The following is a 111722-nucleotide window of genomic DNA, read 5'->3' on the forward strand; positions in this document are numbered from 1 at the left end:
AGACGCTGGTCGTCGACACGTCCTTCAACCTGAAGACCGCCGACCCCGGCCGGATGTACGAGCAGACCGGCCTGATGGTCGACCGAGCGCTCTACGACACGCTGCTGACCTTCACCGGATCCGACGTCAGCAAGCCGGTGCCCGCGCTGGCCGAGTCGTACCAGGTGTCCAAGGACGGCAAGACGCTGACGCTCAAGCTGCGGCAGGGAGCCACGTTCTCCGACGGCAGCCCGGTCACCGCCGACGACGTGGTGTTCTCGCTGAACCGGGTCCGCGACCTCAAGGGCAACCCGTCGTTCCTGCTGGACGGCGTGACCGTGAAGAAGGTCGACGACACGACCATCGAGCTCCGGTCGCCGCAGCCGAACCCGGCGCTGCCGTTCATCCTGCCCAACCCGGCGCTCGGCATCGTCAACTCCAAGGTCGTCAAGGCGCACGGCGGCACCGAGGGCGCCGACGACAAGGCGGAGTCGTTCCTCAACGGCCAGTCCGCGGGCTCCGGCCCGTACGAGCTGGAGTCGTTCAACGCCAGCACGCAGGTCGTGCTGAAGGCCAACGACAAGTACTGGGGCACGACCAAGCCGGTGTACCAGAAGGTCGTGATCCGCAACGTTCAGGCGCCGACGCAGAAGCTGAACGTGCAGCGGGGCGACAGCCAGATCGCGGTGGACCTGTCGGCCGATCAGGCACAGGGGATCGCCGGTGGCCTGCAGACCGCCAAGGGCGCGTCGGCGAGCGTGTTCTTCCTGCTGGCCAACCACAGCGCCTCCGTCAGCAAGGTCACGTCCAACCCGAAGTTCGTCGAGGCCGTCCGTAAGGGCATCGACTACCAGGGGCTGCTCCAGCTCGCCGGCGAGGGCTCGGTCCAGGCGGCCGGGATCGTGCCGTCGATGATCAACGGCGCGCTGCCCGCGGACCAGGCGACCAAGCGCGACGTGGCCGGCGCCAAGGCGGCGCTCGCCGCGAGCGGGGTCACGAACCCGAAGGTCAAGCTGGAGTTCCCGAGCGACTTCACGCTGAACGGTCTGTCCTTCCAGCCGCTCGCCGAGCGCATTCAGGCGAACCTGAAGGAGGTCGGCATCACCGTCGACCTGGCTCCCGCGCCGATCGCGACCGCGCTGCAGAACTACCGCGACGGCAAGGAGGAGATGGGCCTGTGGTGGTGGAGCCCGGACTACCCGGACGCCAGCGACTACCTGGCCTTCCTGCCCGGCAAGCTCATCGGCCTGCGGGCGGGCTGGAAGAAGGGCGACGACGGGGCCCTGGAGCAGGCCGGTGACAAGGTCGCGCGGACCGTCGACGGCGACCGGGCCCAGCAGTACCAGCAGATCCAGGCGCAGCTGAACCAGGCCGGCCCGATCGTTCCGCTGTTCCAGCCCAGCCAGCACGTCGTCAGCGCCTCCTCGGTGACGGGCCTGGCACTGAACCCGGTGTGGACCATCGACCTCTCGGCGCTCGGCAGCAAGTGAAGAACCAGCTGATCCGCTTTCTGGCCCGGCGGCTGGCGGTCTCCGTACTGCTGGCCGTCGGGGTCACCCTGGTCACCTTCACCCTCACCAACCTGGTGCCGGGTGACCCGGCCGCCGCCAACCTGGGCCAACAGGCCCTCGGCAACCCGGCGATCGTCAAGCAGTTCCGCGAGCAGCACGGCCTCGACAAGCCGCTGCCGGTCCAGTACGTCAACTACCTGCGCGATCTCGCTCATGGCGACCTCGGTGAGTCACAGCAGAGCCACCGCTCGGTCGACGCGGACCTCGCGGAGTTCGTGCCCGCCACGTTCGAGCTGGCCGGCGCGGCGCTGGTGCTGTCGCTCGTGGTCGGCGTCGCGTTCGGAGTGATCGCGGCGCTGCGCCGGGACCGGATCGTCGACCAGTTCCTGCGGGTGGCGAGCCTCGCCGGGGTGTCGGTACCGACGTTCTGGCTGGCCCTGCTCGCGTTCTACTTCGTGTTCTACCGATTGCGCCTGGCCCCCGGCTCCGGCCGCCTCGCGCCCACCATGTCGCCGCCGCCGCACGTCACCGGCCTGTACACGGTGGACGCGGCGATGGCCGGCCAGTGGAACGTGTTCGCCAGCGCCGTCGGCCACCTGGCGCTGCCGGCGCTGGTGCTCGCCGCGTACACCATCGGGCTGCTGACCCGGTTCACCCGTTCGGCGGTGCTGGAGGTGCTCGGCCAGGACTACGTGCGGGCGGCTCGGGCCAAGGGCCTGCCCGGACACGTGGTGCTGCTGCGGTACGTGCTGCGAGCGGCACTGGTCCCGGTCATCACGGTGGCCGGCCTCGCCTTCGGGAGCCTGCTGTCCGGCACGGTACTGGTGGAGTCGATCTTCGCCTGGCCCGGCATCGGACAGTACGCGTACAAGAGCGCGACCAATCTCGACCTGCCCGCGGTCATGGGCGTCGGGCTGGTGGTCGGCGCGATCTACGTCGTCGTCAACCTCATCGTCGACGTGCTGTACGGCGTGATCGACCCGAGAGTGAGGAGCACGTGATCCACCGCCTTCCGGAGGCATGGCGCAGACCCCTCGCCGTGACCGGCCTCGTCGTCACCGTCGCCTGGTTGATCGTCGTGATCGCGGCACCCGTGCTCGCCCCGTACGATCCGCTCGCGCAGAAGTTCCCCCGGCTGAGCCCGCCCGGCGGCGCGCACTGGTTCGGCACCGACGACCTCGGCCGGGACGTGTTCAGCCGGGTGCTGTACGGCGCGCGGCTGTCGATCCCGCTGACCCTGCTGCTGGTGGCGCTGTCGGTCGTCATCGGCGGCCTGCTCGGCGCCTGCGCCGGCTACTTCGGCCGGTGGGTGGACGAGACGATCATGCGCGTGGCGGATCTGGTCTTCGCCTTTCCGACCGTGATCCTGGCGATGGCCGTGGCCGCGTCGCTGGGTGCGAGCCTGCGCAACGCGGTGCTGGCGGTCCTCGTCGTCTCCTGGCCGGCGTACGCGCGCGTCACCCGCGGGCTGGTGCTCGGCATCCGGACCCGCGAGTTCGTGCTCAGCGGGCGGCTGCTGGGCTTCTCCGTCTGGCGCTCCCTCCGCACCGACGTGCTGCCCAACGTCACCGGCCCGATCCTGGTGCTCGCCACCCTCGACATCGGCACCCAGCTGCTGCTGCTGTCCGGCCTGTCGTTCCTCGGTCTCGGCGCCAAGCCGCCCACCGCGGAATGGGGGGCGATGGTGGCGTCGGCCACGCAGGTGTTCGACAAGTGGTGGGTCGGGGTCTTCCCGGGGCTGGCCATCCTCACGGTGGTGATGGCGTTCAACTTCCTCGGCGACACCATGCGCGACGCGCTCGACCCGCGGACCGCCAGGGCGATCAAGGAGCGGGCGCTGTGACGATCCTGGCCATCGAGGGACTGACCGTCGAGCTGGGCGGCCGACCGATCATCCGCGGCATCGACCTCGCCCTGGAGGCGGGGAAGGTGCACGGGCTGGCGGGGGAGAGCGGCTCGGGCAAGACCATGACCGGCCTGGCCGTCCTCGGCCTGCTGCCGCACGGTGCGCGTACGGGCGGGACGATCTCACTCGGCGACACCGATCTGCTGACGCTCTCGCCGAAGGCGATGAACAAGCGACGCGGCAGCGAGGTCGGCATGGTCTTCCAGGACCCGTCGACCAGCCTGCACCCCATGCTCTCCATCGGACGCCAGCTCACCGACCCCATGCGCCATCACCTGGGGCTGGACCGGCGGCAGGCGCGCGCACGGGCCGCGGAACTGCTCGGCAAGGTGCGCATCCCCGATCCGGAGAACGCGCTCGACCGGTACCCGCACCAGTTCTCCGGCGGGATGCGGCAGCGGATCGCGATCGCCATCGCCCTCGCCTGCGATCCGCAGGTGCTGATCGCCGACGAGCCGACGACGGCGCTGGACGTCACCGTGCAGGCCGGCATCCTCCGGCTGCTGCGCGGCCTCTGCGACGACCTGGGCCTGGCGGTGCTGCTCATCACCCACGACCTCGGCGTCATGTCGTCGGTCGCCGACGTGATCAGCGTGATGCGGGACGGCCGCCTCGTCGAGACCGGGCCGCGGGCGCGGGTCATGCGCGAGCCGGCCGACCCGTACACGCGTGCCCTGCTGGACGCGCTGCCCGACCGGAGCGAGGGAATCGAAGGCGCGGGCCCGCGGGTCGCCCCTCCGGCGAAGGAGGACTCATGACGCTTCTGACCGTCGAGGACCTGGTCGTCGACCACCACACCCCCGGCCGGCCGCCGGTCCGGGCCGTCGCGGGAGCGAGCCTCACCGTCGAACCCGGTGAGGTCGTCGGCCTGGTCGGCGAGTCCGGCTGCGGGAAGTCGACGCTCGCCCGCGCCGTCTGCGGGATCACCGCTCCCACCGGCGGTTCGGTCGCGTTCGAGGGCCGCCCGGTACGCCCGCTCGGCCTGCGCCGCCGCGATCCGGCGCTGACCCGGATCCAGATGGTGTTCCAGGACCCGTACGCCTCGCTCAACCCGCGCCGCCGGGTGGGGAGGCAGATCGCCGACGGGGTCCGCGGCGAGGCGACACCGGGAGAGCTCCTGGAACGGGTCGGTCTCGACGCGGACATGGCCGGCCGGTACCCGCATGAGTTCTCCGGCGGGCAGCGGCAGCGCATCGCCATCGCCCGTGCCCTCGCCGCGGAACCGTCCCTGCTGATCGGGGACGAGCCCATCTCCGCGCTGGACGCCTCCGCGCAGGCGCAGGTCGCGGGGTTGATGCGGTCCCTCGCCGTCGAATCCGGCGCCGGGCTGCTGTTCATCAGCCACGACCTGTCGGTGGTACGGCTGATCGCGGACCGGATCGCGGTGATGTACCTCGGCAAGATCGTGGAGATCGGCCGGACCGCCGAGGTCTGGGACGACCCGAAACACCCCTACACCCGGGCGCTGCTCGCCGCGATCCCCACGCCGGACGGCTCCGGCACGCTCCCCGCCGAGCTCCCCGGTGACGTCCCGAACCCGGCGGCGCCGCCCTCGGGCTGCCGGTTCCATCCACGCTGCCCGAGCGCGATGGACGTCTGCTCCGTCCGGGAGCCGGTGCCCCTGGGAGGAGTGGCCTGCTGGCTCTACGACGCACCGGGCTCGGCCGCCGAGTGAGCGCGGAACGCCTGGACCGGCTCCGGTCCCTGCTCACCGCGCACGCCGTCGACGTGCTCGTCCTCCGGCCGTCGTCGAACCTGAGGTACCTCCTCGAGGCGACACTCCCGACCTTCCTCGTCGTCACGCCCGACGGCTCGCCGGTCCACGCCGTCGACACGCCTCGCGACGTGGTCGCGCTCATCCCCGTCGGCGCGCGGGTCGCGGTCGATCCGCAGATGCCGGCCCAGGAGTTGCTCGCCCTGCAGGCGTCGCTCGGCCCGGAGACGCCGATCGCCTCCGCCGCGCCGTTGCTCGCCCCGCTGCGGATGCGCAAGTCCGCCCAGGAGATCGAGGTGATGGAACGCGCGGCGAACGCGGTCGACCGGGCGCTGGTGGCGGCGCGCGACCTCACGTGGTCCGGCTCGACGGAGCGTGAGATGGCGCGGCGGCTGCGGGCCCTGCTGATCGAGACCGGCCATGAGGAGATCTTGTCCGTTGCCGTCGCGGCGGGGGAGAACTCGGCCGATCCCCACCATCGGCCCTCCGGCCGGGTGATCAACCCTGGTGACGCCGTCCGGGTGAACATCGGCGGCCGGTACGGCGGTTACTGTTCCGACACGGCGCGGATGTTCGTGGTGGCCGAGCCGCCCGAGGACTTCGAGGCCATGTACTCGGTGGTGCTCGCCGCGCAGACCGCCGCGTGCGAGGCGGTACGCCCCGGTGTCGCGGTCGGCGAGATCGACGCGATCGCCCGCGAGGTCATCACGGACAACGGGTACGGCGCGTTCATCCTCCACCGAACCGGCCACGGCATCGGCCTCGACGAGTACGAGCCGCCCTACCTGACACCCGAGGACGGAACCGTTCTCGACGCGGGTGTGACCATGTCGATCGGACCCGGCGTCTACCTGCCCGAGTTGTACGGGGCCCGGATCGAGGACGTCGTCGTCTGCACCGACATGGGCGCCCGCCGGCTCAATCAGACCCCTCGGCTGCTCTCGGTGGTCGACCTGTAGCGCGCCCGGTTCAGACGCCGAGCGCGCGGAGGCCGGCGGCGACGGCGGCCGCGACCACCAGCACGACGAGGAACGGCGCGCGCAGGAGCAGCGCGACGACGGCGGCGGCGAGGCCGGCCAGCCGGGGGCCGTTCAGCTCCAGCGCGCGGCCGTGCGCGAGTGCCTGCACGGCGATCAGCGCGGTCAGCAGCGCGACCGGCACCAGCGCGGTGAACCGCCGCACCCGGTCGTCGTCCAGCACACGTTGCGGGGCGACGAGCCCGGCGAGTTTGAGCGCGTAGCAGCCGAGCCCCGTCGCGAGGACGGCGATCCAGACGGCCATGACTCTCCTGTCTAGACTCTCGAGAGCTCTTCGGGAGCGGGGCGTACCGGGGGAGTGCGGCGTACGATCCCGGCCAGCGCGGCGACCGCCGCCAGCATGATCGGCACGCCCGGCGGCAGCAGCGGCGTGGTCCCGACCGCGATGGCCATCGCGAGCAGCGCCACGATCCGCTCGGTGCCGCCGGAGGTGAGGCGGGGCCACAGCAGGGCGAGGAACGCCGCCGGGCCGACCACGTCGAGGCCGTACGTCTCCGGATTCCCCAGCCGGGCCGCGCCGAGCGCGCCGAACAGCGTGGAGAGGTTCCAGGTGAGGTAGAGGCTGATCGCGGTGGCCCAGAAACCCGCGCGGGCCGACCGGGGGGCGGGCTGGGCCGTGGCCACCGCGGTCGTCTCGTCGATGACCAGATGGGCGGTCAGCAGCCGGCGCCACCCGCGCACGCCGAGCGTCGGCGCGAGCCGCAGGCCGTACAGGGCGTTGCGGCCGCCCAGCAGGACGGCGCCGAGGGCCCCCGCGATCACGTTGCCGCCCCCGGCGACCACCCCGATCAGCGCGAACTGCGACGCTCCCGTGAACGCCACGACGCTCAGCGCGCAGGCCTGCGCCACGCCGAGCCCGGCCGCGACCGCGGCGGCGCCGAACGCCAGCCCGGACAGGCCGACGGCCAGGCCGACGCCCAGCCCGTCGCGGACGGCAGGACGTGTCTGCGAATCCATGCCCGCAGGCTAAGCGGCCCGACATCTACCGGTCTTGCACGAAATTGCAGTTCAGCCCGGCGCCTTCCTGGACGAGAAGCCTCGGCGATCGGGTGGACAGAGTGACACAAAGCGGCTCATGTCATTCGCGGGAGCCGGGACTCATCGAGCGTTCTGTCCGCCCAGCGCGCGGGGGTGGTCAGGCGGGACGGTGCGCCCAGGCCCGACATGATCACTGGCGGTCGCTGCTCTCTATCGGCGGTAGGTGCCAGTGATCATGGAAGATGCCGAGCGTCAGGCGCGCAGGATGACGCGGTCGTCGTGGAGCGACAGGCGCACCTGTCCCCCGCGCGCCGACGCCTGGTAGGCCACCAGTTCGGTGCGGCCCAGGCGCTCGGCCCGGTAGGGCGCACCGGCATGCAGTGCGCCGACCCGGTCACCGGGTCTCGGGGGGGCTGTCGGGCGCGGCGGCTGGGCGGGGTTGCCGTGCGGGTGGGCGGTCAGGCGGGGCGGCCGTGCGGGTGGGCGGTCAGGCGGGGCGGCCGAGCAGGTACGCGCCGGGCGGCACGCCGACGATCCGCTTGAAATGCCGGGTCAGGTGCGCCTGGTCGGTGAACCCGAGGTCGGCCGCGACCTCGGCGGGCCGGACGCCGGCGTCCAGGAGGGCCCGGGCGCGCTGGACCCGCAGGTTGACCAGGTAGGCGTGGGGCGGCAGCCCGTACGCGGCCCGGAACGCGCGCAGGAGGGCGAACCGGCCGGTGCCGACCGTGGCGGCCAGGTCGTCGAGGGACGGCGGGTCGGACAGCCGCTCGTGAAGGATCTCGCGGGCGGCGCGGACCGCCCGCGGCGGCGCGCCGCGCGGGACCGACCGTGGCGGCCGGGCGGCGTGGCGGCGCAGGAGGCCGGCGAGCGCCCGGTGCAGCGTGGAGGAGGCCGCGAGCGCGTCGCCGCCGTCGGCGCTGTGGTGCACGGCGCGGAGCAGCCGGGCGGCCTCGGGGTCGTCCACCACCGTCTGGGGGAAGTAGGGCGTGCCACGCGGCGCGCCCAGCTCGGCGGCGATCTGCGCCACGACGTCGACCGTGGGGTACAGCACGCGGTAGCGCCAGCCCTCGGGGACGCCCGCGTGGCCGGTGTGGACGACCTCCGGGTTGAGCAGCGCGACCTGGCCGGTGGCCGCACGCAGCAGCGACCCGGCGTGCTCGAACTCCTCCACGCCGTACTCGATCAGCCCGACGGTGTAGGTGGCGTGCGCGTGCCTGGCGTAGCGGTGGGTGACGTAACGGGCGCTGAGCAGGTCGACGCCCGGCTCGGCCGGGTGCCGCCGGTAGTGCGCGACCTCCCGGCTCATGGCACCGATGCTATCGGCGCCGCCGGCATGGGCGGCAGCACCGCCGGCAGCCCGAACTTCGCGAAGAGCCGCAGGTCGAAGAACATGACGACGTGCGCGACCCCGGTGGGCGCGGGCGTGACCACCTGCAGCGCGAAGGCGTGGTGCGCGCCGTCGGCGGCGCGCATGTAGACGGCGAAGGCCGGTTGGCCGTTCGCCCGGGTCGAGACCAACCGCATCGCGCCCGGGCCGTCGGCGGGGCACTGCCCGCCGATCAGCCGGCCGATGTTCTCGGCGCCCTGGTACCAGCCGGTGTAGGGCGGCATCTCCCAGACGGCGTCCGCGGTGAGCAGCTCCACGATGGCGGCGACGTCGTACTCCTCGAACGCCCGGACGTAACGGGCGAGCAGCTCGCGCTGCTCCGCCGACGTGGGCTCGGCCAGGTCCTCCGGTGGAGTCGCCACCTCGTCGAGCCGGGCACGGGCGCGCTGCAGGATGCTGTTCACCGCCGTGGTGGTCGTGTGCAGCGCCTCCGCCACCTCGGCGGCCCGCCACTTCAGCACGTCGCGCAGGATCAGCACCGCGCGCTGCCGGGGCGGCAGGTGCTGCAGGGCGGCGATCAGCGCGAGCCGGATGCTCTCCCGGGAGGCGACGATCGCGGCGGGGTCGGCGTGCTCGGCACTGGCCATCGTGTCGGGGATCGGCTCCAGCCAGGGCACCTCGGACCGCTCGATCGGCGTGTCGTACGGGTCGGCGCTCGGCTCGCCGAGACCGGTCGGCAGGGGCCGGCGACCCCGGCTCTCCAGAGCGGTCAGGCACGTGCGGGTGGCGATCCGGTGCAGCCACGTCCGCAGCGAGGACCGGCCCTCGAAGCCGTCGTAGGAGCGCCACGCGCGCAGGTACGTCTCCTGGACCTGGTCCTCCGCGTCGTGCACCGAGCCGAGCATGCGGTAGCAGTGCGCCAGCAGCTCGCGCCGGTACGGAACCGCCTGTCGTAGGAAGTCGTCCTTGACCGCCTTGTCCGTGCTCATGGTGACCCCTCGAGTTCGTCGCTCCGGGTGACCGGCGACCCGCGCGGGCAAGCGCCGCAGGCCCATCGTCCAGGTATACGTCCGCCCTACGACAGAACGGCACTGACTCGCCCGAGACCGTCGGTCTACCCGGAGGTGACGCGGGCCCGGTACCCCTGTGCGTCTCATTGGCCGAGACGAGGATTCCGCCGGGTGGCGACCCTCCGGTCGCCCCCGCTACTCTGGGCACGTGGATCGTCGCTATTTCGGGTTTATGCAGCCGGCTCCGGGTGGGCCGGTCGCCGTGACCTGAGCGACGACCCCCGAGCCGGCCAAGGCAGAGCCCCCACGGGCTCTGCCTTTCGCTTTTCCACCGTGAGTGGGCGGCTCGGCTCCGGGCCCGCCCCGGAAGGAGATTCCGATGGACCTGCACGATCGGGACACCCCCGTCATGATCGCCGGACCGGCGGCCGACCCGGACGTCGCCGTGGTCAGCCTGCGCCGCCTGCACGGCCGGGCGAACGCCGCCGCCGAGCTGACCCGGGTGCGCCGGTCGTACCACGGCCCGCTGCTCGTCGAGCCGTTCTCCGCCCTGGACCTGCCGGCCATCGTGACGCACGCCGACGGAGTCGTGGTCGGCGGCGCCTGGATGCAGGACTTCCAGCTCTTGCGGGCGGTGGCCCGTACGGGACGTCCCGTGGTCGTGCAGCGGGCCCCGGCGGCCACGCTCGAGGAGTGGCTGTCGGCCGCGGAGTACTGCGTCGCCGAGGGCAACCAGGACGTCGTCCTGTGCGAGACGGGCACGCGCACCCACCTGCCGCACGCGACCATCGACCTGTCGCTGGTCCGGGCGGCCGGCCGGCACCGGCCCGTCCTCGTCGACGTCTCGGCCTCCCCGGACCTCGCCGTCGCGGCGCTGTCGGCGGGCGCGAGCGGCCTGCTCCTGGGCGAGGACGCCGAGCCGGCGGTGGTGGCCGGGGTGCGGGCCAAGGCGGCGCTGCTCGGGGCCCTGACGCGCGACGACGTGCCGGAGACGATCCCCGACGCCCGGGCGGCGATCGACCGCGTCGACGCGGCGCTGGCGACGCTGCTGGAGCGCCGGGCGGAGCTGGCGGCCACCGTGCAGCGGCTCAAGCCGGTCGGCGGCTTCGCGGGCCGGGACCCTCGGCGCGAACGCGAGATCGTCGAGGCCATGGCGTCGCGCGCCCCCCGACTGGGCGCCGACCGGCTCGGCCGCATCATGACGGCCGTCATCGAGGCCGGCCTGGAGGCGTCCGAGGAGCGCGACCTCTCCCCAGCCTGACCACCCCGCCGCCCCGGCCAGGCGTCGACTGGTTCGGCGTCCACTGGTCCGGCGCTTATGGACCCGGCCTCTGCCGGCCCCGGCGTGCCCAGCCCCGCTGGTCCTGGTGTGCTCGGTCCGGCGTTCACCGGCCTGGCGTCCACTGGCCTGGTGTTCACCGGCCTGGCGTCCAATGGTCCGGAGGGCTGACGCGTCCGGGTGGTCGCGGGCGTGGTGGGCGCGGTTTGGGGTGTGCCGGATGCTCGGCGAAGACGGCCGCGTGGTGGAGCTTTGTCCGGGTCCGCCGGGAACGCGGTGCCGTCACGGCCGCGTTCGCCGAGCGTTCCGCTCGCCCCGCCGGGACGGGCTCCCGGATCAGGGGGCGCGGCGGTTTCGGACGACGCGCCAGCCGACGAACAGGACGACGGCGACACCGGGCAGGCACCAGAAGGCGATCTTGTTGGCCGTGTCCGCGAAGGCCATCAGGACGACGACCAGGACGAGGAACCCAAGTGTGACCCAGTTCGACGCCGGGGCCCACGGCATCCGGAAGGACGGCCGCTCGATCTCGCCGCGGCCCGCGCGGGCGCGGAGCCGGAGCTGGCAGGAGATCAGGGTCGCCCACACGGCGACGACGCCGAGCGAGGCGATCGAGGTGGCGATGTCGAAGGCCATCTTCGGCACGACGTAGTTGAGGACCACGCCGAGGAGCAGCACGATCGAGGTGAACAGGATCCCGCCGTACGGCACGTGCCGCGCGCTCATCCGCCCCACGAACCTCGGCGCCTCGCCCTTGACGGCCAGCGCCCGCATGACGCGGCCGGTGGAGTACAGGCCCGAGTTGCAGGACGACAGGGCGGCGGTGAGCACGACCGCGTTCATGATGTCGCCGGCGCCGGGGACGCCGAGCCGCGAGAACACCGTGACGAACGGGCTCTCGTCCGCGCTGTAGACGGTCCAGGGCAGGACCATGGCGAGCAGCAGGACCGAGCCGACGTAGAAGATGCCGATCCGCCAGATCACGCTGCCGATCGCGCCGGGCAGCACCTTGCGCGGGTTCTCGGTCTCGCCGGCGGCGATGCCGACCATCTCGATCCCCGAGTAGGCGAACACCACCGCCTGCAGGCTCATCAGGACGACGGGCACCCCGTGCGGCAGGAAGCCGCCGTGCGCGGTGAGGTTGGAGACGCCGGCGTGGTCGTGGCCGACGCCGGCGCCGGTGAGGACCAGCGACAGGCCGACGAACAGGAAGACGACGATGGCGAGGACCTTGATCACGGCGAACCAGAACTCCAGCTCGCCGAAGAGCCGTACCGACAGGAGGTTCACCGTCAGGAGCACGGCGAGGGCGACCAGGGCCGTGACCCACTGCGGGATCTGCGGCAACCACTTGTGCACGTAGATGCCGGCGGCGGTCGTCTCGGCCACCCCGGTCATCGCCCAGTTGAGCCAGTACATCCAGCCGCTGGCGAAGCCGGCCCACGGGCCGATGAACTCCCGGGCGTACGTGACGAAGCTGCCCGCGCTGGGCCGGTGCAGGACCAGCTCGCCGAGCGCGCGCATGACGAAGAACGCCGCGATACCGCAGACGGCGTACGAGAGGACGAGGCTCGGTCCGGCCGCGGCGAGCCTCCCGCCGGCCCCGAGGAACAGGCCGACACCGATCGCGCCACCGATTGCGATCATGCGTACCTGACGGTTGCCGAGGGACTGTATGTAGCCGGCGTCCTCGTCGCCGGGAGCGGTGCCCTGGTGGTCCAGTGCTGTCGACACGCAGCCTCCGATTTGCAGCGGGTTCCGCTCCCCCGAAAACCGCTATACGGGCACTGACCTTACAAGGTGGCGGAGCGTGTTCGCGCCGCGACACGGGCGCGGTCGATCCGCGGGTCGAAATGCGGTAGACCCTGGTAGGTGAGGTGTACGCCGTTGTCCGGACCGCGGGCCGTGACCGGAGACGCCTCGCCTGGGGGGAAGGCATGGTCGACCGAAAACAGGTATAAACCGGACATCCGGAGTGTCGGGCCCCGGCGATCACTGCGGCACCGTTAGGCTCAGGGGACCCGGTCCCCGGCCGGCCTTTCACCCCCAGACGACGACTTCCGACGCGGCGCGTGCTCCGGGCACGCGAGGCGTCGCATGCCTGAAGGAGGCGCATCGCGCATGAGTGACTCGTTCGTGCATCTGCATGTGCACACCGAGTACTCCATGCTCGACGGGGCGGCCCGTCTCAAGGAGATGTTCGCCGAGGTCGATCGGCAGAAGATGCCGGCCATCGCGATGACCGACCACGGCAACACCCACGGCGCCTACGACTTCTACAAGCAGGCCACCGCGGCCGGGGTGACCCCCATCGTCGGGATCGAGGCGTACGTCGCGCCGGCCTCCCGGTTCCACAAGGAGCCGGTGCGCTGGGGGGAGCCCAGCCAGAAGGGCGACGACGTCTCCGGTGGCGGCCACTACACCCACAAGACGATCTGGGCGCGCAACGCCGAGGGCCTGCACAACCTGTTCAAGCTGACGAGCCGGGCCTACACCGAGGGGTTCATCCGCAAGTGGGCCCGAATGGACTTCGAGCTGCTGGCCGAGCACTCGGCCGGCCTGATGGCCACCACCGGCTGCCCGTCCGGCGAGGTCCAGACCCGGCTGCGCCTCGGCCACTTCGACAAGGCCCTGGAGGCCGCCGCCCGGTACCAGGAGCTCTTCGGCAAGGAGAACTACTTCCTGGAGCTGATGGACCACGGCCTCGACATCGAGCGCCGGGTCCGCGACGGGCTGATCGAGATCAGCAAGCGGCTGGGCATCCCGCCGGTCGTCACCAACGACTCGCACTACACGCGGGAGTCCGAGGCGTCCGCGCACGACGCGCTGCTGTGCATCCAGACCGGTAAGCAGCTGTCCGACCCGGGCCGCTTCAAGTTCGACGGCTCCGGCTACTACCTCAAGAGCGCCGACGAGATGCGGGCGCTCGACACCTCCGACATCTGGGCCGAGGGCTGCCGCAACACCCTCGTCGTCGCCGAGCGCGTCGACTCCTCCGGCATGTTCGAGTACCGCAACCTCATGCCGCGGTTCCCGGTGCCGGAGGGCGAGACCGAGGAGTCGTGGTTCCGCAAAGAGGTCTGGCGGGGCATGGAGCGGCGCTTCCCCGAGGGGATCGACGAGGAGCACCGCAAGCAGGCCGAGTACGAGATGGACGTCATCTGCCAGATGGGGTTCCCGTCGTACTTCCTCGTCGTCGCCGACTTCATCATGTGGTCGAAGAACAACGGGATCGCGGTCGGCCCGGGCCGTGGCTCGGCGGCGGGCTCGCTCGTCGCGTACGCCATGGGCATCACCGACCTGGACCCGCTCCCGCACGGCCTGATCTTCGAGCGGTTCCTCAACCCCGACCGCGTGTCGATGCCCGATATCGACGTCGACTTCGACGAGCGTGGGCGCGCCGACGCGATCCGCTATGTCACCGAGAAGTGGGGCGCCGACAAGGTCTCCATGATCGCGACCTTCGGCACCATTAAGGCCAAGGCCGCCATCAAGGACGCGGGCCGCGTCCTCGGCTTCCCGTACGCCCTGGGCGACCGCATCTCCAAGGCGTTCCCGCCCGCCGTCATGGGCAAGGACATCCCGCTGTCGGGGATCTTCGACGACAAGCACCCGCGGTACGGCGAGGCCGGCGAGCTGCGCAAGCTGTACGAGGAAGAGACCGACGTCAAGCAGATCATGGATCTGGCGCAGGGCCTGGAGGGCCTGATCCGCCAGACCGGCGTGCACGCCGCCGGTGTGATCATGTCGGCGGAGCCGCTGACCGACCACATCCCGATCATGCGCCGCGACTCCGACGGCGTGATCATCACGCAGTTCGACTACCCGACCTGCGAGACGCTCGGCCTGCTGAAGATGGACTTCCTGGGCCTGCGGAACCTCACGATCATGCAGGACGCGCTGAAGGCCATCAAGGCCAACAAGGGCGTCGAGCTCGACCTGCTGAAGCTGCCGCTGGACAACAAGAAGGCCTACGAGCTGCTGGCCCGCGGCGACACGCTCGGCATCTTCCAGCTGGACGGCGGCGGCATGCGCTCGCTGCTGCGCCTGATGCGCCCCGACAACTTCGAGGACATCTCCGCGGCCCTCGCGCTGTACCGCCCCGGCCCGATGGGCGCCAACTCCCACACCAACTACGCGCTGCGCAAGAACGGCCAGCAGCCGATCACCCCGATCCACCCGGAGCTGGAAGAGCCCCTCGAGGAGATCCTCAGCACGACCTACGGCCTGATCGTCTATCAGGAGCAGGTCATGGCGATCGCGCAGAAGGTCGCCGGGTACAGCCTCGGCCAAGCGGACCTGCTCCGCCGCGCGATGGGCAAGAAGAAGAAGGCGGAGCTGGACAAGCAGTACGCCACCTTCGAGTCCGGCATGAAGGAGAAGGGCTTCTCCAAAGAGGCGATCAAGGCGCTGTGGGACATCCTGCTGCCCTTCTCCGACTACGCGTTCAACAAGGCGCACACCGCCGGGTACGGCCTGGTCTCCTACTGGACCGCCTACCTCAAGGCCAACTACCCGGCCGAGTACATGGCGGCGCTGCTCACCTCGGTCAAGGACGACAAGGACAAGAGCGCCCTCTACCTCAACGAGTGCCGTCGCATGGGCATCAAGGTGCTCACGCCCGACGTCAACGAGTCCGACTCGGACTTCACCCCGAAGGGCGACACCGAGATCCTGTTCGGCCTGTCGGCGATCCGCAACGTCGGCGAGAACGTCGTCGAGGCGATCGTCAAGGCCCGCCGGGAGAAGGGCCGCTTCACCGACTTCCAGGACTTCCTGCGCAAGGTGCCGCCGCAGGTGTGCAACAAGCGGGTCGTCGAGTCGCTGATCAAGGCGGGCGCGTTCGACAGCCTGAGCCACGAGCGCAAGAGCCTGGTCATGGTGCACGAGCAGGCCATCGACGCGATCATCGACATCAAGCGCAACGAGGCGATCGGGCAGGACTCCCTGTTCGGCGGGGGCGAGGACGTGGTGGACACCACGTTCGACGTCGCCATCCCGGAGGGGGAGTGGGACAAGACGACGCTGCTCGCCTTCGAGCGCGAGATGCTCGGCCTGTACGTCTCCGACCACCCGTTGCTCGGCATCGAGCACATCCTGTCCGCCAACGTCGACTGCTCGATCGCCGCGCTGACCGCCGACGAGCGGTCGGACGGGCAGATCGTCACCGTCGGCGGCCTGGTCTCGGGGCTGCAGCGGAAGGTCACCAAGAAGGGCGACTCCTGGGCGCTGACCACCCTGGAGGACCTCGAGGGCGCGATCGAGCTGATGATCTTCCCGTCGGCGTACCAGCTGTGCTCCACGCTGCTCGCCGAGGACGCCATCCTCGTCGTGAAAGCGCGCCTCGACAAGCGTGAGGACACCCCGAAGCTGATCGCGATGGAGGTCACCCAGCCGGACCTGACGGTCAGCGACTCCGGCCGGCCGCTCACCGTCTCCATGCCGGTGACCCGCGTTACCCCGCCGGTCGTCCAGGGCCTGAAGGAGGTGCTGGGCGCCCACCCAGGCCAGACCGAGGTCCACCTGCAGCTGCAGAACGGCCCGCGGACCACGGTCGTGCGCCTCGACGACAAGCTTCGGGTCACGGCCTCACCGGCGCTGATGGGCGACCTCAAGCAGCTCCTCGGGCCGACCTGCCTGGTCTGACCGGGTCCGGCCGCGCCGCCGGGCGATCTCGAGCGGCTTCTCGAGCTGACGTGCCTGGTCTGAGCGGGCCCGGCCGCGCCGACCGACGACTTCGAGCGGCTTCTCGGCCGACCCGCCTGGTCTGAGCGGGCCCGGCCGCCGCGGCGGCCGGCGCCGTCGGGCGGTCTTGATCGGCGTTCCGGGCCGCCGGCTCGCCCCGGCGCGGGGGGTCCGCTCACAGCGGCGGGATGTGGTGGCCCGGACGGAACACGTCGTCCGGATCCCAGGTCCGCTTGACCCGACACAGGGCCGCGTGGTCCTCCGGCGTGTAGGCGTCCCGCGTCCGGGCCGGGTCGGTGAGGAAGTTCAGGAAGGACCCGCCGGTCGCGTACGGCCGCAGCCGGCGGACGAGGCCGTCGACGCCCGCGTCCACCCGGGCCCGTACGCCCGCGTCGCCGTACCGGGTCCCGCCGGGCCCGTACGGCGCGGTGGCGATCACCGAGAACGGCACGTCGCGGTGGCCCACCGGCCCGGCGTCCGGCGCGGGCCGTGCCATCGCCCCGCCCCAGTGCCGGACCTCGACCGCCGGGCCGGGCACGTCGCCGAACGCCGCGTCCGGCAGCGTTCCGAGCACCGCGTCCGGTAGGTCCCGGAACAGGTCGAGGTGCTGGCGGACCGCCATCGGGGGCGACGACGCCCCGGCGAGCGCCGTGCTCGCCTCCGCGAACGTCATCGCCCGGAAGCCGTCCACCAGCGGCGCGCCCGCCGCCTCCAGCAGCGGCCCGAGCCGGTGCTCCGCCTCCTCGTACCCGCCCAGGTGGAAGACCCGGACGGCGAGGACCGGCCGGCCGCGCACGGGCGCGGGGACGGCCGGGACGTCCGGCATCCGCATGAGCATGACGGCCGTGTTCAACTCGTCCGGCTCACCGGCCGCCCACTCCCGGTAGCGGGCGAGCGTCTCGGCCGCGTTGCCGGCGTCGTACAGGGACAGACCCGCGTAGACGCGGCCGACGGCGTGCAGCCGGAGCTCCAGGGCGGTCACCACGCCGAAGTTGCCGCCTCCGCCCCGCAGCGCCCAGAACAGGTCCGCGTGGTGCTCGGCGTCCGCGGTCACGTGCTCGCCGTCGGCGGTCACCAGCTTGGCCGTCACGACGGAGTCGGCGGCGTACCCGTACTTGCGGGACAGCCATCCGGTCCCGCCGCCCAGGGTGTACCCGGTGACACCGACGAACGGCGTGCCCGACAGCGGCGCCAGGCCGAACGGAGCGGCCGCGGCGATCACGTCGGACCAGCGGGCGCCGGGACCGACGCGGGCGACGCACCGGTACGGGTCGATCCGCACGTCCGCCATCCGGCCCGTCGTGAGCAGCAGGCCGTCGGCGGGCACGTGCGTACCGTGTCCCGTCGCCTGGACGGTGAGCGGCAGCCCGCTCTCCCGCGCGGCGATGACCGCGGCCCGTACGTCACCGGGGCCGGTCGCCTCGGCGGCGACCAGCGGACGGTGCTCGATCCGGAGGTTCCAGCCGGACCGCGTCGCGTCGTACGCCACGTCGCCGGGCAGGTGCACCGGCCCGGCGAAGGTGTCGCGCAGCGTGCGCGCGACCCCCTCCGGTCCGGCGGTCGTCGTATTCGTCATGTCGTCCCCGCTCCCCGTGAGTGTCGGCCGCCACCGGCGTGACGGCGGTCGCCTTTCGAACGGTCCCGATGCTCGCCGCCCGGCCGCCCCGCCGTCGTCGTACGAGGGACGGCAGTCGCGCTGCGGCATTCGGCGCAGCTTCGGCCGGCGTACTCCCGGGGGAGTAGCGCGTGGCTCCCCTTCCAGGAGGAACCGGAGAAGGCGGGCGCCGGTCTACGCTGCCCGAATGGGGATCCAGTACCGGCTTCGTCCGCCCTTCTCCGATCTGGCCATCGCGACGGCCGTCGCCGCCATCGCCCTGATCGGCGCGGCCATCGCGCCGCACGGATACACCAGGATGGACGCGTTCGGCTATCTGCTCCTGCTGACCGGATCCTTCGCGCTCGTCGCGCGCCGCCGGGCGCCGGTCGCCGTGCTCCTGGTCACGACCGGGTGCGTCCTCGTCTACCTCGTCCGCGGCTACCCGGGCGTGGCCGCCGCCGAGCCGGTGATGGTCGCGCTGTTCACCGCCATGCGCGCCGGACACCGGTTCGTCGTATTCGTCCCCAAGGCCGCTCTCGCCATCGCCGTGATCACCGATCTGACGCTGCACCACGGGGAACCGGTCCGGCAGGTGCTGCAGGACCGGTTCCTGCTGGCCGGGTGGCTGTTGGCCAGCGCGATGATGGGCGGCGCGTTCCGGCAGTGGGAGGCGTACGTCCGCGAGGCACGGGAGCGGGTGGCGGAGGCCGAGCGAACCCAGGAGGAGATGGCGCTGCGCCGCGCCGGTGAGGAACGCCTGCGGATCGCCCGCGAGCTGCACGACTCGCTGACCCACAGCATCTCCATCGTCAAGGTGCAGGTCGGGGTGGCGATCCACCTCGCCCGCAAGCGCGGCGAGCCGGTGCCCGAGGCCCTGCTGGCCATCCAGGAGGCCAGTGGCGAGGCGATGCGGGAGCTGCGCGCCACTCTGGAGGTGCTGCGCGACGGCGAGCCCGGCGGCAGTGGACTCGACCGGCTGCCGGACCTGGTGCGCCGGGCCCGGTCCGCGGGCCTGCCGGCCGACGTCACGGTCACCGGCCGGCCGCGTGACCTGCCGGCCGCGGTCGACCGCGCGGCGTACCGGATCGTCCAGGAGGCGCTGACCAACGTCGCCCGGCACGCCGGCCCGGCCGCCGCGTCCGTGCGCATCGGGTACGGCGGCGACACGCTGACGGTGCGGGTCGACGACGACGGGCGGGCCGTTCCCGGAGCGCCCCCGGAGCCGGGCGTGGGGCTGACCGGGATGCGCGAGCGCGTCACGGCGCTCGGTGGGTCCCTGCGCGCCGAGCCCCGCCTCGAGGGAGGCTTCACCGTCCACGCCGAACTCCCGATCGCGGACGAGCCCCGGACGGACGGCCACCCGATCCCCGCGCCCGCCCCGAACCGCGCCGCCGACCGGGCCGCCGACCACGGCGCCGCCGGGCAGGCCGCCGACCACGCCGCCGACCGGGTCGTGCCAGGCCGGGTCGCCGCCGTCCGCGGCGAGGAGGCGGCGCTGTGATCCGCGTGCTGCTCGCCGACGACCAGGCGCTGATCCGAGCCGGGTTCCGTGCCCTGCTGCAGGCCGAGGACGACCTCGAGGTGGTCGCCGAGGCCGCCGACGGCCGGGAGGCCGTCGCGCTCGCCGCCGCCCACCTGCCCGACGTCGCCCTCGTCGACGTGCAGATGCCGGTCCTCGACGGCATCGAGGCGACCCGCCGGATCACCGCCGACGAGCGGATGTCCGGCGTCCACGTCGTCATGCTCACCAACTACGGGCTCGACGAGTACGTCTTCGACGCGCTCCGCGCGGGTGCGAGCGGCTTCCTCGTCAAGGACACCGAACCCGCCGACCTGCTGCACGGCATCCGCGTCGCCGCGCGGGGTGACGCGCTGCTCGCCCCCGCCATCACCAGGCGGCTGATCAGGGAGTTCGTGTCCCGGCACCCGCCCGCCGCCCCGGACGTGATGGACGTCCTGACCAACCGGGAGCGGGAGGTGACCGCGCTGGTCGCGCGCGGGATGTCGAACGACGAGATCGCCGCGCACATGGTGATCAGCCCGACGACGGCCAAGACCCACGTCAGCCGGGCGATGACGAAGCTGCGCACCCGCGACCGCGCCCAGCTCGTCGTCCTGGCCTACGAGTCGGGCCTGGTCAGGGCCGGCGACGGCTCCGCCGCGCCGTGGGAGCCCGACCACTGACGCCCGGAACGTCCGTGGGAGTCCGACCGTTGGCGCCCCGAACGTCCGACGGTGGGCGGCGACGCTCGCGCGGTGGCACCGGGACCGCCCACAGAACCTCCGGCGGTCGTACGGCGCCCAGCGTCGGTGGCGGACGTCGAGCGTCCGGGCACCGGCGGCCGCGGTGCCGGCGTCAGACCCGCGCGGCGCCGAACGTCCGCCGGTAGGCGGCCGGGGCGACCCCCACGGCCGCGTGCAGGTGCTGGCGCAGGGACGCCGCGGTGCCCAGGCCGGCGCGCTCGGCCACCTGGTCGATCGGCAGGTCGGTGGTCTCCAGGAGCCGCCGGGCCTCCTCGATCCGCTGGCGGACCAGCCACTGCGCCGGGCTGAGGCCCGTCTCCGCGCGGAACCGGCGGGTGAAGGTGCGCACGCTCATCCCCGCCCGGCGCGCCAGCCGTGTGAGGTCGAGCGGCTCGTGCAGCCGCTCCAGGGCCCAGGCGCGGGTCTCCGCCGTCGAGGAGCCCGCGGGCGACGGCAGCGGCCGCTCGATGAACTGCGACTGCCCGCCCTCCCGCCACGGCGGCATCACCGACCGCCGGGCCGCGTGGTTCGCCACGGCGCTGCCGTGGTCCCGGCGGATGACGTGCAGGCACAGGTCCACCCCGGCCCCCACCCCGGCCGAGGTCAGCACGTCGCCGTCGTCCACGAAAAGGACGTCCGGGTCCAGCGGCACCGTGGGGTGGAGCGCGCGGAACAGGTCCGCGTGCGCCCAGTGCGTCGTCGCCGGGCGGCCGTCCAGCACGCCCGCGGCGGCTAGCACGAACGCGCCGGTGCAGATCGACATGAGCCGCGCGTCCGGGCGTCGCCGGGCCAGGGCCGCGGCCACCGGCGGCTCCAGGGTGCCGTCCTCCAGCGCCGCGCCGCCGTGCACCCCCGGCACCACGACCGTGTCGGCCTCCGCCAGGATCTCCGGCCCGTGGTCGGGAACGGCCGCGAACCCGGCCGAGGTGCGCACCGGCCCGCCGTCCGGGGTGCAGACGCGGACCCGGTAGTAGGGTCGTCCGCCGGCGTCCCGCGCCGCGCCGAAGATCTGCGACGGAACCCCCAGGTCGAACGCGACGACGTCGTTCAGGGCAAGGACGACCACCTCATGCGGCATGGCCGGATTCTTTCACATGTTGGCTTTCGGGCCACTCGTCGCGGGAGCCGCCGGCGGCGAGACTCCATCGAGTGACCCAGACACTTCCCGACACACCGGTACGGACCCGCCCGCGCCTGCACCGTGCCTGGATCGTCGCCGCGGTGACCCTCATCGCCCTCGTCGGCGCCGCCGGCTTCCGCGCCACCCCCGGCGTCCTCATCGACCCTCTCCGCGCCGAGTTCGGCTGGCCACGGGGCACCATCTCCGCCGCCGTCTCGGTCAACCTCCTGCTGTACGGCCTGACGTCCCCGTTCGCGGCCGCCCTGATGGACCGGTTCGGGATGCGCAGGGTGGTGTCCGCCGCGCTTCTGCTCGTGGCGGTGGGCAGCGGGCTGACGGTCTTCATGACCGCGCCGTGGCAGCTCGTCGCCTGCTGGGGCGTGCTGATCGGCCTCGGGACCGGATCGATGGCCATGGCCTTCGTCGCCACCGTCACCTCCCGGTGGTTCGTCGCACGCCGGGGCCTGGTGACCGGTGTGCTCACGGCGGCGGGCGCCGCCGGGCAGTTGGTCTTCCTGCCGGTCCTGGCGCACCTGACCCACATGCACGGCTGGCGGACCGCCGCGGTGACCGTCTGCGTCGCCGCGCTGGCCGTCGTTCCGCTGGTCGTGCTCCTCCTGCGCGACCACCCGGCGGACGTCGGCCTCCCGCCGTACGGCGCCGACGAGATCGTCCCCAAGCCGCACAACGCGGGGGCGGCGCGGCGGGCGCTCGGCTCGCTCGCCACGGCCGCCCGGACGCCCGTCTTCTGGCTGCTGGCGGGCGGCTTCGCGATCTGCGGCGCGTCCACGAACGGCCTCGTCGGCACGCACTTCATTCCGGCCGCGCACGACCACGGCATGCCGGAGACGACCGCCGCGAGCCTGCTGGCCCTCGTGGGGATCTTCGACGTGGTCGGCACGATCTTCTCCGGCTGGCTCACCGACCGGGTCGACTCCCGGGTGCTGCTCGGCGTCTACTACGCCCTTCGCGGATGCTCGCTGCTCGTGCTGCCGAGCCTGTTCGCCCGGACCGCGCACCCGAGCATGCTCGTGTTCATCATCTTCTACGGCCTGGACTGGGTCGCCACGGTTCCGCCGACGGTCGCCCTGTGCCGGGAGCACTTCCAGATGAGCGGACCGATCGTCTTCGGCTGGGTCTTCGCCTCCCACCAGATCGGCGCCGCGGCCGCCGCCGTCACCGCCGGCGTCATCCGGGACCGCCTCGGCGACTACGCGGCCGCCTGGTACGGCGCCGGGGCCCTGTGCCTCCTCGCCGCACTCCTGTCGATCCGGATCAAGAGACGGGTTATGGCGACGTAAAACGCTTTGCCTTTTGTTTACCGAGACTTCGTACGAGCCGCTTACAGTGCGGAACGTGCCCGAGACGCTGGCCGAGGAGCTGCTGCTCCTCGCCTATGACCTGCGCGGAAAGTGCCGCATCGGCCCGGTCGAACTCGACTGCGGGGTCGCCGGCGCGCTGCTGTCGGAGCTGAGGCTCACCGACCGGCTCCGGTTGGACGGCACGGTGCTGGCCGTCGCCGACGCCGAGCCCGTCGGCGACCCGATCCTCGACGGACTGCTCGCCGACATCGCGGCCTCGCCCCGCGGCCGGACCCCGCAGGAGTGGGTCACCCGGCTGCGCGCGACCGACCATCAGCAGCGGCTGCTGGCGCGCCTGGCCGACCGCGGCCAGGTCGCCGTCGACCGCCACCGCCTCCACCGTACGTTCGGCGTCTTCGTCGAGACCCGCTATCCCGTACGGGACATCGTGGGGCTGTGGGAGGCGCAGCAGCGCGTGGTCGCGGCCGTCACGACGAACGCGCCCGCCGACGCCCGTACCCTCGCCCTCGGCGCGCTGGTGGCCGGCGCGGGGCTGAGCAAGCCGGTGTTCGCCACGTCGGGGAACTGGCGCGTGCTCCGCGACCGGATGCGCGCGATGACCGAGGGCGACTGGATCGCCGACGCCGTACGCCGGGCCCTCGCCGTGGAACGCGGGAGCGTCTCCGTCTGAGCGCCCGCCGAGGTCCTCCGCCCCGTACGGCGGGTCCGCCCCGTACGGGCGGCAGGCCCGCGCCGGACGCCGATCACCCGGCGCCGGTGCCCTCGCCGCCGGCCGGGCGGGCATGACGGGCTCCCGGGCCCGCGAGGGTCAGCGGCCGGAAACGGTCATCGACAGGTCGGTCAGGCGGTCCTGGTCGTCGAACCGCGCGACGCAGGAGCCGCCGTCCGGCAGCTTCGCGGTGATCGACGTCTCGGTCTGCCGGTACGGCAGACGGTGGTGGCTGAAGAACCGCAGCACGGTCAGCCGGTGGTCGGCCGGGAAGAGCGAGAGGCCGTCGGTGATCAGCCGGGGCGCCGCGATGGAGTCCCACACGGTGCCGGGCACGGCCGGGTCGCGGACCGCGAAGTAGGCGACGCCGCCGTCGTAGCGGCCGGAGATCGTCCCGCTGAGGCCGAGGAGGCCGTTCGTGACCGCGGCGACCAGTTCGCCGCCGTTCTGCGCCGGCCCGTCGTACCAGGCCAGATCCAGCTCGCGCGTCGTCATCTCGGGCACGCCGAGCCGGGAGCCCATGGGACGCGGATTCAGCACCGCCGGATGCTCCGGGCCGAACTGCGGATTGGCCCAGCCCCACAGCCAGCTGCGGTCCTTCTCGGCGAAGCTCCCGACCAGGGCGACGTGCAACGTGACGTCACCCTTGGTGTACGTGCCGCTCGCCAGGTCGGTGGTCCAGTCGCCGTTCGCCGGCAGTACCCCCGCCAGGACCTCCTGCTGCTGGGCGGCGACGGCCGCGTACGCGGCTCCGAGCCGCTCGAAGGCCGGGCTGAATCCAGACATGCCGGGCACACTATCTCAGAAGATGCAAGGACCGGAGCAGGCCAGGAGGCGTCCAGGTTGAGGCGCTACCCTGCCTTGTTCACCGAACGCCGGGGGAGGGCGAGTGGCGAGCCGGATACGCATCGGACTGCTGGCGGCACTTGCGATCACGGTGCTGGGAGTGCCCGTCGGGCTGTTGTGGGTCGCGATCGCGCCCCGGACGGTCTACCAGGTCTCGGGCGGCAAGGGCCTCCTCGCCGATCCGGAGACCCAGACACTGATCGCGGCGGACGGCTGGTTCGCCGTGCTGACCGCCGCCGCGGGCCTGCTCTGCGGCCTCGCCGCCTATGTGCTGGCCGGGCGGCTGGGGGACCTGGGCCCGCTCGCGGGGATCGCGGCGGGCGGTGTCGCGGCCGCGGTCGTCGCCTGGCGGCTGGGGCACTTCATCGGCGAGAGCGCCTACCAGCACGCGCTGCGGACGGCCGGCGACGGGGCGCTCGCCCGCGCCCCGCTCGGCCTGCACGCCCTCGGCGTGGTCCTCGCCTGGCCGTTGACGGCGGTCGTGGTGTTCGGCCTGCTGGAGGCGCTGGACGTGGCGCACCGGGAGTCGCGCGGCCGGCTAGCCGCGGGCGATGCCGGCGGTCGACGCTCCGGTCAGCCGGACCAGGTCGGCGGGGGAGAGCTCGATCTGCAGGCCGCGCCGACCGGCCGAGACGTAGATGGTCGGGAATCCTGACGCGGAGGAGTCGACCACCGTCGGCAGCCGCTTGCGCTGCCCGAGCGGGCTGATGCCGCCACGGACGTACCCGGTGACGCGCTCGGCGTGCGCGGGGTCGGCCATGGCGGCGCGCTTGCCCCCGGCCGCGGCGGCCAGTGCCTTGAGGTCCAGCGAGGACGAGACCGGCACGACCGCGACGGTCAGGTCGCCGTCCACCTCGGTGACCAGGGTCTTGAAGAGCCGGTCGTGGGAGACCCCGAGGGCGTCGGCGGCGGCCTCGCCGTAGGAGTCCGCGTCCGGATCGGCCTCGTACGGGTGCAGGGTGAACTCGATTCCGGCGCGGGTCGCCGACACGGTCGCGGGCGTGCCCTTGCCGCCCGATCGCCGGTTCGATGCCACTGGTGTCTCTTTCCTTCCGAGAGTCAGTTCGGGCTGACGGTGCCGCCGAGGAACTCCGACGCCGGCACGGCGGGGAACACCTTCAGGAGGAGGTTCTCCCGGCGCAGCAGGTCGTACTCCAGGTGGAGCCGGGTCGCGGCGTCCTCGGCCTGCAGCAGTCGCTGCTTGTCGTGGCGGTCCAGGACCATCGAGGCGGCGACCACGTAGGACAGCTGGACCGGCTGCTCCGGGAGGTCGTCGAGCTCGGTCACCTCGGCGCCGTGCTCGGTCAGCCGGTCGCAGTAGCGGTGGAACAGCCTGGTCACCGGCTCGGTGATCTTGTCGGCTTCCGGCCCGCTCTCCTCGGGCAGCATCGTCACGTCCGCGCGGAGGTAGCTCAGGGAGTCGTCGACGTCCTCGATCCGGAACCGCGTGCCGCCGCTGGTGACCACGTCGTAGCGGCCGTCGTCGTGCCGCTGGACCCCGCGGAGCTCCGCGGTGCAGCCGACCGCGGCGAGCCGGCGGGCGGCGCCGGGACCGACCTCGTGGCCGAGCTCGATGGAGACGACGCCGAACCGGAAGGGCTCTTCGCCTTCGAGGAGGTCGCGCATGAGGTCGCGGTACCGCTCCTCGAAGATCTGGAGGGGCAGCACCAGCCCCGGGAACAGCACGGCTCCCAGCGGAAAGATCGGCAGCCGTTCGGTCACGGCGTTCAGCGTACGACCTCAGAGTGGCCGCCGTCGCGCGCGTATTCGTGATCTACAACGTAAAGGCGATCGCCCGGACGACCGACGACCGGTCGGAGGTCACCGGTCGGATGGTGTGACCGTAGTCACCTTGGACTAGATCGCGTCAACCGGCACACACCACCGCGAGCTGCGGGGTTACGGTCGGACGACCGCGCGGCCCCGCCGCCGCGGTACGGCGGTACCTCCCGCCGGCTTGTCGTTCGGAGGCCCTTATGTGGCTGAACATGTTGTTTTTGGCGATCGCCAGTCTTTGCGTCGGATTCGTACTCGGCTGGATCGTCGCCCGCCCCCGCCGCTGGGGCGGCTTTCCCACCGGCGGCCCGGCCGCCGCGGACCAGCAGGAGAGCTGGGAGCAGTTCACCGGAGGCACGCGGCCGGGGGCGTAGCGCCGAGCCCTGGGGCGTGTCTCGAAGTCCCGCTGTCCTACTGCGGCGTCCAGACGACGCCTCGCCGCGTTGTCGTCGGTCGCCGGCCAACACCGGGCTGACTCCCTCCTCCGCCTTGCGACGCGCCGCCTGGACGCCGCTCGCTACGGACGGGGACTTCGAGACACGCCCTAGGGTGGGCGCATGCGCGTGTACGTCGTCGACGCCTTCACCGACCGGCCGTTCGCGGGCAATCCCGCGGGGGTCTGCCCGCTGACCGACCCGGCGGACGCCGGCTGGATGCAGCGCGTCGCGGCGGAGCTCAACCTCTCCGAGACGGCGTTCCCGCGCCCTCTCGAGGCCGCCTGGGGGGCGGCGGGGCGTAGCCATGGGGGTGAAGTGCGGCCCGACTTCGAGCTGCGGTGGTTCACGCCCGCCGTCGAGGTCGCCCTCTGCGGCCACGCCACCCTCGGTGCCGCGCACGTGCTGTACGAGACCGGGGCCGTCCCCGGCGACCGGCCGATCCGCTTCCAGACCCTGCGCAGCGGCGTGCTGACCGTACGGCGGGAGGACGATCTGCTCGCCATGGACTTCCCCGCCGTCCCTCCGACGAAGGCCGACCCGCCCGCCGGCCTGGCCGAGGCCCTCGGCGCCGAGCCGCTCTGGACCGGGCGCAACGGCCAGAACGACGTCCTGGCCGTCCTCCCGGACGCCACGACCGTCCGCGCGCTGCGACCCGATCAGCACGCGCTCGGCCGGATCGACGCCCGGGGGATCTGCGTCACCGCGCCCGGCGAGGACCACGACTTCGTGTCCCGCTTCTTCGCGCCGAGGGTCGGAGTCCCCGAGGACCCGGTGACCGGGTCGGCGCACTGCATGCTGGCGCCCTACTGGGCCGAGCGCCTGGGCCGCGCCGAACTGGTGGCCTACCAGGCGTCGGCGCGCGGGGGAGAGGTGCGCCTGTCGGTCCGCGACGACCGCGTCATCCTGCGCGGCGGCGCCACAACCGTCATAGAAGGCACCCTCCACGCCTGAGCATCTTTCATGATCACTGGCACCTGCCGCCGGTAGAGAGCAGTGACGGCAAGGGATCATGTCGGGCCTGGGAAAGGCCCAGGCGCACTGATCAGTGCAGCTCTACCCGTACGGTCCGGACCTCACGAGCGATCTCGGCGTCAGTGGTCACCAGCGGACAGTCGAGAAGCTCCGCCAGAGCCACATAGGTCGCGTCGTACGCGTTGAAGTTGCCGCGGAGATCCCAGGCGCGATCGCCCGTGACATCGTCGGAGTGACGGGTGAACGGCAGGCTCTCCTTCACGATCCGCGCTCCCTCGGCCCTGGAGGGCGTCACCTTGCCCGTCAGGAGCAGGCCACGCAGGGCACTGCGGAACTCGCAATTTGCATGTCCAGCATGCAAGGACACCAAAGTGATGTCACTTGCATACTTCCTGACGTCTCGTTGGGTGAGACGGGCGTCCGGGCAGGTGGAGCTCCTTCGTAGACTGATCAGGTGATATCCCGTATCGACCTGCGCGGGTCCCTGCCGGACGACCTGCGCTCCGTGCTGCCGAGAGCCGAGCTCGACGTTGAGGCCGCCCTGGAGAAGGTGCGGCCCATCTGCGATGACGTACGCCATCGTGGCGCCGAGGCCGTACGGGACTACACCGCGCGCTTCGACGGGATCGAGGTCGAGTCGCTGCGGGTGCCCGAGGCGGCCATCGGCCGTGCCCTCGAAGAACTCGACCCCGCCGTCCGCGACGCGCTCGAGGAGTGCATCCGCCGTACCCGCGTCGTCCACCGCGCGCAGCGGCGCACCGACGTCACCACGCAGGTGGTCCCCGGCGGCACCGTCACCGAGCGCTGGGTGCCGGTGGAACGGGTCGGGCTCTACGTCCCCGGCGGTCAGGCCGTCTACCCCTCCAGCGTCGTCATGAACGTCGTGCCCGCGCAGGAGGCGGGTGTCGAGTCCCTCGCCGTCACCTCGCCGGCGCAGCAGGAGTTCGGGGGCCTGCCGCACCCGACGATCCTCGCCACGTGCGCACTGCTCGGCGTCGGCGAGGTGTACGCCGCGGGTGGCGCGCAGGCCATCGCGATGTTCGCCTACGGCACCGAGGAGTGCCGGCGCGTCGACATGGTCACCGGGCCCGGCAACATCTGGGTCGCGGCCGCCAAGCGGCTGCTCAAGGGCGTCATCGGCATCGACTCCGAGGCCGGTCCGACCGAGGTCGCGGTGCTGGCCGACGCCACCGCGGACCCGGTGCACGTCGCCGCGGACCTGATCAGCCAGGCCGAGCACGACACGCTGGCCGCCGCCGTCCTGGTCACCGACTCCGAGGAGCTCGCCGCCGCGGTCGAGCGCGAGCTGACCGAGCAGGTCACGCGGACCAAGCACACCGAGCGGATCACCGCGGCCCTGGCCGGCCGCCAGTCCGGGATCGTGCTCGTCGACGACGTCGACGCCGGGCTGAAGGTCGTCGACGCGTACGCCGCCGAGCACCTGGAGATCCAGACCGCCGACGCCCGCACGGTCGCGAGCCGGGTGCGCAACGCCGGCGCGATCTTCGTCGGGCCGCACGCCCCGGTGTCGCTCGGCGACTACATGGCCGGCTCGAACCACGTGCTGCCCACGGGCGGATGCGCCTGCCACTCCAGCGGCCTGTCGGTGCAGACGTTCCTGCGCGGCATCCACGTCGTCGACTACGACGAGGCCGCCCTGGCGGACGTGACCGGGCGGGTCGTCACGCTCGCCGAGGCCGAGGACCTGCCCGCCCACGGCGCCGCCATGAAGGCCCGGTTCGATTGGGGTATCCCCGAGTGACGTCCTTGAGCGACCTTCCGATCCGCGACGACCTGCGGGGGCGGGAGCCGTACGGCGCGCCGCAGCTCGACGTGCCGGTGCGGCTCAACACGAACGAGAACCCCTACCCGCCGTCGCCGCGACTGGTCGAGGCGCTCGGCCGCGCGGTCGCCGAGGTCGCCGGCGGGCTCAACCGCTACCCCGACCGCGACGCCGTCGAGCTGCGCAAGGACCTCGCCGACTACCTCGGCCACGGCGTCACCGCCCGGCAGGTCTGGGCGGCCAACGGCTCGAACGAGATCATTCAGCAGATCCTGCAGGCGTTCGGCGGCCCGGGCCGTACCGCGCTGGGCTTCGAACCGTCGTACTCCATGCACCCGATCATCACGCGGGTCAGCGGCACCGAGTGGATCGACGCGTACCGCGACGAGGACTTCGGGCTGGAGGCCGAGCGCGCGGTCGCGGCGATCGAGGAGCACCGTCCCGACATCGTGTTCCTGACCTCGCCGAACAACCCGACGGGCACCTCTCTGCCGCTCGAGGCGATCGAGGCGGTCCTGGCCGTCGCGCCGGGCATGGTGGTGGTCGACGAGGCGTACGCCGAGTTCCGCCGGCAGGGTACGCCGAGCGCGCTCTCGCTGCTGCCCGGCAACCCCCGGCTGATCGTCACGCGGACGATGAGCAAGGCGTTCGCGATGGCGGGCACCCGGGTCGGCTATCTCGCCGCGGACCCCGCCGTCATCGACGCGCTGCTGCTCGTGCGCCTGCCGTACCACCTCTCGGCGGTGACGCAGACGGTGGCGCGCACCGCCATCGCCCACTCAGGCGAGCTGCTGGGCGCGGTGGAGGCGCTGCGCGCCGAGCGGGACGCCCTCGTCGGCTGGCTGCGCGAGGAGGGCTTCGAGGTGGCCGACTCCGACGCCAACTTCGTGTTGTTCGGCCGGTTCGCCGACCGGCGGGCCGTCTGGCAGGGCGTCCTCGACCGCGGCGTGCTGATCCGTGAGGTCGGTCCGCCGGAGTGGCTGCGGGTCAGCGTCGGCACACCGGAGGAGATGGCGGCCTTCCGCGCCGCCCTCAAGGCAAGCGTATGAGTATCGACGGAGGAGAGAAGCGGATGCGCACCGGACGCGTCGAGCGGGGCACGAAGGAGACGCAGGTCGTCGTGGAGGTCGACCTGGACGGCACCGGGCGGGTGGACGTCGCCACCGGCGTCGGCTTCTTCGACCACATGCTGACGCAGCTCGGCAAGCACGGGTCGTTCGACCTGACCGTGAAGACCTCCGGTGACCTGCACATCGACAGTCACCACACGATCGAGGACACCGCGATCGCCCTCGGCCAGGCGTTCCGCGAGGCCCTGGGCGACAAGTCCGGCATCCGGCGGTTCGCCGATGCCAGCGTGCCGCTGGACGAGACGCTCGCCCAGGTGACGGTCGATCTGTCCGGCCGGCCGTACCTCGTGCACACCGAGCCGGAGGGCATCGCCCCGATGATCGGCCCGGACTACGACACGACGATGACCCGCCACATCTTCGAGGCGTTCGTGTTCAACGCCGCGATCTGCCTGCACGTGCACGTCCCGTACGGGCGCAACGCGCATCACATCGTCGAGGCGCAGTTCAAGGCCCTGGCGCGAGCGCTGCGGGACGCCGTCGCCCACGACCCCCGCGCGCACGGCATCCCCTCGACGAAGGGCACGTTGTGAAGAACGTCGTCGTCCTCGACTACGGATCGGGCAACCTCCGCTCCGCCGAGCGCGCCGTCGCCCGTGCCGGGGCGGACGTCACCGTGACCGCCGACTTCGACGCCGCGCTGAACGCCGACGGCCTGGTGGTCCCGGGCGTCGGCGCCTTCGCGGCGTGCATGAACGGGCTGCGCGGCGTCCGCGGTGAGCAGATCATCGGCCGCCGGCTCGCGGGCGGCCGCCCGGTGCTCGGCATCTGCGTCGGCATGCAGATCCTGTTCGAGAAGGGCGTGGAGCACGGGATCACCACCGACGGCTGCGCCGAGTGGCCGGGCACGGTGGAGCGGATCGAGGCGCCGATCCTGCCGCACATGGGCTGGAACACCGTCGAGTCGCCGGAGGGAACCGTGCTGTTCGCGGGCCTGGACCCCGACACGCGGTTCTACTTCGTGCACTCGTACGGCGTGCGCCGCTGGGACATGCCGCCCGGCCGGTTCACCCCGCCGCTGGTGACCTGGAGCGAGCACGGCGAGCGCTTCGTCGCGGCGGTGGAGAACGGCCCGCTGAGCGCCACGCAGTTCCACCCGGAGAAGTCCGGCGACGCCGGCGCCGTCGTCCTGCAGAACTGGCTGTCGACGCTCTGATGAGCAAGGAGCGTCAGCGGCGCCGGGCGGAACGGGAGGCGGCGCGGCAGCGCGCCGCCGCCGAGGCCGCCCGCCGGGACGCGCGTCGGGCGCGGCGCCGGGCCCGGATCGCCCGGGTCACGGGGCTCCTGCCGCGCCGGTCCGGGCGCCCGGGCGGGATCCTCGCCCGGCGGCGCCGCGAGCAGAACGCCATCGTCGCGGTGGTCTTCGTGCTCATCCAGGTGGTCGCCTGGATATATCTGTCCTCGTGGACCGGGCGGCTCGGGGTGCTGGCCCTGTCGGTGTTCCTGGTCCCGGTGTTCGTCACGCTCGCCTTCGACCGGAGGTCTTAAGACATGTCCCTGGTACTGTTGCCCGCCGTCGACGTCGCGGCCGGTCAGGCCGTACGTCTGGTGCAGGGGGAGGCCGGCACCGAGACCTCGTACGGTGAGCCGGTCGAGGCGGCCCTGGCCTGGCAGAGCGCGGGCGCGGAGTGGGTCCACCTGGTCGACCTGGACGCCGCGTTCGGCCGGGGGTCCAACCGCGAGCTGCTCGCCGACGTGATCGGCAAGCTGGACGTGAAGGTGGAGCTGTCCGGCGGGATCCGCGACGACGACTCTCTCGCGGCGGCGCTGGCGACCGGCTGCGCGCGGGTCAACATCGGCACCGCCGCGCTGGAGAACCCCGACTGGTGCCGGAAGATCATCGCCGAGCACGGGGACAAGATCGCGGTGGGGCTGGACGTGCGCGGCACCACGCTCGCGGCGCGGGGCTGGACCCGCGAGGGCGGTGACCTGTGGGAGGTGCTGGAGCGCCTGGAGGCGGACGGCTGCCCGCGCTACGTCGTCACGGACGTGACCAAGGACGGCACCCTCCGCGGGCCGAACACCGACCTGCTCCGCGAGGTCTGCGCCCGCACCGACCGCCCCGTGATCGCCTCGGGCGGCGTCTCGTCACTGGACGACCTGCGCGCCCTGTCCGGGCTGGTGCCGGTGGGCGTCGAGGGCGCCATCGTCGGCAAGGCCCTGTACGCCGGCGCGTTCACCCTGGAAGAGGCCCTGGCCGCGGTGGGAGCGAGCGCGTGATCAAGCGGATCTCCTCCGGCGGTCCCTGGGAGGACACGGTCGGGTACTCACGGGTGGTCGTGGCCGGGCCGTGGGTGCTCGTCGCGGGCTGCACCTCGACGGTGGACGGCGAGGTACGGTACGAGAACGACGCGTACGGCCAGACGAAGACCGCGTTCGGCATCGCGCTGCAGGCCGTGGAGAAGGCCGGTGCCTCGGTCGAGGACGTCGTGCGGACCCGCATGTACGTCCGGGACATCGCCGACGCCGAGGCCGTGGGCCGGGCGCACCGCGAGCTCTTCGGCGAGGTCCGCCCGGCCGCGACGATGATCGAGGTCTCCGCGTTCATCGACCACCGGATGCTGGTGGAGATCGAGGTGGACGCCTACTCCGAGGCGCTTCTGGACGGAGAAAAAGAATGAGTGTCGCGGTTCGGGTGATCCCCTGCCTGGACGTCGACGCCGGGCGGGTGGTCAAGGGGGTCAACTTCGAGAACCTCCGGGACGCCGGCGACCCGGTCGAACTGGCCCGGCGCTACGACGCCGAGGGCGCCGACGAGCTCACCTTCCTCGACATCACCGCCTCCAGCGGCGGCCGTGAGACGACGTACGAGGTCGTGCGCCGTACGGCCGAGCAGGTGTTCATCCCGCTGACCGTGGGTGGCGGCGTCCGTACCGTCGACGACGTCGACCGGCTGCTGCGGGCCGGCGCGGACAAGGTGTCGATCAACACCGCGGCGATCGCCCGGCCGGAGTTCCTCCGGGAGGCGGCGCACCGGTTCGGCTCGCAGTGCATCGTGCTGTCGGTGGACGCCCGCCGGTCCGGGTCCGGGTTCGAGGTCACCACGCACGGCGGGCGGCGCGGCACCGGCCTGGACGCGATCGAGTGGGCGCGGCGCGGCGAGGAGCTGGGCGTCGGGGAGATCCTGCTGAACTCCATGGACGCCGACGGCACCAAGAACGGCTTCGACCTGGAGATGCTGCGCGCCGTACGCGCGGTGGTGAGCGTCCCGGTCATCGCGAGCGGGGGAGCCGGCGCGATCGAGCACTTCGCCCCCGCGATCGACGCGGGCGCCGACGCGGTGCTGGCCGCGAGCGTGTTCCACTTCGGCGACCTCAAGATCGGCGACGTCAAGGAGTCGCTGCGCGGAGCCGGCCACCCGGTCCGCTGACGGACGGCGCGGCTCCGCGCCATCCGGCATGCGGTCCCGGCGCCGCTCCGCACCCACCCTGGCGCGCGGTCCCAGGGCCGCTCCGCGCCCACCCTGGCGCCGCTCCGCGCCACCCTGGCACGCGGTTGCGGCGCCGCGCCGTACTCACCCCGGCGTGCCGTCCTGGCCCCGCGCCGTACGGCGCCTCGGCCCCGCGCCGCACACCGCCCCCGGCTGATCACCGTGCCCGCCCCGGACCGTGTTTCCGCACGTTACCGGGACGGGCGGCGGTGACGTACGTCTCGAATCCGCTTCCGTGAAGCATGTTCACCTTTGATCGGGGCAAAGGTGGGGCGTGTCCCCCTGGAGCGACCTGAGCCTTCCTTCGGCGTCCGGTGGTTCGCCCGTCATCGGGCGGATCGCGATGTCCGGTTCCGTGTGTGATCCGTGGCGGCCTGATCACGCGTGCGGTGTGTACGGTTGCCGCGAATCCACATTCTGGACATTCGGGCCGCAGTTGCCTCGGGGGAACGGGCAACGGCTCTGAGTAGGAGATGACCATGCGTGCTCTTACGACGGTGCCGCTGAAGGCGGGGTCGCTCCAGGTGAGCGAGGTTCCCGAGCCCATGCGGGGCGAGGGCGAACTCCTCGTCGAGGGGGTCGCCCTCGGCGTGTGCGGTACCGATCGGGAGATCGTCTCCGGTGATTACGGCTACGCGCCGCCCGGCGACGAACACCTGATCATCGGGCACGAGTCGCTCGGCCGGGTCATGGAGGCGCCGGAGGGCGGCGACTTCCGTCCGGGCGACCTCGTCGTCGGCATCGTCCGGCGGCCCGACCCGGTGCCGTGCGGCGCCTGTGCGCACGGCGAGTTCGACATGTGCCGCAACGGCCGGTACACCGAGCGCGGGATCAAGCAACGGCACGGCTTCGGATCCGAGCGGTGGACGATCGAGACCGACTACGCGGTCCGCATCGATCCGGCGCTGGGCGACCTCGGCGTACTGCTGGAGCCGACGACCGTCGTGGCGAAGGCCTGGGACCACCTCGAGCGGATCGGCGCCCGGGCGTGGTTCGAACCCCGGCGGGTCCTGGTCGCCGGAGCGGGCCCGATCGGGCTGCTGGCCGCCCTGCTCGGCGCCCAGCGCGGACTCGACGTCCACGTGCTCGACCGGGTCACCGGGGGAGTGAAGCCGAAGATCGTCGCGAAGCTCGGCGGCACCTACCACACGGGCTCCGTCGCCGAGGTCGCCGCGAAGACGCGGCCGGACATCGTCATCGAGGCCACCGGCGTCGCTCAGCTCGTCATGGAGGCGATCGCCGAGTCGGCGGCGAGCGTCGTGTGCCTGACCGGGGTCTCGCGCGCGGGCCATCGGACGGAGGTAGACGCCGGCGGGGTGAACCGGCAGATCGTCCTGTCCAACGCCGCCGTCTTCGGCTCGGTCAACGCCAACCACCGCCACTACCGGCTGGCCGCCGAGGCACTCGGCCGGGCGGACCGGTCGTGGCTCGCCCAACTCATCACCAACCGGCTGCCCCTCGACCGGGCGCCCGAGGCGCTCCGGGCCGGCAGCGACGACGACGTGAAAGTCGTCATCGACCTGTAGATCGGGATCAACATGACCATTCAAGCTCCCGTCACCCGACAGGAACACAATCTCGCGCACGTGGTCTTCATCAGCGCGGCCGCCGCTCTCGGTGGGTTCCTGTTCGGGTATGACAGCGCCGTCATCAACGGGGCCGTGGACGGTATCAAGGGCCACTTCCACGTCGGGGCCGGCGTCACGGGCCTCATCGTCTCGTCGGCCCTGCTCGGGTCCGCCCTCGGCGCGGCGGTGGCCGGCAAGCTGGCCGACCAGCGGGGACGCCTCATCGTCATGCGGCTGTCCGCCTTGCTGTTCGTGATCAGCGCCTTCGGCTCGATGTTCCCGTTCGCCGACTGGGAGCTGGCCGGCTGGCGGATCATCGGCGGCATCGCGATCGGGATGGCTTCGGTGGTCTCCCCGACCTACATCGCCGAGATCGCGCCGCCCGCCTATCGCGGGCGACTGGCGTCCTTCCAGCAACTGGCGATCGTGCTCGGCATCGCCATCTCCCAGCTCGTCAACTTCGCGATCGCCTCGATGGCCGGCGGGGAGGTCCGGGGGCACCTGCTCGGTCTCGAGGCCTGGCAGTGGATGCTCGGCGTCGCGGCCCTGCCCGCCGTGATCTTCCTCGTGTTCGGGCTGATCATCCCCGAGTCGCCGCGCTACCTGATCGCCAGCAACCGGCTCAAGAAGGCCCGGCAGGTCCTCGCCGACGTCGAGGGCGAGGACATCGACCTGGACGCCCGGATCGAGGAGATCCAGGGAGTCCTGCGCTCGGAGCACAAGCCGTCACTGCGCGACCTGCGCGGGCCCGCGCTCGGCCTGCTGCCGATCGTCTGGATCGGCATCGCCCTGTCCGTCCTGCAGCAGTTCGTCGGCATCAACGTGATCTTCTACTACTCGGCGTCGCTGTGGCACTCGGTCGGCATCTCCCAGACCAACTCCCTGCTGATCAGCCTCTCCACCTCGATCATCAACATCGTCGGCACGCTGATCGCGATCCTGTTCGTCGACAGGATCGGCCGTAAGCCGCTCGCCCTGATCGGCTCCGTCGGCATGACGATCTCCCTGGCGATCATGGCCTGGGCGTTCAGCGCCGCGCAGAAGATGGGCGGCACCGACGTCCACATCCCGCACTCGCACGGCCTCGTCGCGCTGGTGGCCGCGCACACGTACGTGCTGTTCTTCGCGCTGTCGTGGGGCGTGGTCGTCTGGGTGATGCTCGGGGAGATCTTCCCGAACCGGATCCGGGCCGCGGCGATGGCGGTGGCCGTCGCGGCCCAGTGGATCGCCAACTGGCTGGTCACCGTGACCTTCCCGAGCCTGTCCGAATGGAGCCTGTCCGGCGCGTACGTCGGGTACTCGATCTTCGCGCTGCTGTCGGTCTTCTTCGTGGTCAGGTACCTGCACGAGACCAAGGGCAAGAAACTGGAGGAGATGGGCTGACCGCCCGGAGGGCCGAGCACCGAGGCCGGCCTCGGACGCCCACGGGAACCCATGCGACCCCGGTGGTCAGGCGATCTCCACGATCGCCTCCACCTCGACGGGCACCGCGAACGGGAGAGCGCAGACGCCGATTGCGGAGCGGGCGTGGCGTCCGGCATCACCCCACAGGTCGCAGATCAGGTCGCTGAAACCGTTCACGACGGCGGGCGCCTGTTCGAAGCCCGGGACGCAGTTCACGTATCCGGTGACCTTGATCCATCGCCGGACGCGTGTCAGCTCGCCGAACTCGCGCTTGAGCGACGCGAGGGCCGCGAGGGCGCACTGACGGGCGGCCGCCCGGCCCTCTTCCACGGTGAGGTCCGCGCCGACCTTGCCGCGGGCGAGGCGCTGGGGGCCGTCGGCCGGGCCATGCCCCGACAGGTACGCCAGCGCGCCCACGGCCGTGACGAATTCCAACCGCAGGGCGACGCCGGGAGGAGCGGCGATGGGGGAGGGGAGGGCCTCTCCGAGCTCGGAGAGGCGTCGTTCGATCAGATCCACGCCGGGCAACCTAGCAAAATGAAACGACATTCCGAAAGATCTTGAATCTTGAAATGTCGTTCCATAACCTCGCCTCATGAGGTCACGCAACGATGGCGACGAGCAGCCGGTCCAGGCGGTCGCCCACGCTCTCGACGTCCTCGAGCTCCTCGCGGCGCAGGGGCCCCGGTCGCTCGGCCGCATCGCCGACGCGTGCGGGCGATCGAAGGCGACCACGCATCGGCTGCTCGCCACCCTGGTGACGCGCGGCTACGCCGAGCAGGACTCCGAGACGGGCCTGTACCGTGCCGGTCTGCGCTGCGTGGAGCTCGGCATGAGCGTCCTGGCGGGAGTGCGGCTGAGCGACGTCGCCCGGCCGCACCTGGAGGAGCTGAACACGGCCACCGGCGAGGTCGTCCACCTTTGCGTGTACGACCGGGGCGAGGTCGTCTACCTCGCCAAGCTGGACTCCCGGCTGCCGGTCGCGCCCCAGTCCCGGGTGGGGGCCCGCGCCCCGGCGCACTGCGTGGCGCCCGGCCGGGCCCTCCTCGCCTACCAGCCGCCCGCCGAGTTGGCGCGCGTCGCGGACGCCGGACTGCGGCGCTACACCGAGAACACGATCACCGAGCCCGAACGGCTGGCCGAGGAACTGACGCGAGTGCGCGAACGGGGACACGCGATCAACGAGTCGTCGTGGCGTCCCGGCGTGTGCGGGGTCGGCGCCGTCATCCGTGACTACACCGGCACGGCCGTCGCCGCGGTCGGCTGCTGCGTGCCCGAAGCCCGCTTCGGAGCCGCGCGCCGGCGCGAGCTGGCCGCGGCCGTCACGGCGGCCGCGGCCCGGATCTCGGCCGATCTCGGGCACGCCGAGGCGGTGACCGGATGACCTCCCGCCTCTTCGCCGAGGTGATCGGCCCGCACTCCGGCGAGGCACCGGTCCTGCTGCTGCACAGTCTCGGCCTCGACCACACGATGTGGCATCCCTGCGCGCCGTTCCTGGCCCCCGACCGGCGCCTGCTCCTCGCCGACCTGCCGGGTCACGGCCGGTCCCCGGCCAGCGCCGAGCTCGCCGCGCTGCTCGACGACGCCGGTCCCGCCATGGTCCACGTGGTGGGCGTGTCCCTCGGCGGGAACGAGGCGCTCGCGCTGGCCGCAGGGCACCCCGGTCGTGTCCGGTCCGTGACGGCCTCGGGATCGTTCGCGTTCCTCGACGCGCCCGAGCGTGTCACGAAGCTCGCCGCGACGGTCGAGCGCGCGTCCGCGCAGGGCATGGCCGCGTTCGCCGACGCCTACATCCGCGAGACGCTCGCACCCGAGGCCCGGACGTCGGCCGGACCACGGTTGCGCGAGGTCCTGGCCGGAACCCCGCTGGAGGCGTACACGACCGCCGCCCGCCGCTGTTTCGGCACCGACCTGCGCCCGCTCCTGCCCGAGGTCCGCTGCCCGGTCCTGCTCCTCGTCGGAGAGCACGACACGAGGACACCCCGCTCCCACGCCGAGCGCATCGCCACCGGCCTTGCCCACGCGGAGATCCAGGAGATCCCCGGCGCCGGCCACCTCGCCAACGTCGACGCCCCGCGCCACTTCTCCGCCGCACTGCAGGCGTTCTGGTCTGAGGCCGATCACTGGTGATCACCGTCTGCAGAGCGCAGGGGATACCGGTGATCATCGGTCTAGAACTTGGTGAAGTGGTGGAAGCACTCGTAGTCCGCGTTGCTCCCCGCGAAGGCCTCGACGTCGGCGCGCTTGACGGCCAGGTAGGCGGCGCCGCGCAGCGGGCCGAGGGCCGTCATGAGCAGGTCGTCGGCCGCCAGGGCGTCGAGCGCCTCGCCGAGGGATGACGGCAGGCGGGGCGGGCGGTCGGCCTCGGGGAGGGTGTCGGGGTCCACGTCGACGGCCGCGCCGGGCTCGGTCTTGGACCGGATGCCGTCCAGCCCGGCGTGGATGACCGCCCCGAGCGACAGGTACGGGTTGGCGGACGAGTCCGACGGCTTCAGCTCCAGGTTGGTGCTCTCCTCGGCCGCGTCGCGCATCGGCGAGCAGATCCGCACGGCGGCCTCGCGGTTGTCCGAGCCGTAACAGGCGTACGCGCTCGCCCACGACCGGGGCGTGAGGCGGCGGAAGCCGTTGACGGTCCCGGAGGTGAGCGCGGTCAGGGCCGGCAGGTGCGCGAGGAGCCCGCCGATGAACCAGCGGCCCTCGTTCGACAGCCCGTACGCGCCGGCCGGGTCGTGGAAGACGTTGCGATCGCCGGACCACAGCGACAGGTGCAGGTGGCAGCCGTTGCCCGGCTGGTCGGGGATCGGCTTGGGCGCGAGCGAGGCCCAGAGTCCCTGCCGCATCGCCACGGCCCGTACGGTCTCGCGGTAGAGCACGTGGTTGTCGGCGGCGCGCAGGGGCGGGGCGGGCCGGATGGACATCTCCTGCTGCCCGTGCCCGAGTTCGGGGTGGTAATGCTCCACGCGCATGCCCTGGGCCTCCAGGGCGCGCAGCAGTTCGACCGCGAAGTCGTGCGCGGCGTGGAAGCCCGTGGCGGAGTAGCAGAGGCTGTCGTCGATCGGGACGAGCCGGTCCGGGCCCTGGTCGGTCGGCGTCCGGCGGCCCAGCGTGAACTCCGGCTCGAACGCCGCGAGGACTGAGAAGCCGACGTCCGCGAGCTCGGCGACGGCCTGTTTGAGGAAGGTTCGCGGGCACGCCGCCCACGGCCGGCCGTCGGGCTGGACGAGGTCCGACAGCATCGCGGCGGAGCCGGGGGCGTACGGGAGCGGCGTGAAGGTCGAGGGGTCGGCCAGGATGCGGACCTCGCCGACGGGGCCCAGGCCCTCGACCGGCTGCAGCGTGTCGAGCATGGTCATCGCCATCATGGCGACGGTGTGGCCGATCCCCGTGTGGAGCCGCTCGGCGGTCCGCGGCCCGGCCGCGGACTTGCCGCGGATGATGCCGCCGTGGTCCGCGTACAGGAACCGGACGAGGTCGATGCGGCCGGTTTCGACCCGTTCCGCCACGTGTGCGGCCACCTGGTCGTCCCGCCTTCTGCTGGCGCCCATGTCTATGGCGTAACACGGGCCGTCCCGCTAGGCCAGAGGCGCGCCGATGTACCGCTGAACCGTCGGGGCCAGATAGGCGACGAGCGTCTCGGCGTCGAGGGCGGCCATGGGCGGCAGCCGCAGGATGTAACGGCACAGCGCGACGCCCAGCACCTGGCCGGCGACGAGGGCGGCCCGGGTGGGGCCGTCCTCGACGGTCGGGCCGAGTGCCGTCGCGACCTGGGTGGCGAAGATCGTGCGCATGCGCTCGGCGGCGCTCTCGTTCGTGACCGCGGACCGTAGGAGCACGGTCAGCACCTCACCGGCCCCCGGGCCCTCCCACAGCCCCAGGAAGTGCCGTACGAAGACCTCACCGACCCGGTCCGGGGGCAGGGCGGCCAGATCCGGAAGCCGCAGGTCCACGTCGACCGCGGCGGCGAACAGGCCCTCCTTGGACCCGTAGTAGCGGATGACCATCGAGGGATCGATCTCCGCGTCGGCGGCGATGGCGCGAACGGTCGCCCGCTCGTAGCCGTCGGCGGCGAAGCGGCGGCGAGCGGCGGCGAGGATCGCGGCCCGGGTCTCCTCGGAGCGAGCGGTGAAAGCCATGCCATCAAGTGTAGGCCAACGACCGTTGGCAAATGCCGTGCCGCGGGTTACTCTTCTGTCAACGGCCGTTGGCCATCATCTGTTGACTTCCCGGAGGTCACCATGCCGAAGCTTCCCGACACCGCCGAGGTCGCCGTCGTCGGCGCCGGCCCCACCGGCCTGGCCCTGGCCGCGTCACTGGTCGACCGGGGGAAGGACGTCGTGCTGCTGGACAAGGCGGCCGAGGGGGCGAACACCTCCCGCGCCGCCGTGGTGCACGCCCGGACCCTCGAGGTCCTCGAGCCCCTGAAGGTCACCGGCGAGCTCGTCGAGCGCGGAGTGATCGTCCCGACGTTCACGGTCCGGGACCGGGACCGGACGCTCATGAGGGTCGACTTCGGCGGGCTGCCCACCGCACACCCCTACACGCTCATGGTCCCGCAGAGCACCACCGAGGAGGTCCTGCTCCGGCGCCTGCGGACGCTCGGCGGCGAGGTCCACCGGGGCCGGGAGGTGACCGCGGTCACGGGCGACGCAGACGGCGCCACCATTCGGCTGGCCGACGGGGCGACGGTCCGGGCGCGCCACGTCGTCGGCGCGGACGGCATGCACAGCGTCGTCCGCGAGCAGGCCGGCATCGGCTTCACGGGCGACACCTACCCGCAGTCGTTCGTCCTCGCCGACGTCCACCTCGAGTGGGGCCTGCCGGACGACGAGGTCCAACTGTTCTTCTCCCCGGACGGGCTGGTCGTCGTCGCGCCGCTGCCGGGGGGCCGGCACCGGGTCGTCGCGACCGTCGACGACGCCCCCGAGCACCCGGACGCCGCCGACGTGCGCGACCTGCTCGGCGCCCGGGGCCCGCGCGCCACCCCGGCGCGCGTCCACGACGTCGTGTGGAGCTCACGGTTCCGGGTGCACCACCGGATCGCCGACCACTACCGGGCCGGGCGGATCCTCCTCGCCGGGGACGCCGCCCACGTGCACAGCCCGGCCGGCGGGCAGGGGATGAACACCGGCATCCAGGACGCGGTGGACCTGGCCCGCCGGCTCGCCGACGGCACCGAGGACGGCTATGAGGACGCGCGGCGTCCGGTGGCCGCCGGCGTCGTGGCGATGACCGACCGGATGACCCGCGCCGCCACCGCCGGCGGACCCGCCGCCCGCGCGGTGCGCAACACCCTTCTGACGGTGGCCGGCCACAACGCGGCGGTGCGGCGCGGGCTGGCGATGCGGCTGTCCGAGCTCGCGGTGGACCGCTGAGCGCGCCGTGTCACCCAGCGCTGGAAGGCGCCACGGGAGGCCGGCCGCGGCGCGCTCGGACCGGCTGCGGCCGGCTCCGGCGGCTCCGGCGGCTCCGGCGGCTCCGGGATCGCCGTGGCTCCGGGATCGCCGCGGCTCAGTTCAGCCGGGCGGCGGACAGGCGTTCGCCGGCCGCGGCTCGGACGGCGGGCTCCTCGGCGTCCTCGTGGCGGAGCCGGCGCAGCCGGGCCCGGGTCGCGCCGTCGAGGGGCACCGCCTCGGCGGCGATGCGGCGCACCCCGCCCTCACAGTCCCACAGGGCCTCCACGAGGTACGGCTCCGCGACGTGCGGGTCGATCTTGGTGAGCGCGCCGAGCAGGTTGGCGCGCAGCTGGGATGCGGCGCTCTCCTCCCAGCCGTACAGCAGCAGCGGGATCGCGGGCCGTGCGCGCAGGCGGCCGAGCCCGTCGGCGGGCACCGCGGCCAGGTCCCAGTCCTCCTCGTCCAGGGCGTCCTCGAGGGACTCGAGGAGCGGCGGGGTGTCGGACTCCGTCCCGTGCGCGGCCAGCACGTCGATGCCGACGTCCTGGTAGGACCGTCGCTCGGCGGTCCACAGCCGGGCGCGGCCCAGCGCGGCGGGGCCAAGGTCGCGTACGGCCCGGCACAGGGGGCCGTCGTGGGCGCCGCCGGGCAGGAGCTCCTCGGCCAGGTCGAGGACCAGAGCACTGCGGCGGCGGCCGAGTTCGAGGATGGCGGCGGTGGTGGCGGTGTCGTCCGCGCGGACGAGGGCCGCCAGGTCGGCGTCGGAGCGGCCGGTGAGCGAGGGTCTCGGCTCGTGCGGGCGGGGCTCGGGTCTGCGGGCGGCGGCGATCCGGGGTTGGCGGCGGGCCCACATCTGCGTCACGGCACCGTCCACCCCGCACAGCCACGCGAGGGAGCGGTCGTCGCAGCGGGCGGCCGCGACCTCGTCGAGCCCTTCCGCCAGGGCGGGGTCGTCGAGCTCCACCAGGGCCTGCAGGGCCGTGTACCAGTTCGCGCCCTCGGCGGCGTACCGGCGCAGCGGCACGGCGGCCTCACGCCGGCCGAGGTGGACGAGCTGGGACAGGACGTCGAGCGCCAGGTTGGTGCGGTCGGGCTCGGCGTCCAGCGGATCCATAGGATCGAATATGTGTTCGACTATGGGGCCGATCTCCAGCTCCAGGTCGAGGATCAGTCGGGCGTAATACAGGCCGCGGGCCTCGAGGGTGTCCCATCGAGGGTCGCGGCTCACGCAGTCGTAGATCAGCTCGCGCGCGCCGGGCAGGCCGGCGGCACGGCGTGCGGCGCAGCCACGGCCGCGCTGCAGGCGGCCGTGCAGTGACTCCGCCGGGTGAATGACGATGGGTTCCACCGTTGCAGGATGCGCACTCGACCACAAACCGGGCAAGCCAATTACGGAAGCAAGGTCGCGCCCGCCCGTTTCAGCGTACGGATCACCGGCGCGGTCTCCACGTCGCGGACGCCCTCCAGCGAGCCGACCTGCTCGGTCAGGTACCGGTAGAGGTGGTTCGGGTCCCGGCACGTGAGGGCGACCATCAGGTTGGTCGGGCCGGTGGTGGCCCCCGCGAACGCGACCTCGGGATGCTCGGCCATCGCCTCGCCGACGGCGACCAGCTTCGACGGCTGGACCGACACCCACAGCCGCGCCTCGACGTGGTGGCCGAAGACCTCCGACGGCATGTCGATGTCGTAGAACAGCACGCCGGCGCGGCGGAGCTGGTCCATGCGCCGCCGGACCGTGGACTCCGACCACCCGGTGACGGCGGCCAGTTCGGCGTGGCCGGTGCGTCCGTCGACGGACAGCGCGCCCAGCAGCGCGTAATCGGCCTCGCTCAGATCCACCGGCTCGTCGTCCGGTTCGGGCAGGTCCGGCCGCAGGCGCTCGGCCTGCTCGGGGGAGAGGGACCGCAGGCCCGCCCAGCCGATCGTCCCGCCGACGAACAGGTGAAGGATCGCGTGCGCGGTGACCGACGAGACCCGGCTCGTGCGCGGCAGCTTCTGCAGCAGCAGGTCGTCGCGTTCCTCCAGCGTTCGGGTCCGCGTGCCGCAGGTGATCTCGGTTCCGCCGGAGAGCAGGTGGACCCAGGAGGTGTCCGGGCGGCGGGCGAGCGCGGTGGCGACCGCGCCGGCCGCGTCGGGAGTGGCCCGGAGGCGGATGGCCCAGGAGACCAGGCCGACGCGGCCGCCGTCGATGGCTCCGACGACGCGCAGCGTCCCCGCCGTACGGAGCCGCCGGTAGCGGCGGGCGATCGTCTGGTCGGAGACCCCGAGCACCTCGGCGATCTTGCTGAACGGGGCCCGGCCGTCGATCTGCAGCGCGTGGACGAGATCGCGGTCCAGCGCGTCGAGTGTGCGGGATTCCACCGCAGAAGAGTAACCCGCGTCGATAAACGCCAGTCGGCAGCTTCTGGCTGGAGAGTTCCGTCCCTCCCGGCGAAGGTGGAGGCCTCACCATGAAACCGGAAGGAATCCCCTCATGCGTAAATGGTGGCCGCTCGTCGCGGTCTGTCTCGGGGCCTTCATGCTGCTCGTGGACGTCACGATCGTGACGGTCGCGCTCCCCGGCATGGCCAAGAGCCTCGACGCGTCGTTCTCGGCCCTGCAGTGGGTGCTGGACATCTACGCGCTGGCCCTGGCCGCGCTCCTGCTGGGCGCCGGCTCGGTCGCGGACCTGTTCGGGGCGCGCCGGGTCTACCTCGTGGGCCTGGTGCTGTTCGCCGCCGCCTCGCTCGCCTGCGGGCTGGCGTCGAACGCGGCGACCCTCATCGCCGCGCGCGGCGTGCAGGGCGTGGGCGGCGCGGCCATGTTCACGACGACCCTCGCCCTCCTGAACAGCACCTACCAGGGTCGGGACCGGGGTGTCGCGTTCGGCGTGTGGGGCGCCGTCAACGGCCTGGCCGCGGCCGGCGGCCCGATCCTCGGCGGCCTGCTCACCCAGCACGTGAACTGGCGGTCCATCTTCCTGGTCAACCTGCCGATCACCGTCGTCACGATCGTGCTCACGCTCGCCGTCGTCAAGGAGTCCCGGCGCGCCGGCCAGGCGCGGATCGACCTGCCGGGGATGGCGTCCTTCACCGCCTGCGCCGGCACGCTCACCTACGGGCTCATCCGGGCGGGCGACGACGGCTTCACCGCCACCGTGCCGCTCACGATGTTCGCCCTGGCCGCCGTCACCCTGGCCGTCTTCGTCGTGGTGGAGACGCGGACCCGGCACCCGCTGCTCGATCTCGGCCTGTTCCGCAACCGGTCGTTCGTCGCCGTGCTCGTCGGCGGCGCTCTCCTGATGGCCTCGGCGTTCGCCTGTCTCGCCTTCACCTCCCTGTGGCTGCAGGGCGCCCTGGGCCTCGGGCCGGTACGGGCCGGGGCGGCCCTCATCCCGCTCGCCCTGGCGTCCTTCGTCGTCTCCGCCGCCGGGGCGCGGCTCCTGCACGGCGTCTCGCCCCGGCTGAGCATCGGGATCGGGCTGCTGCTGATCGGCATCGGTTCGGGCCTGCAGGCGGTCCTGGACGCCGGGTCCTCCTCGACCGCGATCATGCCGGGACTGATCGTCGGCGGCGTGGGCGTCGGACTGGCCATCCCCGTGCTGTCGGCGGCGGTGATGAGCGCGGTCCCGCCCGAGCGCGGCGGGATGGCCGGCGGCGCCCTGAACACGTTCCGGCAGCTCGGCTACGCCCTCGGCATCGCCGTGCTCGGCATCGTCTTCCGCGGCCGGATCGAGCACGTGCTGACCGGCCACGTGGCCGACCCGCACGCGATGGCCGGCGCGGCGAGCGGTGGACAGGCCCCCCGGCTGCCGATCGTCCGCGCGGCCGTCGCCTCCGGGTTGAACGAGGTCTACGCCGTCTCGGCGGTGCTGGGCATCGCCGCGGGGATCATCGTGTTCGCGCTCGTGCGGTCGCCGCGGCGGACCGTACGGCCGCAGCCGCAGCCGGAGAAGGCCGCGGCCTGACCGGACCTCCGGCGCGAAGAGGCCGCGGCCGGCCCCGTTGGGAGAAGGCCGCGGCCTGACCGGAGCCCCGGCGTGAGAGGCCGCGTCCGGACCGGAGCCCCGGCAGCCGGACCCGATCCGGCGGGTGCGGTCACAGGCGCCAGCGGCCCTGGTTCAGGACGTTGATCGCCTCGGCCTCGCCCGTCAGCTCGACCCGCGCGGCGTCCTTGCGGCCCAGGGCCCACAGCGTCAGCTCACTCGGCTCACCGTGTACCCGGACCAGCCGGCCGCCCTTGGTGACGCGCTGGGTGCGGCCGTCCGGATCCACGAAGGTGACCTCCACGGGCAGCCGCCGCAGGACGAACCGGGCCATCCGCAGCCGCCGCCACAACTGCTCCTCGAAGGCCACGGGCAGCTCGCGCGGTTCCCAGCCCTCCCCGGCGCGGCGGACGTCCTCGTGGTGCACGAAGTACTCGGTGGTGTTCGCCGCGGCGTCGACCGCGCCGAGCGCGAACGGCGACCAGGCCGGCGGCCCGGCCCGGAAGCGCGCCACGAGGTCGGCGTACGGCGTGGCGTCGCGGATCCCGAGCCGTACCTTCTCGGTGTAGCCCGCCAGCAGCGGGATCATGATGCCCGGCGCGGCGTCGGGCCGGTGCTCCCGGACGACGAGGTGGGCGGCCAGGTCCGCGGCGGTCCAGCCCTGGCAGAGGGTGGGTGCCTCGGGACCGGCGTCGATCAGCGCGTCACTGAGGGCGTGGCGCTCGGCGCGCGCCCAGTTCTCGTTCGCCATCCAGCGATCGTAGGCCCGCCCCTCCCGGCATGGAATAACCCGTCGCCCTCGCGTGATAGGGATTATCGGCCCCACAATCTGCCACGAGAGGGGACTTTGTGTCACAAAAAGTGACATCGGACATCCTAAAAAAGGGCGCGGCCGTCCTCTGGGTCGCCGCCCGGGCCGAGCCGCGTCTCCTCACGGCCGCCGTGCTCAGCAGCGGGCTGTACGCGGCGATGACCGTGGGCAGCGCCTGGGTCCTCGGCCGGGTCACCCAGGACGTCGTCCTGCCGGCCTTCCGCGACGGCCGCACCACCACGGGCGCGCTCGTCCTCGGCAGCCTGGCGATCGTCGGCGTGGCCCTGCTGAAGGCGCTCGGCGTCGCGGGACGGCGCCTGTACGCCGGGATGGTGCAGTACAACATGCAGGCGGCCTACCGGCGCGCGGTCACCCGCCAGTACCTCCGGCTGCCCCTGGCCTGGCACCAGCGACACCCCACCGGCCGGCTCCTGTCGAACGCCAACGCCGACGTCGAGGCCGCCTGGGCCCCCCTCGCCCCGCTGCCCATGGCGCTCGGGGTCGTGCTGATGCTGATCATCGCCGCGATCGCGATCCTCACCACCGACCTGGTCGTCGCGATCGTCGGCTTCCTCGTCTTCCCGGCGATCGCCGGCCTGAACGTGATCTACCAGCGGCGGCTGGCCCCCGTCGCCGCGCACGCGCAGCGCCTGCGGGCGGGCGTCAGCGAGGTCGCGCACGAGAGCTTCGAAGGCGCGCTGGTCGTCAAGACCCTCGGCCGGGAGGCGGACGAGACCGAGCGCTTCGCCGCCGTCGCGGCGGAGCTGCGCGACGCGAACGTGGCGGTCGGCCGCATCCGCGGGTTGTTCGACCCCGTCCTGGAGGCCCTGCCGAACCTCGGCGTGCTCGCCGTCCTGCTCGTCGGGTCGATCCGGTTGCGGTCCGGCGCGATGTCGCCTGGCGACCTGGTGCACGTCGCGTACCTGTTCACCCTGCTGGCCTTCCCGATCCGCGCGCTGGGCTGGGTCCTGGCCGAGGTGCCGCGCAGCGTCGTCGGCTGGGAACGCGTGCAGGACGTCCTGCAGGCCACCGGCTCCCTCCCGTACGGCGACCGGTCCGTCGACACGGCGGGCCCCGCGCGCCTGGAGGCGCGCGACGTGCGGTTCGGCTACACCGACGACGACGTCCTGCACGACGTCTCCTTCGCCGCCGAGCCCGGCCGTACGATCGCGGTCGTCGGCCCCACCGGATCAGGCAAGTCCACGCTCACGAACCTGCTCGTCCGCCTCGTCGACCCGGCCGGCGGGCAGGTCCTGCTCGACGGCGTCGACGCGAGGGACGTCGAGCGGCACGGCATGTCGGCGACGACGGCGCTCGTGCCGCAACAGGCGTTCCTGTTCGACGACACCGTGCGCGGCAACGTGACGCTCGGCCTGGACGTGCCGGACGACGACGTGTGGGAGGCGCTCCGGCTGGCCCAGGCCGACGGGTTCGTCTCCGCGCTCGCCGACGGCCTGGACACCCACGTGGGGGAGCGCGGCACCACACTGTCCGGCGGGCAGCGGCAGCGGCTCGCGCTGGCCCGCGCCCTGGTCCGGCGCCCGCGGCTGCTCGTGCTCGACGACGCGACGTCCAGCGTCGACCCCCAGGTGGAGGCCCGCATCCTCGACGGGCTGCGCGACTCGGCCGCCACCGTCGTGGTCGTGGCCTACCGGAAGGCGACCATCGAGCTGGCCGACGACGTCGTCTACATCGAACGCGGCCGCGTCGTCGCCCAGGGCCCCCACAAGGAACTGCTGGAACGGTCCGCCGGATACCGGGATCTCGTCACGGCCTACGAGCGCGCCGCCGACGAGGCCGTACCGGACGAGGACGAAGAGAACGAGGAGGCGGTCGCGTGACGGCCCTCGAGAGCCGCCCGGCGTCCGGGCTCGCCACCCTGCGCCGGGGGCTTCGGCTCACCCCGGAGTTCCGGCGCGGCATCGTGGGAACACTGCTGCTGGCGCTGGTGGCCACCGTCGGGCGCATCGTCGTCCCGGTGGCCGTGCAGCAGACGCTCGACCGGGGCCTGCGCGCCCACGGCGGGCCCGACATCGGCTTCATCCGCACCGCGGTCCTCGTGTGCGCCGGCGCCGTCGTCCTGACGGCCGTCGCGGCGTACCTGATGAACGTCCGCCTGTACCGCACCAGCGAGAGCGGTCTGGCGGCACTGCGCGTCCGCGCCTTCCGGCACGTGCACGACCTGTCGATGCTGACCCAGAGCGGCGAGCGGCGCGGGTCGCTGGTCTCCCGCGTCACCAGCGACGTCGACCAGATGAGCCAGTTCATGCAGTACGGCGGCCTGATGATCATCATCGCGGGCGGCCAGCTCGTCGTGGCGACCGTGCTCATGGCCGTCTACTCCTGGCCGCTCACGCTGCTCGTCTGGGTCGTCTTCCTACCGCTGACGTACGCGCTGCGCGTCTTCCAGCGCTGGCTGTCGAAGGCGTACGGCGCCGTGCGCGAGCGGGTCGGCGACATGCTGTCGGCGGTGGGCGAGTCGGTCGTCGGCGCGTCCGTGATCCGCGCGTACGGTGCCGAGGAGCGCACCGAGCGGCGGATCGACGAGTCCGTCGGCGCGTACCGCGACGCGCAGGTACGGGCGCAGAATCTCGTCGCCCTGACCTTCCCCTCGACCGAGCTGGCCTCGGCGGTCGCCACCGCCGGCGTCGTCGTGGCCGGCACGGCGCTGGGGATCGGGGGCCACCTCACCGCCGGGGAGCTGGTGGCGTTCCTGTTCCTCGTCACCCTGTTCGTCAGCCCCCTGCAGGTCGCCACCGAGGTCCTCAACGACGCCCAGAACGCCATCGCGGGCTGGCGGCGGGTGCTCGGCGTGCTGGACACGACGCCGGACGTCGCCGACCCCGGCCCGGCGGGGACCGTACTGCCCAGGGGCGCGATCGACGTGCGGTTCGAGGACGTGTCCTTCGCCTATCCCGGCGGGCCGACCGTGCTGCACGACGTGTCCGTGCGCATCGCCCCGGGCTCCCGGATCGCGGTCGTGGGGGAGACCGGCTCGGGCAAGACCACCTTCGCCAAGCTGCTCACCCGGATGATGGACCCGGCGTCGGGGCGGGTGCTGGTCGACGGAGTGCCGCTGACCGAGGTGCGGTTCTCCTCGCTGCGGGAGCGGATCGTGATGGTCCCGCAGGACGGCTTCCTGTTCGACGCGTCCCTGGCCGACAACCTCCGGTTCGGGCGGCCCGAGGCGTCCGAGGAGGACATCCGCGGGGCGCTGACCGAACTCGGCCTGGGCGACTGGCTGGCCGGCCTGCCCGAGGGGCTGGCGACCCCGGTCGGGCAGCGCGGCGAGTCGTTGTCGGCGGGGGAGCGGCAGCTCGTGGCGCTGGCCCGGGCGTACCTGGCCGACCCGGACCTGCTGGTGCTGGACGAGGCGACCTCCGCCGTCGACCCCGCCACCGAGGTGCGCCTGCAGCGGGCCATCGAGAGCGTCACCCGCGGCCGTACCGCCGTCTCGATCGCCCACCGGCTGTCCACCGCCGAGGCGGCCGACGAGGTCCTCGTCTTCGATCAGGGACATCTCGTTCAGCGCGGGCCGCATGCCGCGTTGGTGGCCGAATCCGGACGATATGCCGAGTTGTACGCGTCCTGGGCGGCACAGTTGAAGATTTGATTTGCCGGACTCCCGCGCCGTTCTCGCCGGTCGGAGGTGGGTTGCCGCGAGAACGGCGGGGAATATCGACGGTGGAAAACAGTCTTTCGCACCGGGGCGTGTGACAGAGCACCGAACTTGGTAAACTCAAACCGGTTGTTGTCGTAGTTCCACGTTCGTTTGCCAGACGCCCGCGGACCGATGACTGGCGGGCGTGTTCTTGCTTCTTCAAGGGCCTGCGCACACCCGCGGCAACCACAAAGTGACCCACGACGTGTGGGTTTTGTTTGTCCGGCAAGGAGTTAGGCATGGCCCAGGGCACCGTGAAGTGGTTCAACGCCGACAAGGGGTTCGGCTTCATCGCCATTGACGGCGGTGGTCCGGACGTCTTCGTCCACTACTCGGCGATCGCCACCAACGGATACCGTACGCTCGAGGACAATCAGCGCGTGGAGTTCGAGGTCGTCCAGGGCGACCGCGGCCCGCAGGCGGACCAGGTCCGTCCGCTGTAGTACCGAAAACGTTCGGTCAAAGTTCACCCGTCGGGGTCCGTGCCGTTTCGGTACGGGCCTCTTCGCTTTTTTGGAGCCGCTCGATCGCCCAGAGCGCCCACTCGCGCGACGCGGCCAAGTGCCGAAGGCCCCTTTCAAGGGCATAACGCCCAAAACTGGACTCGCCGACGTCGCAGAGCAGTGTTTCCAGTTCGGCTCTCCTCGCCTCGACGTGGCGCAACTCCTCCCGCAGCAGGTCGAGAGCCTCTTCTCGGGGGAGCAGGGGAATCAGGAAGGCTCGTAGCGCCCCCTCATTGCGCACGCGCTGTTCGGGCTTGGTCTCGAGCAGCCACCGGTGCAGTTCTCTCTCGCCGGCCTCGGTGATGGAGTAGGTCTTGCGGCCGCGCGATCCCTCCGACTCCACCTGCAGCAGCCCGTCCGCCGCCATGCGGTTCAACTCGGGATAGATCTGGCTGTGGCTCGCCTGCCAGACATAGGCGAGCGACCCCTCGAACCGCTTGGTCAGGTCATAGCCGCTGGCCGGCCCGCCCGCCTCGATCAGTGCCAGCAGTGCTGCGCGCAGTGACATCCGCCCAGGATAGCCCGATGTCGACATGTCGCAGCCAAACATGTTGAAGTTGACATGTCGGATCTTACATGTTGGTATCGACGCGTTGATCGAACGTGGGAGAAGGGATCGAGATGTCGGCCATGACGAGCACCGCGCCGCCGGACACGGCGCGCGGGCCCAAGACGGGTCTGCTGATCGTCGCCGTCCTCGGCGGCATGTTCCTGGCGATGCTGGACCAGACGATCGTCGGCACCTCGCTGCCCCGGATCGTCGCGGACCTGCGCGGCGAGGACCTCTACACCTGGGTCGTCACGGCGTACCTGCTGACCTCGACGATCACCGTTCCGCTGTACGGGCGGCTGTCCGACGTGCACGGCCGCAAGCCGCTCCTGCTGATCGGGGTCACCGTCTTCCTCGCCGGCTCCGCGCTGTGCGCGGCGGCGCAGAACATGCCCGAGCTCATCGCCTTCCGCGCCGTCCAGGGCCTCGGCGCCGGTGCGCTCATCCCGCTCTCGCTCGCGCTGGTCGCCGACCTGTTCCCGCCACAGAACTCCGGTCGCATCCAGGGCGCGGTCGGCGGCGTCATGGCCCTCAGCTACGTCGCGGGCCCCTACCTCGGCGGCCTGCTCACCGAGCGGGCGAACTGGCGCTGGGTCTTCCTGGTCAACCTGCCGGTCGGCGTGGTCGTCCTCGCGGTGATCGCCCTGCGCCTGCCCCACCGGCGCCGCGAGCGCGTCCCCGCCCGGCCCGACTACCTCGGGATCGCGGTCTTCGCCGCCGCGATCGGGCTGCTGCTGTACGGCCTGACCGAGAAGGGCCGCTCCACGGCCGCCGGCGCCACCCACGCGTGGACGAGCGGAACCGTCGCCGCGCCGATCGCCGCCTCGATCGTCCTGCTCGTCGTGTTCGTCCTCGTCGAACGGCGCGCCGCCGAGCCGATCGTGCCGCTCGGCCTGTTCCGCAACCGCACCTACACGGCGGCCAACGTCGGATCGTTCTTCACGGCCTTCGGCATGTACGCGGCCATCATCTTTCTGCCGCGCTACTTCCAGAGTGTGCACGGCGACAGCGCCAGCACCTCCGGCCTGAAGGTCTACCCGCTGATGCTCGGCATGCTGGCCGGCAGCTTCGTCACCGGCGCGCTGATCAGCCGGACCAGGCGGTACAAGCCCTGGCTGATCGCGGCCCCCGCCCTGCTCGCCGCCGGATCGCTCCTGTGCGCGGGCATCGGCGTCCACACCGGCGTCTGGGTCCTGGCCGGCTGGATGGCGCTGATCGGGCTTGGCATCGGGCCGATGCTGTCCGGACTCACCATCGCCGTGCAGAACGCCGTCGAACCGGAGCACATCGGCACCGCCACCAGCAAGATCACCTTCTTCCGGCAGGTCGGCGGGTCGGTCGCCCTGGCGATCGCCGGCACCGCGTACGCCTCCCACGTGCGCGCCGCCGCCCCCGCGCACGGCCTGGCCACCGCGTCGGCGTCCGCGACCGCGACCGTGATCCCGTGGCTCGGCGCGGCCGGCGCCGCCATCGCGCTGGTGGTCTTCGCCCTGATGCCCGAGTCCCCGCTGCGGCGCCTCGCCCCCTCCGCCCCCACGGTCGAGTGAGGCGGCACAATGGATGTCATGTCCTTGGACCCCAAGATCGCCGATCGTCTCAAGCGGACCGAAGACGGGCTCGTCCCGGCCATCGCCCAGCAGTACGACACGGGCGAGGTACTCATGCTGGCCTGGATGGACGACGAGGCCCTGCACCGCACGCTGACCACCGGCCGCGCCACCTACTGGTCGCGCAGCCGTAAGGAGTACTGGGTGAAGGGGGAGTCCTCCGGTCACCAGCAGTGGGTCAAGGAGGTCGCCCTCGACTGCGACGGCGACGCCCTCCTTGTCAAGGTCGACCAGGTCGGGGCCGCCTGCCACACCGGGGACCGCACCTGCTGGGACGCCGACCGCCTCGACCCGGTCGTGGGAGAGCGTCCCCAGTGACCACCCGCCGCGAACTCGCCGCCGCCGCGCTGCTCGGCGCGGTGGGCGCGGGGCTCGCCGCCGGGTTCACCGGCCGGACCTGGGCGACCGTCACCGTACGCGGTGGCCCGGAGCTCGTGCCGTCGCTGCAGCACCTCACCGGGAGGTCGCTGAGCGGCGGCATCGCCGCTCTCGGCCTGGTCGGCCTCGCCGGGATCGCCGCGCTGCTCGCCACGCGCGGCTGGGCGCGGACGGCCGTGGGCGTGCTGCTGACCGGCTTCGGCGTGCTCATCGCCGTGCTGTCGCCGCTGGCCGTCCGCCACGCGCGGGTGGTGTCCGCCGCCGCCGACCGGACCAACCTCACCCGGCTGACCGGCGACCTGTCCGTGCACGTGAGCGGCTGGTGGATCGTCGCGATGGCGGGCGGGATCCTGCTGGCCGCCGCCGGGCTCCTCACCGTCGTACGCGGCCGGCGCTGGCCCGGCATGTCCGCCCGCTACGACCGGCCGGGCACCGCCCCGCGCACGAGCGACGACCCCGCCTCGCTGTGGAAGTCGCTCGACCGCGGCGACGACCCCACCCGCGACGAGTTCCAGGAGCACTGATTGAGCGGGCGCGCCCCGGCCGGACCGGCCGGCGAGGGGGCCGCGCCGGACGCCCGCTTGAGCGGGCGGGCCCTGACCGGACGGGCCGGCGAGGGGACCGCTCCGGACCCCCGAGCCCCGCGCTCGCGGTGGCGACCGCCGTCGAACACCCCGCCGGGACCGGCCGGGGCCGACGGCGCGCCGGGCGCCCGCGTGCCGCGTCCGCGGCCGGGAGCCGGATCGGGCGCGACGGCCCGCGCCACCGTGCTGGTGGTCGAGCACGATCCGGGCGTCGCCGACCTCATCCGGCTCTACCTCACCCGCGAGGGATACCGCGTCCGGCTCGTCGGCGACCCGGACGCGGCCGCCGGACTCGCCCGTACGCTGCGACCCGACGCGATCGTCCTCGACCTGACCACGGGCGTGTACCGGGACGTCGCGGAGGCCGCCGGCCCGGCGGTCGTCGTGTCCGTGGTGCCGCCGGGCATGACGGCGCCCGGCGGGCACACCGTGCCGCGCCCGTTCAGCCCCCGGGTGCTCCTGGCCACGCTCGGCCGCGCCCTGCGGGGCCACCGGGCCGCCGCGCCACGGGACGACGTCCTGCGGGCCGGGAACGTCGTGCTGGACCCGGGCGCCCGTTCGGTCACCGTGGCGGGGGTGCCCAAGGCGCTGACCGCCGTGGAGTTCGAGCTGCTGGCGTTCCTGATGGGCCATCCGGGGCGGGTCTTCGGCCGTGACCAGCTCCTCGTCGCCGTGTGGGGGAACACCGAGGCCGCCGGCGTCCGCACCGTCGACGTCCACATCGCCCAGCTGCGCGCCAAGCTGGGCGCCGGCAGCCCGCTGCGCACCGTACGCGGCGTCGGCTATGTCGCCGATGTCTGAGCCGCCGACCCCGCGACCCGTCCGGCCGTACGCTGAGAGTGTGACAGTGGGACGCTTCGAGAGCCCGCCGCTGACGCGGGCGGGTCACCGCAGAGCGCGCTGGTCGCCGTACGCCGTGCTGGCCGGGGTGATCGGCGCGGCCGGCTACGTCACGATGGTCGATCCCAACCATCCGGGGCACTACCCGACCTGCCCCTTCCTCGCGGTGACCGGGTACTACTGCCCCGGCTGCGGGACGCTGCGCATGATCCACGCGATCGGCCGCGGGCATCTGACCGAGGCGTTCGGCCGCAACCCGCTGGCCTTCGCCACACTGCCATTCCTGGCTTACCTCTGGGTCAGATGGGTGTCGGCGGCGCGGAAGGGACGGCCGGTGCGGTCCAGAGTCCTCCACCCGGCCGTGATCATCGGGTTCACCGTGGTCATCCTGGTGTACTGGGTCGTCCGGAATCTCCCTGCCGGACGTGCCCTGGCGCCGTGATCTTCCACCCCGGCAAGGCGCATCGCACCGGCGGGGCTACGATCGAGACACACGACCGTCCGGCAGGGGGGATCGTTGCGTGAGTGAGCTCGTGCGACAGGGCTCTACGCGGCGGCGGTGCGGACGTCCGGCGAGCGATCAGCGGGGAGGGCACATGGGCGACCGGTTCGGCAGAGCGGCGTCGCGGACGCCTTCCATGAGAGCGGGGAAGGTGGGCTCGTGAGCGTGCTCGACGAGATCCTGGACGGCGTCCGGGCAGATCTTGCGGAGCGGCAGGAGGCCGTATCGCTCGACGCGCTCAAGCGGATGGCCACCCACGCCCCATCGCCGCGCAACGCGATCGGCGCACTGCGTGGCCAGGGCGTCGCGGTGATCGCCGAGGTCAAGCGGTGCAGCCCCTCGAAGGGCGCGCTCGCCGCGATCGCCGACCCGGCCGCGCTCGCCGCCGACTACGAGGCCGGCGGCGCCGCCGTGATCAGCGTGCTGACCGAGCGTCGCCGCTTCGGCGGCAGCATCGACGACCTGGCCGCGGTCCGCAACCGCGTCGACATCCCGGTGCTGCGCAAGGACTTCGTCGTCTCCTCCTATCAGCTCTGGGAGGCGCGGGCGTACGGCGCCGACCTCGTGCTGCTGATCGTGGCCGCGCTCGAGCAGCAGGCACTGATCTCCCTGATCGAGCGGGCCGAGTCGATCGGGCTCACCCCGCTCGTCGAGGTGCACACCGAGGAGGAGCTGGAGCGCGCGCTGGACGCGAACGCGAAGGTCATCGGCGTCAACGCCCGTGACCTGACCACGCTGCGCGTCGACCGCGGCACCTTCGCCCGGATCGCGCCGCAGATCCCCGACGGCATCGTCAAGATCGCCGAGTCCGGTGTGCGCGGGCCGCACGACCTCCTGGCCTACGCCTCCTCCGGGGCCGACGCCGTCCTCGTCGGGGAGAGCCTCGTCATCGGCAAGGACCCGCGCTCGGCGGTGTCCGACCTCGTCGCCGCCGGGGCGCACCCGGCGCTGCGCCAGGGCAAGTAGGCGGCGGAGCAAGTAAGCTGTGGACATGATCCTTCGCGAGCGATGGCGGGCCTGAATCCGCATTCCAGTTGATCGGATCGGCTTTACCCACCTGCGACAGGACCATTGCGATGACCATCGATTCCGCACGCTCTCTTCCCGATCTGACCGGGCACTTCGGCCCCTTCGGCGGCCGGTTCGCGCCCGAGGCGCTCATGGCGGCGCTCGACGAGCTCACCACCGCCTACCAGACCGCCATGGCGGACCCGGCGTTCCGCGGCGAGCTCGACCATCTGCTGGCGACGTACGCCGGGCGGCCCAGCCTCCTCACCGAGGCCAAGCGGTTCGGCGCGGAGGCCGGCGGCGCGCGGATCCTCCTCAAGCGCGAGGACCTCAACCACACCGGCTCGCACAAGATCAATAACGTGCTGGGGCAGGCGCTGCTCACCCGGCGCATGGGCAAGACCCGGATCATCGCCGAGACCGGCGCCGGCCAGCACGGCGTCGCCACCGCGACCGCGGCGGCGCTGCTCGGTCTCGAGTGCGTCGTCTACATGGGCGAGGTCGACACCGTCCGCCAGGCGCTGAACGTCGCCCGGATGCGGATGCTCGGCGCCGAGGTGGTCGCGGTCAAGACCGGCAGCCGCACCCTCAAGGACGCCTGCAACGAGGCGTTCCGCGACTGGGTGGCGACCGTGGAGGACACCCACTACTGCATCGGCTCGGTCATGGGCCCGCACCCGTTCCCGATGATGGTCCGCGACTTCCAGCGGATCATCGGCGTCGAGGCCCGCGAGCAGGTCCTCGAGCTGACCGGGCGGCTGCCCGACGCGGTCGTCGCCTGCGTCGGCGGCGGGTCGAACGCCATCGGCGCCTTCCACGCCTTCGTCCCCGACGAGGGCGTCCGGCTCTACGGCTTCGAGGCCGGCGGCGGCGGCGTCGAGACCGGCAAGCACGCCGCGACCCTCGTCGGCGGGTCCCTCGGGGTCATCCACGGCATGCGCACCTACTTGCTGCAGGACGAGGACGGCCAGACCATGGAGACCCACTCGGTGTCGGCCGGGCTCGACTATCCCGGCGTCGGCCCCGAGCACTCCTGGCTGCACGACACCGGCCGCGCCACCTACGAGGCCGTCACCGACGCCGAGGCCATGGACGCCTTCGCGCTCCTGTGCCGCACCGAGGGCATCATCCCCGCCATCGAGTCCGCGCACGCGCTGGCCGGCGCGCTCCGCGTCGGCCGCGAACTCGGCCCGGACGCCACGATCGTGGTCTGCCTCTCCGGCCGGGGCGACAAGGACATGCACACGGCCGCCGAATGGTTCGGGCTGGTCGAGGGCGAGGGGTCCGCCAAATGAGCGAGCAGAGCGAGCGAATCGAGATCATGGAACGGACCGAGGGCGCGCCGGCGCGTACCGTCGCGACGGCTTTCGAGCGGGCCAAGGCGGAAGGGCGGGCCGCGCTCGTCGGCTACCTTCCCGCGGGGTTCCCCTCGTACGAAGGGGCCATCGCCGCCGCGAAGGCCATGGTCGAGGACGGCTGTGACGTCATCGAGATCGGCCTGCCCTACACCGACCCTCTCATGGACGGCCCGACCATCCAGGACGCCGTCCACCAGGCGCTGACCGGCGGGTTCCGGGTCGCCGACGTGTTCCGCACGGTCGAGGCGGTCGCCGCCACCGGCGTGCGCACGCTCGTCATGACGTACTGGAACCCCGTCGACCGGTACGGCGTCGACGCCTTCGCCCGTGACCTGGCCTCGGCGGGCGGCTCGGGCCTGATCACCCCGGACCTCACCCCGGAGGAGGCCGAGCCGTGGCTCGCCGCCTCCGACGCGTACGACCTCGACCGGGTGTTCCTGGTCGCGCTGAGCTCCACCGACGAGCGCCTGGCCACGATCACCGGTCTGTCCCGCGGCTTCGTGTACGCCGCCTCGCTCATGGGCGTGACCGGGGCGCGCACCGCCGTCGACACCGGCGCGGCGCACCTGGTCGAACGCACCCGCAAGGCGATTGCGGGGCGGTCCCCGCTGCCCGTCGGGCTCGGCCTCGGCGTGAGCGACGGCGACCAGGCCGCGCAGGTCGCGGGCTTCGCGGACGGAGTGATCGTCGGGTCGGCGTTCATCCGGAGGCTGCTCGACGCGCCGTCCCCCGAGGCCGGGATCGACGCCGTACGCCGCCTCACCGCCGAACTCGCGGCGGGCGTCCGGCGATAGCGCGGGCACTCTCCGTCCCGAAGGTGACAGGATCTACCCCGTGCTTGACGGCGTCCTTACATTCTCGTCGCCTATGCTGGCGCGCGCCGGGATCATCTCAGGGTGAGGAACGACAGTGGCTGAAGCCAAGGCTGACTCCGCCGGGCGTGGCACCAAGGCCAGCAGAGGGGCGTCCAGGCCCGCGAGCGGGAGGAAGACCCCCGCGAGCGGGCGGGGCGGACCGGGAGGCGGTAAGACCCGCCCCGCGAACGCGGCGGCCCGCCCCGCGAACGGGAAGGTCACGACCGCCGACGACGGGACCGACGCGGCCGGGCGGGTCCGCCTGCCGTCGCTGCCGGAGCGCTACCAGGAGTGGATCACGCTCGTCGTGCGCGTGGGGCTCGCGGGCATCCTCGGGATCGCCGGATACGCGAAGTTCACCGAGCCCGCCGCGTTGCAGAAGACGGCGGTGGCCGCGTACCGCATCCTGCCGCAGGGCATGGTCACCCCGGTCGCCCTCGGTCTGCCGGTGCTGGAGATGGTCCTCGCCGCGATGATCCTTCTCGGCTTCGCCACGAGGGTCATGGCGATCTGTGTGGGTCTGCTGTTCCTCGTCTTCATCGCCGGGATCATCTCCGTGGCCGCACGCGGATTGTCCATCGACTGCGGCTGTTTCGGTGGTGGCGGCACGGTGGCCAAGGGCCAGACCCACTACCTTAGAGAGGTCTTCCGAGACCTCGGCTTCCTCGCTCTCGCCGCCTGGCTGATGTTGTACCCGCGCGGCAAATTCGCGCTCGACCGGGCGCTCGGGATGTACGCCTGAGCATCACCCGGCCCGAGCGCTCAACGAATATCAACTAGGAGACCAGATGAGTAAGGCCGCTCGACAGCGGTCGGCCCGCGAGCGGCTGGCGGAGGAGCGCAAGCGTCAGGCGCAGAAACAACAGCGGATGCGCGCCCTGACCATCGCCATCAGCGCTCTCGCGATCGTGGCGCTGGCCGTGATCGTCACCGTGTACGTCGTGAACAAGAAGGACAAGAACACCTACACCGGTGCGATCGCGCCGGCGACCCGTCTGGCCGACGGCGGGGTCCTGATGGGCAAGCCGGGGATCAAGGCGCCCAAGCTGGAGATGTTCGAGGACTTCCAGTGCCCCATCTGCCACGAGATGGAGAGCACCAGCGGCAACACCGTCAAGAAGCTCGCCGCCGAGGGCAAGGTCAACGTCGTCTACTACCCGTTCTGGCTGTTCCAGCAGCGGGAGGAGCCGATCCGGGGCAACTCCCAGCGGGCGGCCAACGCCGCGCTGTGCGCTCCGGCGGACAAGTGGGTCCAGTACCACGACATGATCTACAAGAACCAGCCGGCGGAGGGCTCGAACGGCTTCTCCAACAAGGACCTCATCGGCTGGGCCAAGAAGCTCGGCTTCGACACGCCGACCTTCGAGCAGTGCGTGAAGGGCCTGCAGAAGCAGAGCCAGCTCGAGGCGGTCACGAAGTACGCGGAGCAGACCCGTAACGTCACCGGCACGCCGACCGTCTACCTCAACGGCCAGTCGCTGGACCTGACGAACGTGCTGCTCAAGCCGTCCGCGCTGGAGAAGGCCGTCCTGGCCGCCAAGCCCGTCGACGCGACGCCGAGCGCGTCCCCGTCGACGACGCCGAGCGGCTCGGCCAGCGCGTCACCCTCCAAGCCCGCCCAGTGACGGCCGCGGGCGGCGCCGACCATGGCGCCGCCCGCCGCCGGCCGTCGCGGACCGACGGAAAGAAGAGGGGCGCGGCCACCGGCCGCGTCCCTCTTTCCACGTCCCCGGCCGGAGCAGGCCCAGTGGATCACGCGGTGATCTGAGGGCCCGAGCCGACAAGGCGCCGTCGCGGAACGGCTCGGCGTCGGACGGAGCGGGCGTCCCCGGCGAATCGCCTGCTGGAGGAGCGCGCGATCCCGTACATTCGACGCCTGATCTTCACCGTCGCCGCGCCTCCGCGTGTCCGCCAGGCGGTAATCTCACATCCCATGCAGCAGCCGCTCGCCTTCATCCCCAGCCCGTCGCAGGGGAGCATCCATCTGGGACCCCTCCCGCTCCGCGGGTATGCCCTGATGATCATCATCGGGGTGATCGTCGCCGTCTGGCTCGGGGAGCGGCGCTGGGTGGCGCGCGGTGGCGCGGCGGGGACGGTCGTCGACATCGCGGTCTGGGCCGTGCCGTTCGGTCTGGTCGGCGGGCGCCTCTACCACGTCATCACCGACCACCAGCTCTACTTCGGGCACGGGCACCATCCCATCGACGCGCTCAAGGTCTGGAACGGCGGGCTGGGCATCTGGGGGGCCATCGCCCTCGGCGCCTTCGGCGCCTACCTCGGCTGCCGCCGCCGGGGCATCTCGCTGCGCGTGTTCGCCGACGCCGCGGCACCGGGCATCGCCCTCGCCCAGGCGATCGGACGCTGGGGCAACTGGTTCAACCAGGAGCTGTACGGCCGGCCCAGCAAGCTTCCCTGGGCGGTGAAGATCGACCCGGCGCACCGTCCGTCGGACGCGAAGTACGCCGACATCGCCACCTACCACCCGACCTTCCTCTACGAGTGCCTCTGGTGCGTCGGCGTGGCCGTCCTGGTCATCTGGGCCGAGAAGCGGTTCCGGCTCGCGTACGGCCGTGCGTTCGCGCTGTACGTCGCCGCCTACACGGTCGGCCGGGCCTGGACCGAGTGGCTGCGCATCGACGAGGCGCACCACATCCTGGGCGTGCGGCTCAACGACTGGACCTGCCTGATCGTGTTCCTCGGCGCGGTGGCCTACATGTACCTCCAGCGGCACAGGACCGAGAACCCGCCGGGAGCCCTGGGCGCGGCGGCGGACGCCGGCGACGCCACCGTGGACCCGGCCGAACCGGCCACCACGGACGGCGACACCACGGCGGAGCCGTCCGACTCCGACCCGGCCCCGGAGACGGGCTCCGACGCGGTCCCGGAGACGGGCTCCGAGCCGGACGCGGAGCCGACGGCCGCCGAGGCCGACGCGGAGCCTGCCGAGCCGGATGACACGACGGCTACCGAAGCCGACCCGGCGCCGGCCGAGGCGAAGGACGGCAAGACCGCGGCCGGCGAGCCCGGCGAGGCGAAGGACGACGGGTCGGCGAAGGCGGTGGCCGTCGAGCCCGCCGAGGCCGAGGACGGCAAGTCCGCGAAGGGCGAGGCCACGGACGGCGAGGCCACGGATGACGAGGCCACGGACGGCGAGGTCGAGGAGGGCCAGGCCGAGGACGGCGACCGTACGGAGGCCGCGCCCGCCACGGCGACCGGCGAATCGGCCGCAGCGGACAAGGCAGCGGACAGCGGGACGTCCAAGGCGGCCGACGCCGAGACCCCCGACGCCGAGAGCCATGACGGCGGGGCGGCGGATGCCGATCAGGCTCAGCCGGCGACCGACTCGGACGAGACCGAAACCGGCGCCACCGGCGAGCGCGCGTCCCAGGACGCCGAGTCCGCTTCGGCGGACACCGCCGACCGGTCGTCGGCGGCCCGCAGGGCGTGATGGCCCACCAGGCGTGACCGCCCGCCGGGGGCGACGGGCCGCGCCGGGGTGACGGGTCCTGTCGGGCGTGACGGACCGCGCCGGGGTGACGGGCCCTGTCGGGCGTGACGGGCCGCGCCGGGTGTGATGGCCCGCTCCGCGGGACGGGCGGACGCCCTGCCGGCGCGTGGGGTACGCCACAAACGGTGCGACAAAATGGGGCAGAGCGGCGATATGGACATCTCGTCCGTGGAGGTTCGCTAAGCTCACGGCTCGTGAGCGAGATGGGTTACGAGGATCGGGAGCAGGGTCGACCGTCGCGGGGACGCCGCGCCGCACAAGGCTCGGGCGGTAGATCCAAGCGGAACCTTCTGGTCATCGGTGGTGCCGCGGTGGCCATGCTCCTCGTCGCCGCCTGTGGCAGCGACAAGAAGCCGCAGGCCGCCGCCGCGACGCGGGTGACGCCCAAGGTGTACGTCAACACCCCGGCCAACTCCCAGGTGAAGAAGCTGGCCCAGCGCACCAAGGACAAGCGTCCGCTGAACAAGAACGAGGTGTTCGGCGACGACGACAAGACCGTCACCCACGGCAAGTACACCTTCACGCTCGCCGGATCGGACCTCGCCGGTGACTGCAAGGCCGTCACCTGGGGGCAGGAGCTCCAGAGCGACCTGGCGAAGTACGGCTGCACCCAGATCGCCCGCGGCGCGTACGTCAGCAACGACAAGCAGTACGTCGGCCAGTTCCTCGCGCTGAACCTCGAGAACCAGCAGGGCGCCGAGCAGATCGTCCGCGACCTGGACCCCGGCAGCGGCGCGGGCTTCGTCTCCCCGCTCACGGTGAAGGGATCGACGAACTTCAGCAACGGGTTCAGCGCCGCCTACAGCCAGACGTTCGGCCACTACGTCGTCGTCAGCTGGGTCGAGAAGGCCGGCGGAGCCCAGCCGCAGACGATGAACGAACTCCTGGACGCCAGTATCGCCATCGAGCGGGCCGACGACTTCGTCTGGGAACGACTCGTCCTCGCCAGTGAATAGGCGTTCGCGCCGGCGGTCCGGGTCGCCTGCCGACCACGGCGACGAGAACGCCCCGCCGCCTCCCGAGGGGAGCGCCCCGCCGCCATCGCCGGGGTACGGCGCGCCGCCTCAACATTGGGACGCAGGGCGACCTCCCGCCTGGAACGGCGGGTACCCCCCGGCCACGGAGGGGCGGCAGCCGCCCGCGTGGAACAACGGACGACCTCCGATGGGGGAGGGGCGACAGCCGTCGGCATGGCGCGGCGGACAGCCTCCCGCCCAGGAGGGGCGGCCGCCGTCCGGACCGAACGACGGACCGCCCCCGGCCTGGGAGGGACAGGAACCCTCCGCGTGGAACGGCGGGCGCCCTCCTGGCTGGGAGGGACAGGACGATCCGGAGGCGGAGAAGCCACGACGATCGCGTCCGTCGTTCCGGATCCCGGCGATCAAGCTGCCGGCCCTGCCCGCGAAGGGTGAGAGGGGCCCCAGCGCCGTGCCACCCGCCGCGTACTTCGCCGCGGCCGGAGTCCTCCTTGTCGTCGCGCTCATCGCCGCCGCGGGCGTGTTCGTGCTGCTTCACGACGACCCGAAGCCGGCCGGGCCGGAACAGCCGGGCGCACCGGCCGGCGGCCCGCTGCCCTCGGTGTACTCCGAGGCCTCCTCGACGGCCGTGTTCGCGCCGATCGCCAAGCGCACCGCCGATCCTTCCCCTCTGACCGCGAACGAGGTCTTCGACGAGAAGATGATCTCGGATCAGGACGCCAAGGCGTCATTGAAACTCACGGCGTCCAAGCTGGACGCCCGGTGCGCCGACACCGTGTGGGGACAGCCGCTCATCCGGCTCCTGCAGCAGTCGGGCTGCACTCAGACGACGCGCGGGGTCTACGGCGACAAGAACTTCACGGCCATGGTGACGATCTTCAACCTGGCCGACTCCACGGCCGCCGACAGGCTCGTCGCGGCGGCCGATCCACGGACCGGCAACGGGTTCGTGCGCCCGCTGGGCGAGGACGGGGCGTTCGGCCAGGGGTTCAGCACCGCGCGCGGGGTGGCGATGGGCCACTACGCGGTGATCACCTGGGTACGGCGCGCGGACGGCTCCGGGAGCGAGACGGATCCGAAGCTGGTGTCGCTGCTCGTCACGATCGGTCCCCCGCCCGCCATCGTCGGGCGCGTCGCCGACAAGGGCCAGCAGGGCTGACGCCCGCCGCGCAGCCCTCGCGCCGTCATGTGCTGCGCGTGCGCCGCGCCGCGCGGTCCGGGGTCAGGGGGCGAGGGTCCGCCGTACCGCGTCGGGAAGGTCGGCGAGCCGGTGGGCGGGCAGGTCCAGCACGGTCGCGTTGCCGAGCCAGGGGGCGGCCTCCTGGATCCGGGCGCGCGCCTGGTTCTTGGTCAGGTCACCGGCGGCGTGCCGGATGAGACCTTCCCGCCAGGAGTTGGCCACCCGGCCGTGCGGCCGGTCGAGGATGTGGCGGAGGACGGCTCCGGTGCCGCCGGGCGGCTCGACGCGGGACGCGACGATCTCGCCGGGCGCCGTCTTCAGGTGGTACACCGCCGAGAGCACGCCCTTGAGGGACCGGGGGAGTGTCGCGGGGGTGAGCACCCGCACGCGCTCCGCCCGCGACGCGAGCAGCACGCGTGGCAGCAGGGCGTCGTACCCGGCCGGGAGCGCGATGACGACGTCACCGGTGCGGCCGGCGTACGGCTTGGCGAGCCAGGTCGCCAGGTGCACCCGGGGCGTGCCGGGCGCGAAACCCTTGGGCCAGTCGCCGACCAGCAGGTCGGCGGGTTCGGCGGCGGCCTCGAGGGGCCGTTCCGGGGCCTCGACGGCCTGCGGCCCCTGCGTGTAGATCCGGGTGCCGGCGGTCGTGGATCCGAGCGCCTTCCAGGTGCGGCTCGTGGGCCGCAGGACGTACAGGTCGCTGGCGGACCCGATGGCCGGCGCCCCGTCGTAGCGGTTGAAGTCCGGCCAGATCGCCTCGTAGGCCAGGTGCAGCGGCCCGAGGGCCTCCTGAACCTTCAGCGCCAGGGCGGGGGTGCCCTCGCTGGCGCCGTACGCGACCAGTACCCGGCCGGAGTCGTGGTCCCGCAGCCCCTCCAGGCCGCGCCGGGTGAACAGCGCGACGCCCTCGGGGGTGTAGGGCGGGTCGGTGAAGACGAGGTCGGCCCACTCCCGCGCGCCGGGCGGCAGCGCCAGCCGCAGGTCGGCGAACCGGCAGCGGATCGGCAGGCCGCGCCGGGCGGCCTCCGCGCCGATGAACTCCAGGATGCGATCGTCGATGTCGACCACGGTGATCTCGACCCCGGGGTGGGTCAGCGCGACCGCCAGGGACGTGAGGTCGTGGTCGCCGACGCACAGCAGCCGCGCGGAGCCGAGCCAGAACCGGGCGCCGAGCAGCAGCGCCCGCCGTACGGCCGTGTCGGCGGTCGCGGCGACGTGGTCCAGCGCGGTACGGGCGCGGGGCGCGGCCGCGATCAGCGCCGCCATCTCGGCGACGGCGTCGGCGTGCTCGGGCAGAAGGTGGGCGACCGGGTCGGCGATGATCGCGGGGGCGGCCAGCGGCCGGTAGGCGGCCAGGCGGTCGCGGCGGATCCGGCCGTCCTCCAGGTCGTCCCCGAGCGCCGCCAGCAGCGCGTCGACCGCCCGGCGGGGCGCGGCGGTCGCACGTACGAGCGCGTCGGCGTCCCACGAACGGTCACCGGTCAGCAGTGTGAGGGCGTGGCGCAGGCGGCGGGCCCCGACACCCTCCAGAAGACGCGCGGACTCCTCGGGTACCTCGGACATGCGTCCAGCGTAGAGGTGTCCCTCGGACATGGCGTCCAGCACGGAGGTGCGGAATCCGGCCGAATGGGAGGGAACCACGCTCTAGGCTTCTTCCATCAAAAATGGGAGGGAACCGCGCCCGGGGTTTTCCCATCGAAGAGGCGATGTCATCAGAGGAGATCGCGATATGAGTTACCCGTACCCGCCCAACGGTCCTGGCGAGCAGCCCCCTGGAGACCAGTCCGGCGGGTGGGGCGCGCCGCCCCCGCAGGGCGGATACGACCCGTCCGGCGCCGGCTGGCAGCACCAGGAGACGATGGCGGGCGGGGTCCCCATGGGACCGCCGCAGATGCAGCCTCCGCAGATGCAGCCTCCGATGGGACCGATGGGTCAGCCGCCGATGGGGCCGATGGGCCCGATGGGGCCGATGGGGCAGCCGCCGATGGGCCCACCCCAGAAGAAGAACACCGGTCTGGTCGTCGGCGCGATCGCCGCCGCCGTCGTCGTCGTGGGCGGCGTGCTGGGCGGCGCCTACTTCATCGCCGCGAACGGCGGGAAGGACAAGAACAACACGGGGCCGTCGTCGGCCGCGGTGGGGACGCCCGCACCGGGACAGACCGGCGGGCAGCCGGGCACGGCGGCCGGTCAGTACAAGCCGTCCTACTACAACGCCACCAAGTCCTGGTCGCTGTGGAACAACCTGAACACGGCCGCGCAGGATTCCAAGGCGATGACGCTGGAGGAGGTCTTCAGCGACGGCGAGGCCAAGGCCCAGACCAACAACATCGAGCACATCACGATGCAGTTGCAGGGCACCGGGCGGCTGGACACGGACTGCGCGAGCACGGTGTGGGGCCCGGCGCTGAAGACGGCGCTGCAGAGCTACGGGTGCACGCAGGCGATCCGGGCCGCGTACGTCTCGACCGACCAGAAATGGGTCGGCCAGTTGGTGATCTTCAACCTGCGGGACGTCAACGCCGCCAACACGCTGATCCAGGACATGGACCCGGAGGCGGCCGCCAAGGGCTTCTTCCAGCCCGTGTCGGGCGCCTCGCCGGTGGACCGTTTCGGCAAGGGCGCCACCGGCGCGTCCGGCGGTGCGTACGGTCACTTCGTCGTCATCGGCTGGGCCGGATCCGCGGACGGTTCCGGGTCCGAGAGCGACACCATCGCCCCGGCCTCGCTCACGGAGCGCGCGGGCAAGACGTTCCTGTTCCAGCGGAACGTGGGCTAGAACCGACCAATCTGGAAGATCGCCGAGCCTGCCGGCGGTGGTGCTCTCCGCCGGCATCGCGGCAGGCCAGACCGCCTTCCCCAGACCGGAACAACCGGACGAAGGGCCCGGTTGAGACAAGGTGCGGGAGATTGTCGAAGTTTCGCGATCACGCCGCGTCGGGGATGAATCAGGCAGTGTTGTAATCTCTAGACACCGCAGTGGGCCAACGTCGTCCCGGACTGCACTGACGAGGAGCGTAACGAGACGACGGGAGGGTTGATGGTGCCTGCTGCCATGATTCCGGGCCGGGGACGCCCTGAGCGTCAAGGTCTGTACGACCCCGCGGGTGAACATGACGCCTGTGGCGTCGGCATGGTCGCCGACCTCAATGGTCGCAAGAGCCACGACATCATCGTCAAGGCCTTGACCGTCCTGCGTAACCTGGATCACCGCGGTGCCAAGGGCGCCGAACCGGACGACGGCGACGGCGCCGGAATCCTCACCCAGCTGCCCGACGCCCTGTTCCGCGAGGTCCTCGGGTTCGAGCTGCCCGAGCCGGGCGCGTACGCCGCCGGCATCGCGTTCCTGCCCATGGACGAGGCGAAGCGGGCCGAGGCCGTGGCCGTCATCGAGCGGATCGCGGACGAGGAAGGGCTGACCGTCCTCGGCTGGCGCGAGCTCCCGTACGACCCGGAGTTCACCGGGCCGACGGCGCGTGCGGTCATGCCGCACTTCGCCCAGCTGTTCCTCAGCGCCGGGAACGGCGCACGGGAGCTGGAGCTGGACCGGATCGTGTTCTGCGCCCGCGAGCGCATGGAGCAGGACACCGGGGTGTACTTCCCGAGCCTGTCCAGCCGCACGATCGTCTACAAGGGGATGCTGACCACCCCGCAGCTGGAGCCGTTCTTCCCGGACCTTTCGGACCGGCGCTACACCAGCGGCATCGCGCTGGTGCACTCGCGGTTCTCCACCAACACGTTCCCGGCGTGGGAGCTGGCCCACCCGTACCGGTTCATCGCGCACAACGGCGAGATCAACACGGTCAAGGGCAACCGGAACTGGATGCGGGCCCGCGAGGCGCTGCTCAAGTCCGACCTGCTGCCGGGCGAGCTGTCCCGGATCTTCCCGGTGATCGACATGGAGGCCAGCGACACGGCCTCCTTCGACGAGTGCCTGGAGCTGCTCCACCTCGGCGGCCGGTCGCTGCCGCACTCGGTGCTGATGATGATCCCCGAGGCGTGGGAGAACCACACCGAGATGGACGCCGAACGGCGCGCCTTCTACGAGTTCCACTCGACGCTGATGGAGGCCTGGGACGGCCCGGCGAGCGTCACCTTCACCGACGGCACCGTCGTCGGCGCGGTCCTGGACCGCAATGGCCTGCGCCCGGGACGCTTCTGGGTCACCGACGACGGCTTCGTCGTCCTGGCCAGCGAGGCCGGCGTCCTGGAGATCGAGTCCTCGAAGGTCGTCCGCAAGGGCCGCCTGCAGCCCGGCAAGATCTTCCTCGTCGACACGGCGCAGGGCCGCATCGTCGAGGACGACGAGATCAAGGCCGAGCTCGCCCGCGAGCACCCGTACGCCGACTGGCTCCGCGACGGCCTCGTGCGCTTCGAGGAGCTGCCCGAGCGCGAGCTGCGCGTCGTCGAGGAGCTGCACGAGGGCGAGGTGCCCTCGCACGAGACGCTCGTCAAGCGGCAGCAGGTCTTCGGCTACACCAACGAGGAACTGAAGATCATCCTGGCGCCGATGGCGAAGAACGGCGCCGAGCCGATCGGGTCCATGGGCACCGACACGCCGCTGGCCGCGCTGTCGGACCGCCCGCGGCAGCTGTTCGACTACTTCAAGCAGCTGTTCGCCCAGGTCACGAACCCACCGCTGGACGCCATCCGCGAAGAGCTGGTCACGAGCCTGCAGTCGACGCTCGGCCCGGAGGGCAACCTCCTCGAGCCCGGACCGGAGTCCTGCCGCCGGCTCGTGCTGCCCACGCCGATCCTCGACAACGAGGAACTGGCCAAGATCATTCACATCAACGACGACGGCGACCGAGCCGACCTCCAGCCGTACGTCGTCTCCGGCCTGTACGACGTGACCGGCGACGGCGAGGCGCTCCGGCACCGCCTGGAGGAGATCTGCGCCGAGGTCTCGGCCGCGATCCGCGACGGCGCCCGCCTCCTCGTCCTGTCCGACCGCGGCGCCACCGCGGACCGGGCACCGATCCCGTCGCTGCTGCTCACCGGCGCGGTGCACCATCATCTGATCCGGGAGAAGAGCCGCACGCGGGTCGGGTTGGTCGTCGAGACCGCCGACGCCCGTGAGTGCCACCACATGGCGCTGCTCATCGGATACGGCGCCTCGGCCGTCAACCCGTATCTCGCCATCGAGACCGTCGAGGACCTGGTCGCCACCGGTGTCCTGGAGATCGAGCCGGCCAAGGCCGTCCGCAACCTCATCAAGGCGTACGGCAAGGGCGTCCTGAAGGTCATGTCCAAGATGGGCGTGTCCACGGTCGCCTCGTACACCGGCGCGCAGATCTTCGAGGCCGTCGGCCTCGGCGAGGAGGTCATCGCCGAGTGCTTCGCCGGCACGACCTCCCGCCTCGGCGGCATCGGCTTCGACGTGCTCGCCGAGGAGGTCGCGCAGCGCCACCGCCGTGCGTTCCCGCCCGGCGGCAACGAGCTGTCGCACCGCACCCTCGAGGTCGGCGGGGAGTACCAGTGGCGGCGCGAGGGCGAGCCGCACCTGTTCAACCCCGAGACGGTCTTCAAGCTGCAGCACGCCACCCGCAGCCGCCGGTACGAGATCTTCAAGGAGTACACGAAGCTCGTCGACGAGCAGGCGCAGCGGCTGATGACCCTGCGCGGCCTGTTCAAGCTGCGCGAGGGCGTACGCCCGCCGGTGCCGATCGAGGAGGTCGAGTCGGCCGCGGAGATCGTCAAGCGGTTCTCCACCGGCGCGATGTCGTACGGCTCGATCTCCGCCGAGGCCCACGAGACCCTCGCCATCGCGATGAACCGTCTCGGCGCCAAGTCCAACACCGGTGAGGGCGGCGAGGACCCCGAGCGGTTCACGCCCGACGCCAACGGCGACCTGCGCCGCTCGGCGATCAAGCAGGTGGCCTCCGGCCGGTTCGGCGTGACCTCGGAGTACCTCACCAACGCCGACGACCTGCAGATCAAGATGGCGCAGGGCGCCAAGCCCGGCGAGGGCGGCCAGCTGCCCGGCCACAAGGTGTACCCGTGGATCGCCAAGACCCGGCACTCCACGCCCGGCGTCGGGCTCATCTCCCCGCCGCCGCACCACGACATCTACTCGATCGAGGACCTCGCCCAGCTCATCCACGACCTGAAGAACGCCAACCCGGCCGCGCGCGTGCACGTCAAGCTCGTCGCCGAGGTCGGCGTCGGCACGGTCGCGGCGGGCGTGTCCAAGGCGCACGCCGACGTGGTGCTCATCTCCGGGCACGACGGCGGCACCGGCGCCTCGCCGCTCACCTCGATCAAGCACGCCGGCGCGCCCTGGGAGCTCGGCCTCGCCGAGACCCAGCAGACGCTGCTGCTCAACGGCCTGCGCGACCGCATCGTCGTGCAGACCGACGGGCAGATGAAGACCGGCCGTGACGTGGTCATCGCCGCGCTGCTCGGCGCCGAGGAGTACGGCTTCGCCACCGCGCCGCTGGTCGTCTCCGGCTGCGTGATGATGCGGGTCTGCCACCTCGACACCTGCCCGGTCGGCGTCGCGACCCAGAACCCGGAGCTGCGCAAGAAGTTCAGCGGCAAGCCGGAGTTCGTGGTCAACTTCTTCGAGTTCATCGCCGAGGAGGTCCGCGAGTACCTGGCCGCGCTCGGCTTCCGGTCCCTGGACGAGGCGATCGGGCAGGTCGGCCTGCTCGACACCGCCGAGGCCGTCGACCACTGGAAGGCCGCGGGCCTGGACCTGCGCCCGATCCTGCACCGGCCGGACCTGCCCGACGGCGCGGCGCTGCGCCGCGTCACCGAGCAGGACCACGGCCTGGAGAAGGCCCTGGACAACACGCTGATCCAGCTCGCCGAGGGCGCCATCGCCTACGGCGACCAGGTGACGCTCGAGATGCCGATCCGCAACGTCAACCGCACGGTCGGCACGATGCTCGGCCACGAGGTGACCAAGAAGTGGGGCGGCGAGGGCCTGCCCGACGACACCATCGACGTCACCTTCACCGGCTCGGCCGGCAACTCGTTCGCCGCCTTCGTGCCGCGCGGGATCACCCTGCGGCTCATCGGCGACGCCAACGACTACGTCGGCAAGGGCCTGTCCGGCGGGCGCCTCACCGTTCGCCCGCCGCTGGACGTGCCGTTCAGCGCGGAGGAGCAGATCATCGCCGGCAACGTCATGCTGTACGGCGCGACGTCCGGTGAGGCGTTCGTCCGCGGCGTCGTCGGCGAGCGGTTCTGCGTCCGCAACTCCGGCGCCACCGCCGTCGTCGAGGGCGTCGGCGACCACGGCTGCGAGTACATGACCGGCGGCCGGGCGATCATCCTCGGCCCGACCGGCCGCAACTTCGCGGCCGGCATGTCCGGCGGCATCGCGTACGTCCTGGACCTGCGGACCGACCGCCTCAACACCGAGATGGTCGACCTCGATCCGCTCGACGCCGACGACCTCGCCTACCTGCGGGACATCGTCGAGCGCCACCACACCGAGACCGGATCGACGGTGGCCGCCGCGCTGCTCGCCGACTGGGACACCGCGGCCGGCCGCTTCAGCAAGGTCATGCCGCGCGACTACAAGAGAGTCCTGACCGCCCGCGCCGCCGCGGAGGCCGAGGGACGCGACGCCGACCAGGCCGTCATGGCCGCCAGCAACGGGTGAAGGGGGAGACATGGCTGACCCGAAGGGCTTCATGACCCATCCGCGGGAGCTCCCGAAGCGTCGCCCCGTCGACGTTCGGATCCGCGACTGGCGCGAGGTGTACGAGGACTTCTCCAAGGACTCCCTGGAGAAGCAGGCGTCCCGCTGCATGGACTGCGGGGTCCCGTTCTGCCACAACGGCTGCCCGCTCGGGAACCTCATCCCCGAGTGGAACGACCTCGTCCACCGCGACGAGTGGCGGAACGCCATCGAGCGGCTGCACGCCACGAACAACTTCCCGGAGTTCACCGGGCGGCTGTGCCCGGCGCCGTGCGAGTCCGCCTGCGTCCTGGGCATCAACTCCGACCCGGTGGCGATCAAGCGGGTCGAGGTGGAGATCATCGACCGGGCGTTCGCCGAGGGCTGGGTCACGCCGCAGCCGCCAGCCGTCCGGACCGGCAAGAAGGTCGCGGTCGTCGGCTCCGGCCCGGCCGGGCTGGCCGCCGCCCAGCAGCTCACCCGCGCCGGCCACGACGTCGTCGTGTACGAGCGGGCGGACCGCCCCGGCGGGCTGCTGCGCTACGGCATCCCCGAGTTCAAGATGGAGAAGGCGCACCTGGACCGCCGCCTGGCCCAGATGCGCGCCGAGGGCACCGAGTTCCGCTGCTCGGTGAACATCGGCGCGGACGTCACCGCCGAGGAGCTGCGCGCCTCGTACGACGCCGTGGTCCTCGCCGGCGGCGCCACCGCGTGGCGCGACCTCAAGGTGCCCGGCCGCGAGCTCGACGGGATCCACCAGGCGATGGAGTACCTCCCTCCGGCCAACAAGGTCCAGGAGGGCGACATCGCCGACACGCCGATCTCGGCCAAGGGCAAGCACGTCGTCGTCATCGGCGGCGGCGACACCGGCGCGGACTGCATCGGCACCGCCGTCCGCCAGGGCGCCGCGTCGATCACCCAGCTGGAGATCATGCCGCGCCCGCCGGAGACCAGGCCCGGCAGCCAGCCGTGGCCGACGTACCCGATGCTGTTCAAGATGGAGTCGGCCCACGAGGAGCTGGTCGACCTCGGTGGCGAGCGCGCGTACGCGGCGAACACGCTCGAGTTCATCGGCGACGAGAACGGCCGCGTCAAGGCGCTGCGCGTCGTGGACGTACGCGGTCCGGAGACCGGCTTCGAGCCCATCGAGGGCACCGAGCGGGAGATCCCGGCCGAGCTCGTCACCCTGGCGATGGGCTTCCTCGGCCCGCAGCGCGAGGGCCTGCTCGAGCAGCTCGGCGCCGACCTGGACCAGCGCGGAAACGTCGCCCGCGACGCGTCGTACGCCACCTCCGTCGACGGCGTGTTCGTCGCCGGTGACATGGGCCGCGGCCAGTCGCTGATCGTCTGGGCCATCGCCGAGGGCCGTTCGGCCGCGGCGGCCGTGGACAAGTGGCTGACCGGCCACTCGGCCCTCCCGGCCCCGATCCCGCCCACCGCCCGGCCGCTCGTCTGAGCGAACGGACATTCGAGGGGCACGCCCACGGGCGTGCCCCTCGTTCGTCGTGTCAGGCCGGCTGCTCCTCGGGCAGGTGGGGGGCGGGCGCCGGTGCGGGGCGACGGGGGAGGGCGAAGCTGATCAGGAGGGCGACCGCGAGCAGACCGACGCTGATCCAGAGAGTACGGCCGAAGGCATGGCCGTAGGCGTCGGCGGGGCCGCCCGTACCGGCGGGGTCGTGGAGCCGGTTGAAGAAGACGGTGCCGAGGATGGCGACGCCGAGGCACGCGCCGAGTTGGCTGATGGTGTTGAACAGCCCGGAGCCCGTTCCGATCTGTGCGGGGGCGACGTCGGCGAGGGTGAGCTGGGCGATCGGGGCGACGACCAGGCCCATGCCGGCGGCGCCGAGAAGGATGCCGGGCAGCAGGTCGAGTGTTCCCGTGCGGCCGTCGGCGTTCGCCGCGACGAGGGCCAGCAGCGCCAGGCCCGCGGCGGTCAGGACCAGTCCGAGCTGCACGGTGAGCCTGCCGATCCTGGGCAGGAGGACCGCGGCGGACAGTCCCGCGAACACGGTGACCGTCACCGACCAGGGCAGCAGGGTCAGCCCGGCGTGCAACGGGCTCATCCCGAGTCCGCGCTGCAGGAACTGCATGATCGTGAGGAAGAACCCCATGATGGGCACGAGGAACAGCAGTTGAATCGCTAGTCCGCCGGCCGGCGACCGCTTCGTGAGGACGCTGAGGTCGATCAGCGGCCGGCCTCCGCGAGCCGCGGTGCGGCGTTGCAGGAGGCAGAACCCGGTGAGCACCACGAGGCCGGTGAGGATGACGGGGTAGGCCCAGGCCGGCCATCCGCTGCCGGCGGACGCCGCGATGAGCGGGTAGACCACCAGCGTCAGCCCTGCGGCGGCGATCAGGACGCCCGGCAGGTCCGGCCGGCCGTGGCCGCCGCCGCGCCGGTCGGGGAGGAGTCTGGCCGCTGCGATCGCCGCCGCCGCGCCGACGGGGACGTTCACCCAGAACACCAGCCGCCAGCTCTGGCCGGCGAGGTTCCAGCCGAGGAGGACCGGGCCCAGGATCGGGCCGGCCGTGGCGGCGATCCCCGACAAGGCGGAGTAGGCGGCCATCGCCGGACCGCGCTCCTCCGCCCGGTACAGCAGCTGGATCTGCGAGAGCACCTGCGGAATCATCGCCGCGGCGAACAGCCCCTGAACGACCCGGGCCGCGACCAGCGTCCAGGGCCCGGTCGACAGCGAGCAGGCCGCGGACGCGGCGGTGAACCCGGCGACACCGGCGACGAACACCCGCTTGTGCCCGAGCAGGTCACCCAGCCGCGCGCCGGTGATCAGGCCGACGGTCAGCGCCAGCGTGTAGCCGGACAGCGCCCACTCCAGTGCCGCCGGACCGGCGTGCAGGTCGGCCCCGATCGTCGGCAGCATCACGTTGAGGATCGTGACGTCCATCAGGTCCATGAAGGCCGCGAGCAGTACGACCGTCAGGGCGATCGTGCGGGTACGTCCGCGGATCGCGTCTGGCATGGCCACCCCTTCGAATATGGTGCGTCACACACTAAGTGTGTGACGCAATAGTTGAGTGACGCACCATAATCGGATAGGTTGCCGGAAGCAAAAGGAGGAGGTCGCCGGTATGGGAAACGCGTCGCGGCGTGCGGCCGAGGACCGGGTGCTGGCCGCCCTGCCGAGCTGGGTCAACGCCATCTCGCAGCTCAACCGGCTGATCGCCGAACGGATGGGCGTCACCGCCAGCGACCTGGACTGCCTGCACGTGCTGAACCAGCGGGGGCCCGCCACCGCCGCCGAGCTGGCCCGCCACGTCGGCCTGACGCCGGGGGCGGTGTCGCGGATGATCGACCGGCTCGACGCCGCCGACTGCATCAAGCGGACCAACGACCCCCAGGACCGGCGCCGGGTGCTGATCGAGCCGACCGCTGACGGGCTGGCCCGCATCGCGGCCTACTACACCGGACTCACCGCCCGCGCCCACGAGGACCTCGAGGTATTCGGCCCGGACGAGTTGGAGGCGCTGCTGCGATTCATCGAGCGCTCCCAACGCAGCGCCGCCGACGAGCTCGCCCGGCTGCGCGGCAAGACCGACGCGGGCTGACCGCCGGTGTCGCCGACCGGCGCACCTCATCACCCCCACGGAGGAACCGAATGACGAAGAGCGGCGAGCCGCCCAAGCGACGACGGGCCGGGCACGCGGGCCTCGCCTGGAACTCCCCGAACCTGGCCGGCGAGCAGACCCTGACGCTGAGCAGTCCCGACTTCGACAACGAGGGCGCCATCCCCGCCGTGCACGCCTCGACCCGGGTCGGTGGCGAGGACCTGTCCCCGGCTCTGACGGGCTTCTACCAGCGCACCGCGACATGACCGATCCACGCGTGCGTCGATTCGCCGGCCGGGGCGGCCTGGAGCTGGCCTACCGCGAGACGGGGGAGGGCCGCCCCCTGGTGCTCCTCCACGGCTTCCTCGCGACGGGAACGCAGTGGCTCGATCACGGCCCCGCCGCGGCCCTCGCTGAGCAGGGATACCGCGTGATCCTCCCGGACCTGCGGGGTCACGGCGACAGCGCCCGACCGTACGATCCGGCCCGCTACCCGCCCGACGTGCTCACCGACGACGGACTCGCCCTGATCGATCGGCTAGAACTCGACGACTACGACCTCGGCGGCTACTCGCTGGGCGCGCGGATCGTGCTGCGCATGCTCGTCCGGGGCGCCCGGCCGGCCCGTGCGATCGTGGCCGGCCAAGGACTCGCCGCGGTGAGCGGCACGGCACGCGGCGGCACGAACCGCCGCGTGCTGACCGCCCTAGCCAACGGCGACGCCCTCGAACCCGGATCGCCCGACGCCGAGACCGCGTACTGGGTCACCCGGCTCGGCGGTGACCCACGTGCCCTCCTCCAGGTCCTGAACTCGCTGGTCGGAACACCCGAGAAGGCGTTGCGGCAGGTCGAAACGCCGACACTGGTGGCGGTAGGCGACCAGGATGCCGATCACGCCTCCGCCGACGCGCTCGCCGCGGCCCTGCCCAACGCGCGATACACCCGAGTACCCGGTGACCACTGGAGCGCGCTCACCGGACCGGAGTTCGCCACCGCGCTGACGACATTCCTCACCGAGTAGCCCGTTGAACGGTCCTGAGGGGCGCCCGAGACCGGGCGTGCCCTTCGTTCGTCCGTGGAGGCGTTTCCCGGACGACGACGGCGGGGCGGCGCGGGCTGCGGTTTCCCAGTCCGCTCGGTCCCCGTTCCAGGTGGCGGCCGTGCCGCCTCTGAGCGTCGCTGACGCACGCTCCGAGGACTTCCTCGAGCCATGCCGGGCGCGGACTTGCGCACAGGAGATTCGCGCGGACGATCTCTGGTGAGGCGGACAACGCCTCGAAGCATTCCTCAGAGGAGAGAAGGACAAAGGCATGAGCATCGACTTCAGCAAGAGGCCGGCCGCGACCCTGACGAAGAACGACGACGCCGTCGGCGTCGCGCTCGACGACAAGGTCGGGGGCGTGATCACGGCCGAGCTCACCTGGCGCTCCGGCGTCGAGGGCGGCTCGGACCTGGACCTCTTCGGCTGGGTCATCGGTCGGAACGACGTCGTCGTTCCGACCCCCAGCAAGGGCCTGCGCGGTCTGATGGCCAAGGCCACCACGCCGCTTCCGGCGAACGCGGCCACGGTCGTGTACCACCACAACCTGGGCTCCCTCCAGGCCCCGCCCTTCATGCGGCACGGGGGGGACTCCCGGACGCCGGGACGCGAGGTCATGTACCTCGCCGGTCTGGAGAAGCAGGGCTACGCCCTCTTCGGGGTGTACCAGGCGTACGGCAACGGCGCCGGATCCCTCCTGCGGTTCGGAGCGACGGTGACCGTCACCGACACCGAAGGGAACAAGGTCACGGTGCCGCTGCTCCAGGACCACCCCAACCGGTACTGGGCGACCATCGTGCTCGTCGACTGCACGGATCCGCGGGGCTACGTGATCCGCCAGGTCGAGCAGTACAGCCGGCCGGGAACCGAGCACTCGCCCGTGCTCTACGCCGACGGCTCCTTCAAGATGAACCAGGGACCCACGTACCTGGTCAAGTAGGCGACGGCCCAGCCTTCTGACGGACCGCCGCCTCCCCCTGGGGCCCGCCTGCACATCCGCAGGCGGGCCCTACCCGTTCGGCGGCGTCATCCTCCCGGACCTGCGTGGCTGCGGTGACCGACGTCACCGGCCGCGTACGGGAGAAACAGCGCCGGACCGTTCCGGCGTCTTTGAACCCTTCGAACCCGCGATCACAGTGGGCCGTCGCGTCGCCGGGCGCATGGTCAGGACCAGTACGGCGGAGGCGGCGAAGATGGCCGCGGCGACGACGCCGGTGACGTGCAGGCTCGCGGTGAACGCCGCCCTCGCCGTGTGCAGCAGTTCCACGCCCTGGCCGGCGGGAAGGTGCCCGCTCGCGGCGACCGCGCCGGCCAGCGAGTCGGACGTGCCGTGCGTCCGGCCGCGGTAGACCACCGCGGCCAGCACCCCGAGCAGCCCGAAGCCGAGCGAACCGCCGAAGTAGTTGCCCGTCTCCGACATCGACGCCGCCGAGCCCGCGCGCTCCGGCGGCACGGACCCGATGACCAGCCCGGTGCCCAGCGCGAACAGCGGGCCGGTGCCCAGCGCCAGCACGGTGATGCCGATCATCACCAGCGGCAGGGCGCCCGCGCCGTCGACGGCGACCAGCAGCAGGCTGCCCAGCGCCGACGCGACCAGCCCGCCGGCGATCGCGGTCGTCTGGCTCATCCGCCGGGCCAGCGCCGGCGCGGTCATGGTGCCGACCGCCACGCCCAGGCCCATCGGCGCGAACAGTACCGCCGAGACGAACGGCGAATGGCCCAGCACGCTCTGCAGATACTGGGTCACCAGCAGGCCCGTACCGGCCATGGCGATCCCGGCGAACACCAGCGCGACGATCACGGCCGTGAACGGGCGGTTGCGGAACAGCCGCAGGTCCAGCAGCGGCGTCTCCAGCCGCAGTTGCCGGCGTACGAACAGGGACCCGACGGCCGCGCCGACGACGAGGGCCACCGCCGGCACGACTCCCACGCCCTCGACGGCCAGCCGCTTGATGCCGTACACCATCAGCAGCACCGCCGCGAGCGACAGCCCGACGCTCACCAGGTCCAGCCGGCCGGCCTGGTCGCTGCGGAACTCCGGCAGCAGGACCGGCCCGGCGAGCACGAGCACCGCCATCGCCGGGACGGCGATCAGGAACACCGATCCCCACCAGAAGTACTGCAGCAGGAAACCGGCGAAGACGGGTCCGAGCGCGCCGCCGGTGAACTGGCAGGTCGCCCAGATCGCGATGGCCTTACCGCGCTGCCGGTCGTCGCGGAACATGTTCGTGATCAAGGCGAGGGTGGACGGCGCCAGGGTCGCGCCGGCGACGCCCAGCAACGCACGTACGACGATCAGCATCAGCGGGCCGGTCGCGAAGGCGGCCGCGACCGACAGTACCGCGAACGCCGCTCCGCCGATCAGCAGCAGCCGCCGCCGGCCGATCCGGTCGCCGAGCGTCCCCATCGTGATGACCAGGCCGGCCACCGTGAGCCCGTAGCCGTCGCTGATCCACAACTGCTCGACGTTGCCGGCGCCCAGGTCGGCGCTCAGCCGTGGGAGTGCGAGGAGCAACGCCGTCATGTCCATCGCGACGAGCAGTGTCGGCAGCATGAGGACACCTAGCCCCAGCCATGCCCGGTTGACTCGCATATCCGAGACTCCCTGTTCTCTCGACGTTTCGGCGGTTGGTCGGAGCGGCCGAGAGCTTCTTGACATCGGCGCGGGGGAGAATCCACGGAGAAGTTCTGGCGGGGGATGTCAAGACGACGGCGGTGGCTCCGACCAACCGGTCGAAGGGCCCGACCGGGGCTCGCGAACCACGAGGAGTACGCGATGAAGTTCCTGATCAGCATGCACATCAACCCGGCCGTGCTGGACGCGCTGACCGACGAGGAGAAGGCGGCGATCGGCGAGGGTCACGGCCGGTTCATCGAGGCGCTGAAGGAGTCCGGCGAGATGATCACCACTCAGGCGCTCGTCGACCCGTCCCAGGCCGCCGTGGTGTCCGTGCGGGGCGGCCAGCCGGTCGTGACCGACGGACCCTTCCTGGAGGCCAAGGAGTACCTGGGCGGCTTCTACCTGATCGACTGCGAGAACAAGGAGCGGGCGATCGAGTTGGCCGCCCAGATCCCGGACGCCGCGATCGAGGGTCTGGGGATCGAGGTGCGCCAGGTGATGTTCGCTGACGGACAATTGGAGGCATGACGGTCCCACCCTTCGAGGACCTGCTGCGTGAGCTCACGCCGCAGGTCCTCGGCACGTTGGTACGCCGGTACGGCCAGTTCGAAGGATGTGAGGACGCCGTGCAGGAGGCCGTCCTCGCCGCCAGCGTGCAGTGGCCGGCCGAGGGGGTGCCGGACCACCCGCGCGGCTGGCTGCTGACCGTCGCGTCCCGGCGGCTCATCGACCAGATGCGCAGCGACCACGCGCGCCGCGAGCGGGAGTCGGCGACGGCCACCGAGGTGGTCCCCGAGGACGTACCGGACACCGACGACACGCTCGTCCTGCTGTTCCTGTGCTGCCATCCGACGCTGACCGCGGCCTCCCAGACCGCCCTGACGCTGCGGGCGGTCGGCGGCCTGACCACCGCCGAGATCGCCCGCGCGTTCCTGGTGCCGGAGGCCACGATGGCGGCCAGGATCAGCCGGGCCAAGCAGCGCATCAAGGCCGCCGGACGCTCGTTCACCCTGCCGGAGGGCGCGGAGCGCGAGGAGCGGCTACGGGTCGTCCTGCACGTGCTCTACCTGATCTTCAACGAGGGCTACACCGCCTCCTCGGGCGGCGAGTTGCACCGCGCCGACCTCGCGCGCGAGGCGATCCGGCTGACCAGGATGGTGCACGCGCAGCTTCCCGAGGACGGGGAGGTGACCGGGCTGCTCGCGCTGATGCTGCTGACCCACGCCCGCCGGGAGGCCCGTACGACGGCGGCCGGCGACCTGGTGCCGCTGGACGAGCAGGACCGCACCACATGGGACCGCGGGCTGATCGACGAGGGCACCGAACTGGTCAAGGCGTCGCTGGCCGGCCCGGCACTGGGGCCCTACCAGCTACAGGCGGCCATCGCCGCGACGCACGCCGACGCGGCCACCGCCGAGGAGACCGACTGGCCGCAGGTGCACGCCCTCTACCTGATCCTGGAACGGATCGCGCCCAACCCGATGGTCACCCTCAACCGGGCGATCGCGCTCGCCGAGATCGAGGGCCCGCAGGCCGGCCTGGCGCTGCTGGCCACACTCGACGATGACGAGCGGATGGCCGGGCACCACCGGCTGCTGTCCGTACGGGCGCACCTGCTGGAGCAGACCGGCGACCTGGCCGGGGCGTACGAGCACTACCGCCGCGCCGCGAAGGCCACCGCCAGCCTCGCCGAGCAGCGCTACCTGGAGTCCCGCGCCGGCCGGGTGAGAACCTAGTCCGCCTTGCGCGGCCAGGAGCTGGGCCTTCGACGTCCGTATGTGGGGCTTGTCACCCATCAGAGCACGCATTCCGCTTGCTGCTGGGCCCGGCGGCGGGACAGATCACATGTGGGAGAGCGGGCACTGAAGTCAACGGTGCCCCAACAAACAAAAATGAAGACACCTCACATCATCCCGATGGAAGAATCGTTCGACCGGCTTCTGCACGTCCTGGATGCGCCGCCGTCCACCACGAAGACCGGTCCGGACTACATCAACAGCCCGGAGAAGCGGAGATGGGACCTGGAGATCTGCGCAGCGTCCCGGCCGCTGTTCACGCGCCTGGTCGTCATCGGAGCGGGGACCATGCTCCTCTGGGACGGAAAGAATCCGTTCTTCACCCAAGAGCGGATCGGCAAGGACGGCAAGCCGTTCCCCCTCTGCAAGATGCGCACCATGAAGAGCGCGCGGGGCATGACCGCGAGCCTGGGGCCCAGTGACCCGCAGGCCGTTCCGCCCGGCCTGTTCCTGCGCAGGCGGCTCATCGATGAGCTGACGCAGTGGTGGAACGTCCGCCGGGGCCAGATGTCCTGGTGCAACGCGCGTCCGCTGGTGAGGGCCGAGATCTTCCACGATCCGGTGGCGCTTCGCGAAGACGGTCGCCAGCTCACCATGCAGCGCGTCTGCGGCAGGCGTCTGTTCGACCGGTGGTGGCCGGCCTACACGCTCGGCAGGCCGGGGCTCGCCAGCACGTTCAAGAGCGAGCTGTTCGTGCCCGGGACGGAGGAGTACATGATCGCGCGTGCCCACGCGAACATCGAGCAGGCGGACACCGCGAGCCCGGAGCAGGACCGGGACCTCATGCTGGCGATGGCGTACAGGACCCTCTCGGCCATGAAGGAGGGCTTCGTGTAAGCCAACGCACGACCGATCAACTAAGAGGGCGCGGCCATCGGCCGCGCCCTCTGCGTTGTTCGAGGAGGGCCGTCAGTGTTGATCATCCCCTTCCGGAGCGTCGAGCCAGACCAGCGTGACCGTCCGCGTACGGGAGAGGAGGCGCCGGGCCATTTCGGCGTCCTCGAACTGCCCGAACCAGCCTCCGGAGTCGCGGCAGAGCAGGGCGTCGCCGTGTCGGAGCTGGATGCCCCAGCACAGGATTCCCCCGTCGTCCTGCTCGGCGTCGACCCAGCACAGCGCGAAGCGCCGGGGAGCCTCTTCGGCGGCGAGCTCCGCCACCTCCTGCTCAAGGCCGGTGAATGTGAAAATCTTCGCCATGTCGCACAGTCTGTCGTTGCATACTTACGCGGAGTAGCCATTTGCGTCCATGGTGAAGCCGCCGTGAGAGCGGTGCCCCCGGCGGCGGACGGCGTCGTACGAGGTGAGGAGCCCCGCAGTGACATCGAAGACATCCGGCAAGCCGGCCACGGCCACCGTCTCCGGCCTCACGGCGCTCGCCTACTGGGGGGACGAGCTGCGCTTCTACCGCGAACAGGCCGGTCTCACCCAGGAACGGCTGGGCCGCACGATCCACATCTCCCCGTCCATGGTCGCGATGGTCGAGACGGGCAGGCGCGCACCCCGCATCGAGTTCATCAAGGCCTGCGACCAGGTCCTGAACACCAACGGCGCCCTCGCCCGCCTCTGGAAGCGGATCATCAAGCACTCCTACCTGGAGTGGTTCCGCCCCTTCGTCGAAGTCGAGTCCGAGGCCACCGAGATGCTCGAGTACGAGCCCCAAGCCGTCCCGGGCCTCCTCCAGACCGAGGAGTACGCACGGGCTCAGATACGAACGGGCCGGATCCGAGACAACGACGAGGAGATCGAACGCCACGTCGCCGCCCGCATGAGCCGCCAGGAGATCCTCACCCGAAAGAATCCACCGTTCCTGTGGGTCATCCTCGACGAGGCCGTGCTCCGCCGCCCGGTCGGCGGAGTCGAGGTGATGCGGGACCAATTCGCACGGCTGGTGGATGTTTCACAATCCGCGCACGTCATGCTCCAGGTCCTGCCGTTCGCGGCCGGCGCGCACGGAGGGATGAGCGGTCCGATGACCTTGTTCACTCTCCCCGACGAGACGATGCTCGTCTACGCTGAGGCATTCGGGGGCGGGCAGATCATCGGGCTCCCGGAGGAGGTCGCGAACTGCCGCCTACGGCTCGACCTGATGCGTGCCTGCGCGCTCCCGCCGGACGACTCCGTCCGGATGATCATTGACCTGATCGGAGAGTGATGAGCGGCGAGGTCCGGTGGCGTAAGAGCAGTCGGAGCAGCGACCAGGGCGGCCAGTGCGTCGAGGTCGCTCAGTGGAGTAAGAGCAGCCGCAGCAGCGACCAGGGCGGTAACTGTGTGGAGGTCGCACGGTTGAGCGCCGAGGTCAGCAAGAAGTAACGAGTCGTCGGGCGTTATGGTGCGCTGGTGATCGACGAACAGGGCCTCCGCCTGGGGGAGGAGGCCGCGCACCGGTTGGCGCGGCTGGGCTGGTGCGAGATCGAGCCTGGCCTGAGCGACGCGGAGTTCGCTCGCATCGAAGGCGAGTACGGGTTCGAGTTCGCGGACGACCACCGGGCCTTCCTCGCGGCGGGGCTGCCGGTCAGCCACCCGCCGGAAGAGGGCCAGACATGGGACAAGCCCTGGCCGGAGTGGCGCAACGGCGACCCTGACCGACTGCGGGAACACCTCGACTGGCCGATCGACTACCTCTTGAGCGATGTTCGGCGCGGCCACTGGCGGCACGACTGGGGGGAGCGGCCGGGCGTCCCCGAGGAGGCGGTGGAGTCGGCGCGGCGGAAGCTGGCGCAGGTGCCCAGGATGGTTCCGGTCTACGCACACCGGTTCCTGCCGGCCGGGCGCGGCTCCTTCGGACATCCGGTGCTCTCGATGCGCGGCTCGGACACCATCTACTACGGGGCCGACCTGGTCGACTACATCGGCCAGGAGTTCGAACCCGAGACGTCGCACCTTGACCGGATGGTCGAGCGGCAGCCGCGTGCGACGGTCCCGTTCTGGCGGGACTACCTTTCCAACGTCGCGGACCCGTCCTGAGCGGATGTGTCGGTCGTCGCCGTTGACGTAGCGGGCCGGGCCGGGGGAAGGGACGTACGGAAGGCTCGGCAAGACGGCGCGGCTGCCGGGCGCCAATGGGGCGAGGCGCGCTGATCCGGGCAGCGGCCGGGCCGTTCGCCGAGACTTCCGCACGGGCGCGGCACACGATCGCGGCGTCGTTCGGGTCCGCCGTGAGAGGTCAGACGCCTCGTCGCCTGCGTGGGGCGATGGTGTAGCTGAAGGAGATCACGAAGTCGATCGCGAGCACGAGTCCCCAGGGAGCCATCACCGACCAGGGCTTCAGGGCGCGGTGGACGTCACCGACGAGCAGCGTGAAGACGCCCAGTACGGCCGCCGCCACGATGTAGGCGAGAAGGTGGCGAAGCCATTGGCCGCGTTCGTAGGCGGCGTGGGCGTGCCCGGTCCTGGGCGCCTTCACGGGGGCGGGGCCGCCTGCGAAGCGATGGGCGAAGCGCTGGTCGGCCCAGCGGATCATTTGATGGCCGAAGGCGAGCGAGACGCCGATGTAGATCGCGGCCAGGCCGTGCGCGGGTGAGGCGGGCGCGCCGCTACGGAGGTCGACGACCGAGGCCGCGAGCAGTACGACGTCGACCATTGGGACACTGACCAGCAGGACGTTGCTGAGCCGCCGGGCGCGAAGGAGATAGCGGGTCGCGAGCCCGGTCACCAGCAGCACCCAGAACCCGGCCTCGCATCCGACGATCAGGAAGATCACAACACCCTCGCTTTTTCGCACGGTCGTATGAAAAACAAAATAACACGACCGTGCGATAATGACGGCATGCCGAAGATCGTGGACCACGAGGCGCGCCGGATGGAGCTCGCCGACGCCGTCGGCCGCGTCATCGCCAGGGACGGGGTGAACGAGGTCTCGATCCGCTCGGTCGCCGCCGAGGCCGGCTGGTCGTCAGGCACGCTGCGGCACTACTTCACCACCCGCGCCGAGCTCTTGGCCTTCGCCTGCGAGCAGGTGATACACCGGGTCGCGACCCGGATCACCGACATGCGGCACGGCGGCACCATCCAGCAGGCGGTCCGCGACACGCTGCTGGAGACCATGCCGGTCGACGCGCGGCGGCACGCCGAGGCCGCCGTCGCCTTCGCCTTCCTGGCCCTCGGCCTGAGCGATCCGCGCCTGGCCGAGGTCCAGCGCGCCCACTTCGATGGCATGTACGGGCTCTGTCTTCGGGTCATCGAGAGCCTGGACGCCGAGGGCCTCCTGGCCCCGCACATCGCCTCGGCCGAAGTTCTCGCCCGGCGCCTGCACGCCGTCGTCGATGGTCTGTCCATCCAGCGACTCGCCGGCCACCTGACCCCGGAGCTCATGGTCGCCCAACTCGACGCCTATCTGGCCGAGATCATCCTCGGCGCCGGCGAAGCCCGCTGACCCACCGAACGGGCGCCACGCGCCTATTCATAGATCATTTGTCGGGATCTCTCGGCCCGGCCCGGCCTGGTGCTGCTCGGGTCGGCTTGGACGGTTTGCGCAGGTCGGCGTCCTGGGCGATATAGCGCTCAATGTGCCTTGTGTTGTCGATTCGACTAGATTGGCGCCTAGGGGGCGGAACGTAACCATCGGGGAGTGACATGACGGAAACGGCCGCTCCACCCGGCCTGACCACCGGGACCTGGACCATCGATCCGGCCCACTCGGAGATCACCTTCAGCATCCGGCACCTCATGACGACGGTGCGCGGAAGCTTCACCGACTTCGGCGGCACGATCGAGATCGCCGACGACCCGTTCCTGTCCACCGCGACCGCCGAGATCGCCATCGCGTCCATCGACACGCGCAACGCCGAACGCGACGCTCACGTGCGGTCCTCGGAGATCATGGACGTGGAGCGTCATCCCACCATGACCTTCACGACGACCGGCGTGGCCTCGGCCCGTACCGGCCGTCGCGCGCGGCACCCGCGCTATGGCGTGGACGGCGAGCTGACGATCCGCGGCATGACCAATTCCGTACGGCTGCTCACCGAGTTCCACGGCACCGGCGTCGATCCGTGGGGCGGGATGCGCGCCGGGTTCACCGCCTCCACGCGCATCCTGCGCTCGGACTTCGGCATTCAGTTCAACGTCCCGCTCCAGGGAGACCGCCTGGTCCTCGGTGACGAGATCGACATCGGCCTGGAGATCCAGGCCGTTCTGGCCGACGGCTGAGTCGCCGGGCGCTACGGCGCACTGACGATCATTGAGCCCGTCCGAACGGGCTGCCGGAGGATGGTCCTGAGTTTGGCGGGCTCGGCTCGGCGGGGGTCACCGAGGTAGATCTCATGGTGGTGCCCGGACATCCGCAGGTCGTTGGCGGCGAGGTACTCGTTATGGAGCCTGGCGAGTACGGGTCCTTCGTCGTCGTACGGTCCGACGTGCAGGACCTGGGCGCTGGTGCCCTCCGTCAGAGTCTCGCGGCGGACCTGGGCGATCGTGGGGAGACCCTTCTTCGTCAGCGCGGCCTGCCTGGCCTCGTCGATGAGGTCGTCGGTGATCCATTCGGGCTGGCTGATGAGCATGCGCCAGTGCCAGGCGTCCTTGGCGCGGGTGATGAACACCTCCGGGCGGTCGGACCACCACAGCCCTTCGAGCGGCCCGACGACGAAGTCCCGGCCGAGGGCGTTCTTGCTGGTGAACTTGATCGTGTAGGCGACGGCGTACAGCGCCTCGACGGCGCGGGTGTAGTCGGCGCTGGTGTTGGGGTCGCCGTGACCGTCGACGGCGATGAATCGCTGCGCGGGCACGTCGACCAGCGCCCAGTCGGTGTTCCTCGGCGCGTAACACTGCTTGAGGTCTCGTTTGACGTCATAGCGGGTCATGGCCGGCTGCCTTCCTGGGCTTGTCGGGGGATCGTTCGCCGGTTTCGGCCGCCCGGTAGGCGGCCAGCCACTGCTGTTCGGCGGCCAGTTGGCCCAGCGCGTAGTCGAAGGTGGCACGGACGAAACCGGGCAGGTCGGGCTGGGCGTCGCGGGCCGCTTCGATGACGGCGATCTTCTCCGTCAGGGCCGCGGCACGCCTGTCGAGCGCGGCCCGGAGGCGCTCGGGCGGAATGACCGGTTGGTTGGCCAGGCCGACCAGGACCGGCGGGAACACCGGCTGGAGTTCGGCCAGCGCCGCCTCGGCCGACCGTGCGCACGCCCGGCGCCCTTCGGCCGTCGGTCCGTACACCCGGCGGGCCTTTCCCCGGGCGGCTCGTGCCGTGTCGACCTCGGTGATCAGGCCACGGTCGCGAAGCCGGGTCAGCAGGTAGTAGATCGAGCTGAAGCCGATCTCGGTCCACTCGCGCATGCCGCGCGCGCTGATGACCTCGTTCAGTTCGTAGCCGTGTCTCGGCTTCTCCACGAGCAGGCCGAGCAGGGTCAGCTCGGCGGGCGTCAGGTCGGCGACCACACTTTTATCCTAGTACTAGGATAATCGGCCTCGCGCCGGCCGCGGGCTCTCAGGCCAGGTGATCACTTCTCGTCCGGGCGTGGTCCGGGACGAGCGGAGCGGTCCGCGGCCGACACCGCCACGCCGAGGCGGAGGTCAGGCGGTGAAGTGCCGTACCAGCGCGGGGGCCAGGACGTCCGCCTTCACCATGTGGGTCTGGCCCGGCAGGGTCCGGTGGGTCGAGCCGGGGACGGCGGCGGCGAGGGCGGCGTTGGCGTTGCGCATCCAGGCCGGGCTCTTGCCGCCGTCGATCACGGCCGTCGGCACGGTGACCGACGCCCAGCGGCCGGAGGGCAGCGGGCGGCCCTTCATGAACTCGTCCACGAACGAGGCGTCGTACGGCAGCGTGTGAGCGACCTTCTTCAGCTTCGACCAGCCCGGCATGACGCGCATCAAAGCCACCATGGCGGCCGGCATCCCCACGACGCGCATGAAGCGCCGGACCGCGTCGCCGGGTCTGCCCGTGGCGAGGGCCCGCTCCAGGCCGGCCACGTAGTCGTCCGGCACGGGCGTCCTGCTGTCGTCGACGATGAACGGCGCCTCGTACAGGGCGAGCCGGCTGATCGGCAGGCCGCGGCGGGCGGCCTCCAGCGCCAGGGCGGCGCCGGACGAGACGCCGCACACGAGCGCGGAACCACCCGCCTCCTCGATCAGGGCCGCCAGGTCCTCGACCTCACGCGCCGGGTCGTAGGAGGAGGCGTCACCGCTCTGGCCGCGGCCGCGCCGGTCGTAGGTGTAGACGGTGAACCGGCTCTTCAGCTCCTCGGCGAGCTTGCCCATGGGGCCGAACTCCCGGAAGCACAGGGCACCGTCGACCAGGATCACGGCGGGCCCCCGCCCGGCCCGGGTGAAGGCGATCGGCGTGCCGTCCGCCGAGCGGACGGTCGAGGCCGTGGTGGCGATGGCGGTCGAGGCGGTCATGTCGTGCTCCTTCGGGGTCCGTCTTCGCGCTTTCACTGACGCGTCGAACGGCCCGGCGCTGGATCGACATCCGCCCGCGACGAACTTGAAGATTTTTCGACGGCGGTTACGCGGGCTGCCCGTTGACCTCCAGGGTGACGCCCGGGCGCTCGGCCCAGAAGGCGAGCAGGCCCGCGATCCGCTCGACCCTCGGGAACGGCTCGGGGTAGGACCACACCACGTCCTCGGCCGTGCCGTCGTCCGTCCGCACCGACCAGTAGACGGCGTCCCCCTTGAACGGGCAGTGCGACGTCGTCGACGACGGCCTGAGCAGCTCCATGTTCACGTCCTCCGGCGGCAGGTAGTACCGCGCGGGGCAGCCGGTCTCGGTCAGCACCACGGGCCGCGAGGAGGTGGCCACGACGGTGTCCTTGATCCGCACCACGACCTGGTCCGACGCGGGTGTGACGTCGATGTCATGTCCTTTGGCGTTCATGACACGATCCCATCAGACATCTCCGGCCGCGGTCCAGGCCGCACCGTTTCGCTCAGCGGGTGCCGGAGTACAGCTCGACGCGCAGGTCGTCGCCCTCGTGCAGGACGTACGTGGCGCTGATCTTGTCGGTCCACTCGACGGGCAGCAGGTAGTAGCGGTCGCCACGCGCGATCAGTACCCGCAGGCCGCTGTAGCGGTACCCGAAGACGGCGCCCTTCGGTAATCGCTCGACCTGGACACCCGGCCCCGCCAGGGCCAGGGGGCGGGCGCTGTAGACGACGGCCGCCGTACGGCTCTGCAGCTCGCGGGCCGTCTGCCGCCCCGCCTCGGCGCCTCGGGCGCTCGCGTACAGCGAGGCCATCCACAATCCGCACAGCGTCGTGATGATCAGTGCGAGCGAGTAGGCGTACCGGCCGTCCGCCGAACCGCGTGCGGACCACGCGAGCATCAGCGGGCCGGCGCCGAGGAGGGCGAGCACCGGGTACGTCGGCACGCTGACGCTGCCGGCGACCAGGTACCCGAGGACGCCGGCGGCGGTCGCGACGACACCGATCCGGCGTAGCGCGTTCCGGTCGGCCCGGCCCGGCGCCCGGACGAGACCGGCGTTCATCGCCAGCAGGACGCCGGCTCCGAAGGCGATGACGGCCGGGGAGAAGATGTGCAGCCCGCGCAGGACGTACTCGGTGAAGCCGATGTCCACGTCGAGCGCTCGCACGTTGAAGTGCCCGAGCCAGGCGTCCGTGTAGGCCCATCCCATGTAGAACATCACCGCCCCGACCACGGCGGCGTTCGTCGACAGGAAACCGACCATTCCCCGGGCGCTGTGGGGTGGGGGTTCCCGCTCGTCCGCGCTCACGGCTGAGGGCTGGAGTCAGGGACCGGCGAGGGGGACGGGCGAGGCGGCGCGGGGGAGTACCAGGGTGTCTCCTCGGGTGGGGTGGAGGCCGTCGGCCAGCCCGAGATGCCCTTGGACGACGTACGGACCGAGGCCGTAGGCGGGCAGTACGGGGGAACGGGATCGCCGCCCTGCGGGCTTCGGCAGCCCACGGGCAGCGTCAGGGAACCGCTGCCCGGCGCGCTCGGCGCCGGCCGGCTCGCCGACGAGGAGGTCGACGACGAGGTGGACGAGGAGCTCGACGACGTGCCCGGCGACGAACCGTGCTTACACGCCGCGAGGACCATGGCGGCACCGGCGATGCTTAACAACGTTGACAGGCTCACCTGGAGAATCTTCGACGGTGACATGCGCGGAACACCCCTCCGGACCGGTTGCGCTCAGGATCGATCCGGCCACTGGGCGTGTCAACGGCTGCCAGGTCTCGATGCGGCCACGCCCGTGCACCAGCCGGCAGGGGTTGCGCGAACACACGGATCCCTGGCAACTGACGGTTGCGGCCGTCTGACACGAAGGGACTGTTCCAGCCGCCCACCTAAAGCGGCAGGACACAAAGGAGATCCGCCATGACGCAACGGGACACGGGAATGTCGCCCGACAAGGCGCTGAACATCGTCTTCAACGCCGAGAACTCCCTGGCCGGGCCGGGCGAACCCGTCGACAGGGGCTACACGGATGGAGAGCTCGCGGAAGCGCGACGCATCGTCTACGGCGAGGAGGAGTCCTCGTCCTCGTGAGGGCTCATCCCGGAGTTCGGGAGGCGGTGACATCCGCCCGCCTCTGACGAAGTGACCGGCCTCCGCTCCACGCGAGCGGAGGCCGGTTCTCGTCGCAGGAGCGTCCGTCGGCTTCGCCGCGATGAGTGGTCCGGGCCCGCGTCGATGGCGAGCCTTTACATATCGGTGGTCTGGCGGTTAAGGCAGATCTATCCGGAAGGTCGTTTATCGATCGTGAGTGCGGAGATGGGTTCAGCATAAACGCCCATTACAGGCGAAATCGGAGGGATCCGGGAGGCTGTCATGAGTCGTTACCTGCCATACAGCTCCACCGGTCCGGCGCCCCGTTTCGGCGGCGTACGCGGCTGGCAGCAGGACATTCTTCGCGGCGAGTCCTGACTCAGTGAGGCGAGGTACTGCGGTGTCACCGCAGTACCTCCGCTCATGTCAGGCGGGGTGATCCGGCGGAGGGAGCCGTTCGTGACGCGATCGTTCTACCCTGTCGCCCGGCGCGACGCCCTCGTGGAGGACCTGTTCGGGATCCCGGTCGCCGATCCCTACCGCTGGCTGGAGGACGGCCGCCACGCGGACGTACGGACCTGGGCCGCGGCTCAGGACCGCCTCTTCCGCGCGTGCCGCGTCCGGTGGAACCAGCGGCGATCGTGGGCGGCGCTGGTGGACGAGGTGTCCTCCTTCGGCGTGTCGGACTCGCCGATGGTGCGCGGTCAGGCCAGGTTCTTCGCCGAGCAGCGGCCGGGCGACGAGCAACGGCGCCTGCTCGTGGTCGACGCCGACGGGAACAGGCGGGTGCTGCTCGACCCGGTGCGGATCGACCCGTCCGGCCACACCGGGCTGTACGCCTGGTGGCCCTCGCGCGAGGGCGAACGCGTGGCCGTCCAACTGGAGGTCGGCGCACAGCCCGGCAACGAGATCACGGTGCTGGACGCGCGGACCGGCGAGACCGTGGACGGGCCGCTGCCCCGTACCCGCAACACCTCGCTCGCCTGGCTGCCGGGCGGGGACGCGTTCTACTACGTCAGCCGCGCTCCCGACGAGGAACTGGCCGACGGCGACACGCGGTTGCAGCGGCGGGTGCGCCTGCATCGGATCGGCACGTCCTGGCAGGCCGACACGGTCGTGTTCGGCGGCGACGACGCCCCGGACGACTATTACGGGCTCGCGGTCGGCGCCGACGGCCGGCACCTGGCGATCACCGCGCTGGCCGGGCCCGCCTCGCCCAACGACGTGTACGTGGCCGAACTCGCCGATCCGGCGGCCCCGTGTTTCACCAGGATCGTGGACCGGAACACCACACCCGCCCGAGTCCTGCCGAGGTTCCTCGCGGACGGCGACCTGCTGCTGGTCACCGACCACCAGGCCCCGTGCGGCCGGGTCTGCCGGGCGGACCCGCGCGATCCCGCCCCGGCCGCCTGGCGCACGCTGGTGCCCGAAGATCCCGAGGCCCCGCTCGACGAATGCCTGGTCCTCGACGACCCGGCACTGCCGCGTCCCCTCCTGCTGGTCGCACGCGCCCGCCACGGCGTCTCCACCGTGACCCTGCACGACCTGGCGAGCGGCCGGCCCCTGACCCGCCTGCCCCTTCCCGGCGCGGGCGTCGTGTCGTCGCTGCGCACGAACCTCCCGCACGGCCGCCACGCCTGGTTCGGCTACTGCGACCCGGCCACACCCCCGGCCGTCCACCGCTACGACGGCCTGAACGGGACGCTGGAACGGGAGACCGGCGCCACGACGGCCGGACCCGCCCCGGAGATCCTCAGCCGCAGCGTCCGCTACCCGGCCCGCGACGGCACCGAGGTCACGCTTTTCCTGTTCACCCCGGCCGGCGAGGACGAGGGCCCCCGGCCCGCCCTCCTGTACGGCTACGGCAGCTTCGGCATGCCGATGCGCCCGTGGTTCTTCCCCATGGCGGCCGCCTGGGTCGCCGCCGGCGGCACCTACGCGGTCGCCTGCGTACGCGGCGGCGGCGAAGGAGGCCGGCACTGGCACGAGGCCGGCCGCGGACCGTACAAGCGCCGCGCGATCAGCGACTTCAACGACGCCGCCGCCTGGCTCATCCGCACCGGCCGGACCACGCCGGGCCAGTTGGTGAGCTACGGCCAGTCCGGCGGGGGACTGCTGGTCACCGCCGCCGCCGTGCGGCGACCGGACCTGTACGCCGCCGTCATCGCGGCCGGGCCGCTGTGCGACATGGTGCGCTACGAGCGCTTCGGCCTGGGACGCACCTGGACCGAGGAGTTCGGCACCGCCTCCCGGCCCGACCAGCTGCGCTGGCTGCTCGGATACTCGCCGTACCACAACGTCACGCCCGGCACGCCCTATCCCGCGTTCCTCCTCGCGGGGGCGGTGACCGACCTGCAGACCGGAGAGGCGCACGTCACCAAGATGTGCGCGGCCCTCCAGCACGCCACCAGCGGGAACCGGCCGATCCTGATGCGCCGGGAACCCGACACCGCCCACGCGGCCTCTCCCGCGAGCAAGGAACGCGCCCTCACCGCGGACCTGCTGGCGTTCGCCGGGGAGTACACCGGCCTGTCACCGAAGAGACCGACCACCCGGCCGTACGAGGACACCGCCGACCCGGACTGACGACGTCCCGCCCGGCCGGGCCGGTCAGGGCTGGACCCGGAACGGGTCGTGCTCGGCCAGCAGCTTGTCCAGCCGGGCCTGGTCCACGCGACCGGTGATCGTGGCCGTCTCCTGCCGGTCCCGCACGCACTTGGCGAGCGTGAACGTCGAGGTCACCGCGTACAGGAACGCGAGCCCCAGGAACGCCCTGATCCATCCGCCGACCGGCAGGTAGGCGATGCCGATCGCGCAGGCCGTCAACGAGATCCCGAACGAGATGGCCGCCTGGATCAGGAACGCGGCCGTGGTGCTCGACTTGACCGTAGTGTTCATGCGCCCATCGTCGGCAGGCCCGACTTCACGCGCATGAGCACTAGTACTCAACAGGGCTCAGATCATGCCTCCGGCCGCGTTGATGGTCTGGCCGGTGATCCAGCGGCCGGCGTCGGAGGCGAGGAAGGCCACGATGTCGGCGATGTCGGCGGGTTCGCCCAGGCGGCCCAGCGGCGTACGGGCCTTGGCGTCCTCGATGACGTGCGGTGGGACGGTCTTGAGGACGTCGGTATGGGTCAGGCCGGGCAGGACGCTGTTGACCGTGACGGATCGGGAGCCCACCTCCCAGGCCAGGGTACGGGCGAGCTGATCACCTGCGGCCTTGCCGGCGGCGAGCAGCGCCATGCCCGGCAACGGTGAGACGGTCAGGGCGGAAGAGATCAATATGATCCGGCCGTGGTCGCGGATGCGCCTTGCGGCCTCGCGGAGGGCGACGAACGTGGCCCGGACGTTCGCGTCCACGTATCGGTCGAAGTCGTCGTCGGTGGCGTGGGACAGCGGCCCGGCGGTCGCCGTACTCGCGTTGTTCACCCACACGTCCACGTGGCCGTAGTGGCTCTCGGCCGTATCGAACAACTCCTTGACCGCTGCGGGCCGGGTGATATCGGTGCGAACAGGGATGGCCTGCCCGCCCGCGTCCTTTATCTGGGCCACGACCCGCGCGGCGATCTCCTGGTCTCGGGAGCCGATGACGACGCGCATTCCCGCTGCCGCGAGCCGCCCGCTGATCGCCTGCCCGATGCCACGCGAACCTCCAGTGACGACCGCCACGCGTTCCTCGGTACGCATGAAACCTCCAAATAGATGAGTATGCCGACAGTCGAGAGCATCGACCATTTTGGTCGAGGATGTCAACTGTCGGCGCACTAGACTGTCCGCATGGCCGCCGAACCCGATGACGAACTCGTCGAGACGCTGATCGGCCTCTTCAGGGAGATCGACGGTCTGTTCAGCACGGCGAGCCGCCGACTGGGCCTGACCCCCCAGCAGGCGCAACTGCTCTGCTTCACCCGGCACCTACGGCCGTCCTTCGGCGAACTCGCGACCCTGCTGCACTGCGACAAGACCAACGTCACCGGCCTGGTCGACCGGCTTCAGCGACGCGGCCTGCTCACCCGCCAGACCGACCCCCACGACCGCCGGGTCACCCGAGTCCACCTCACCAGCGAAGGCGAAGCGCTCACCGGCCGGTTCCAACAGGCGATCGACACCACGTTGAGCAGCCGCTTCAGCTCATGGCCCACCGCTCAACGCGATGAACTCCTCCACCTGCTCCGATCCGCCACCTCGGCGCTACGCGCCACGGATGCGTGACGACACGCCGCCCGCGCCGAGCGGTACGGCACGGGGGAGGAGCGCCCGGCACGGTCGGTAGCCGCGCAGCGCCGGGATCCGGAGCCACCGGTCGCCACGCGGCCGCGACCTCCATCTAGGTCTCCGGCCCGGAGGAGAGCGCCGCGACGACCGTGTCCGGCGCCGTGGCGATCAGCGGCGTCAGGTCGGGCGCGAGGTCCTCGATCCGGGTCTTGGACTCCTCCGCCCCGGCGTCGTCCCACAGCGCCTCCTCCGTGACGGGTTCCACCGTCACCCCGCCGGCCGGGGACACCCAGGGAACGGCGTCCGCGCCGTACCCGGCCACGTCCGCGGGCAGCGCCTCCTCGGGGTCTTCGGCGTCCTCGGCCCGTGCGGGGGCGAACACGTCCGGTGGCACGGGCCGGCCGCCGTCGACCTGCGCGAAAGGCCATGCGCCCTCGTGGCCGTCGGCGATCCGCCGCCGACCGCCCACGGGTCCGGCCGGCCGGCCCTGACGGCCCGCCCTGGGCCTGACCTGACCGGGGCTGCGGGCCGCCGGAGGCGGCTCACCGGGGGTCCTCGCGAAGGCGATGCCGAGCGGAGCCGCGCGCACCCGCTTCCCTCCCGGGCTGCCGGCGATCGTCGCGATGACGGAGTCCGAGGCCGTGCTGATCGCCGAGATGTCGCCGGACGTCACGTTGCCGACCCACACCTCCGTGCCGTCGGGCGTTATCGCCACCGTCGCCGGGATCCGGCCGACCGCGACCGTCCGCCGGATCCGCCGCGTCGCCGTGTCGATCACCGCCACGGCGTCGGCGTTCATCCGGCTGACGTAGGCCTTGGCGCCGTTCGGCATGACCGCCACGCCCCACGGCTGGTCCCCGACGGCGATCCGGCCGCGCACCCGACCGCTCGCCGCGTCGAACACCGCGACCGTATTCGCCCGGGGCTCCGTCACATACAGCGTCCGGCCGGTCGGGTCCACCGCGACGCCCTGCGGACCGGCCGAGTCGCGGATCCTGCGGACCACCTGGTCCTTCCGGGCGTCCAGCACCGCCACCCCGGAGTCGTACGTGACGTACGCCCGCGCCCCGTCCGCCGCGAACACGACCTGGCGCGGCGCCGTCCCGACCCGTACGGACCGCGTGACCGTGTCGGACCGGCTGTTGATCACCGCGACCGTGTCCGAACCACCCTTCCCGGTGTCCCCGCCGGTGACCGCCGCGTACACCTTCGTCCCGTCCGGGGAGATCGCGACGCTCCTGGGGAACGGGCCGACGCGCACCCGGCGTCCGGCGCCGGTCGCCGGGTCGACGACCAGCACGTCGAACTGGCCGGTGTCGGCGACGTACACCTTCACGCCGTCCGGGGTCGCCGCGACGCCCTGCGCGGAGTCGGTGAGGATGTCGTTCGCCACGATCCGGTGGGCCGCGACGTCGACGGTGGCCACGGTGTATCCGCCGGTCAGCGTCACATAGGCGATGTACGGGCCGGTCGCCCGCCGCGCCTGCGGCCGCTCGCCCGGCGCCTCCCACTCCAGGTCGCCGGGCGCGCTGTTGCTGGGGCTGGGCCGCGGCCGGGGACCCTGCGCCGCCGAGCCCGCGGGGACGGCGAGGACGACCAGGCCCGCGACGCCGCCCGCCGCCAGGAGGAGACGCCGCCGTGAGATGCGCTTTCGCACGTGTGGATCCCTTCCGGCCCGCCGCGGCTCAGCCCCGAGGCCGAGGGCGGGGGCCCTTCTCCTGGTGCGGCAGGGTCTGCGCGGCACCGGGGAACTCCGGAGTCGGCAACCGGTCGACGGCGTCCGCCGCCTGCGCCAGTTCCTGCTTCGTCGGGGGCAGCCGCGGCGGCCGGCCGCGCACCGCCACCCCGAGCGCGGACGTCAGATCGCCGAACGCCCGCCGTCGCCAGGCGCTCAGATTCGGCGCCGGAACCCCCGTCAGCCGTTCCAGCAGCCGGAGCGTCGAGGTGTGGTCGAACGGTTCACGGGCCACCCAGCCGCCCTGCGTCCACGGGGACACGAGGATGCACGGCACGCGGAAGCCGGCCCCGATCGGCAGGTCCGCGACGAACTCGTCCGCGGTCCCCGGCGGAGGGACCGGGGGCGGGACGTGGTCGAACAGCCCGTCGTTCTCGTCGTAGTTGAGGACGAACAACGTCTTGGCCCACACGGCGGGGTTGGACGCGATCGCGTCGATCTTCCTCGCCACATAGTCGGCGCCGGCCGCCGGGGTGTAGTCCGGATGTTCGGACTGGTAACTCGTCGGGATGATCCAGGACACGGTCGGCAACCGGTCGTGTGCCGCGTCGAATTCGAACTGGTCCGCGGCGTACGTACGAAGGCCGTTACGGTACAGCGCCGAGTCGACCGGGGCGTCCTGGAACGACTCGAACCGTTCGAGCACGTTACAGCCGTAATTGTCGACCTCCTGGTAGACCCGCCAGTCGACCCCGGCCTCGGTCAACGCCTCCGGATAGGTCTTCCACCGGCACGGAACCGGAATCCGGTTGCCGGTGACGGGCCCGCCCTGCTCGCCGCCCGGATCGATGGTGCCGCTCATCAGATAGAGCCGGTTCGGCCAGGTCGGCCCCAGCACCGAGCAGAAATAGCTGTCGCAGATCGTAAAAGACTCGGCCAGGGCGAATTGGAACGGAATGTCCGCTCGGGTGTAGTGGCCCATCACGTACGGCGCGTTCACCCCGTCGGCCGCCCGGTGCGCCGGCAGCCAGTTGTCCATCCTGCCGTCGTTCCACGCCTGGTGCTGGACCTTCCAGGCGTGGTTGGTCGACGGGATGGCCTGCGCGTTCGTCGTGCGCGTGTCCAGGTGGAACGGCAGCAGATAGCCCGCCGGATTCTCCGGATCCGGCTGGTGGAAGACCGACCGGCCGGTGCTCAGCGTGATCGCCGCCGGGTCGGAGAAACCCCGCACCCCGGGAAGAGTTCCGAAATAATGATCGAACGAGCGATTCTCCTGCATCAGGACGACGACGTGCTTGATGTCGCCGAGCCGGCCCTTTCCCGGTGGCGGCGCGTCCGCCATCGCCCGCCGCAGGTTCGGAGGCAGGAACTCCGCGGCGAACGCCGCCGCGGCCAGCGCTCCCGCCGAACTGAACAGGCGGCGGCGGGTGAGTTCCGGCATATGTACGCTCCCGTCGAATCCAGACCACGAAAACACCCCATAGAAAATGGCTCATCCATGGGGCCGGATGCAACGCGAACGTATGAACGACGTTCGATGATCGGGTGACGGAAGCGTTGATTCGGACAACTAGCCTGACTCGTTGTTTCCACAATTTGTGGCGAGAAAGGGCTATTGTCGGGCCGTCGATGATCGACCCCGCTCGGCGGGGGAGGCGGCCACAGGCCGGGCACGGCGCCGGCGGCACCGATCCACCGCCCGGACGAACGCTCTGTTCCGAACGTCACACCGGAACGTGAATATCGGCTCCGATGCCGGGCAGGGCTCTTGGCGAACGGCCTCAAGCATCATTCTGGAAGGTACCGACCCATGAGCACCAACCTTCACGGCAAGACGATCGCCTTCCTCGTCGCCCCCGACGGGATCGAGCAGGTCGAGCTGACCGAGCCCTGGAAGGCCGTCGAGCAGGCCGGTGGCACGCCACGGCTCGTCTCCACCGGCAGCGGCCGGGTCCAGGCCCGCGACCACCTCGAGAAGGCCGACACCTTCCCCGTGGACGCCACCGTCGACGAGGTCTCGGCCGACGACTTCGACGCGCTCGTCCTCCCCGGAGGCGTCGCCAACCCCGACTTCCTGCGCACCGAGCCGAAGGCCGTCGCCTTCGCCAAGGGATTCTTCGACAGCGCCAAGCCGGTGGCGGCGATCTGCCACGCGCCCTGGACCCTCGTCGAGGCCGGCGTCGTACGCGGCCGCACCCTGACGTCCTGGCCCAGCCTGCGGACCGACATCCGCAACGCGGGCGGCACCTGGGTCGACCAGGAGGTCACGCGCTGCACCGCCGGCTCCAACACCCTCATCACCAGCCGCAAGCCCGACGACCTCAAGGCCTTCTGCCAGGAGCTCGTCGAGACGTTCGCGGCCTGAGCCGCCGGCCCGGCCGGCCGGCACCTGACGTGCCGGCCGTCCGCCCCGGCATCCGCCCGCCCGGTCGCGGGGCGGGCGGCCGCTCCCGGTGAGGCATGGTCTCCGGCGCGGTCGGCTCCGGCGGCGCCGGAGGCGCCCCGCCGGACGTACGCGCCCGCGGCCGCCCGAGCGGCCGGACGAGCGCGCGGCCGCCCGTACCGCGAAACCGGGCAAGCCCGACTTTGGGATCCGGCTGCCTGTTCGTCGCGACGCGGCATACCCTCACATTTGGACCAAGGGGCCCGTGTCGACCCCTTCGGTCTAGACCAATACGTGAACACTGGGCGACGCCGACCTGCATGAATACGCGTACCGCCCAGTAACTACCTAGGGTTGTAGCGTGAGTCGCCGAGCAAAGATCGTCAGCACGATAGGTCCCGCCTGTTCCAGCCAGGAGCGCATCAACGCCCTCGTGGAGGCCGGGATCGACGTCGCCCGGCTCAACATGAGCCACGGCACCCAGCAGCAGCACGCGGAGGTCTATCGATATCTCCGCGAAGCCTCCAACGTCACCGGGCACGGTGTCGGCATCCTCGCCGACCTCCAGGGACCCAAGATCAGGCTCGGCCGGTTCGCCGACGGCCCGGTCCGCCTGACCCTGGGCGACGAGTTCACCATCACCACCGAGGACGTCCCCGGCGACCGCAGCATGGTCTCCACGACGTACGGCGGGCTCCCCGGCGACGTCAACGCCGGTGACACCGTCCTCATCGACGACGGCCGCGTCGTCCTCAACGTCACCGCCGTCGACGGCCCCCGCGTCCGCACCCGCGTCCTCGTCGGCGGCATGGTCTCCGACCACAAGGGCCTCAACCTCCCCGGCGTCGCCGTCAGCGTCCCCGCCCTCACCGAGAAGGACGAGGACGACCTGCGCTTCGCCCTCCACCTCGGCGTCGACATGGTCGCCCTGTCCTTCGTCCGCAGCCCCGACGACGCCACGACCGCCCGCCGCATCATGGAAGAGGAGGGACGCACCGTCCCCCTCCTCGCTAAGATCGAGAAGCCGCAGGCCGTCGACCGCCTCGAGGACATCGTCGAAGCCTTCGACGGCATCATGGTCGCCCGCGGCGACCTCGGCGTCGAGCTCCCGCTCGAGCAGGTCCCCATCGTCCAGAAACGCGCCATCGAGCTCACCCGCGAGAAGGCCCGCCCGGTCATCGTCGCGACGCAGATGCTCGAATCCATGATCAGCGCGCCCCGCCCCACCCGCGCCGAGACCTCCGACGTCGCCAACGCCGTCTTCGAAGGCGCCGACGCCGTCATGCTCTCCGGCGAGACCAGCGTCGGCGACTACCCCATCGAGTCCGTCCAGACCATGGGCCGAATCGTCTGCGCCGCCGAGGAGCACACCCTCCGCGCCACCCACTCCCTCGACCGCGTCCCCGAGACGGTCGGCGGGGCCATCGCCCGCGCCGCCGCCGAGGTCGGCGCCACCGTCGGAGCCAAGGCCCTCGTCGCCTTCACCATGACCGGTGAGACCGCGCGCCGCCTGTCCCGCTACCGCTCGCCGATCCCCCTCCTGGCCTTCACCGCCCGCCCCGAGACCCGCAGCCAGCTGGCCCTCGTCTGGGGCGTCGAGACCTTCATCGTCCCCGAGGTGTTCCACACCGACGAGATGGTCCGCCAGGTCGAGGCCGCGCTCCTCGAGATCGGCCGCCTCCAGAAGGGCGACCGCGTCGTCATCGTCGCCGGCTCGCCCCCCGGCATCCCCGGCTCCACCAACGCGCTGCGCGTCCACCGCCTCGGCGACGCCATCGCCATGCCGCCGGTCTCCTGACGCGGCCGGACCACGGTCCGGTGCGGGACCATCGTCGTGCCAGGCGATGGCCCCGCAGAGGCCGGGGACGAGCGCCACGCCCGTGAGAAGACGGTCATGACCATGCCCTTGGTCACCTTCTTCGCTCTCTTCGGGTGGGGCATGCTGCTCCGCCGTAAGGTCGGGGAACGGCTGTGGCGCTCATTGCTCCGGATCGGCGGGACCGGCAGTCCCTCGGCCGCCCTGCTGGCCGCCGGAGTACAACTCGCAGCCATGGCCGGCTACGCCACCGCCCTCGCCATCGGCCTGGCACTCGTGGACGCGACCGGGAGCCGCTGGCCGGCCGTCCTCGTCACCGGACTCGCCGGCCTGGTGCACATCCCCGTCGCCGCCGGTGCGCTACCCGACCGGCGCGAGCCTTACGCCGACGCCCGACGCATCCTCAGGGCCGCCGGCGCCACTCCGGCACAGGCACGCGCGGCGACCCGGACGGCAGGCCCGTTCGCGTTCGTGGGCATGGGCCTCATCGTGGGCGGCCTCCTCGCCGCCTTCGACGCCTGACCACCTGCGACGCTCATCCGAGACGTGAAGACGTGCACCATCAAGGCGTACCGAACGCTCGGTAACCGCGATCCCGGAAAGGGCCAAAAGCTCCATACCGGCCCCACGGGCGGCCCTTCGCCGAGCATTCGGTACGACCTGGTGAGCGTCACTCGTTCGGTGAGAGCTCGCTGAATATTGGAGTGCTGCGCAGGCAGGGGCGTGTCTAAGGTGACGGCGTGGACGCGGCTGACTTCTACACGGGCATCGTCGCGGAGCTCTACGGGCCGCTGAAGTCCTTCTCTCAAGATCCCGAACCCTATGCGGCCTTCATCGAGCGAACCGGCAAGCCGGCGCTCGAGCTGGGCTGCGGAGATGGCGATCCCCTGCTCCAGTTGCGCGCACGCGGTTTGGAGGTCGAGGGCGTCGACTCCTCCGCTGACATGCTGGAACGCCTCCGCCGCCGGGCACACGAGCAAGGGATCAGCGCCACCGTCTTTTGCCAGCGCATGGAGGCGCTGAATCTGCCCCGTCGCTATCGCGCGATCTTCCTGGCCGGACCGACCTTCACCCTGCTCCCCGACGACGACGCCGCGCTGGCGTGCCTGAACAGCATCCGCGCTCACCTGGCCGAGGACGGCGCCACCCTCATACCCCTGTTCGTCCCGCCCCCGACCCCGGCCGAGCAGATCGGTCAGGTGCGCACGGCGACCGCACCTGACGGCGCCGAGCTTCAGGTGTCCGTCGTGGCTGAGCAACGGGACGAGGCCGCGCGAACGCAGACGACGCTGCTGCGCTATGAACGCCGTCACGGCCGGGATCACTTCGTCGATGAGCGCCCGTGGGTGCTGCATTGGTATACGCGCTCCGGTTTCCAGGCCCTGGCCGCAGCTGCCGGCCTAACCGTGACCGCGGTCACCGACGCTCACGGCAATCCAGCCCCTGCCGCCGCCACAGACGTGCACTTCCGCCTCCGGACTGGGCCAGATCTCGGTGGTCACCGAGAGCGCTGAGGATCGACAAGAGGGGGCAATAACGCCCGCCGAGGGTGGGTCGCATCTCGTGCTTGACTCTGTTGCGCTCCCGCTCTTGAGAGGGCGCGAGGGGTCAGCCGTCGGCGTGTTCGCGAGCGCGGGTCTGGGCGAGTCGGTAGGAGTCGGTGCCGGTTTCGATAATGGTGCCGCCGAAGATGAGGCGGTCGACGATGGCGGCGCAGAGACGCGGCGACCCGCGCTCGCGGAACGGCTTCGTCGCCCCCGTACAACGGAATTCGGCCGGAGCTTGGTACGCGTCTCGGCGCGCGGCATCCTGGAATCATGAGCGAAGACCGGAAGGCCCCCTCCCGGGACGTGTCCACGCCCCGCTGGCGCTCCCTGCCCGCGCGCCCCCGCCCCGAGGACCTCCAGGCCGAACACCGCGACCCCGCCGTCCCCGGCTCGATCCTGGCGGCCCCGGACGCCCAGCAGGAGTTCCTGATCCGCCACGCGAACTGATCAGTACTTCGGTCCCACGAACTCATCCAACCGCGCCACCGCCTCCCTCCGCGCCACCGAGATCGTCTTCCGATTCGACTGCTTCCACGCAATCCCGAGCCGATCGAGGGAATCCGTGAAGAGCCGACGGATATCGGCCGATTCGTTGGTGAAGAAATAGCGCGGGTACTCGTACCATCGAGCACCGTCCTTTCCGGGGCGGCGTACGCGATTAAGCGAGCGACAGCCGTCCGAGTGGATCAGCCCGCGTACGAACGCCTCGGTGTACTCGACGATGATCTCGTTCTGCCACGGCTCCAGTCGGATCGTGCGAGTGTGTTTCATGCCTGGGCCATGTTGAGGGAACAGGCAGACCCAGTGCTTCGAATAGCTGTTGACCAGCGTGCAGCCGGTGCGCTGGAGACGACCCACCGAAGAATGGGGCATCACCGCCGCGACCGCTTCGGCGGCCGCGTCCATCAGGCCTGGCCAGTCGTCGCAACATGCGATGGTCAGCCGATGTACCTCTCGACGATGCCGAGCGATGTGCCCGTCACCGAGGTAGAGACCCAGTAAATAAGAGTAGGCCCGACGATCGAGGGATCGATCGTTACATAGTGGGCATGTTGCGCTGCGGTCGATATCTTGGTCGGTGCGTCGATTGCCGTACTTCCAGTGGCGGACAGCGCCGACGGAGACGCCGCACATCTCGGCCACCTTGCGGTCCGAGAATCCTTGCCTGGATAGAGCGAGTGCTTGATCGACTATTTCCCTGTCGTACATACGTCGCAGTGTTGCAGTGAGGTACGACAAAGCCGCCGTCCGTAACGGACGACGGCTTCTTAAGTGCCCCGGGTGGGATTCGAACCCACACTGTACGGGTTTTGAATCCGTCCTCTCGACCAATTGGAGTACCGGGGCATTTTTCGGACATTCAGGTTACTACCTGAAGCCTGCCGGGCCGACCGCACGGACCGCAGCGGGTACCAGGGTAGCGGGTCCGGGTACGCTCGTGCGCGTGACCGAGAGCGCGCGTCGTGTTGTGATCGCTGAGGATGAGGCCCTGATCAGGCTGGACCTCAAGGAGATGTTGGAAGAAGACGGCTATGAGGTCGTCGGCGAGGCGGGGGATGGCGAGACGGCCGTCCGGCTGACGACGGAGTTGCTCCCGGACCTCACGATCCTCGACGTGAAGATGCCGATCCTGGACGGGATCTCGGCGGCCGAGCGGATCGCCGCCGGGCGCCTCGCGCCGGTCGTCATCCTGACGGCGTTCTCCCAGCGGGAGCTGGTCGAGAGGGCGCGCGAGGCCGGAGCCATGGCCTACCTCGTGAAGCCTTTCACGAAGGCGGATCTGGTGCCCGCCATCGAGATGGCGGTGAGCCGCTTCCAGGAGATCAAGAGCCTCGAGGCCGAGGTGAGCTCGCTCGGGGAGCGGCTGGAGACGCGGAAGCTGGTCGACCGGGCCAAGGGGCTGCTGCAGAGCGCGCACGGATGGTCGGAGCCGGAGGCGTTCCGCTGGATCCAGAAGACGTCGATGGACCGCCGGCTGACGATGCGGGCGGTGGCGGAGGCGGTCATCGCGGGCGGCTCGGGAGAGACGTCTGGCGGACCGGCCGAATAGCAGGACGTCCTATGTCCGTTAACATCCCCGAAACGAAGTGATCTGCGCCACTACGTAGAGTAGCCGTCCGTAACCAAAACTGGACTTTTAGGGCACAGGCCAGTAACGAATCAGCAACACCATCGCTGGATCTCTACTGTTCGTAGCCGGTGCTCGGTGTACTACCCACCGAGCCCCCAGGAAACGTGCTGTTTCGCCCGCACCGAGTCCACGACCTGGGTGGTGATAAGTCCCTGATCCAGGGGATTCGGACGGAAGGAAGAGCTACCTTGCGGAGCAGATTGATTACGGTCGTCGGCGTGGTGGCGGCGAGCGCGACACTGGCGCTCGGCGCGTCCGCGTGCGGTGGCAACTCCAAGGGTGGTGGTGACAATGTCACCATCGGGTTCATGGGCGACCTGACCGGCGAGAACTCCGGCATCGTCATCCCGCCCAAGCAGGGCGCTCAGCTGGCCATCGACCAGTACAACGCGACCAACCCGAAGGTCAAGATCACCCTCAAGACCTACGACAGCCAGGGCAAGGGCGAGCAGGCCGTGCCGCTGGCCAAGCAGGCCATCACCAAGGACAAGATCGCCGGCCTCATCGGCCCGACCTTCTCCGGCGAGTCGGCGCAGGCCGACCCGGTCCTGGAGGAGGGCAAGCTGCCGAACATCTCCTCCTCGGCGACCAACGCCGCGCTGGCGACGCACGGCTGGAAGTACTGGCACCGCCTCATCGCCAACGACAACGTGCAGGGCGCGGGGATCGGCGAGTTCATCACCAACGGGCTGAAGGCCAAGAAGGTCTTCATCGTCCACGACAACTCCGAGTACGGTAAGCCGCTCGGCGAGACGGTCAAGGCGACGGTGGAGAAGGGCGGCGCCCAGACCTCCGTGGACCCGATCGACCCGAACGGTTCGGACTTCTCCGCGACCGTCAACAAGGTCAAGGCGTTCTCGCCGGACGCCATCTTCTTCGGCGGCTACTACGCGGCCGGCGGCAAGCTGATCAAGCAGCTGCGCGAGGGCGGCGTGAAGGCGCGCTTCCTGTCCGGTGACGGTTCACTGGACCAGGGCCTGGCCAAGGGCGCCGGCGGCACGAACGCCGAGGGCTCGGTCATCGGCTGCCCGTGCCTGATCGACCCGACGGGTACGGCGAGCGCGGCGAGCAAGAAGTTCGCCGCGGACTACAAGGCGAAGTTCAACGCCGACCCGGCGATCTACTCGGCCGAGGGCTACGACGCGGCCACCGCGTTCATCGAGGCGGTCAAGGCCGGCAACACCACGCCGGAGAAGATCAACGACTTCCTGACGAAGGTCGACAAGCCGGGCGTCTCGAAGCAGATCAAGTTCCAGAGCAACGGTGAGCCGACCGCGACGGACGTCTACGTCTACGAGGTCAAGGGCAACCAGCTCCCGCTGCTGGGCAGCGCCAAGAACGCGACGGTCAAGTAGTCCGCCTGCCATACGGCGGCCTTAGGACAGGCGCAGGGGCGGGAGCGACATGCTCCCGCCCTTGCGGCAAAGGCGACCACATTGAACAATCTTTTCAGTCAATTCTGGCCGTACACGATTGACGGCCTGTCGCTCGGCGCGATCTACGCGCTGGTGGCGCTCGGCTACACGATGGTCTACGGCGTCCTGCGACTCATCAACTTCGCGCACTCCGAAATCTTCATGATCGGAACGTTCGGCGTGCTCGGAGCCCTGCACCTGTTCGGGATGCCGTCGAACGTCGGCGGCTTCGCGCTGGTGGGGCTGGCCCTCGCGCTGGCGGTCGTCGGCGGTGTCGCCTCGGGTGGCAGCGCGGTGATCCTGGAGTACGTGGCGTACCGGCCCTTGCGGCGGAAAGGCGCGTCACGGCTCGCGGCGCTGATCTCGGCGATCGGCGCGTCGCTGTTCCTGCAGCAGCTCTTCGCGCGGCTCGTGATCCCGCAGGCGTTCGGCCTGCCGAAGGAGAAGGGCGCGCTGCCGGTTCAGGGGCACTTCGTGCACCGTGACGACGTGGTCCACATCGGCGGGTTCGAGTTGTCGAACGACCGGCTCATCGTGATCGTCGGCGCGGTCCTGATGATGATCCTGCTGGACGTGTTCGTGAACCGGACGAAGCTCGGCCGCGGTATCCGCGCGACGGCGCAGGATCCGGAGACGGCCGTGCTGATGGGCGTCAACATCGACCGGATCGTGACCGCGACGTTCGCACTGGGCGGCGCCATGGCGGGTGTGGCGGCGGCGCTGTACATGCTGCGGTTCGAGGAGACGAAGTTCGACGTCGGGTTCCTGCTGGGCATCAAGGCGTTCACGGCCGCGGTGCTGGGCGGTATCGGCAATCTCCGCGGCGCGCTGGTCGGTGGCATCGTCCTCGGCGTGATCGAGATGTACGGCTCGGCGATCTTCGGCTCGCAGTGGCACGACGTCGTGGCATTCAGCCTTCTGGTGCTTGTCCTCATGTTCCGTCCCACCGGCATTCTCGGTGAGTCTCTTCAGCAGGCGCGCGCATGAACGATTCGACCAACCGCAGCCCGCTCGCCCGTGCGCGGGACGGGTACACCTCTTTCTCCGATTCGCTCCGTGACCGGTGGGGGTCCGCTCCGCGCTGGGCGCGCTGGGTGGTCTACCTGCTGCTGATCGTGGTCGCGATCATCCTGCCGGCGGACGGCATCGGCAGCTTCATGTCGCCGTACACCGACTGGCCGACGTTGCTGTTCTTCCCGATCGGCGGGTACATCCTGCTGGCGATCGGCCTGAACGTCGTGGTGGGGCAGGCAGGTCTGCTCGACCTGGGGTACGTCGCGTTCTTCGCGATCGGCGGCTACGCGATGGCCATCTTCGGCACGAAGATGCACCTGAGCTTCTGGGAGATCCTGGTCGTCGGCGTACTGCTGTCGGCGGCGTCGGGCATCATCCTGGGCGCTCCGACGCTGCGGCTGCGCGGTGACTACCTGGCGATCGTGACCCTGGGCTTCGGGGAGATCGTCCGGATCGTGGCGCAGAACACCGACTACATCGGTGGCCCGAACGGCATCGGTGGCATCCCGCACCCGCCGACGTTGTCGGAGTGGACGATCCCGGACAACGGGTTCTTCGACGCGATCGGGATCGGCGGCGTGCAGCCGTTCAAGTACGGCGCGCTGGACGGCAAGCCGTACTACTACGTGATGCTGCTGGTGATCGTCTTGGCGATCATCTTCGTCAAGCGGCTGGAGAACAGCCGGGTGGGCCGGGCGTGGGCCTCGATCCGGGAGGACGAGGACGCGGCCGAGCTGATGGGCGTTCCGACGTTCAAGTTCAAGCTGGCGGCGTTCGCGATCGGCGCGGCGATCGGCGGCGCGGGCGGCGTGGTGTACGGGTCGCAGGCGGTGTCGATCATCCCGAACAACTTCCCGTTCATCCTGTCGGCGACGATCCTGGCGGCGGTGGTCCTGGGCGGCTCGGGGAACCTCCCCGGAGTCATGCTCGGGGCGTTCCTGGTGGCGTGGATCCCGGAGCGGATCCGTGGCCTTCAGGAGTACCGCGTGCTGGTGTTCGGCGGGGTCCTGGTCCTCTTGATGATCTTCCGGCCGGAGGGTCTGCTGCCGTCGCGGCGCCGTAAGGCGGAGCTCGCCGAGGGCGAGGGCGGCATGGGCGGCCTCGGTGCCGAGGTGGGCGGTCCGGTGACCGTCGCCGCTGGTGAGGTGGGCGAATGAGCGAGACGACAGCCGTTCCGGCGGAGAAGAGCACCGGAACGCCGGCGCTGGAGCTGCGTGAGATCACGATGCGCTTCGGCGGCGTCGTCGCGATCAACGGCCTGAACCTGACGATCAACGAGGGCGAGATCTTCGCGTTGATCGGGCCGAACGGCGCGGGCAAGACGACGGTGTTCAACGTCGTCACCGGCGTGTACCGGCCGACCGAGGGCCAGGTGGTCTTCGCGGGCTCCCGGATCGACGGCAAGAAGCGGTTCCAGGTGACGAAGCGCGGCGTGGCGCGCACGTTCCAGAACGTCCGGCTGTTCCACAACATGTCGGCGCTGGAGAACGTCATGGTGGGCGCGGATGCGCACCACCGGACCGGGCTGGCCGGGGCGGCGCTGGGGCTGCCGTGGCATCGCCGGGAGGAGCGCGACGGCCGGGCCAAGGCCCGGGAGCTCATGGAGTTCGTCGGGATCGCGCACCGGATGGAGGAGACGGCGAAGAACCTGCCGTACGGCGACCAGCGGCGGCTGGAGATCGCCCGTGCGCTGGCGACGGACCCGAAGCTGCTGCTGCTCGACGAGCCGGCCGCCGGGATGAACCCGACGGAGAAGGAGGAGCTGCAGGGGCTGATCCGCAGGATCCGGGACACCGGGCGGACGGTGCTGCTGATCGAGCACGACATGAGCCTGATCATGGGCATCAGCGACCGGATCGCCGTGCTGGACTTCGGCCAGAAGATCGCTGAGGGTCTGCCGGCCGAGATCCAGAACAACCAGCGGGTCATCGATGCGTACCTGGGGGTCCCCGCCGATGCTTCTTGAGATCGAGGACATCCACGTCCACTACGGCAAGATCGCGGCGCTCAAGGGCGTGTCCGTGGAGGTCGACGAGGGCGAGGTCGTCACGCTGATCGGCGCGAACGGCGCCGGCAAGACGACGACGCTCAAGACGATCTCGGGGCTGCGTCCGCTGACGCGCGGCAGCATCCGGTTCGACGGCAAGGACATCAGCAAGGTGCCGGGGCACAAGCGTGTGCTGATGGGCATCGGGCAGTCGCCGGAGGGCCGGGGCATCTTCCCCGGTATGACGGTCGTCGAGAACCTCCAGATGGGCGCGTACGCCCGCCGGGACCAGGTCGCCAAGGACCTGGAGGAGGTCTACGAGCTGTTCCCGCGGCTGGCCGAGCGCAAGAACCAGGCGGGCGGCACGATGTCCGGCGGTGAGCAGCAGATGCTGGCGATCGGCCGGGCGCTGATGACCAAGCCGAGGGTGCTGCTGCTGGACGAGCCGTCGATGGGTCTGGCGCCGAAGCTGATCCAGCAGATCTTCGAGATCATCACGGAGATCAACCGGCGGGGCACGACGGTCCTGCTGGTGGAGCAGAACGCCCAGCAGGCGCTGCAGGTCGCGCACCGCGCGTACGTCCTGGAGACGGGCTCGGTGGTGAAGTCGGCGGCGGCGAGCGAGCTGCTGAACGATCCGCAGGTGCGCGCGGCGTACCTCGGCGGCGGCGCGGAGGCGGCGGCCGGTTCGGGCGACTGACCGTTCGTCGGTGTCGAAGGGGCGGTGGCTCGCGGGCGGGCCGCCGCCCCTTCGTCGTCGGCGCGTCAGGTGAGGGAGATGTCGACGGGGTTCTTGGCGTTCTTGACGGCGCCGCCCTTGAGCTGGTCGCCGAGCCGGGAGGAGGAGGGGTCGCCGAGCACGCGCAGGGCCTTCACCTTGGCGTTCGCGGGCACGTCGAACCACAGGTCGAAGGCGCGCATCTCCTGGGAGGCGATGGTCTGCACGCCGGCGGGCGCCCGGGAGATCTGCATGGCGTCGATGCTGGGGGCGTACGCGGTCCCGTCGGCGGTGATGAGCCGCTGGCGGGAGGGGTCGAGGTCGTGGCGTTCGCGGCCGTGGTTGACCATGAGGAGGCGGACCCGGACGTACTGGCCGTGCGGGATCCAGCTGGCGTGTGAGCCGATGACCTCGGGGATCTTGGTGCGGACCCCGATCGCGGTGTAGGTGACCTCGCCGATGGTGGCGGTCCGGCCCTTGAGCGGCGTCTCGTGCTCGGGGAGGGCCTGCGGCGGGATGGTGTAGTCGCGGGCCGAGTGGCCGCAGCCCGCCGCGGCGAGGGTCAGGGCGAGCAGGGGCGTCAGGGCGCGGAGCGCGCCGGATCGGTGCCGGGTGCGGACGCCGTGTGTGATCGCGAAGGGGCGCACAGCGCGACGGTAGGCGACGGGCGCGATCATGCAAAGGCTCCGTGGCCGACGCGCAAAGCGGCTGTGGCCGAATCGAGACCGGCGCGGCGCTGAGACCGGCGTGATCGAGCCCGGGGGTGCGGGCGCGCCCGGAGCGACCGGCGGCGCGGCCGTGCCGGAGTGGCCGGGGCCCGAGGACGAAAATAAGCCCGGAGCGCCTTTGGTGCCGTACGGTCTGGTGACCCGTGCAGGCCTTCCCCGGCCCTGCGCGGGGACCGGATCGTACGTTTTCTACTCAGCGCTCCGGGCTCTTGCCCTCTAACGGTAGCGAGACTGGAGTGACTGGTGCAAAAGATGCGAGAAATCTATGCCTGGTCGCGGATGGCGCAGGTGAGTCTGGCGCTGCAGACGCGGCGCTCCTGCTCGTCGGTGATGACGATCTCGTAGTTGGCCAGGGTGCGTCCGCCGTGCAGGCGGGTGGCGACGGCCGTGACGTATCCGCTGGTGGCGGCGCGGTGATGGGTGGCGTTGATCTCGATGCCGAGGGCGATGCGGCCGGGTCCGGCGTGCAGGGCCGCGCCGAGGGAGCCGATGGACTCGGCCAGGACGCAGGAGGCGCCGCCGTGCAGGACGCCGTACGGCTGGGTGTTGCCCTTGACGGGCATGCGCGCCACGACGCGTTCGGCGCTCGCCTCGAGGATCTCCACGCCCATCGCCGTGGCGAGGTCCCCGCGCACGTCCACGCCCTCGAGATCGTCGATGGGGCCGCCGGCCTCGCTCATGAAACCTCCGTCACCTTGCTCTGTCCGAGGTGAAGACTAGTGCCGTGTCAAGCAACGTTGGTCGTGGAGTGACCGTGTTGGTTGATCCTCGCCATAGGCGAGCGACTCCCCACTGGTGGTGGGGCGGGCCTCGGCCGGCCAGGGGACCCTTGTGCGGTGCCGTGATGGGGGCGTCGTCTGGGGTCACGCCGGGACGGTCCGGCACCGGGCAGGTGCCGTCCGGCTCGACGGTGCGTGATCACCGCCGGGAACGAATCCTTCGTGGTGATGGAGCCGCCCGGGCCACGCCGGGCGATGTTGGCGCCGCCGACCAGGTCGCGGTGCCCACGGAAACCACAATGCATACAGGTGAAGTCGCGGCCGGCGGGTTTGGGGACCCGCCGCCCGCAGACCGGGCAGGTCGAAGAGGTCCCGCGTTCGTCGACCAGCTCGACGCGGATCCCGGCCTGTTCGGCCTTGTCCTTGAGGCAGCGGATCAGATAGCCGGGCCGCCAGTCACGGAGCCGCTGGTTGTGTCGCCGCCCGGCCTCGAGGTCCAGCACGCCACGCGGGTCACCGACCCGCAGCGTCCCGATCCGTCGTTTGACGGCCCATTGGATGACCTGTTTGGCGGCTTCGTGCTGGCCCTGTTTGATCCGGCGCTTGTGGCGGGCTTCGAGTTTGCGCTGGCGGGCGCGGTATTTGCGCCATCGCCGTGACCCGGCCTGCCCGGGTTTGGGTGCCCGCTGGGCGACGGCCCGGCGGCGGTATTTGGTGTCTTTGAGGTGCAGGTGGGCCTCGGCGCGCATCGCCCGCCCCGAGACCAACAACCCTTCCCCGTCCGGTCCGGCGACCGCGTACGGGTGGATCACGCCCAGATCTACGCCAGCCAACCGGGCAGGGTCGGGTTCGG

Annotated in this window: 110 protein-coding genes, 1 tRNA gene and 1 pseudogene; 75 read left to right on the plus strand and 37 right to left on the minus strand. The window is 71.5% G+C overall.

Translation table 11 applies throughout. From position 1 onward, the window contains the following. The 6 genes from AB0L00_RS36240 to AB0L00_RS36265 form a co-directional block, all read left to right on the plus strand. The coding region (locus AB0L00_RS36240) for an ABC transporter substrate-binding protein (RefSeq protein WP_364441876.1) at positions 1-1469 on the plus strand (1469 nt) is incomplete at its 5' end. Continuing rightward, positions 1466-2491, plus strand: a complete 1026-nt coding sequence (locus AB0L00_RS36245) for an ABC transporter permease (RefSeq protein ID WP_345365262.1) — start codon at positions 1466-1468, stop codon at positions 2489-2491. The genes AB0L00_RS36240 and AB0L00_RS36245, both read left to right, overlap by 4 nt. Then, positions 2488-3333, plus strand: a complete 846-nt coding sequence (locus AB0L00_RS36250) for an ABC transporter permease (RefSeq protein WP_364441877.1) — start codon at positions 2488-2490, stop codon at positions 3331-3333. The genes AB0L00_RS36245 and AB0L00_RS36250 overlap by 4 nt, the downstream gene beginning before the upstream one ends. After that, positions 3330-4154 carry an ABC transporter ATP-binding protein gene (locus AB0L00_RS36255; protein ID WP_364441878.1) on the plus strand — a complete coding sequence of 275 codons (825 nt, stop codon included), beginning with the start codon at positions 3330-3332 and terminating at the stop codon, positions 4152-4154. The genes AB0L00_RS36250 and AB0L00_RS36255 overlap by 4 nt, the downstream gene beginning before the upstream one ends. Further along, positions 4151-5071, plus strand: a complete 921-nt coding sequence (locus AB0L00_RS36260) for an ABC transporter ATP-binding protein (protein ID WP_345365255.1) — start codon at positions 4151-4153, stop codon at positions 5069-5071. The genes AB0L00_RS36255 and AB0L00_RS36260 overlap by 4 nt, the downstream gene beginning before the upstream one ends. After that, entirely contained in the window at positions 5068-6069 is a 1002-nt protein-coding gene (locus AB0L00_RS36265; RefSeq protein WP_364441880.1) for a M24 family metallopeptidase, read from the plus strand. The genes AB0L00_RS36260 and AB0L00_RS36265 overlap by 4 nt, the downstream gene beginning before the upstream one ends. 10 nt (positions 6070-6079) lie before the next feature. Here AB0L00_RS36265 and AB0L00_RS36270 read toward each other — a convergent pair whose 3' ends face one another. From AB0L00_RS36270 to AB0L00_RS36285, 4 genes are all read right to left on the minus strand, one after another. Continuing rightward, positions 6080-6391: an AzlD domain-containing protein gene (locus AB0L00_RS36270; protein ID WP_364441881.1), complete on the minus strand. Its 312-nt coding sequence runs from the start codon at positions 6389-6391 to the stop codon at positions 6080-6082. Positions 6392-6402: 11 nt separating this feature from the next. Further along, positions 6403-7104 (minus strand): AzlC family ABC transporter permease, encoded by a 702-nt coding sequence (locus tag AB0L00_RS36275; protein ID WP_364441883.1) that lies wholly within the window; start codon positions 7102-7104, stop codon positions 6403-6405. Positions 7105-7612: 508 nt separating this feature from the next. Further along, the gene (locus AB0L00_RS36280) at positions 7613-8431 is read right to left on the minus strand and encodes an AraC family transcriptional regulator (protein ID WP_364441885.1); all 819 of its coding nucleotides are present in this window, start codon (positions 8429-8431) and stop codon (positions 7613-7615) included. Next, complete coding sequence (locus AB0L00_RS36285; RefSeq protein WP_364441887.1) at positions 8428-9441, minus strand: sigma-70 family RNA polymerase sigma factor; 1014 nt, start codon at positions 9439-9441, stop codon at positions 8428-8430. The genes AB0L00_RS36280 and AB0L00_RS36285 overlap by 4 nt, the downstream gene beginning before the upstream one ends. A gap of 430 nt (positions 9442-9871) precedes the next feature. Here AB0L00_RS36285 and AB0L00_RS36290 point away from each other — a divergent pair. Both AB0L00_RS36290 and AB0L00_RS36295 read left to right on the plus strand, forming a co-directional pair. Further along, a pseudogene (locus tag AB0L00_RS36290) lies at positions 9872-10303 on the plus strand (hypothetical protein); the annotation flags it as partial. A 114-nt stretch (positions 10304-10417) separates the two neighbouring features. Beyond that, positions 10418-10723, plus strand: coding sequence for a chorismate mutase (locus tag AB0L00_RS36295; protein ID WP_364407002.1), 306 nt, complete (start codon positions 10418-10420; stop codon positions 10721-10723). Positions 10724-11077: 354 nt separating this feature from the next. Here AB0L00_RS36295 and AB0L00_RS36300 read toward each other — a convergent pair whose 3' ends face one another. Further along, positions 11078-12475, minus strand: a complete 1398-nt coding sequence (locus tag AB0L00_RS36300) for an amino acid permease (protein ID WP_364441888.1) — start codon at positions 12473-12475, stop codon at positions 11078-11080. Between the two features lie 387 nt (positions 12476-12862). On the opposite strand from AB0L00_RS36300, the gene dnaE reads away from it, so the two are divergent. After that, complete coding sequence (gene dnaE / locus AB0L00_RS36305) at positions 12863-16387, plus strand: DNA polymerase III subunit alpha (RefSeq protein WP_364441889.1); 3525 nt, start codon at positions 12863-12865, stop codon at positions 16385-16387. A gap of 214 nt (positions 16388-16601) precedes the next feature. Here dnaE and AB0L00_RS36310 read toward each other — a convergent pair whose 3' ends face one another. Next, positions 16602-18002, minus strand: a complete 1401-nt coding sequence (locus AB0L00_RS36310; RefSeq protein WP_364441890.1) for an FAD-binding oxidoreductase — start codon at positions 18000-18002, stop codon at positions 16602-16604. A gap of 226 nt (positions 18003-18228) precedes the next feature. Here AB0L00_RS36310 and AB0L00_RS36315 point away from each other — a divergent pair, with 226 nt between their 5' ends. Beyond that, positions 18229-19524 (plus strand): sensor histidine kinase, encoded by a 1296-nt coding sequence (locus AB0L00_RS36315; RefSeq protein ID WP_364441892.1) that lies wholly within the window; start codon positions 18229-18231, stop codon positions 19522-19524. Further along, a complete protein-coding gene (locus AB0L00_RS36320) occupies positions 19521-20207 on the plus strand; it encodes a response regulator transcription factor (protein ID WP_364441893.1) in 687 nt (228 codons plus the stop codon). The genes AB0L00_RS36315 and AB0L00_RS36320 overlap by 4 nt, the downstream gene beginning before the upstream one ends. A 172-nt stretch (positions 20208-20379) precedes the next feature. On the opposite strand, the gene AB0L00_RS36325 is transcribed toward AB0L00_RS36320, so the two are convergent. Then, positions 20380-21345 carry a helix-turn-helix domain-containing protein gene (locus AB0L00_RS36325; RefSeq protein ID WP_364441894.1) on the minus strand — a complete coding sequence of 322 codons (966 nt, stop codon included), beginning with the start codon at positions 21343-21345 and terminating at the stop codon, positions 20380-20382. Between the two features lie 71 nt (positions 21346-21416). On the opposite strand from AB0L00_RS36325, the gene AB0L00_RS36330 reads away from it, so the two are divergent. Next, positions 21417-22688 (plus strand): MFS transporter, encoded by a 1272-nt coding sequence (locus tag AB0L00_RS36330; RefSeq protein WP_345365233.1) that lies wholly within the window; start codon positions 21417-21419, stop codon positions 22686-22688. A gap of 55 nt (positions 22689-22743) precedes the next feature. Beyond that, entirely contained in the window at positions 22744-23379 is a 636-nt protein-coding gene (locus tag AB0L00_RS36335; protein ID WP_364441895.1) for a GPP34 family phosphoprotein, read from the plus strand. 138 nt (positions 23380-23517) lie between these two features. Here the strand turns inward: AB0L00_RS36335 and AB0L00_RS36340 are convergent, their stop codons facing one another. Further along, positions 23518-24204 carry a DUF6882 domain-containing protein gene (locus tag AB0L00_RS36340; RefSeq protein WP_364441897.1) on the minus strand — a complete coding sequence of 229 codons (687 nt, stop codon included), beginning with the start codon at positions 24202-24204 and terminating at the stop codon, positions 23518-23520. Positions 24205-24307: 103 nt separating this feature from the next. Between AB0L00_RS36340 and AB0L00_RS36345 the strand changes: the two genes are divergently transcribed. Further along, positions 24308-24919, plus strand: a complete 612-nt coding sequence (locus AB0L00_RS36345) for a hypothetical protein (protein ID WP_364441899.1) — start codon at positions 24308-24310, stop codon at positions 24917-24919. Here AB0L00_RS36345 and ybaK read toward each other — a convergent pair. Both ybaK and AB0L00_RS36355 read right to left on the minus strand, forming a co-directional pair. After that, on the minus strand, positions 24803-25300 hold the full coding sequence (gene ybaK / locus AB0L00_RS36350) for a Cys-tRNA(Pro) deacylase (protein ID WP_364406971.1): 498 nt from the start codon (positions 25298-25300) through the stop codon (positions 24803-24805). The two genes, AB0L00_RS36345 and ybaK, sit on opposite strands and share 117 nt — an antisense overlap. 23 nt (positions 25301-25323) lie before the next feature. Beyond that, a complete protein-coding gene (locus AB0L00_RS36355; RefSeq protein WP_364441901.1) occupies positions 25324-25986 on the minus strand; it encodes an LON peptidase substrate-binding domain-containing protein in 663 nt (220 codons plus the stop codon). Positions 25987-26252: 266 nt separating this feature from the next. Between AB0L00_RS36355 and AB0L00_RS36360 the strand changes: the two genes are divergently transcribed. Further along, on the plus strand, positions 26253-26414 hold the full coding sequence (locus AB0L00_RS36360; RefSeq protein WP_364441903.1) for a hypothetical protein: 162 nt from the start codon (positions 26253-26255) through the stop codon (positions 26412-26414). 183 nt (positions 26415-26597) lie between these two features. After that, positions 26598-27428, plus strand: coding sequence for a PhzF family phenazine biosynthesis protein (locus tag AB0L00_RS36365; RefSeq protein WP_364441904.1), 831 nt, complete (start codon positions 26598-26600; stop codon positions 27426-27428). Positions 27429-27519: 91 nt separating this feature from the next. Here AB0L00_RS36365 and AB0L00_RS36370 read toward each other — a convergent pair whose 3' ends face one another. Continuing rightward, entirely contained in the window at positions 27520-27711 is a 192-nt protein-coding gene (locus tag AB0L00_RS36370; protein WP_364441905.1) for a type II toxin-antitoxin system VapC family toxin, read from the minus strand. A gap of 192 nt (positions 27712-27903) precedes the next feature. On the opposite strand from AB0L00_RS36370, the gene hisD reads away from it, so the two are divergent. The 10 genes from hisD to AB0L00_RS36420 all read left to right on the plus strand — a co-directional run bounded on the left by hisD (position 27904) and on the right by AB0L00_RS36420 (position 36743). Continuing rightward, a complete protein-coding gene (gene hisD, locus AB0L00_RS36375; RefSeq protein WP_364441906.1) occupies positions 27904-29211 on the plus strand; it encodes a histidinol dehydrogenase in 1308 nt (435 codons plus the stop codon). Continuing rightward, positions 29208-30281, plus strand: coding sequence for a histidinol-phosphate transaminase (locus AB0L00_RS36380; RefSeq protein WP_364441908.1), 1074 nt, complete (start codon positions 29208-29210; stop codon positions 30279-30281). Before hisD ends, AB0L00_RS36380 begins: the two co-directional genes overlap by 4 nt. Positions 30282-30304: 23 nt before the next feature. Beyond that, positions 30305-30895, plus strand: coding sequence for an imidazoleglycerol-phosphate dehydratase HisB (gene hisB / locus AB0L00_RS36385; protein WP_360878822.1), 591 nt, complete (start codon positions 30305-30307; stop codon positions 30893-30895). Next, positions 30892-31518 carry an imidazole glycerol phosphate synthase subunit HisH gene (hisH, locus tag AB0L00_RS36390; RefSeq protein ID WP_364441909.1) on the plus strand — a complete coding sequence of 209 codons (627 nt, stop codon included), beginning with the start codon at positions 30892-30894 and terminating at the stop codon, positions 31516-31518. Before hisB ends, hisH begins: the two co-directional genes overlap by 4 nt. Next, positions 31518-31850, plus strand: coding sequence for a hypothetical protein (locus AB0L00_RS36395; protein ID WP_345365210.1), 333 nt, complete (start codon positions 31518-31520; stop codon positions 31848-31850). The genes hisH and AB0L00_RS36395 overlap by 1 nt, the downstream gene beginning before the upstream one ends. 3 nt (positions 31851-31853) lie before the next feature. Continuing rightward, on the plus strand, positions 31854-32582 hold the full coding sequence (gene priA, locus AB0L00_RS36400) for a bifunctional 1-(5-phosphoribosyl)-5-((5-phosphoribosylamino)methylideneamino)imidazole-4-carboxamide isomerase/phosphoribosylanthranilate isomerase PriA (RefSeq protein ID WP_364441910.1): 729 nt from the start codon (positions 31854-31856) through the stop codon (positions 32580-32582). Beyond that, entirely contained in the window at positions 32579-32983 is a 405-nt protein-coding gene (locus tag AB0L00_RS36405) for a RidA family protein (RefSeq protein WP_364441911.1), read from the plus strand. The genes priA and AB0L00_RS36405 overlap by 4 nt, the downstream gene beginning before the upstream one ends. After that, entirely contained in the window at positions 32980-33732 is a 753-nt protein-coding gene (gene hisF, locus AB0L00_RS36410) for an imidazole glycerol phosphate synthase subunit HisF (RefSeq protein ID WP_364441912.1), read from the plus strand. The genes AB0L00_RS36405 and hisF overlap by 4 nt, the downstream gene beginning before the upstream one ends. A gap of 539 nt (positions 33733-34271) precedes the next feature. Then, the gene (locus tag AB0L00_RS36415; RefSeq protein WP_364441913.1) at positions 34272-35318 is read left to right on the plus strand and encodes a glucose 1-dehydrogenase; all 1047 of its coding nucleotides are present in this window, start codon (positions 34272-34274) and stop codon (positions 35316-35318) included. Between the two features lie 12 nt (positions 35319-35330). Continuing rightward, the gene (locus tag AB0L00_RS36420) at positions 35331-36743 is read left to right on the plus strand and encodes a sugar porter family MFS transporter (RefSeq protein WP_364441914.1); all 1413 of its coding nucleotides are present in this window, start codon (positions 35331-35333) and stop codon (positions 36741-36743) included. Between the two features lie 66 nt (positions 36744-36809). Here the strand turns inward: AB0L00_RS36420 and AB0L00_RS36425 are convergent, their stop codons facing one another. Continuing rightward, a complete protein-coding gene (locus AB0L00_RS36425; RefSeq protein WP_364441915.1) occupies positions 36810-37283 on the minus strand; it encodes a RidA family protein in 474 nt (157 codons plus the stop codon). A gap of 76 nt (positions 37284-37359) precedes the next feature. Here AB0L00_RS36425 and AB0L00_RS36430 point away from each other — a divergent pair, with 76 nt between their 5' ends. Then, positions 37360-38148 (plus strand): IclR family transcriptional regulator, encoded by a 789-nt coding sequence (locus tag AB0L00_RS36430; protein WP_364441916.1) that lies wholly within the window; start codon positions 37360-37362, stop codon positions 38146-38148. Then, on the plus strand, positions 38145-38894 hold the full coding sequence (locus tag AB0L00_RS36435; protein ID WP_364441918.1) for an alpha/beta fold hydrolase: 750 nt from the start codon (positions 38145-38147) through the stop codon (positions 38892-38894). The genes AB0L00_RS36430 and AB0L00_RS36435 overlap by 4 nt, the downstream gene beginning before the upstream one ends. Before the next feature lie 41 nt (positions 38895-38935). Here the strand turns inward: AB0L00_RS36435 and AB0L00_RS36440 are convergent, their stop codons facing one another. After that, positions 38936-40309: a glutamine synthetase family protein gene (locus tag AB0L00_RS36440; RefSeq protein ID WP_364441919.1), complete on the minus strand. Its 1374-nt coding sequence runs from the start codon at positions 40307-40309 to the stop codon at positions 38936-38938. Positions 40310-40336: 27 nt separating this feature from the next. Beyond that, on the minus strand, positions 40337-40897 hold the full coding sequence (locus tag AB0L00_RS36445) for a TetR family transcriptional regulator (protein WP_364441920.1): 561 nt from the start codon (positions 40895-40897) through the stop codon (positions 40337-40339). Positions 40898-40999: 102 nt separating this feature from the next. On the opposite strand from AB0L00_RS36445, the gene AB0L00_RS36450 reads away from it, so the two are divergent. Next, on the plus strand, positions 41000-42136 hold the full coding sequence (locus tag AB0L00_RS36450; protein WP_364441921.1) for an FAD-dependent oxidoreductase: 1137 nt from the start codon (positions 41000-41002) through the stop codon (positions 42134-42136). Positions 42137-42272: 136 nt separating this feature from the next. Here AB0L00_RS36450 and AB0L00_RS36455 read toward each other — a convergent pair whose 3' ends face one another. Both AB0L00_RS36455 and AB0L00_RS36460 read right to left on the minus strand, forming a co-directional pair. Continuing rightward, entirely contained in the window at positions 42273-43505 is a 1233-nt protein-coding gene (locus AB0L00_RS36455; protein WP_364441922.1) for a hypothetical protein, read from the minus strand. A 41-nt stretch (positions 43506-43546) separates the two neighbouring features. Next, complete coding sequence (locus tag AB0L00_RS36460) at positions 43547-44518, minus strand: Lrp/AsnC family transcriptional regulator (RefSeq protein WP_364441924.1); 972 nt, start codon at positions 44516-44518, stop codon at positions 43547-43549. 112 nt (positions 44519-44630) lie between these two features. Between AB0L00_RS36460 and AB0L00_RS36465 the strand changes: the two genes are divergently transcribed. Then, entirely contained in the window at positions 44631-46103 is a 1473-nt protein-coding gene (locus AB0L00_RS36465; RefSeq protein ID WP_364441925.1) for an MFS transporter, read from the plus strand. 130 nt (positions 46104-46233) lie between these two features. On the opposite strand, the gene AB0L00_RS36470 is transcribed toward AB0L00_RS36465, so the two are convergent. Continuing rightward, on the minus strand, positions 46234-46872 hold the full coding sequence (locus AB0L00_RS36470) for a TIGR03085 family metal-binding protein (RefSeq protein ID WP_364441927.1): 639 nt from the start codon (positions 46870-46872) through the stop codon (positions 46234-46236). A gap of 110 nt (positions 46873-46982) precedes the next feature. Here AB0L00_RS36470 and AB0L00_RS36475 point away from each other — a divergent pair, with 110 nt between their 5' ends. The 3 genes from AB0L00_RS36475 to AB0L00_RS36485 all read left to right on the plus strand — a co-directional run bounded on the left by AB0L00_RS36475 (position 46983) and on the right by AB0L00_RS36485 (position 51036). Continuing rightward, positions 46983-48773: an ABC transporter ATP-binding protein gene (locus AB0L00_RS36475; RefSeq protein ID WP_364441928.1), complete on the plus strand. Its 1791-nt coding sequence runs from the start codon at positions 46983-46985 to the stop codon at positions 48771-48773. Then, the gene (locus AB0L00_RS36480; RefSeq protein ID WP_364441929.1) at positions 48770-50545 is read left to right on the plus strand and encodes an ABC transporter ATP-binding protein; all 1776 of its coding nucleotides are present in this window, start codon (positions 48770-48772) and stop codon (positions 50543-50545) included. The genes AB0L00_RS36475 and AB0L00_RS36480 overlap by 4 nt, the downstream gene beginning before the upstream one ends. A gap of 287 nt (positions 50546-50832) precedes the next feature. After that, a complete protein-coding gene (locus AB0L00_RS36485) occupies positions 50833-51036 on the plus strand; it encodes a cold-shock protein (RefSeq protein ID WP_252799752.1) in 204 nt (67 codons plus the stop codon). 16 nt (positions 51037-51052) lie between these two features. Here AB0L00_RS36485 and AB0L00_RS36490 read toward each other — a convergent pair whose 3' ends face one another. Beyond that, positions 51053-51604 carry a PadR family transcriptional regulator gene (locus AB0L00_RS36490; protein ID WP_364441931.1) on the minus strand — a complete coding sequence of 184 codons (552 nt, stop codon included), beginning with the start codon at positions 51602-51604 and terminating at the stop codon, positions 51053-51055. 122 nt (positions 51605-51726) lie between these two features. Between AB0L00_RS36490 and AB0L00_RS36495 the strand changes: the two genes are divergently transcribed. From AB0L00_RS36495 to AB0L00_RS36555, 13 genes are all read left to right on the plus strand, one after another. Then, positions 51727-53193 (plus strand): MDR family MFS transporter, encoded by a 1467-nt coding sequence (locus AB0L00_RS36495; RefSeq protein ID WP_364441932.1) that lies wholly within the window; start codon positions 51727-51729, stop codon positions 53191-53193. Positions 53194-53202: 9 nt separating this feature from the next. Then, entirely contained in the window at positions 53203-53571 is a 369-nt protein-coding gene (hisI, locus tag AB0L00_RS36500; RefSeq protein WP_364441934.1) for a phosphoribosyl-AMP cyclohydrolase, read from the plus strand. Beyond that, positions 53568-54155 (plus strand): Trp biosynthesis-associated membrane protein, encoded by a 588-nt coding sequence (locus AB0L00_RS36505; protein WP_345365165.1) that lies wholly within the window; start codon positions 53568-53570, stop codon positions 54153-54155. Before hisI ends, AB0L00_RS36505 begins: the two co-directional genes overlap by 4 nt. Further along, complete coding sequence (locus AB0L00_RS36510; protein WP_364441935.1) at positions 54156-55016, plus strand: winged helix-turn-helix domain-containing protein; 861 nt, start codon at positions 54156-54158, stop codon at positions 55014-55016. A 40-nt stretch (positions 55017-55056) separates the two neighbouring features. After that, on the plus strand, positions 55057-55497 hold the full coding sequence (locus AB0L00_RS36515; RefSeq protein WP_364441936.1) for a DUF2752 domain-containing protein: 441 nt from the start codon (positions 55057-55059) through the stop codon (positions 55495-55497). 219 nt (positions 55498-55716) lie between these two features. Then, the gene (trpC, locus tag AB0L00_RS36520) at positions 55717-56523 is read left to right on the plus strand and encodes an indole-3-glycerol phosphate synthase TrpC (RefSeq protein ID WP_364441937.1); all 807 of its coding nucleotides are present in this window, start codon (positions 55717-55719) and stop codon (positions 56521-56523) included. Between the two features lie 110 nt (positions 56524-56633). After that, the gene (gene trpB / locus AB0L00_RS36525) at positions 56634-57860 is read left to right on the plus strand and encodes a tryptophan synthase subunit beta (RefSeq protein ID WP_364441938.1); all 1227 of its coding nucleotides are present in this window, start codon (positions 56634-56636) and stop codon (positions 57858-57860) included. A gap of 26 nt (positions 57861-57886) precedes the next feature. Then, positions 57887-58717 (plus strand): tryptophan synthase subunit alpha, encoded by an 831-nt coding sequence (gene trpA / locus AB0L00_RS36530; protein ID WP_364442010.1) that lies wholly within the window; start codon positions 57887-57889, stop codon positions 58715-58717. 115 nt (positions 58718-58832) lie between these two features. Next, the gene (locus AB0L00_RS36535) at positions 58833-59519 is read left to right on the plus strand and encodes a MauE/DoxX family redox-associated membrane protein (protein ID WP_364441939.1); all 687 of its coding nucleotides are present in this window, start codon (positions 58833-58835) and stop codon (positions 59517-59519) included. 46 nt (positions 59520-59565) lie between these two features. Beyond that, positions 59566-60402, plus strand: a complete 837-nt coding sequence (locus AB0L00_RS36540; protein WP_364441940.1) for a thioredoxin domain-containing protein — start codon at positions 59566-59568, stop codon at positions 60400-60402. Positions 60403-60710: 308 nt separating this feature from the next. After that, positions 60711-62225: a prolipoprotein diacylglyceryl transferase gene (gene lgt, locus AB0L00_RS36545; protein ID WP_364441941.1), complete on the plus strand. Its 1515-nt coding sequence runs from the start codon at positions 60711-60713 to the stop codon at positions 62223-62225. Between the two features lie 254 nt (positions 62226-62479). Next, positions 62480-63241: a hypothetical protein gene (locus AB0L00_RS36550; protein ID WP_364441943.1), complete on the plus strand. Its 762-nt coding sequence runs from the start codon at positions 62480-62482 to the stop codon at positions 63239-63241. Between the two features lie 472 nt (positions 63242-63713). Next, positions 63714-64421: a hypothetical protein gene (locus tag AB0L00_RS36555; RefSeq protein WP_364441945.1), complete on the plus strand. Its 708-nt coding sequence runs from the start codon at positions 63714-63716 to the stop codon at positions 64419-64421. Positions 64422-64484: 63 nt separating this feature from the next. On the opposite strand, the gene AB0L00_RS36560 is transcribed toward AB0L00_RS36555, so the two are convergent. Next, on the minus strand, positions 64485-66005 hold the full coding sequence (locus AB0L00_RS36560) for a bis-aminopropyl spermidine synthase family protein (RefSeq protein ID WP_364441946.1): 1521 nt from the start codon (positions 66003-66005) through the stop codon (positions 64485-64487). A 166-nt stretch (positions 66006-66171) separates the two neighbouring features. On the opposite strand from AB0L00_RS36560, the gene AB0L00_RS36565 reads away from it, so the two are divergent. The 3 genes from AB0L00_RS36565 to AB0L00_RS36575 all read left to right on the plus strand — a co-directional run bounded on the left by AB0L00_RS36565 (position 66172) and on the right by AB0L00_RS36575 (position 73525). Next, the gene (locus AB0L00_RS36565) at positions 66172-67218 is read left to right on the plus strand and encodes a hypothetical protein (RefSeq protein ID WP_364441948.1); all 1047 of its coding nucleotides are present in this window, start codon (positions 66172-66174) and stop codon (positions 67216-67218) included. Between the two features lie 261 nt (positions 67219-67479). Continuing rightward, entirely contained in the window at positions 67480-72051 is a 4572-nt protein-coding gene (gene gltB, locus AB0L00_RS36570) for a glutamate synthase large subunit (RefSeq protein WP_364441949.1), read from the plus strand. A gap of 10 nt (positions 72052-72061) precedes the next feature. Next, positions 72062-73525: a glutamate synthase subunit beta gene (locus tag AB0L00_RS36575; RefSeq protein WP_364441951.1), complete on the plus strand. Its 1464-nt coding sequence runs from the start codon at positions 72062-72064 to the stop codon at positions 73523-73525. A 52-nt stretch (positions 73526-73577) separates the two neighbouring features. Here the strand turns inward: AB0L00_RS36575 and AB0L00_RS36580 are convergent, their stop codons facing one another. Next, a complete protein-coding gene (locus AB0L00_RS36580) occupies positions 73578-75044 on the minus strand; it encodes an MFS transporter (protein WP_364441953.1) in 1467 nt (488 codons plus the stop codon). Positions 75045-75153: 109 nt separating this feature from the next. Here AB0L00_RS36580 and AB0L00_RS36585 point away from each other — a divergent pair, with 109 nt between their 5' ends. From AB0L00_RS36585 to AB0L00_RS36600, 4 genes are all read left to right on the plus strand, one after another. Next, the gene (locus AB0L00_RS36585) at positions 75154-75630 is read left to right on the plus strand and encodes a MarR family transcriptional regulator (RefSeq protein WP_364441955.1); all 477 of its coding nucleotides are present in this window, start codon (positions 75154-75156) and stop codon (positions 75628-75630) included. A 50-nt stretch (positions 75631-75680) separates the two neighbouring features. Further along, on the plus strand, positions 75681-75896 hold the full coding sequence (locus AB0L00_RS36590; protein ID WP_364441957.1) for a hypothetical protein: 216 nt from the start codon (positions 75681-75683) through the stop codon (positions 75894-75896). An 11-nt stretch (positions 75897-75907) separates the two neighbouring features. Next, complete coding sequence (locus tag AB0L00_RS36595; RefSeq protein ID WP_364441958.1) at positions 75908-76651, plus strand: alpha/beta hydrolase; 744 nt, start codon at positions 75908-75910, stop codon at positions 76649-76651. Between the two features lie 289 nt (positions 76652-76940). Then, positions 76941-77609 (plus strand): hypothetical protein, encoded by a 669-nt coding sequence (locus AB0L00_RS36600; protein WP_364441959.1) that lies wholly within the window; start codon positions 76941-76943, stop codon positions 77607-77609. A 123-nt stretch (positions 77610-77732) separates the two neighbouring features. Here AB0L00_RS36600 and AB0L00_RS36605 read toward each other — a convergent pair whose 3' ends face one another. Next, entirely contained in the window at positions 77733-79223 is a 1491-nt protein-coding gene (locus AB0L00_RS36605; RefSeq protein WP_364441960.1) for an MFS transporter, read from the minus strand. A 222-nt stretch (positions 79224-79445) separates the two neighbouring features. Here AB0L00_RS36605 and AB0L00_RS36610 point away from each other — a divergent pair, with 222 nt between their 5' ends. The 3 genes from AB0L00_RS36610 (at position 79446) to AB0L00_RS36620 (ending at position 81922) form a co-directional block, all read left to right on the plus strand. Continuing rightward, positions 79446-79817, plus strand: a complete 372-nt coding sequence (locus tag AB0L00_RS36610; protein WP_364441961.1) for a YciI family protein — start codon at positions 79446-79448, stop codon at positions 79815-79817. Further along, the gene (locus AB0L00_RS36615; RefSeq protein ID WP_364441963.1) at positions 79814-81025 is read left to right on the plus strand and encodes a DUF6596 domain-containing protein; all 1212 of its coding nucleotides are present in this window, start codon (positions 79814-79816) and stop codon (positions 81023-81025) included. Before AB0L00_RS36610 ends, AB0L00_RS36615 begins: the two co-directional genes overlap by 4 nt. Positions 81026-81205: 180 nt before the next feature. Further along, positions 81206-81922, plus strand: coding sequence for a sugar transferase (locus AB0L00_RS36620; protein ID WP_364441964.1), 717 nt, complete (start codon positions 81206-81208; stop codon positions 81920-81922). A gap of 72 nt (positions 81923-81994) precedes the next feature. Here the strand turns inward: AB0L00_RS36620 and AB0L00_RS36625 are convergent, their stop codons facing one another. Then, the gene (locus AB0L00_RS36625; protein WP_364441965.1) at positions 81995-82282 is read right to left on the minus strand and encodes a hypothetical protein; all 288 of its coding nucleotides are present in this window, start codon (positions 82280-82282) and stop codon (positions 81995-81997) included. 118 nt (positions 82283-82400) lie between these two features. On the opposite strand from AB0L00_RS36625, the gene AB0L00_RS36630 reads away from it, so the two are divergent. From AB0L00_RS36630 to AB0L00_RS36640, 3 genes are read left to right on the plus strand one after another with little or no spacing between them, the layout of a single operon-like run. After that, positions 82401-83237 (plus strand): helix-turn-helix transcriptional regulator, encoded by an 837-nt coding sequence (locus AB0L00_RS36630; protein WP_364441967.1) that lies wholly within the window; start codon positions 82401-82403, stop codon positions 83235-83237. Beyond that, complete coding sequence (locus AB0L00_RS36635; RefSeq protein WP_364441968.1) at positions 83237-83395, plus strand: DUF397 domain-containing protein; 159 nt, start codon at positions 83237-83239, stop codon at positions 83393-83395. Before AB0L00_RS36630 ends, AB0L00_RS36635 begins: the two co-directional genes overlap by 1 nt. 27 nt (positions 83396-83422) lie before the next feature. Then, complete coding sequence (locus tag AB0L00_RS36640; protein ID WP_364441970.1) at positions 83423-84049, plus strand: hypothetical protein; 627 nt, start codon at positions 83423-83425, stop codon at positions 84047-84049. Between the two features lie 199 nt (positions 84050-84248). Here AB0L00_RS36640 and AB0L00_RS36645 read toward each other — a convergent pair whose 3' ends face one another. Further along, positions 84249-84806: a hypothetical protein gene (locus AB0L00_RS36645; protein WP_364441971.1), complete on the minus strand. Its 558-nt coding sequence runs from the start codon at positions 84804-84806 to the stop codon at positions 84249-84251. 45 nt (positions 84807-84851) lie between these two features. Here AB0L00_RS36645 and AB0L00_RS36650 point away from each other — a divergent pair, with 45 nt between their 5' ends. Together AB0L00_RS36650 and AB0L00_RS36655 are read left to right on the plus strand one after the other, a co-directional pair. Then, positions 84852-85457, plus strand: coding sequence for a TetR/AcrR family transcriptional regulator (locus tag AB0L00_RS36650; protein ID WP_364441972.1), 606 nt, complete (start codon positions 84852-84854; stop codon positions 85455-85457). Positions 85458-85657: 200 nt separating this feature from the next. Beyond that, positions 85658-86233: a YceI family protein gene (locus tag AB0L00_RS36655; protein ID WP_364441973.1), complete on the plus strand. Its 576-nt coding sequence runs from the start codon at positions 85658-85660 to the stop codon at positions 86231-86233. A gap of 11 nt (positions 86234-86244) precedes the next feature. Here the strand turns inward: AB0L00_RS36655 and AB0L00_RS36660 are convergent, their stop codons facing one another. The 5 genes from AB0L00_RS36660 to AB0L00_RS36680 form a co-directional block, all read right to left on the minus strand. Beyond that, entirely contained in the window at positions 86245-86883 is a 639-nt protein-coding gene (locus AB0L00_RS36660) for a GyrI-like domain-containing protein (protein WP_364441975.1), read from the minus strand. Further along, on the minus strand, positions 86870-87454 hold the full coding sequence (locus tag AB0L00_RS36665) for a PadR family transcriptional regulator (RefSeq protein WP_364441977.1): 585 nt from the start codon (positions 87452-87454) through the stop codon (positions 86870-86872). Before AB0L00_RS36665 ends, AB0L00_RS36660 begins: the two co-directional genes overlap by 14 nt. Before the next feature lie 135 nt (positions 87455-87589). Beyond that, positions 87590-88414, minus strand: a complete 825-nt coding sequence (locus AB0L00_RS36670) for an alpha/beta hydrolase (RefSeq protein ID WP_364441979.1) — start codon at positions 88412-88414, stop codon at positions 87590-87592. 106 nt (positions 88415-88520) lie between these two features. Beyond that, entirely contained in the window at positions 88521-88889 is a 369-nt protein-coding gene (locus AB0L00_RS36675; protein ID WP_364441981.1) for a DUF427 domain-containing protein, read from the minus strand. Between the two features lie 52 nt (positions 88890-88941). Further along, positions 88942-89745, minus strand: a complete 804-nt coding sequence (locus AB0L00_RS36680; RefSeq protein ID WP_364441982.1) for a hypothetical protein — start codon at positions 89743-89745, stop codon at positions 88942-88944. 605 nt (positions 89746-90350) lie between these two features. On the opposite strand from AB0L00_RS36680, the gene AB0L00_RS36685 reads away from it, so the two are divergent. Together AB0L00_RS36685 and AB0L00_RS36690 are read left to right on the plus strand one after the other, a co-directional pair. Further along, positions 90351-90521 carry a hypothetical protein gene (locus tag AB0L00_RS36685; RefSeq protein ID WP_364441984.1) on the plus strand — a complete coding sequence of 57 codons (171 nt, stop codon included), beginning with the start codon at positions 90351-90353 and terminating at the stop codon, positions 90519-90521. Between the two features lie 459 nt (positions 90522-90980). Next, positions 90981-93107 (plus strand): prolyl oligopeptidase family serine peptidase, encoded by a 2127-nt coding sequence (locus AB0L00_RS36690; protein ID WP_364441985.1) that lies wholly within the window; start codon positions 90981-90983, stop codon positions 93105-93107. Between the two features lie 24 nt (positions 93108-93131). Here AB0L00_RS36690 and AB0L00_RS36695 read toward each other — a convergent pair whose 3' ends face one another. Together AB0L00_RS36695 and AB0L00_RS36700 are read right to left on the minus strand one after the other, a co-directional pair. Further along, the gene (locus AB0L00_RS36695; RefSeq protein WP_364441987.1) at positions 93132-93419 is read right to left on the minus strand and encodes a YiaA/YiaB family inner membrane protein; all 288 of its coding nucleotides are present in this window, start codon (positions 93417-93419) and stop codon (positions 93132-93134) included. A 57-nt stretch (positions 93420-93476) separates the two neighbouring features. Next, entirely contained in the window at positions 93477-94208 is a 732-nt protein-coding gene (locus AB0L00_RS36700) for an SDR family oxidoreductase (RefSeq protein WP_364441988.1), read from the minus strand. A gap of 90 nt (positions 94209-94298) precedes the next feature. Here AB0L00_RS36700 and AB0L00_RS36705 point away from each other — a divergent pair, with 90 nt between their 5' ends. Then, positions 94299-94733 carry a MarR family transcriptional regulator gene (locus AB0L00_RS36705; protein WP_364441989.1) on the plus strand — a complete coding sequence of 145 codons (435 nt, stop codon included), beginning with the start codon at positions 94299-94301 and terminating at the stop codon, positions 94731-94733. A 115-nt stretch (positions 94734-94848) separates the two neighbouring features. On the opposite strand, the gene AB0L00_RS36710 is transcribed toward AB0L00_RS36705, so the two are convergent. Both AB0L00_RS36710 and AB0L00_RS36715 read right to left on the minus strand, forming a co-directional pair. Continuing rightward, a complete protein-coding gene (locus AB0L00_RS36710) occupies positions 94849-96393 on the minus strand; it encodes a hypothetical protein (RefSeq protein WP_364441991.1) in 1545 nt (514 codons plus the stop codon). A gap of 28 nt (positions 96394-96421) precedes the next feature. Continuing rightward, a complete protein-coding gene (locus tag AB0L00_RS36715) occupies positions 96422-97852 on the minus strand; it encodes an alkaline phosphatase family protein (RefSeq protein WP_364441993.1) in 1431 nt (476 codons plus the stop codon). Positions 97853-98221: 369 nt separating this feature from the next. Between AB0L00_RS36715 and AB0L00_RS36720 the strand changes: the two genes are divergently transcribed. The 5 genes from AB0L00_RS36720 (at position 98222) to AB0L00_RS36740 (ending at position 102604) form a co-directional block, all read left to right on the plus strand. After that, complete coding sequence (locus tag AB0L00_RS36720; protein ID WP_364400034.1) at positions 98222-98776, plus strand: type 1 glutamine amidotransferase domain-containing protein; 555 nt, start codon at positions 98222-98224, stop codon at positions 98774-98776. Between the two features lie 379 nt (positions 98777-99155). After that, positions 99156-100592, plus strand: a complete 1437-nt coding sequence (pyk, locus tag AB0L00_RS36725; protein WP_345365077.1) for a pyruvate kinase — start codon at positions 99156-99158, stop codon at positions 100590-100592. Between the two features lie 96 nt (positions 100593-100688). Continuing rightward, positions 100689-101132 carry a hypothetical protein gene (locus tag AB0L00_RS36730; protein WP_364441994.1) on the plus strand — a complete coding sequence of 148 codons (444 nt, stop codon included), beginning with the start codon at positions 100689-100691 and terminating at the stop codon, positions 101130-101132. 218 nt (positions 101133-101350) lie between these two features. Then, on the plus strand, positions 101351-102124 hold the full coding sequence (locus AB0L00_RS36735) for a class I SAM-dependent methyltransferase (protein WP_364441996.1): 774 nt from the start codon (positions 101351-101353) through the stop codon (positions 102122-102124). A gap of 303 nt (positions 102125-102427) precedes the next feature. Next, entirely contained in the window at positions 102428-102604 is a 177-nt protein-coding gene (locus AB0L00_RS36740) for a hypothetical protein (RefSeq protein ID WP_364441997.1), read from the plus strand. On the opposite strand, the gene AB0L00_RS36745 is transcribed toward AB0L00_RS36740, so the two are convergent. Next, a complete protein-coding gene (locus AB0L00_RS36745; protein ID WP_364441999.1) occupies positions 102605-103366 on the minus strand; it encodes a helix-turn-helix domain-containing protein in 762 nt (253 codons plus the stop codon). Between the two features lie 64 nt (positions 103367-103430). Next, a tRNA-Leu gene (locus tag AB0L00_RS36750) sits at positions 103431-103504 on the minus strand. 91 nt (positions 103505-103595) lie between these two features. On the opposite strand from AB0L00_RS36750, the gene AB0L00_RS36755 reads away from it, so the two are divergent. From AB0L00_RS36755 to AB0L00_RS36780, 6 genes are all read left to right on the plus strand, one after another. Continuing rightward, positions 103596-104207, plus strand: a complete 612-nt coding sequence (locus AB0L00_RS36755) for a response regulator (protein ID WP_364400141.1) — start codon at positions 103596-103598, stop codon at positions 104205-104207. Between the two features lie 269 nt (positions 104208-104476). Beyond that, the gene (locus AB0L00_RS36760) at positions 104477-105643 is read left to right on the plus strand and encodes a branched-chain amino acid ABC transporter substrate-binding protein (RefSeq protein ID WP_364442000.1); all 1167 of its coding nucleotides are present in this window, start codon (positions 104477-104479) and stop codon (positions 105641-105643) included. A gap of 81 nt (positions 105644-105724) precedes the next feature. Next, positions 105725-106690, plus strand: coding sequence for a branched-chain amino acid ABC transporter permease (locus AB0L00_RS36765; protein WP_364442001.1), 966 nt, complete (start codon positions 105725-105727; stop codon positions 106688-106690). Beyond that, the gene (locus AB0L00_RS36770) at positions 106687-107874 is read left to right on the plus strand and encodes a branched-chain amino acid ABC transporter permease (protein ID WP_364442002.1); all 1188 of its coding nucleotides are present in this window, start codon (positions 106687-106689) and stop codon (positions 107872-107874) included. The genes AB0L00_RS36765 and AB0L00_RS36770 overlap by 4 nt, the downstream gene beginning before the upstream one ends. Next, a complete protein-coding gene (locus AB0L00_RS36775) occupies positions 107871-108683 on the plus strand; it encodes an ABC transporter ATP-binding protein (RefSeq protein ID WP_364442003.1) in 813 nt (270 codons plus the stop codon). The genes AB0L00_RS36770 and AB0L00_RS36775 overlap by 4 nt, the downstream gene beginning before the upstream one ends. Further along, the gene (locus tag AB0L00_RS36780; RefSeq protein WP_364442005.1) at positions 108673-109404 is read left to right on the plus strand and encodes an ABC transporter ATP-binding protein; all 732 of its coding nucleotides are present in this window, start codon (positions 108673-108675) and stop codon (positions 109402-109404) included. Before AB0L00_RS36775 ends, AB0L00_RS36780 begins: the two co-directional genes overlap by 11 nt. 65 nt (positions 109405-109469) lie before the next feature. Here AB0L00_RS36780 and AB0L00_RS36785 read toward each other — a convergent pair whose 3' ends face one another. The 3 genes from AB0L00_RS36785 to AB0L00_RS36795 all read right to left on the minus strand — a co-directional run. After that, positions 109470-110099 (minus strand): DUF4352 domain-containing protein, encoded by a 630-nt coding sequence (locus AB0L00_RS36785; RefSeq protein ID WP_364442006.1) that lies wholly within the window; start codon positions 110097-110099, stop codon positions 109470-109472. A gap of 314 nt (positions 110100-110413) precedes the next feature. Continuing rightward, positions 110414-110830 carry a hotdog fold thioesterase gene (locus AB0L00_RS36790; RefSeq protein WP_364442008.1) on the minus strand — a complete coding sequence of 139 codons (417 nt, stop codon included), beginning with the start codon at positions 110828-110830 and terminating at the stop codon, positions 110414-110416. A gap of 47 nt (positions 110831-110877) precedes the next feature. Continuing rightward, positions 110878-111722, minus strand: an 845-nt coding sequence (locus AB0L00_RS36795) for a transposase (RefSeq protein ID WP_364442009.1), incomplete at its 5' end; no start/stop codon positions are given.

It is taken from the genome of Actinoallomurus sp. NPDC052308 (genome assembly GCF_040679195.1).
Lineage (GTDB): Bacteria > Actinomycetota > Actinomycetes > Streptosporangiales > Streptosporangiaceae > Actinoallomurus > Actinoallomurus liliacearum.

Bases quoted from the DNA above. Each gene is read 5' to 3' on its own strand.
- AB0L00_RS36260 (WP_345365255.1), top strand. From the start codon at position 4,151: ATGACGCTTCTGACCGTCGAGGACCTGGTCGTCGACCACCACACCCCC.
- AB0L00_RS36270 (WP_364441881.1), bottom strand. From the start codon at position 6,391: ATGGCCGTCTGGATCGCCGTCCTCGCGACGGGGCTCGGCTGCTACGCG.
- AB0L00_RS36275 (WP_364441883.1), bottom strand. From the start codon at position 7,104: ATGGATTCGCAGACACGTCCTGCCGTCCGCGACGGGCTGGGCGTCGGC.
- AB0L00_RS36280 (WP_364441885.1), bottom strand. From the start codon at position 8,431: ATGAGCCGGGAGGTCGCGCACTACCGGCGGCACCCGGCCGAGCCGGGC.
- AB0L00_RS36285 (WP_364441887.1), bottom strand. From the start codon at position 9,441: ATGAGCACGGACAAGGCGGTCAAGGACGACTTCCTACGACAGGCGGTT.
- dnaE (WP_364441889.1), top strand. From the start codon at position 12,863: ATGAGTGACTCGTTCGTGCATCTGCATGTGCACACCGAGTACTCCATG.
- AB0L00_RS36310 (WP_364441890.1), bottom strand. From the start codon at position 18,002: ATGACGAATACGACGACCGCCGGACCGGAGGGGGTCGCGCGCACGCTG.
- AB0L00_RS36315 (WP_364441892.1), top strand. From the start codon at position 18,229: ATGGGGATCCAGTACCGGCTTCGTCCGCCCTTCTCCGATCTGGCCATC.
- AB0L00_RS36325 (WP_364441894.1), bottom strand. From the start codon at position 21,345: ATGCCGCATGAGGTGGTCGTCCTTGCCCTGAACGACGTCGTCGCGTTC.
- AB0L00_RS36340 (WP_364441897.1), bottom strand. From the start codon at position 24,204: ATGTCTGGATTCAGCCCGGCCTTCGAGCGGCTCGGAGCCGCGTACGCG.
- AB0L00_RS36360 (WP_364441903.1), top strand. From the start codon at position 26,253: ATGTTGTTTTTGGCGATCGCCAGTCTTTGCGTCGGATTCGTACTCGGC.
- AB0L00_RS36365 (WP_364441904.1), top strand. From the start codon at position 26,598: ATGCGCGTGTACGTCGTCGACGCCTTCACCGACCGGCCGTTCGCGGGC.
- hisB (WP_360878822.1), top strand. From the start codon at position 30,305: ATGCGCACCGGACGCGTCGAGCGGGGCACGAAGGAGACGCAGGTCGTC.
- AB0L00_RS36395 (WP_345365210.1), top strand. From the start codon at position 31,518: ATGAGCAAGGAGCGTCAGCGGCGCCGGGCGGAACGGGAGGCGGCGCGG.
- priA (WP_364441910.1), top strand. From the start codon at position 31,854: ATGTCCCTGGTACTGTTGCCCGCCGTCGACGTCGCGGCCGGTCAGGCC.
- hisF (WP_364441912.1), top strand. From the start codon at position 32,980: ATGAGTGTCGCGGTTCGGGTGATCCCCTGCCTGGACGTCGACGCCGGG.
- AB0L00_RS36415 (WP_364441913.1), top strand. From the start codon at position 34,272: ATGCGTGCTCTTACGACGGTGCCGCTGAAGGCGGGGTCGCTCCAGGTG.
- AB0L00_RS36420 (WP_364441914.1), top strand. From the start codon at position 35,331: ATGACCATTCAAGCTCCCGTCACCCGACAGGAACACAATCTCGCGCAC.
- AB0L00_RS36430 (WP_364441916.1), top strand. From the start codon at position 37,360: ATGAGGTCACGCAACGATGGCGACGAGCAGCCGGTCCAGGCGGTCGCC.
- AB0L00_RS36435 (WP_364441918.1), top strand. From the start codon at position 38,145: ATGACCTCCCGCCTCTTCGCCGAGGTGATCGGCCCGCACTCCGGCGAG.
- AB0L00_RS36440 (WP_364441919.1), bottom strand. From the start codon at position 40,309: ATGGGCGCCAGCAGAAGGCGGGACGACCAGGTGGCCGCACACGTGGCG.
- AB0L00_RS36445 (WP_364441920.1), bottom strand. From the start codon at position 40,897: ATGGCTTTCACCGCTCGCTCCGAGGAGACCCGGGCCGCGATCCTCGCC.
- AB0L00_RS36450 (WP_364441921.1), top strand. From the start codon at position 41,000: ATGCCGAAGCTTCCCGACACCGCCGAGGTCGCCGTCGTCGGCGCCGGC.
- AB0L00_RS36465 (WP_364441925.1), top strand. From the start codon at position 44,631: ATGCGTAAATGGTGGCCGCTCGTCGCGGTCTGTCTCGGGGCCTTCATG.
- AB0L00_RS36470 (WP_364441927.1), bottom strand. From the start codon at position 46,872: ATGGCGAACGAGAACTGGGCGCGCGCCGAGCGCCACGCCCTCAGTGAC.
- AB0L00_RS36485 (WP_252799752.1), top strand. From the start codon at position 50,833: ATGGCCCAGGGCACCGTGAAGTGGTTCAACGCCGACAAGGGGTTCGGC.
- AB0L00_RS36490 (WP_364441931.1), bottom strand. From the start codon at position 51,604: ATGTCACTGCGCGCAGCACTGCTGGCACTGATCGAGGCGGGCGGGCCG.
- AB0L00_RS36495 (WP_364441932.1), top strand. From the start codon at position 51,727: ATGACGAGCACCGCGCCGCCGGACACGGCGCGCGGGCCCAAGACGGGT.
- hisI (WP_364441934.1), top strand. From the start codon at position 53,203: ATGGATGTCATGTCCTTGGACCCCAAGATCGCCGATCGTCTCAAGCGG.
- trpB (WP_364441938.1), top strand. From the start codon at position 56,634: ATGACCATCGATTCCGCACGCTCTCTTCCCGATCTGACCGGGCACTTC.
- trpA (WP_364442010.1), top strand. From the start codon at position 57,887: ATGGAACGGACCGAGGGCGCGCCGGCGCGTACCGTCGCGACGGCTTTC.
- AB0L00_RS36540 (WP_364441940.1), top strand. From the start codon at position 59,566: ATGAGTAAGGCCGCTCGACAGCGGTCGGCCCGCGAGCGGCTGGCGGAG.
- lgt (WP_364441941.1), top strand. From the start codon at position 60,711: ATGCAGCAGCCGCTCGCCTTCATCCCCAGCCCGTCGCAGGGGAGCATC.
- AB0L00_RS36560 (WP_364441946.1), bottom strand. From the start codon at position 66,005: ATGTCCGAGGTACCCGAGGAGTCCGCGCGTCTTCTGGAGGGTGTCGGG.
- AB0L00_RS36565 (WP_364441948.1), top strand. From the start codon at position 66,172: ATGAGTTACCCGTACCCGCCCAACGGTCCTGGCGAGCAGCCCCCTGGA.
- gltB (WP_364441949.1), top strand. From the start codon at position 67,480: ATGGTGCCTGCTGCCATGATTCCGGGCCGGGGACGCCCTGAGCGTCAA.
- AB0L00_RS36575 (WP_364441951.1), top strand. From the start codon at position 72,062: ATGGCTGACCCGAAGGGCTTCATGACCCATCCGCGGGAGCTCCCGAAG.
- AB0L00_RS36580 (WP_364441953.1), bottom strand. From the start codon at position 75,044: ATGCCAGACGCGATCCGCGGACGTACCCGCACGATCGCCCTGACGGTC.
- AB0L00_RS36585 (WP_364441955.1), top strand. From the start codon at position 75,154: ATGGGAAACGCGTCGCGGCGTGCGGCCGAGGACCGGGTGCTGGCCGCC.
- AB0L00_RS36590 (WP_364441957.1), top strand. From the start codon at position 75,681: ATGACGAAGAGCGGCGAGCCGCCCAAGCGACGACGGGCCGGGCACGCG.
- AB0L00_RS36600 (WP_364441959.1), top strand. From the start codon at position 76,941: ATGAGCATCGACTTCAGCAAGAGGCCGGCCGCGACCCTGACGAAGAAC.
- AB0L00_RS36605 (WP_364441960.1), bottom strand. From the start codon at position 79,223: ATGCTGCCGACACTGCTCGTCGCGATGGACATGACGGCGTTGCTCCTC.
- AB0L00_RS36610 (WP_364441961.1), top strand. From the start codon at position 79,446: ATGAAGTTCCTGATCAGCATGCACATCAACCCGGCCGTGCTGGACGCG.
- AB0L00_RS36615 (WP_364441963.1), top strand. From the start codon at position 79,814: ATGACGGTCCCACCCTTCGAGGACCTGCTGCGTGAGCTCACGCCGCAG.
- AB0L00_RS36620 (WP_364441964.1), top strand. From the start codon at position 81,206: ATGGAAGAATCGTTCGACCGGCTTCTGCACGTCCTGGATGCGCCGCCG.
- AB0L00_RS36625 (WP_364441965.1), bottom strand. From the start codon at position 82,282: ATGGCGAAGATTTTCACATTCACCGGCCTTGAGCAGGAGGTGGCGGAG.
- AB0L00_RS36635 (WP_364441968.1), top strand. From the start codon at position 83,237: ATGAGCGGCGAGGTCCGGTGGCGTAAGAGCAGTCGGAGCAGCGACCAG.
- AB0L00_RS36650 (WP_364441972.1), top strand. From the start codon at position 84,852: ATGCCGAAGATCGTGGACCACGAGGCGCGCCGGATGGAGCTCGCCGAC.
- AB0L00_RS36655 (WP_364441973.1), top strand. From the start codon at position 85,658: ATGACGGAAACGGCCGCTCCACCCGGCCTGACCACCGGGACCTGGACC.
- AB0L00_RS36660 (WP_364441975.1), bottom strand. From the start codon at position 86,883: ATGACCCGCTATGACGTCAAACGAGACCTCAAGCAGTGTTACGCGCCG.
- AB0L00_RS36670 (WP_364441979.1), bottom strand. From the start codon at position 88,414: ATGACCGCCTCGACCGCCATCGCCACCACGGCCTCGACCGTCCGCTCG.
- AB0L00_RS36675 (WP_364441981.1), bottom strand. From the start codon at position 88,889: ATGAACGCCAAAGGACATGACATCGACGTCACACCCGCGTCGGACCAG.
- AB0L00_RS36685 (WP_364441984.1), top strand. From the start codon at position 90,351: ATGACGCAACGGGACACGGGAATGTCGCCCGACAAGGCGCTGAACATC.
- AB0L00_RS36695 (WP_364441987.1), bottom strand. From the start codon at position 93,419: ATGAACACTACGGTCAAGTCGAGCACCACGGCCGCGTTCCTGATCCAG.
- AB0L00_RS36700 (WP_364441988.1), bottom strand. From the start codon at position 94,208: ATGCGTACCGAGGAACGCGTGGCGGTCGTCACTGGAGGTTCGCGTGGC.
- AB0L00_RS36705 (WP_364441989.1), top strand. From the start codon at position 94,299: ATGGCCGCCGAACCCGATGACGAACTCGTCGAGACGCTGATCGGCCTC.
- AB0L00_RS36715 (WP_364441993.1), bottom strand. From the start codon at position 97,852: ATGCCGGAACTCACCCGCCGCCGCCTGTTCAGTTCGGCGGGAGCGCTG.
- AB0L00_RS36720 (WP_364400034.1), top strand. From the start codon at position 98,222: ATGAGCACCAACCTTCACGGCAAGACGATCGCCTTCCTCGTCGCCCCC.
- AB0L00_RS36730 (WP_364441994.1), top strand. From the start codon at position 100,689: ATGACCATGCCCTTGGTCACCTTCTTCGCTCTCTTCGGGTGGGGCATG.
- AB0L00_RS36740 (WP_364441997.1), top strand. From the start codon at position 102,428: ATGAGCGAAGACCGGAAGGCCCCCTCCCGGGACGTGTCCACGCCCCGC.
- AB0L00_RS36745 (WP_364441999.1), bottom strand. From the start codon at position 103,366: ATGTACGACAGGGAAATAGTCGATCAAGCACTCGCTCTATCCAGGCAA.
- AB0L00_RS36770 (WP_364442002.1), top strand. From the start codon at position 106,687: ATGAACGATTCGACCAACCGCAGCCCGCTCGCCCGTGCGCGGGACGGG.
- AB0L00_RS36775 (WP_364442003.1), top strand. From the start codon at position 107,871: ATGAGCGAGACGACAGCCGTTCCGGCGGAGAAGAGCACCGGAACGCCG.
- AB0L00_RS36780 (WP_364442005.1), top strand. From the start codon at position 108,673: ATGCTTCTTGAGATCGAGGACATCCACGTCCACTACGGCAAGATCGCG.
- AB0L00_RS36785 (WP_364442006.1), bottom strand. From the start codon at position 110,099: ATGATCGCGCCCGTCGCCTACCGTCGCGCTGTGCGCCCCTTCGCGATC.
- AB0L00_RS36790 (WP_364442008.1), bottom strand. From the start codon at position 110,830: ATGAGCGAGGCCGGCGGCCCCATCGACGATCTCGAGGGCGTGGACGTG.